Here is a 115343-nt window from a genome sequence, read left to right as displayed (position 1 = left end):
AGCCGGGACGTTCAGCGATCCCCGGGAGCTGCTATCGCAAATCGGCCTGCTCAAGCCGGACGTCGCCGTTATCGACGTGTCCATGCCGGGCATGAACGGGTTCGAGGTGTTAACGGAATTAAAGCGGACTTACGGTACGGCGGTCAAGCTGATCGTGCTCTCGGGATATGTCTATGACGAATATGTACATAAAGCCTACGAGATCGGCGTGCATGCCTATCTGTCCAAACAGGCGACCTACCCGCAAATCATGAATGCCATACGGCAGAGCATGCTCGGTCACCGGCTCGTGTCGGAACGGATGAATGCCTCGTTAAGAGCCGACCAACTGACCCCGACGGAGCGGGAAGTGTTGAAACGAATCGCGCTGGAGCAGACGAACAAGGAAATTGCAGCGGAGCTCGCGATCAGCCAGCGGACGGTTGAATACCACATGGCGGCCATTAACCGGAAGCTCGACGTGAAGACGAGGGTCGGCGCGGTAGCCAAAGCCTACGAGCTGGGGTTGCTGGAGCGGCTGTATGATGAGCCATGAAGGCGTAAAATATCGATAAAGCTTCTCTGCCGCTTTGCTGATGGGGATTAACAGACTAAAAACAACGTCACAACGATAACGTAGTGACGTTGTTTTTTGTTTAACGCTGATTCCCTTTTTACCTTTAGATAGAACGTTCTGAATCTACACCTGAAGTAGTGCGGAAATTTTATCCTGAGATTGTTAAAATTAATGAAGGTGGTTCTTATTGTTTTGCAATAAATGAACGGATTGATTTAAGAATGAGGAGGAGGAGTTTATTTTTAATAAATTATTGCGAAAAATTGGTTATCCAAATTGTGTGTTAATAGGGTTCACTTTATTATTGTGGATAAGTGTTTTTTTATTGGTGGTATATTTGGTGCGTATTCATGGGCAATCCTCAAATTAGTTTTACCTATCATAGGAGTACTGGGATTATTAATTAATTTGGTCATGTTTATCATTTTAATTGTTAAAAAGAAAAGAAGTTTAAAGTTGTTTACTAATGTAATGTTAAACATAGCATTAATCTTTCCAATATTAATGACTATGAATATTATTCCTTATGCTTATCCAAACACTATTACACGTGCTCAACCATCTATAACGGTAAGTTGGCCTTTAGCTGAAAAAACCGTTGTTGGTTGGGGAGGTGATAGTGTTAAAGATAATTTACCTCATGCAACATGGTCATCTGAGAGATGGGCATATGATTTAGTAATGGAGCCGCATAATATTAATAGTGATAGTAATGAAGACTACGGAATATGGGATAAAGAAATTCATTCACCGGTTTCAGGAATAGTAATTGCTGTTTCTGATAATGAAGCTGACATTACGCCAGGATCAGAAAACTTTATTTCAATGGAAGGAAATCATGTGTATATAAAAATAAAAGAAACAGGCACTTACCTTTTACTTAACCATTTAAAAAAAGATAGTGTCACTGTTGAAGTGGGAGATCATGTAAAGCAAGGAGATGTCATAGGAAGAGTTGGAAATAGCGGTTCAACCTCAGAACCTCATTTACATATTCATCATCAAAGACAAGATCCAACTAAAGTTATACATCCTGTCTTAGCAGAAGGCCTACCTTTATTTTTTAAAGATATAAATGGTGACCTCATGCCGAAAAAAGATACCATTATAGAACCAAAAAATATTCCTTTAAAGTAATCAAAGCGTGCTCTACCTGCTTCAGAATGGTTTCGTGACCGGAACCGTTCTGCATGTGGGAGGCGGACCTATTTTAACGTAAGCTAAGTGAACTCGATCAAGCGTCGAAACCGTCCAAAGAAAATCGCTGCGCCAAATTTCAATGCGGTGTCCGTTAGTTCCTTTGCAGCCTTCATTATCGTTTCTACCGGATAACTGACTCTAGTTGCCGCAAAAAACACCTCCAAGGTTATCTCCATATCTTACGACATGGTTGAATTCTCTTGAAGGTGTTTTGATTTGTCTCACGCTACGGGGTCAGTCTGTTTAGAGCATCTTTAATTTGCTGGATCGTTAATCCACTTGTTTTCAGTTCTTTAATCAAAAGAATGCGTGCTACGGTTTCCTCTCTTTTGTATCTGCGTGTCAGATTCTCTTCAGCCTGTTCAAAAGGCAGCATGCCTTCTTCCGTGTAAAATTTCAGCGTACTGTAGCGAGCATTCGTAAGCCGCACTAATTCTCCTATGGATACGAACTCAGAGGTCAATATGGTCTCCATGGAACGTTGTCTGGACATGATTACCCAACTCCTTTAAATTGGGCGTTTCGGAAGTAAACGCACACCTTGAATTGGCACCCTCATGTAAACAACATGCGGGACCGCTTCGTAAACCAAATTATCTATTTTTATGGTCGATATCGGTCCTTTCTCTAACACTTTAACCTTATGGCCATAGGACTCTAACCGTGAAATTACATCGTTCAATCTTTTATTGGAATTGGAGAACCAAGCTTCGGTTTCAATAAATACAGCTTGCGAGCGCTCAAGCATGGGGAAAAAAAAGTTGATGGTGCTGCCCACAGCTGTCTTCACAAACCTTTTCTTCATATGCAAGAATTGTTTGATTGCTATTTCAATCCCGTGATGGATTTGAATTGGAAACAATACTTTTGCCAGTAAAACACTTTGATATAATTCATTCATTCTGGTGTTCACCTTTTCTAGCTCGTTCCTCGAGAAAAAATCATGCATGCATCCACTTTCACGAAGAAGCCAAATCATACAAATGATCTCCTCTGTTACCGAACCGTCTTCCAGAATTTCTGCTCGAATATTCTCGGTAGTCCTTGAGTATGTCTCAATATCGCTTCGATATTCTTTGATTGCAACGCCTGCGGAATCATAATATAAGTCGCACCCCAACAGATTCGGGATTTCCTCAAGCAAATCTATTGCCTTAAGAGAATCGGATATTGCGTGCTCAAACTTTAGTAATTTTTTCTGAGGAAGCGTTGAAGCCCCTTTCAGCCACCATTTCAGATCACCCGTTACCGATGATTTTTTGTTGAGTAATGGTTTGAAAACAGTTTCCCGGTAAAGCATGGTATGAGATTGGTCAAGTACATCACTTTTCAATATGAATTTATTCTCTGTTTGTGTAAACGCGCTGTCTAAGTAAACCTCTAAAATGACTGCTGCTGCCATACAACGAACAGCCGCTTTCTTCACCGTAGTCATATAAAGACTACTTTGTACATTTAGCGCAATCATTGAAAAACTTTGTGCTAATTTTAGATCTGTCATAGCAAACCACCCCTATTCATGATTTTATTCATGCCGGCTGATGTTTACTTTGTATATGGAATAATTCTGGTGTTACTTATTACTTATTACTTATTACTTACTGTATATAATATTTACATTGTTTTGTCAAACATTTGGTAACTGTGGGTATATATTCCAACAAAAGACGAAAAAGATTCGTCAGTTCGCATCAAAAAACTCTGTAGTATAAAAAAACAATACAGCATGGACGGACTTGTAGAAACCAAAGTATTTGTTTAATGACGGCCCACGCTTGCGAGGACAATATTAAAAAAAACAAAAAACATGCCCAATTAGGCATGTTCCATTTTTGCGTTCGACGGAGCCAAGGGGAGCGGCCCCCCACTCACTAAGCCACCCGCATGGGTTAATTTGAATGTTCTAACTGCGAACATGTTTTTCTAATTTACGCAGAACGTTAAAAAATATATAGTTCATGCCTTTGGACCGATAGGCGGTTTGGTTGAAGCTTCCCATGATATACACATCATAGTTGGGGAAATACAGCATGGCCGCGCCGCTCGCGCCAAGATGCCCCCAGCCGATGTATTTTCGGGTAAACGGAATGAAATGCAGCCTCATGAGCCCATAGCCGTAGTCCATGCCCAACCACATTTTGTTCCATTGCAACATGGTGTCCAAGGTTTCTTTCCGGACAATCCGATAGTTTACGAGAGCTTTCAAGAAGGTGAGCAGATCCTCTGATGTCGAAACGGTTTGACCTCCGGCATAAAAACTGCTGAAACAGCGGTAGTCTTCCAGCTTTATTTTTAAATCATTCAAATGAAGGTTTGCCACGGGCAGGCCGTTGTCGACGGCAGGATTGGAATAGTGCGATAGATAGGAGTGGTTCATCTCTAGGGGAGTAAAAATATAATCATGCAGCACCTCGTGATAAGCCTTGGAGGTGACTCTTTCAATGATGAGCCCCAACAGATTGAATCCCGTATCCGAATAATGAAGCCCTTTTCCCGGAGGAAACCGGGGTTGCAGATGTTCTGTCGACCACGCTATGGTTTCTTCCGCCGTCCAGAAACGGGAAGGATTCGCGAGAGCTTCATCCATGAACCCGGCTTGGCCTCCCCTCGGTTTGTCCTCGTAATAATCGGGGAGACCGGATGTATTGCTCACCAAATGTTTAATTTGAATCTCCGGCACATAATTTTTTCCTTTATGCGTATGAAGGTCTTTCAGGATGGACGGAGGCAGGTAATTTGCGATGGGGTCTTCAAACCGGACAAACCCCTGCTCTACTAATTTGGCAAGTATAACCGAAGTAAAGGCCTTGCCTATGCTAGCCGTATGATAAGCCTGGCGAGGATCGGCAGGAAATCCATCCGTGTCTCCCGCAGCCATGGGCCAGTGGATATCCAGCTTATCCGAATGGACCAGCAGGTACACATTATGGAGTTTGGGATCGGATGCCACCTTTTGGCTCAAATTCGTTTCGATTTCTTTTCTTACCGTTTCTTTTCTAATTTTTAATTCCCCCTCACGGTACCCCGTTTATAATAAATTGCGAGATTGTTCTGATTTTATCCTATTCAACATCAAGGACAAAACATGCATCCGTATCGGCTTTCGTAAACATTTGGCCTCATTCCGACGATTAAACCATGATCCCTTGATCGCACCTGTTCATCATTCATGGATTTCCCTTTCCAGGATTAGCGCAGTAACTTGTCATAATCAAAAACTAAAGCGATATAAATAAAAAGCGGTAAGGATTACGCCCATTTGAACAAAAAGGGGATGTGTTTATGTCCAATGTCACGTATCCACTTTCAAAGAAATGGATTCGGTGCGCCATGATCCTGACCCTGGCTTCCTCGCTGCTCGTCATTCCTGTCGGAGCGTCTCCGGCTTCAAGCGTTGAAGCTGACGCCATTGAATTAAAAATCCAAGCGGAGTACCTGCTTGACACCAACTTGTCCGTCGGGGAGAGCCGCATTCTGAGCAGGCAGCAGATTGAGGAACTGTGGGATGGGATCGATCCGGACTATTCGGCAGACAAGGCCGTTGAAGCCGTCCGCTCCGCTCTTCCCGAGAAAGAATACGAGGCTTTATTCCCGATGCGGCTCGGATCGCCGGAATGGCACGAATTCAACAAAGGTAAAAAAGACTATAATCCCCATCAGGTCGACTATTATTCCTATCAAAATCTCATCAACGCCGTTAGACTCACCGCGAATATCAAATACAAAGTGTCCTACCGGGAAGGAAACTATTCCGCGCAAGAAATTTACCGATTAGAGAAGAAAGGCAAAACGGAGACGCTTATCGTACGTTCTGCAGATTTCAACTCGCCCGAAAATAAAAGCAAGCCCATTGCCACGCAAATTGTGGATTACGGCGCCTTCTTAAACGAAGGGCTGGAGAAGGATCGCAAGCGTGATCTCGCTGCCCTTCTCGCGAATTTATCCCATGAGACGGGCGGCGGTTGGGATGAAGCGCCAGGAGGCATGCTGCGCTGGGGACTCTATTGGAACGAAAATATTGCGGGCAAGACGGGCCAGAATAAGTCCGACTTCGTAGATCCTGCCAGCAGCAAAGAATATCCGGGCGTTCCCGGCAAGAAATATTACGGCCGCGGTCCCATCATGTTGAGTTGGAATTTCAAATATGGATTAATGAGCGCCATCATATACGGAGACAAGAACGTCCTGTTGAAAAATCCGGAGTCAATTGCGGCCGACGGCAAGCTTGGTTTTGCAACCGCCATCTTATTCTGGATGACGCCGCAAGCGCCGAAGCCTTCCGCCCATGACGTCATGATCGGCAGATGGAAGCCTTCAAATGAAGAGAAGGCCAAAGGATTGGCACCTGCCGGATTCGGCGTCAGCATCATGGTCCTCAACGGTCTGGAAGCGGATCTGGACGAGTCCAATGGCGCCATCAAGCGCCGCGCGGGTCACTATCGCGACATTACGAACCGAATGGGCGTGGATATTACGGGAGAAAAAATCAATACGCTTGGCATGAAGCCATTCTGACTAGGCCTTCATTTCAGAAGAAACAACGGCCCCCATATACCTAATCGTACTATTCAGGTTTTCGTAGAAAAATCATATGAATGACAAACAGCCTTCCCCCAATTTCGAGGAGAAGGCTGTTTTCGCGTATTCTATTCTTTGTCTTGCAAGACTAATGGGATGATACGATACAGCACTACTGCAGCCTCGGCGCGACTCGTCGTCTTTTTCGGGAACAATTGCTTGTTAGCGCCTACTACCAATTTCAGCTTCACAAGCATTGTTGCACTATGCTGCGCGAAATCCGCGATTTGCTCGCGATCTGCAAAGCCAGTCAACTCGTTCACGTTTGCCGATATTGCGATAAGCTTCTCTTGACGCAAGATTCGTTCAACGATCGTTATCAATTGCTCGCGGGTTACCTTCGCTTCGGGATGAAACTCCGTATCCGTAACGCCGTGAACAAGGCCCAACTTCTTCGCTATCGCGATTTCTTTATAATAGGTTGCCGATCGGCTTACATCATCGAAGTTAGAGTCTGTTTCAACAGCGAAGTTGAACATACGCACAAGCATGACCACCAGCTCGGCACGAGTCAGTTCCAGTTCCGGGGCAAATCGATTCAGTGACACGCCATGCAGCACACCGCGTGAGGCAAGCGTTTCAATGGCTTCCTCTGCCCATGAATGCTTAACCAAATCCGTGAACTTTTTCGCCGTATGCACAACTTCATATTTTTCTTCGGGAGAACCTATGAATTTCACTCTCTTCGCAGCCGGGTCATAGAAACTGAATATGATTGGCGTTGTGGTGCCGTCCTTATTCACCCGTACAACGGATACAACGCCCGGTTTTTTGAGTTGATCGGCAGTCAGCTCATACGGCAACTCCATGATTTTAGGTTCAGAATCGCGTTGTCCTTCCGGTTTAGGTTTGTCGGGTTCCTTAATAGGCAAAGGAGTAAAGGTACTCGCGCCAGAATTGCTGCTGCTTCCTGAACCATTATTGCTACCGCCAGGATTTCCATTGTTATACCCGCTTCCCGGTTCTTCTTTGGACTTGACGGTAACGTGGGCTTCTCCAGGTATGGTTGTACCTTCCACGGTTCCCTTCACTTTAAAGGCACCAACCTTGCTATACTGGCTTGAATCTATCGAATCCCATACGACAGGAACTTCTGCTGTCGCCAAATCGGAATACGTGGCCGTTACGACCGATGGCATGACCGGTGGCGTACCGACGACGGTATTCACAAATATCGGCGCAAGCTTCGTAATATAAGGCGTTTCTGCCGGTTCGTTCGTTACGGTAACGGCAGCCACTGCTTGAAGTTCGGTGTCTGCAACCGTCCCGCTTACCGTAAATGTCCCCGCCTTTGCATACTGGTCTGCCTCTATTGCGTCCCATACAACAGGTACTTCTGTTGTCGTTAGATCAGAATACGTGGCCGTCACGACTGAAGGCATAATCGGCGGCGTACCGACAACCGTACTCACCCTTACCGGAGACAGACTTGTAATGAGAGACTTGCCCGGCACAAGCACGGGAATGAGCACAGTCTCAGCTGTCGCGCCGTCATAGCTCCTCGTCACTTCCAAAATAAGATGCACCGTTTCCTCTGCAGCTGGCGATTTTATGGTTCCATCTGAATGTATGATCGCTTCGTTATCCGTCGACTTGATCGCGATGCTGAATCCTGGCGGTACAGAAGGAAGCGTTAACATTTTGTCGTTCTTCGCCGGAGGTTGAATAGCGGCGATCGTTTCGGCAATCGTGTGCGGACTAATGGACATCACCGTAAGAGCTCCCATATCCGGTGCATATTTTGCGGGATTATACAGGGTGATCGTATTCAGACCTTTCCTAAGCTCAATCCGGATCGTTTTATGCAATGCCGTATTCCAATCCGTTCCCGTCAGCGGCACTTCAATGCCTTCTTCCTCATTCGCGCGGACGAACACGGAACGGGGTTCTGCGGTTGCATATTCGATCTGCAAATCATAAACACCATCGCCGGGCACTATAATATTTTGAAACGCTGCGGTATTGTTGTTTCCGGCTTCACCGCCAACAAATCCGAGTGCGCTTCCCGTCATAAAACGGTCACTGCTTCTCAACAGCGTATTCCCCGTTAAAATCGCATCCTTCGGATCGTATACATCTTTTATATTGTTTGCGCTTCCCGACGGCACGATGACCGGTATCGCAGCCGTATGAGTAAAAACGCCATCTGCCGTACGCTTCACTTGGAATACGAGGAGGACTTCTTCCTCTTGCGTCGTCGGCGTTATTTTTCCGGTATGATCAATGATGTTCGGGCGTTTGGATTCGAGCAGCTGAATTTCATAGCCTTCGGGAACCGCAGGGAGCGTTAATCGGATCGCATCCTTCGCAGGGGTAGGAACCGTCTTGATTCCCGTAGCGATGTCCTGTATGGGATCCAGTGGGTCGGCAGATGCTGGTGCAATATATACCCCCGTGTCGGGTGGCAACGATAATGTAACCGTCCCGTCGACTACGGTCATTCCTCTTGACATCAATCTGGGCAGTCCCGGCCCGATTTCGTATACGTCGACGGCCTGCACGCCAGCCCAATCCGCCGGCAGCTTCCAGCTTCTGTCCGTGTATCCGTCCTGACTGTATGCCATGATTTCCGGTTCATCATTGCGCCATAATGCAGGCACGAACATATTCGTTCCGTCTGCTATAAGGACATCGCCTTGTTTTACGATCCGTTTGCCCTCCTGCTTAGAGCTCGTCACATGATTTGAAAAATGCACGGTGTTTGTGCTGCTATCATAAGAGAGGCGATCGAACTGATTAAGATATTGCCATAGCAATGTCGTCGTACTGAATTCCCGCAAAAATCCAGTCAGCCTCACCTTGTCTTTTCGCACAATATCTTCGCCATGCATGCTCGTGCCGAACAACTCATCCCCGCCTTTACCGCCTACGGCTAAAGCGGCCGGCAGCTTCAACTGGCTGTCGATCGAACGCCAATCGGCCCACCAAGCCATCGGCTGCAGACCAAAAAGCGGATTGACGCGGTAGGCATGGAAATATTCGCTCGTAACGTCCATGCCTTTATCGCGCCAATATCGCAAAATCTCCTTCTGCGTCTCCGTCTCCTGACGATGCGTAGTCTTATGATAAGGGTCCGCATACCCATCCGATACCGGCACCTCCGTCAGGCTCGTTATGAATGCATCGATGTGGATCGTTCTGCCGCGCAGCAGCTGCGGAATTCCAGCAAGCAAATCATCGATGTTGCGTTGAAGCACGCCTGCCTCCCACGCACGGGTCAGATTAATGCGATAGCTTTGGCCGCTCACCCAGTGGCCGCCTTTTATTAAATCCCCGTTCTCTTCTTTGCGGATCAAATCCTTGTCGACGAATTCCTTCCACTGCGGACTGTCCATGTATGCATCCGTCATATTAATGTGAAAGCTGATCGTCGTATTATACTTCTCGGCCTCATCCATGAACCATTTCATGCTGTCCAGCGCCGTTTCATCCCCGGCTCGTTTTAACTTGGTGTTCACGACATTCCAGTCCGGATATTTCGAGTCGTGACCGTCGTGCTGCCAGCCGACCAAATAAATAATTTTCGGCATGCCGCGCGTCAACTGATCCATCTTCTTAATTGCATCAAGCGCTTCATCCAAGGTCAGTTCAATATTGCCGTTGTCCCCCAGGTAAAGCTTCATCGTTAAGGTCCTTGCATAATCCCGTAAAAACGGCCTTGCTGGTTCGGGCCTGATGGTCATCGTCAGCTTATCCGTAAAGGTACCGCCTTCTCTCGATACCTTCACCCCTACCTTGACATCGCCTACATCATACGTTCCCGCCCTTGCTGTACCATCTTTTTCAATCGTGAACATTTCAGCAGGAGCGCTGTATTCGATCGTTGCCTTCGAATCATTCCTCAAATCAATCTCGCTGCCGTCTTTCAACTTGCCAATCACCTGTAAGTGCGTCACGCCGTCCAACGGTACATTCGTTTCGGCAGCCGTCAGCCGAACGGACACGAGCGGATTGTCATCCCCATTTGCAGCTTGCGCTTGAACTCCCCCGCCAGTTGCAAACACCCCAAACGTCATTGAAATAACAAGACATAATGACATGAACGCCGAACCCGATTTTATCTTGAACATGCTACCCCTCCCTTTTCGATCTTCATTTTGATTGATTTTTCCCTCTATCCCTTAATGGCTCCCTCTACCATTCCTTTCACGAAATACTTTTGCAGAAACAGATAAACGACGGTAAGCGGCAGCATCCCGATGAAGCATCCTGCGGCGACCCAGCTAATGTTGCTGTGGAATTGCGAGACGAACCCCGACAAAGCAACCGGGATCGTCATCATCTCTTTTTTCTGCAGGAAGAATACGGAAAACTGATAGTCGTTCCATACCTGAACCCCGATCAAAATGACGACAGTAGCCGTTATCGGCTTCAGCAAAGGAAATATAATCCTCAAAAAAATGCCGTACCGGCTGCAGCCATCGATCAGCCCCGCTTCATCCAGCTCCCTAGGAACAGTGCTCACAAAGCCGGTAAACAAGAAAATCGTCATCGGAAGCGAAAACGTGACCTGCGTCAGTATGATTGCCCAGTATGTATTGATCCCGCCGACGTCTACGATAAATTTGTACAAAGGTACGAGAATCGTCAGCGCCGGTACGATCAAACATGAGATGCAAAGCGTATAAACGAACCGGTTCCATCTCGTTGCATGGCGGGCAAGCGGATAGGAAGCACACGCTCCGATAAGCACGACGAGAATGACTGCAAGCAGCGTAACGATCCCATTGTTCAATACGGCTCGACCCAGCTGGGCATCCTTCCATGCATCAATGAAATTCTCGAAACGAAGAGACGACGAAGGCATCCATTTGCTGCTCGTATCCTCGATCGGCTTAAAGGACAGATTGACTAAAATGTAAAAAGGAATGCTGTGGATGATCAGGATGATCAAGGCAGCGATATATTTAAAAGCCTTCATGCATCCACTTCCTTTCGACGCAGCAGCACGAGAGCCGTTATGCTGATAACGGCGATGATGATGAACATGAAGTTCCCAAGCGCTGCCGCATATCCTGCATCCTGACGGGCGAAGTACAAATTGTACATCATCGTGGACAAAGACTGCGTCGCATAACCCGGCCCGCCGTTCGTCATGGCCACAATGACATCGAATAGTTTCAAGCCTCCGATGAGGTTGAGCACGATATTGATCGTAATCGCCGGCATCAGCAGCGGAAGGGTAATCCCCCTGAATCGGCTCCACCAGCCGGCCCCATCGATATTGGCCGCTTCGTAATACTCCCTTGATATGGATTGCAGCCCTGCTAAAAAAATAATCATCGCGATTCCCATGTACTGATAGGTGTTGACCAAGGTGATCATCCATACGGCACGTGATCCGTTCGCCAGCCAATCGACGGCCTCCCCGCCGAACAGCCCCATTGCATCATTCAATGCGCCGCCGTCATATTGGAAGAAGAAGTAGCTGATATACCCCATAATTAAAGGGCTGATAATGACGGGGAGATACACGATCATTCGGACAAGGCCTTTCCCTCTTATTTTCTGATCCAGGAACAAGGCGTAAGCCAGGCCCATCACATTTTGAAATAGAGTGCTGCCGAATCCGTAAATGAACGTGTTCCGAATCGTCTGCAGAATCTTTTGGTCCGAAAACATAAGCCGGTACTTTTCCAATCCTACCCAAGCGTAACTCTGGGAGTAACCATCCCAGTTGGTGAAGGAAATTTTAATTCCTTGAATAAGCGGGTAGAAAATGAAAACCGCAAATAACAGCAATGCCGGGACGTACATCAAATTGAGTATTCCGGCAGAATAAATCCATCTGACTGCAAAGTTGGATTGCGATTGCGCAATTCCTCCTCGCGAGGAATCAACCCCTGACGGACTTCTAGCCATACGCTCCCTCCTAGGTGTTGAATTAGCCCGCAGGAAGGCAAGCAACCTGCAGGCCATTTCCTTATCATTCTGCTCTATTGAGCAGTCCGCAATCTTTCGTATTCCTTTTTCATGTTTTCCGAAAATTCGCGAGGCGTAATGCCTCCTGCCAGCAAGTCCTGGCCATTTTTGCACATGACATCCCACATCCCGTTCGGCAAGTACACTCGATCAAAGTACGGGAACACTCGCAAATCTTTATACTTTTCAAAGTCGGCCGTCAAGTCGCCTGCAGCGATCGATACGCCGTCAATTCCGGGAGGAAGCGCATTCGAGGCCGAAACTAAAGCGATGTTATCCGGTTTGGCGTAGTAAGCGACGAATTTCCGGGCCGCTTCGCCGTGCGGGGAATCCTTCCAGACTCCCCATGTCGTCTTCTCCCCTCCAACCAAGGTTGGAGCATCGCCCGCCACGACGGAATGGATCGGCATCAAGCCTGCTTTCAAATCAGGGTTGAACTTCTTCGCTTCTTCAATAAGGAACGGGCCATAGATGCCAAATGCCGCCTTTCCTTCGGCAAAAGCCTTCGCGGAATCGCTATACTTGGCTGTCAGCACATCCTTGTTTAAGTACCCCTTCTCCTGCAAGGATAAGAACATTTGCGGCAGGGCGTCGAAGCGGTTCCAATCGAATGTACCGTCCAGAAGCTGCGCAGCATCATTCTTCTCCGGGCTTATAAAGACCGATGTCGCATAGAAATCGAAAAATTGCCCGATCGGCCATGAATCCGCTCCTCCGATATGAATAGGGACCACTTCACCGTTACTTTTCGTTTTGATTTCTTCCGCAGCCTTCATCAATTCGTCCCACGTCATTGGAACCTGTACGCCATACTTCTCCAGCACGGCAGCATTGTACACGGGACCTCCCTTGTCCTCGTCCATCGGCAGCACAAACACTTTCCCCTGCTCGTCGGTCACGGACGGCTTGATTGTGGCGCTCAACTTGCTAGCCCATTCCTCGTCTTTCAGATCGGCTAAATACGCACCGTAGCGAACCTTGGCCCAGCCGTGCGTAGCGAACACATCCGGCAGCTCGTTGGACGCCATTTTCATCTTCATAATGTTCTCGTACTCGGCACCCGGCGCGCTGAAATCCACTTTAATTTCCGGATTCTCCTGCATGAATTTGTTTGCAATATCCTGCAGCACTTTTGCGGGTTCACCAACAACGTTGGTCATGACGGTTAGATTGACCTTGGCATTTCCATCATTCCCCGTTGTTTGACCCGAATCGCTATTGGATGTCTTTCCTCCCGCCGCTTCGCCCCCCGTACTCGATGTACCGCAAGCTGCGAGCAGAAATGCAGCGATAACCAGAACCGTAAGCATTTTGAACCCATTCATCTGTCTCATCCGTATCCCCCTTGCTATAAAGTTGTATGTTATTCCATCATTTCAGTCCTAACGATATCATTAATGATTACGCTTTCATATGCTGCAAACCTACGATTGCACCGCTCATTTCTACACTATCGATTTTCGTATTGACTTACCTGCCGGGTGTACCTATCCTTTATACATGAATGAAGGAGGTTGATCCGTTATGGTCACGATCAAGTCGCTGCGCTCCAAGCTCACGCTGGTGTATGCTCTGACCATTGTCACTCCATTTGCCGTCTTGGCTTTTGCGCTCCCCTTCTACGCCCAGCACGTGCTCACCAAAGATACGGAGAAGCTAACCGAAGGAACGCTCCATGCCGTAGCCGGTAATATTGAAACCTATTTGGATGATTTGGAGCGGCTGACGGCCTCTCCCTATTTGAACGATAATGTCATTCAGTCGCTTAAAATCATTGCCGACAATGCATACGATTCTGCAAGCGCATACACGAAACTGCAGACGGATCGCGCTCTGAAAGGAACGCTGCCCAACTATTTAATTAACACTCGCAAAGATATTCTCAGTACGCTCATGATTACGATGAACGGAAAGCCTTTTTTAACGACTAAAAACGATAGCATCGACCTCATGCCGGACTTTCCATTCCAGGAAGAATCATGGTATCGACAAGCGGTTAAGAAAAACGGGAAAGTCGCGTTCATCAGTTCCCATCCGCAAACTTACTTGACCAACCCCTCAGACATCCAAGTGTTTTCCGTATCCCGTTTAATCAAAAATCCGGATTCCGGACAACCGCTCGCCGTCATATCGGCCGATGCGGATACGAATGTACTCGAGAAAATCACCAAAGATATTCAATTTAACGTCAGTTCAGTCGTCGCGATCGTAGATGAAATGAAAAATGTGATCTATGCGAACAAGCCGCTGACCGATGAAATGATCAAGCAGCTTCGAGCGGGAGGAAACCCCAGCGCACAAGAAACCGGATACGTTACCGTTTCTCAAACCATCAAACCGGCAGATTGGGAAATTACCGTGTTTTTATCCAATGAGGAGATACAACAGAAAGTACGCTGGATCTACATCACGGCGGTTTTGATATCGATTGGAGGACTCATCGTCACTTTCTTCGTTTTTCTTTACTCTTCGCAATGGATCGTCAAGCCGATCGCTCAAATGAAGGCCGTCATGACCAAAGTACGCAATGGGAATATGCAAGCACGCTATGAAGGGGAGGGATCGGACGAACTTTCCTATCTCGGACAGTCACTAAACAAGATGGTCATGCAGTTGGACGATTTAATAAACCGGGAATATAAAGCGGTGCTGGCACAGCGAAACGCAGAATATCGAGCCTTGCAATCGCAAATTCAGCCCCATTTTCTGTACAACGTGCTGTCCGGCTTTATCGGATTGAACCGCATTGGAGACAAGAAGAAGCTGGAGACCGCGATTATTTCGCTTAGCGGCATGCTTCGTTACATCCTGGAGGAGAATCAATGGACGACGATCGAACAGGAATTCAATTTTTTAACAAAATATGCTCTGCTGCAGCAGCTTCGCTTCCAGGATAGGCTGACGATCCAGATTCATCATGACAAGGAGACTGCCGAGTTCCGAATTCCGAAATTGCTGATTCAACCCCTATTGGAGAACGCGATTATCCACGGAGTCGAACCCGATGATCAAGAGCATGCCATTCACGTATCCGCATGGATAGCAAGCGAGGACGGCAATGCGCAGATATGCATCGAAGTACGTGACGACGGCGTCGGCTTCGATCCGAACGCGTCACATTCCCAATCGCATGTCGGCCTCGCCAACGTAAGGGCAAGATTGCAGCAAGTCTTCCCGAAAGCAACATTAACCGTGAACAGCGAGCTCGGAATCGGCACATGCGTGGCAATCAAAATCCCTAAGGAGGAGAATGCATCATGAATATTTTAGTTGCAGACGATGAAAGCTTGATCAGAGCCAGCCTGAGAAGCATGCTGGACGAACTGGACATGCCTGTCCACGTCATTGGAGAAGCCCGTAACGGTGAAGAAGCGATTCGTTTCGTAACCGAGCGGCAACCCGATCTTGTATTCGTTGATATTCGGATGCCGAAGATGAACGGCTTGGAAGTAATGGCTCATGGCAGAGCAGCGTCCCCTCATACCAAATGGATTATTTTAAGCGGCTATTCGGAGTTCCAATATGCGCAAGAGGCGATACGCCTTGGGGCGTGCAACTATTTGCTAAAGCCGATCAGTCTGGAAGAAGTCCACGACAGCTTGACCCACGCACAAAAGCTGCATGAAACGCACATCATGGAACGCAACCGTCAGATAGAGCATGCGATTGTTTCGAGTATTCAGGGCAGAAGTGGGGTCAGCCAAGGCGATCATTTGCTTGAAACACTGCATTGCAAAGCAAGCGTGTTCTATTTCGATGATTTCCTATGCGATCATGAAGAACATGAACGACAACAACGATTCATCGAAGCCTTGCGGAGCCTTATCCATAACCAATCTCTTACTAACAGCCTTTATTCCTTGGCATTGTCGCTTCCGGGCGGCCAACCTGCGATATTGTGGTCATGGCCGGCTTTGCACCGTTATCAAGCGCTAGAGCTGCAGCAGAAGATGGAGAGAACCGTGAAGCATTTGCTCCAGGATCAGCTTGCCGCCTCCTATGCAATTACGACGATACAATTAGAGGAGTGTTCGAATATGCAAGCGATGGCGGGGCAGGTCGAAGAACTGCAGCGCGTCTCTTCCCTTCGCGTTCTGCTCCCGATTGGAGGAAACTATCCGCTAAGCGAGCTAAACGAAATGACAGAACGAGCCGAGTGTCTTCCTATAAGCATTCATGTAGACAATCTACGCCGACTGTTCCGCCAAGAAGACTATCTTGGATACCTGAAAGCTGTCGATTCTTTGGAGAAAGTATGGAGCGGCGCACTCTCGGCAGATCAATGCCTATGGCGCCGTATTCATGAATATATTTCACGTGCACTCGGCTTCACGTTAGAGCCGGGGACGTGCGGGGATCAGGCAAGCTGGTTTGCTCTTTTAAAAAATCATGGCGATCGCATGTTATCTCAGGCTTCGCGACACGACTATTCGTCCAAAAATATCGTGCAGCAAGTGATCGCTTATGTGGAGCAGCAGTATATGCACGACATCGGAATCAAGCAAATCGCGGATATGTTCCATGTGACGCCCAACTATTTAAGCTCTTTGTTCCATAAAAAGCACGGCAGTACCTTTCTTAAATACGTAACCGAAACGAGAATGCTGAAAGCGAAGGAACTCCTGCTAAAGGAGCCCCATCTCAAAGTGCAGGAGGTTGCCGAAGCCGTTGGTTATTACAGCCCGCGCCATTTCACGAAGCTGTTCACAGATTATTTCGGATGCTATCCGTCAGAGTTCCGTGAAAGGAATAAGTTGGATGCATTTTTGTAGATGATAATCTATGGGGATGAGGCGAGGATCGTAAAAACTAAGCCCATATTGTTTTTTTGTATAAATGGAAGTCGCCACAACGCCATTTGTACAGAATAAACCAATATGGGCTATCGTAACGACTCGAAAATTTAGGCGCGCGCTCTAGATATTCGCTGTCTATAGCCACCGGATAACTTACGGCTTCTGGGTTGTTTAAACGCTGCTGAACAATTAATAGCTCAATCGAAAACAACACCGTTGAGCCGCATACAATCGGACGGCATATCCGCTGCCTATTTTTTATGCGGCAAATAGGTCGGCATCTTCACTTGTTTGATCAGCAGAACGCCGTCGAAATGCCGTCTCAGCTCTAACGGCATCGGCATCATTACCTGATAAGAGGCTATCGTCCGTTCGAACATCCACGAATTTCCCCGCTCATTTTCCCGATAGCGTAAATCCATGAAGGTATGCGGCTGTCCTGCACCCGCCAAAATATCTTCCATGGACCCCGGGATCATCGGATTCAGCTGAAGCGGTTCCCTCGTATTCTCGGCTGCTTGTCCTTCGCCCGTAAATAGGCCCATGACATAGCTTTCCCGCTGCAGTTCCTTAGGCATGAGCTCTCCCATGCTCTTCGGCATGTTGGAAATCAGGGACTGTGCTTTGCTTATATGGCCGTTGTGTCCCCATACGATAATTCTCTCATCGGGATAAATTTCCGTCGCCAGCCATGCAAGGTTGCCGGCCATCGCCCGATCGCGCCATTCCATCATGGACAGATTGCCGCTATAATCCCCTTGTTCCGATGATAGATTGGATTGGATGCACAGCTCATTGAACTCCTGAATGACCCGGATACGATCCTCCAGCGATCGCTTCATCAACTTGACGATATGCGGCTCATCGGGATAGTCCCGCTTCAGTGCTTTTTCATTTTTCGTCACGGCCTGCAATAACTCTTTGTACACCTTAACCAGCTCAGGCTTGGCCTTGCGGTATCCGCTGAGATCCTTGCTCATTCTCCACTTGTGAACCTCTTGCTCAGCCTTCAGCGCCCTGGCCTTCAGCGCTTTGCTTGGAATCCAATTCGCGTCCTGAAATAGCGGGGATTGCACCTGAATATCGAAGCCCGCCAGGCGTAATGGGGATTCGCTTTCCTGCGTTTCCTTCATATACTCGAATAGCGGCTTCGTCTCTTCCGTCCACCATACGCCGAATATGGAGCGTTTCATGGTCTCCTGGGCCGCGGTCTTTTTCATCCGCCCCTGCGCAAGCGCAGCATCGCCCAATCCGCTCTCAAAAGCAACAATGTTATACCCTAGCGTTTGGTGCAAATATTGAATGAGGCGCGTTTTGACCAGATTGAATTCGGCTACTCCATGCGAATTTTCTCCCAAATATACGATTCGCTTGTCGGCAAGCAAGGGAATTAGCATATCGAGGTCGCTAAATTTATCCTGCGTTATATCTCCCCCGTTCGAAGACCATGCTTCCGGTTGAATCGTATTCAAGGCATACGCATGATCCGCGGCCCAACGCTTCCAATCGGATAAAGCGGCCTGATACGATCTTGCTGTTCTGCCTTGCTGTTCATGTACTGTGGTCCCGTTAACGGATTGGGATGAAGTTCCCGCCGCTGCTTCCCCATACGCCGTCCTTGCCTGAATATCGGTAGATGCCAGCGTGGCAGTAACCATGGTCAAAGTGAGCAGCAAGCAGGAGAATCGGCGTCGACCAGAGGTATTCATATTCCATTTCATAGAATCCAACTCCTTACCAAAAATCGGTTGCGTTTTCTCCTATTATACATGACCCGCTCCTTGTCTTTTTGATCCATTTTGCTCTACTCATTAGAACACAAATAAATATTTGAATGACGGAATTGTTCGCATTTTCCCAAACCGGGACTCCGTGATTCGCCTCATCGGTGCCCTGCTAATGGAACAGGATGAGAAATGGGCTGTAGGCAAGAAATATCCCGACATGTCACCATGATATCGCTTCCAACACAATATTTTAAGATGATTAGGATGCTGCCTGCTATAATATATATGTCCCGATTCATTGATTTTTAAAGAATATGAGATACACCAAATATTTTACTCTATCTGGCTGATTGAATGTTTCATTTTTATATAAAATAGGGTTAATTTTATCTAAATTTTTAAATAAACACTCCCCCATTGGGACAAAAGCTTCCAACATGTGCGTCTCTTGTGCAGCTCGATATCACAGACATGCTCATTGATATGGAACAAAGCCTCGGCGCATCGGTCATTTTTTCCCGCACGCATGCATCCCTTCGATAACGATACGCTCTACGCGATGCTCCGAATCAAACCCGTAAAACAGGGATCGCCCCCTGGCCTCATCGCTGCCAGTGGAGTGATAGGGTTTCTGCACATCAAGGAAAAAGACATATAACAGTCCTTAACTGTAATGGGCTGTTAAAGAGTGCCTATTATGTAATTCTAGATATAGGCAGGGTTCTTGGCACTCTGAGTGTTAGTACGAATGCGGTTGGAAGGAGTTTACGATGTCCTGTCGAAATACAAACTTAACGTATTTGATTGATAGGAGAGTGCTTGTTTAACTTCACTTCGAAATTTGATTTTACTACTCGTTGTTGTTCTCGGTCTTTTTATTAGTACAATTCTTGGAGGGCTGATTACTGTATTTGTAACCTTTCGAGTAAACACTTACAATACACAGCAAAAGGCAGCTTTAGAGAAAAAGAAAGACACTTACATTCCAATTGAAGAAGAACTGAAAACAATAAATCATTATACCATCGCCGAAGATATTCATTTTGAAAAACTTCGCCATGGCTCTTTTGCTATGGAGACAAGGGGTTCGTTAAGTATGAAAATCCAGAGTAAGGAATTTTCCATTATGAATTCCCTCAACTATATGAAATTTTGGAACATGAACTTCGCAAGCGTGATACTATTGATAATATGGTTGAACATCTCTATGAAAATATAGGATTTTACATACATTATCGCGAGTTACGACGTGCCGGGCCACACATGAAAGAAAAAAGCATTACCGGAAATGTACGTATCTGCTATCTTTTATCGAACCTTCATTAATTTACTAATATAGGGGTCGAATAACTCATATTCTGAGTCACTGGACTTTCTATAATTTTATATTTAAAATATCTAAGATTTATGATATCTTTATATTTATAGGCTATTAAGCTCAGGAACGGCATATTAATTAATTTTGAAGTATTTTTATGAGGTATGATGAATGATGGATAATCTAGAATTAGGTCAAACAATCGCAAAATTACGCAAAAACAAGAATTATACGATTAAACAGTTATCAGAAATAACGAATGTAACTTCATCCATGTTAAGCCAAATTGAAAGGGGACTTTCCAGTCCGTCACTGAATACTTTGCGCGTGATTGCCGATGCGTTGGATGTTCCTTTATTTAGTTTGTTTACTGAATTTGTGCCAACCAAAGATTTAATTACCAGAGCAAATTCCAGAAAAAAAATCATATTCCCATCATCGAACAATTGGGAATATTCATTATTGTCTCCGGATTTAAGCGGCTCCATTGAGATGGTTTTAATGAAATTACCGCCTGAATCCCAGTCTGCCGAAAAACCTATGAGGCACATTGGCGAAGAAGTCGCGTATGTCATGGCGGGTGAGGTAGTATTATTTATTGGGGACGATGTAGAGACTTTATATCAAGGGGATAGTGTAAAAATACCACCTGGAATGGAACATAAGTGGGAAAATAAATCGGATCAAGAAGCAAGCGTTATTTTTGCTATTACTCCTCCGACATTTTAGAAAACAAATTTCTAATCACAAACCGTTTCTGTATTTGCAAGTGTATTTCACACTAGTAAATACGGAGGCGGTTTTTTTTACAAAAAATCGATAAATATTACGCTTGAATTCATAAAAGTATAGTGCTAATATTTATCTGTACTTAATTTATTAAATCTGATTTAATTTTTTTAGACTTCCAATGCAAATATCATGAACCATGGAGGTGCCCATAAATTAATATACTGCAATTAGAACTGCAATTAGATATTAATGGGAATGTTACCTCAAAACAAGGAGATGAAAATTTTATGAAAAAAACTATCATGACTAATAACGCTCCCGCTGCAATTGGACCTTATTCGCAAGCGATTGTAAGCGCTTCACGTCTGTATGCATCTGGGCAACTTGGAATTCATCCGCAGACAGGTGAAATGAATGATGACTTTGCAATACAAGCAAAACAGGTGATGGAGAACATCTCCGCAATTTTGAACGAAGCAGGATACGGATTCGAAGACATTGTAAAAACGACTATTTTTGTGACCGATCTTTCCAACTTTACTTGTCTGAATGAAATCTATGGCTCTTATTTCAAGTCTAGCAAACCCGCACGTTCCTGCTTCCAGGTTGCAGGTCTTCCTATGGGAGCCAAAGTAGAAATCGAATTTATCGCAGAAAAATAAATCTAAAATCACCAAATCACCTTTTGGATTTAAAATATATCTATTTTATCACGGAGGTAGCCATGACTAACTTAATTGCTGGAAAAACGATCGAAGAATGGAAAAATGAACTACCGGGACTGCAGAAAATCATTGATACTGAAGAAGTTTTCTGGGTAAACCCGCAGCTTGAGAGCTGCAACAACCGAATGATTAACACGGAAATAGGGATCGCTGATATCGAAGATGCGGAACAACGGCTGCTTCGCTTCGCTCCCTATTTAGCAACAGTATTCCCGGAGACGAAGGAAAAAAACGGAATCATCGAGTCTGAATTAGTCAACATCCCTAAAATGCATCAGCAGTTATCAGAAATGTTTAATCAGGAAATAGCGGGAAACTTATATCTTAAATGTGACAGTCACCTGCCCATCTCCGGTTCTGTAAAGGCTCGTGGAGGAATTTACGAAATATTAAAAGTGGCCGAAGAGATCGCTTTTAAACACGGCATGCTGTCACTAACCGATGACTACTCCATTCTGGCAGATGAAAAATTCCGGACGCTATTTTCGAATTATTCGATCGTGGTCGGATCAACCGGTAATCTAGGTCTTAGTATTGGTATTATGAGTGCCCAATTAGGTTTCAAAGTTGTTGTGCATATGTCTACTGACGCTAAAGAATGGAAAAAAGATTTATTACGGCAAAAAGGCGCAATCGTCGTTGAACACAATAGCGACTATGGGAAAGCAGTAGAAGCAGGTAGACAAGAGTCTCAGAAAGATCCCAATAGCCACTTCGTTGATGATGAAAATTCTACAACGTTATTCCTTGGTTATGCCGTAGCAGCTAAACGGCTTCAAAAGCAACTCAATGACATGAAGATTCCAGTCGATCAGGATCATCCGCTTTTCGTCTATCTACCTTGCGGTGTAGGCGGCGCTCCTGGCGGAATTACTTTCGGATTGCGGACAGTATTTGGAGACAATGTTCATTGCTTCTATGCAGAGCCAACCCATTCACCGGCAATGTTGCTAGGTTTAATGACATGTAAGCATAGCGAGGTATCCGCTCAGGAATTTGGCATTGATAATATTACTGATGCAGACGGGCTTGCGGTAGGGAGACCATCAGGCTTTGTGGGCAAAGCACTAGAGAAAGATATTAGTGGTGTCTTCACTGTTCAAGACGACTGTCTCTATCGAATCCTTAGAGAGCTAGCCGATTCAGAAGGAATATTCCTAGAACCATCGGCAGTTGCAGGATTTATCGGCCCCGTTCAACTGTACGTTTCTTCCATGGGACAAGATTATTTGAACAATAATCACCTGGAACAGAAGATGCAAAATGCCACTCACATTCTTTGGGCTACTGGTGGGGGCATGGTTCCGAAAGATGTTATGGATGATTTCTACCTTAAAGGTGCAGTGAGCTAAATTACTCTATAGTTTAGGGAGAGGTTAAGACAATGGACACTGCAACAATGATGATGTTAGTATTGGTCGCATCTATAGCAATTCTCATCTTTCTCATTCTTAAAGTTAAAATACATCCTTTTCTATCCTTAATATTAGTGTGTATATTTGTGGGAGTTGCTACAGGTATGCCTCTTCCTAAGATTGCTACTTCCATTGAAAACGGAATGGCTGGAACGTTAGGTTTTCTGGCCACTGTTATCGGTTTTGGTACGATTTTAGGCAAAATGTTGGAAGTATCCGGCGGCGCGGAGCGCCTTGCACGAACATTACTAGAAACAATGGGGGAAAAAAGAGCTCCCTGGGCGATGACAATTGTCGGCTTAATTGCCGGAATCCCTGTATTTTTTGAAGTAGGATTTGTTTTACTTTTTCCTTTGGTTTTCATCGTCGCCAAACAAGCTAAGATGTCGTTACTCCGTGTAGGAATTCCTTTGGCAGTATCGCTAATGGTCGTTCACTCGATGGTGCCTCCACATCCGGCAGCGTTTGCAATTACTACAAGTTTGGGGGCTGATGTAGGTAAGGTCATTCTGTATGCTCTTCTTGTAGGAACTCCTACGGCCATTTTAGCTGGTCCAATTTGGGCCAAGTTTATCAGTAAGAAGTGCAAGACTGGGGTATTAAAAGAATCAGAGCCGAGTGCTGCAACACCATCTGAGAATCTTCCAGGCTTCGGCATTACCCTATTTACGATCCTATTGCCTCTAATCATTATGGTAGGAAAAACGGTTAGTGCATTGTTTCTTGCAAAAGATTCTGCGTTATTGCCTATTGTTAATTTCTTAGGCAATCCAATTATCGCACTTCTCATTTCGGTATTTGTTGCTTATTATACGTTAGGTCTTTCTCGTGGTTTAAAAATGAAAAACCTGTTAACGCTTACAGAACAATGTTTTGGACCGATTGCCGGCATCTTGCTGATTATTGGTGGAGGTGGAGCATTTAATCAGATATTAGTTGACAGTGGGTTAGGTAATGAATTGTCCAAGGTTTTGATGTCACTAAATATGAACATCATTATTCTCGCTTGGCTAATAGCTTGGCTCATGCACCTTGCTATCGGTTCCGCCACGGTGGCCATGATTAGTACTGCAGGCATGGTGGCACCTATGCTGGCTGCTTATCCTGGTGTGAGTCCGGAAATTATCGTTCTCGCCATTGGTTCCGGAGCGATTGGCTGGTGCCATGTCAACGATTCGAGTTTTTGGTTTGTAAAAGAATATTTAGGATTATCGTTACCGGATATGTTTAAGAGCTTCACTGCGGCCTGCCTTATTGCATCATTTGTTTCTCTGGGTGGTATACTAATTTTATCTCTAGTAATTTAATAAAATACTATTATAACACCATCCTCGCCATTCGTCATGGAGAGATACAGAAGTAAAAAGGTACTTAATTACATGCTTCCAACGACATTACCGAGCACTACGACCGAACAAAAATCTGAAGGAACAGGCTTAGGGATGGCGATTGTGAAAAATTTAATTGAAGCGCATGAAGGCGTGGTCACAGCAGAGAGTGAACTGCAGCAAGGTACAAAATTCACAATAACTTTACCCATTTGAAGTCGTTGACAATTGGTATTTTAAAAAATGTTTTCATCAGCCTTCACATAATCCGATTTGGATTAGCTTTAATCGAAAGTAATATCATACTCCATGTCTTTGGCGGTTCCTTGCGCCACTTCTTGGCCAAGAAGTCTGTGCACAACATGAAACGCCATATGAATGCCGGCAGAAATACCAGCGGAGCTGATAATGCTGCCGGCATCTACAAACTTAATGTTCTCTTGGACCGCAACAGATGGATAGGTCTCTCTCATTCGATTGATACTCGCCCAGTGGGTAGTTGCCGACTTTCCGTCTAGAAGCGCGGCTTCTGCTAGCAAAAAGGATCCCGTACAAACCGATGTCATCAATTCTACCTGCTCCATGCGCTCCTGAATCCACTTAATGACGTTTAAATTATGCACTTCCCTACGGGTTCCCATCCCCCCTGGGATAACCAGAATATCGTAATCCGGCGCTGTCTGAAAGCTGTGATCCGTCATGACCTTTAAACCATTGCGAGCTGTGATCATACCACCATGTTCAGATACGGTAGTTACATCAAACGGCGCAAATTCATCCGGAGCGAACCGGTTGATGACCGTCACCGCAAACACCTCAAATGGCCCGGCAAAATCCAGAACTTCTACATCGTCAAAAAGAAATATTCCTACAGTACGGATTTTCATTTTTTTCACTCCTTCTTAATTAGAACTTTCATTTGCAGACATTAGGACAACAATGATTATTTATGGGCATGCCCTTCAATCAGCAGATCAGCTTGCTGCAAATACATTTAATTCCACCTTGTTGCCAAAGCCAGAGAATTGTCTCAAATACTATCATTTTTACTTCAATTACAATCATACATGAATACAGCCTTATGGACCAAATATGATGAAAATTTCGTCCCCAACTCGAAATTTGTGTTGAATCGCAAAACACATCTATAAAAAAAATCCCTTGGTTACAAGGGATTTTTCTGTGGAGCATAAGGGGATATCCAATTCCTGATCTAACTTTTCGATGAGGCAACTTCGAAGCAGCAGATCGCTATGGTGAAATTGAGTCGCGTTCTCCCTCTGCTTCGCTCCGGTCCGTCGGTCTGAACCTTTGGGGTTCTCTCCTAACCCTTGGACATAAAAAAACGTCTATCGACGTACTTTATCAGAAGACAGACCGCATATAGCGGAAGTTTTTCTTGCGAGATAAGGATGGCAAATCTCTGTAGTTTATACTTTCTTATCTATAAAAAAAGACCACAGTAATGTGGTCTTTTTATTCTATGGAGCCTAGGGGGATCGAACCCCTGACCTCATCGCTGCCAGCGATGCGCTCTCCCAGCTGAGCTAAGGCCCCGTGATAGGTAGGTTGCTTTTAAAGAGTACTTTAATAATATAGCACAGCCTTTTTAATCTTGCAACAATAAAATAAACTGAAATTTTATACAATTATTTTCACCGCACCACCTCCCATCAACCGAAATCCAATCAGGAAAGAAGGGTAAAACAGCCCCTCCCGGCTCTACCGGGAAGGGCTGCCTACGGTTGGTTCCCTAAGCTAAACATCCCTTACAGGAAACAGGATAATCGGCAGAGACCTCTCACCCTTTTCACACCCGGCTCCCCTCTTCCCTTAATTGCTCCCGATACTGCCCCGGCGTGAGCCCGGTCCATTTCTTGAACGCGTTCTGGAACGCGCTTGGCTCCGAATAATGGAGCGCATACGCGATTTCGCCGACCGAATAATCCTCTTTTCTTAAAAAGTCCGTCGCCAACTCTTTGCGAACCCGAATGGACAGATGTTGGTATGTGGTATCCTCATCCTTCAATTTATGCTGGATCGTTCTCGTGCTCACGCCAAAATGATCCGCCGTTTGCTGCAGCGTCGGCATAAAGGAAGGCAAACACTTTTTCATCCACAACACGATTTGCTCCGAAAACATGGGATTCCTTGCCATCATGTCCCTGGTTTCCTGCGCCATGTTCTCAAAAACCCCGAGCAACCTGGCGTCCGAATATAGCACCGGGTAGCTCAGCACCTCCTTGCTCATGACCAGCAGATGCTGTTCTCCGCCAAAATGCGGCGCGCTTTCGAACACCCGCAAGTAAGGAAGGTTGTCAGGCGGGGCTTCATGCTCGAAAAACACCTCTTTTAACGGGATTCGCCGGTTGCTCAGCTTCCCGATGATCTGAACCAAAGAGCTCGCCATGTCTTCCGCGCAATGCCTGGACATCCGGCCTGGACCCTGAAGGGATAGCCGGATCCGTACATCCTCTCCCCGGACGTCCCACGCCAGAATAAAGCCGCTGCACAGAATAACGTTATACCGTTGGTACGCGGCCAGCGCATCGGCGATGGTGCCCGAATGCATCATGACATACCCAAGGATGCCCAGGTCCGCGATCTCCGTCATCTGTCCCTGATGTAATCCGAAATAATCGTCCTCCGTGTAACGGGCTGCCGCTTTCATGAGCCGCTCCAGTTCCTCCACGGTTATTCGGTTCTCCGCATCCTCCAGCAAGCGCTCGTCAAACGCGGTTTCCTTGCAAAACGATGCTGTATCATACCCCTTCCTGACGATGGTTTTCAGGATCGGGAATACCATGGAAACGGCAACTCCTTGATCGTTCAAGCCTTGCTCCTCCTTTGCGCGAAATCGCAGTCCGATTTGCGCCGATGATCATTCATTCATCGATTAAATCCGTCTATGCTGATTGTAGTCCAGAGGACTTCAGCTTTACCACACCAATATACCATATCGCAGCAGCACGGAGGATCCATGCTTGATATTCGGTTGTTTAAAGGGAGGAACCCAAACATGAAATCCAAGAAATCCAACATTCTCATCATCAACGGACATCCAGACCCCGAAAGTCTCTGCTCGGCCTTGTCCGCAGCTTATATGGAAGGCGCCATGCAGCATCCTGTCCAAATTCAAAGACTGGATCTAGGGAAAATGCAATTCGAACCCAACCTGAAGTTCGGTTACCGCCGGCGCACGGAACTGGAGAGCGATCTGATCGAAGCCCAGGAACTTATACGCCGGGCCGATCATCTGGTCTTCGTCTATCCGACATGGTGGGGCGCGATGCCCGCGATCCTGAAGGGATTTATCGACCGCATCTTTCTGCCCGGCTTCGCTTACAAATACCGGGACAATTCTTCGATGTGGGATAAGCTTTTAACCGGAAAATCCGCCCATCTGATCGTCACGGCGGACACTCCTTCCTGGTACAACCGATTGGTTTACAAACGTGCGGGGTACGGGGTGATGAAACGGAACATTTTGCAGTTCTGCGGCATTACGCCTGTTCGGGTAACCGAATTCAGTCCCATAAACAAGTCATCCGCTGAGCAGCGGACCAAATGGCTGGACAAAGCGAAGCGGCTCGGCTCAAAATTGGCTTAAATCGGGATGAACCTTGCATTAGGCCCTCCATCCATCTCTTGCACGGCTAACCTGCAGCCTGCGAAGTGCAGGAGTCGTCAGCTCTTTATTTCGTATTTTCGGAAAAAGGAGTAAAATAGTAAAGTATGGCATGGGATATGCCAATGTAAGCCAAAGGAGGATCCACCCAATATGAGCGTTGATTATAAAGCGTATTTTGCTGAACACCGCGAAACCCATTTGAACGAATTGAAGGAATGGTTGTCGATTCCAAGCATCTCCGCCCTGTCCGAGCACAAGGGCGATGTCGCCAAAGCGGCGGAATGGCTGGCCGGCAAGCTGAAGGAAGCAGGCCTGGAGCATGTGGAAATTCACCAGACCGAAGGTCACCCCATCATTACCGCGGATTATCTGCATGCCGAAGGCAAACCGACCGTGCTGATCTACGGCCATTACGACGTGCAGCCGGTAGATCCGCTTCATCTGTGGGAAACCCCGCCGTTCGAGCCGGACATCCGGAACGGCAAGCTGTATGCGCGCGGCGCCACCGACGATAAGGGACAGCTGTTCCTCCATGTCAAAGCCGTCGAAGCTATGCTAAAGCAGGAAAAAGATTTGCCGGTCAACATCAAGTTCTGCATCGAAGGCGAAGAAGAGGTCTCCAGCCCGAACCTGCCGATCTACCTGGAAAATAACACGGACAAGCTGGCTGCGGACGCGATCCTGATCTCCGACACTTCCCTGCTCGCCCCCGGCAAGCCTGCCATTTCCACGGGACTGCGCGGACTCTGTTCGCTGGAACTCACCTTGGAAACGGCCAATACCGACCTGCACTCCGGTTCTTTCGGCGGCGGCGTTCCGAACGCGCTGCATGCGATGGTCTCCTTGCTCGCCTCGCTTCATGACGAGAAAGGCCGCGTTAGCGTGAAAGGCTTCTATGACGGCGTGCAGGAACTTTCTCCCGAAATGCGCGAGGAATTTGCCAAGCAGCAATTCGACGAAGAGCGGTTGAAAAAGGACCTGAACCTTGACGCCCTGTTCGGCGAGGAAGGCTACAGCTTCGTGGAGCGCGTCGGCGCACGGCCTACGCTGGAACTGAACGGCGTTTACGGCGGGTTCCAGGGCGAAGGCAGCAAGACCGTCATTCCGAAAGAGGCCCATGCCAAAATCACCTGCCGTCTGGTCGCGGACCAGGACCCGCAGGCCGTACTCGACGCCATCGAGGCTCATCTTCACGCCCATACGCCGGTCGGGGCCAAGCTTACGTTCTCGCCGAAGGAAAAAGCCTTCGCGTTCAACATCGACCCGTCCCATCCGATGCTGCAAAAAGCCGCGGATGCGTTCGAGCATGTATACGGTACGCGCGCGCTGTTCACGAAAGACGGCGGTTCCATACCGATCGTCGAGAAGCTGTCCAGTACGCTGAATGCGCCTGCCGTCATGATGGGCTTCGGCTTGCCCGACGAAAACCTGCATGCGCCGAACGAGCATTTCAACCTGGAGAACTTCGACAAAGGACTGCTCACGATCGTGGAGTATTTGAAACTGATCTAAGCGGCTTGTTCCAGATAGCAAAGACTCTGGCCATCTGCCAAATGGACAGTTGCGATTTGCGTTTCACGGCAACAAACATAAGCCCGCCCCGGCAACAACGGGGCGGGCTTAGCTGCGTTCACCTTACTTCATCGTGCAGTATGCAACCCTGAATCTTTGGCCTGATCTTTCATCATGTCCGCGTCGTCCCGCACCTTTCGCGGAGTTGACAGTTAATATCGATACAGACCAGTCTTTTTGGAATTTTATTCGCCGTAATAAGTCACGAACTCTCCATTCGGTTTGCGATAGCCGCGGGGTCTTTGCTTGCCGGTGTCCTCTTTTCCAAGCGTGATCAGCATGACCGGCACATACCGTTCATCGATTTGAAGGGCTACCCGGACCGCTTCGGGATCGAAACCGATCATCGGGCAGGTATCCCAGCCCCGCTCCTTGGCGATCAGCATGAACTGCATCGCGGACAGGCTTGCGTTACGGATCGCTTCATCCCGCTTGAAGCCGTCTCCCCTGGATTCGTACATGTCATGTACTTCCCGAACGGTCTTATCGAATTCAAACTGATCGATAATGCCGAGGCTCAGCAAACCTTCATTGATAGGCCCGATGTCATGATAAGCTTCCAGATCCCCCAAAACCACGATCACCGCCGAGCTGGTCAGAACTTTATACTGCCTATATGCCGCCTCGTATACCTTCTCTTTTAGTCCGGAATCCGTCACGACCGCATAATGGGCATGCTGCAAATTAAAGGCGGAAGGCGCGTACTTGACCAGATTGAACATCTCCTCCAGCTCCTGCCGGCCGATCTTCACGTCCGGAATGAATTTCATGGCGGATCTTCTTGATTTTAAAAGCTCGGTGAATGAGTTCGCTGTTCCGTTCATGTTAAGACTCTCCTTAAGTAAACTGTAATTTTATACATTTTATCACAGTCACTATAAAAAAGTAAGGAAATTATCGGTCATAATTGTTTAATTATGGGCTGAATTTCGACATGATTGTGAATAAAAAAATAATCCCTTGCAGCGCAAGGGATTCTAAGGGGATGTTACATACGCTCCCATAAGGCAGAGAACGCTTCGGGTTCCAGTTGAAGAAACACGGGGGCGAAACCGTATATGACGTAGTTTCCTTCTTTAAAAAGTCGGAGTTCCACCTCGGTCCCGTCTTCCAGCGTCAGATGCAAAAATTTCTGATTGCTGCCTTCGGACTGATAGATTCCCGCTTCATACAGTCCCCCTCCTCCACGGGCTTGGCTTCATATAAAGCATTTATAAACTGCTCCAACACCGAATCCGGCCCCAAGGAATGAAACTTGTCCCCTCCCATATTCCAAGCGTCAAAATCCTGCCACTTCGCGGAAACGACCCGGCCTTTCAAATTCAGCTTGCCGACCAGATCCTCCCCCTTGGCAACCGTAATCCCGTTCAAATGTTCATATACTTCGGCGTAAATCTGCCCGTCCAGCTCCAGATAAGACATGATGCGAAACTCCTTGTCGTACCCTTTTACCGAATACACGTCCATTTCCCCGATGGTTGATGCGAGCTCCTTATAATCGGACGCTTCGCTCCATTCGTCAATGCCGGCCGTGGAGCGGCCCAGTTTTTCTCCAAGCAGCTGCTTTGCGGTTTCAGGCGTGATTTTCGTGCCCGTCTGCGTATAGATCTTCCCCTGGTATACGATTAATCCGATCATGTCCGCTTGAGCGCCGGATGTCTCGGGAAGCTTCATTTCGGGTATGGTGACGGCATTCGGGTCTTCCTTAACCGCAGGTGCAGGGCCGTCAGCCTGCGGCCGTACCGCGGATGTCACGACCGGCCTGTTCGTTTCGTTCCAAGTAAGGGATAGAACGACCCCGAGGCCCATGACGGCCGTTAGGCCTGCCGCGATAAACGCCGGGCGGTTTCTTTTTACGCGGATCGGTTCTTGCTTGTGTTCCCGAACATGCTTTGCAAGCCGCTGCTCCAGTCCCTCATCCGGCTCCATCCGATCCAGTAGCGTTTTATATTCCTTCGGGTTCATGATTCAACCTCGCTTTCCAAATCCATTTTTAACAGCTGCCTGCCGCGCGCAAGGCGCATCTTGACGGCCGATTCGCTGATTTGCAGAATGCCGGCGATCTGCCGGACCGAATAATCTTCATAATAAAACAGGTGGATGACCGCCTTATATTTGAACGGCAGTTTTATGACATGATCCATGAGGGAACGGTCGGAAGACTGTTCGAAGTATTCATCCATATCCTCCATCCGGATGACCCGCCTGCGCCATAGGCTGCCCTGCATGTTTTTGCATTGGTTCGTGACGACGCGGATCAGCCAGGCTTTTTGGTGTTCCCGGTCGGTAAATGGGGGCGATTTATACATCAGCTTGATGAATGTTTCCTGAAGGGCTTCCTCCACGTCCTGTTTGTTGCCCAAATGAACCATTGCGATTTTGAAAAGCATGCTTCCGTATAATTGATAGACTTCCGTAATATCTCCGCCCGGCCGGAGCGAATCACTCAACATGTGGCGTGACCTCCTTTTACCCTTAACACAATTATGGACGGCGTTTGGTCACATTTGGTTGAAAAAAAACAAAAAAAACACGCCGGAACCGGCGTGCTCTTCCAAAACATTAAAGAGTAACTACCCCTTCGTTCCGCCCTGCAAACCAAATCCTTTGGACATAAACTGCTGGGACAGAATGTACATCACAATGGCCGGAATCGCGTAAAGCACGGAAAATGCGGCCAGACTGCCGTAATCCACCATGCCGTACTGCCCGAAAAATTGATACAGTTTCAAGGAGGCCGGGAAATTCTCCGGCGACTGGAGCAGAATGTACGGGACGAAGAAATTGCCCCAGCTTCCCGAAAACGTGAATATGGCAACCGTGCAAATCCCGGGAACCATTAAAGGCGCCACCACCTTTCGAATTCCCGTGAAGACCGAGGCTCCGTCGACCCAGGCGGCCTCTTCCAGATCATTCGGCACGGAGTCCATGAAATTTTTCATCATCCATATTCCATAAGGCATGGACGAAGCCACATAGAACAGGATGACGCCGAAAATGTTGTCGTACAGCTTTAAGCCGAGAAACAATTGATATACCGGGACCATGACCGCCGTAATCGGCAGCGATGTCATAAACAGGATGGTGAGCATGAACGGCTTCTTGTATTTCATCTGGTAGCGCGATAACGGATAGGCTGCCAGCAAAGCCAACAATACCACCAGAACGGCTTGGCCGAGCGACATGAACAGGCCGATCATAAACGCCCGTTGGTTCTCGGGGCTGGTTATGACTTCGGCGTAATTGGCCCCCGTGATTCGGGAAGGAAGCTTCAGCGATTGCATCGCATTGGCGTCAACCGAAGCGACCAGAACCCACAGGAGCGGAAGAACGAAACAGATGCCGATGAATGTAAGTATCGCATACGGCAGCACCCGATAAACCACTTTGCGTTGTTTCGCATTCATATCCTTTTCCCCTCAACCCTCATTTACTCTTTCATGGACCGGATATAAAGCAGGCTCAAAACGATGCCGATGAGCAGCAGCAGCAAAGATATCGCAGTTCCATAGCCAAGCTGGTAATTTACGAAAGCCTGATTGTACATAAAAATAGGCAGCGTTGTCGTTAAGGTACCCGGTCCCCCGCCGGTCATGGCATAAATCAGGCCGAATACGCCGAGCGTCTGCAAGGTAACCAGCATCATGTTCGTCGTAATGGAACCTTTGATGTAAGGCACGATAATTCTCGTGAAGATCTTCCATTTGGAGGCTCCATCCACCACCGCGGCCTCTTCGATCTCAGTCGGTACGTCATCCAGCGCGGCCTGGAATACCAGCATGGAAAAAGCCGTGCCATGCCAAATGTTGGCCAGAATAATCGTAAGCATGGGAACGGTAAACAACCAGGTTACCTCGGAAAAACCGAAAAAAGCGATGATTGCGTTAAGCGTCCCCTCATCCCCGAAAAAGCTGTACAGGCAAAGGGCGCATACAATTTCAGGAGTGACCCAGCCTGCCAATACGATCGTGCCGATGACCCGCCTGAACATCTTGTTTTTGTGCTTCATCAAGAGGGCGATCAGAAATCCCAGCACCTGCTGACCGACCACCGCCGATCCGATCAAGAATATTAAGGTGTTCCATATGCTAACCCTAACCGTCGGGTCTTCAAACATGCGGACATAGTTGTCAAAGCCGATAAACTTCAGTTCCTTGGCGGCCTCTCCCGTTAAAGCAAGATTCGTGAAGGAATAATAAAAAGTCAACAGGATCGGATATATGAAAAACACCAGCATGATTGCAACGGAAGGAAGCAAAAAATAGAGCCACGTGGTTGTTTTTCTTCTCTTGTAACTTTGGTATACGGCCAAACTGCTCATCCTTCTCTCCTCCTCGCCTGCAGAAGAACCAAAAAGCGCTTGCTCAAGCATGCATCCCAAGAAGGAGGGCGGCTCGAGCAAGCTTTCCGTTTTATTTTTCCGCTACATGATCCGCGCCGACGATTCTTGTCACGTCCTGGGCATACTTATTCATGGCATCGGCGGGAGAAGTGCCCGTAGCCACGGATTCCACCATGGTTTGGATTTGGGTGGATACTTCCGGGTATTTTTCCTGCGCAGGCCTGAATTCGGCATTTTGCAAATATTCCGTCGCCGTTTCGTTAAACGGCATCTTGGTGTATTCGGGATCCTTGGCCACGTCCGTACGGACCGTGATATTGCCTGAAGCCGTAATCAGCTTTTGGGAATTTTCTTTATTCAGCGCATATTTAATGAAATTCCAAGCCTCTTCCTTGTGTTTGGCATGGCTTGGAATCGAAAGCGCCCAGCCTCCCGCCAGCGTGATCGACCCCGGTTCCTGCCCTTGGCTTGTCGGCATGGGGGCAAAACCAAGCACGTCTTTATACTCAGGCCAAGGTGCCGCCCCGCCTTCAAAATAATTGCCCGTAATCCAGGATCCGTCCAGGGAAATGGCGAGTTTCCCTTTCGGCAAATATTCGCGCGTCGCGGTATTTCCGGCCTGGCCGTTCAAAACTTTGGATAACGGCGGTCCCAGCTTTTCCTTGTTGACCGTTTCGATGAAAGTCAGGGCATCCAGAATCCCCTGGCTTTTAACGATCCATTTCCCGCCTTCGTTATCATACAGCCGCTCCCCTGTGCCGTAGAGCAGCATTTCATAAGTCTGCATGGAAGTCGCTTCCCCGGTAGCCTTGCCCATGTTCATCCAGATCGGCACGATATCGGGCTGTTTATTCTTGATGGTTCTCGCCGCATTCAGCACGTCTTCCCAGGTTTTCGGCTGCCAATCCTCCGGAAGGCCCGCCTGCTTGAAAATTTCCTTGTTGTACCATAGTCCCCGGGAGTCGGTGTTGTACGGAACGCCGTAAACTTTGCCGTCGCTTGCGGTAACGCCCTTTTTCATCGCCTCGATGAAGGATCCGTTGCTCCAATCCTCCCAGTCCTTTAATTTGTCGTCGAGAGGCTCAAGGTAACCTGCGCTGGCATCCGAATTCAAAATAAACGTATCCTCCGTCACGATATCCGGTGCCGTATCTTTCGATTTCAACGCCAAAGCGACCTTGGCAAAATAGTCTCCTTCCGATGCCTGAATCGGTGCCGGTTTGATTTCTACATTTTTGTCGGGGTAACTTGCCGAGAGCTCCTTGATCCATTTATAAAGAGTCCCGTTCTCTCCGATCCCGTCATCTCTAAAGGTTACGGTGATGGTCGTCTTTGGCGACTGCTGCTCCTCTCCCTTCCCGGGATTTCCGGTATCAACCGGTTTCGATTTGCCGCTGCAGCCGAATAATAAAGTAACGCACAGAACCGTCGTAACAATCAGAACATATTTTCTTTTGCCCGGCCTCACTTTTTTCCCTCCTTTATGCTGAGCCTTCTGCCTTAAACAGCCTGAATCATGGAATGAATGCGTTTACCGGCAAACCTTATTTATGCATATTATTCAGCCGGCCGGGATATTCAGAACTTTTAAAAGACGCGAAAAAGCCCTCAATTCCTTGAGGGCTTCCTTCAAAATCTGTTATGCGCGTTCATTGCCCGTATCCGACAGCGGATCTTTGGACAACAGGCTTTTCAGTTCCTTCATGAACATGTTGATGTCTTTAAACTGACGGTACACCGAGGCGAATCGAACGTAGGCCACCTCGTCGACTGGATAGAGCTGCTCCATGAGAAGCTCGCCGATCTCCCGGCTTTCCACCTCGGCTGCAGCCGTATTGCGAAGAGATTTCTCTACCTCGGAGACGATCATGTCCAGCTGGTCCACGGATACCGGCCGTTTCTCGCAGGCCCGGATCAAGCCGCGCAGCACCTTCTCCCGGCTGAATTCCTCCCGGCTCCCGTCTTTCTTGATGACCATGAGCGGAGTCTCCTCCACCATCTCGAATGTCGTAAAGCGGCGACTGCACTGCTCGCATTCGCGGCGGCGGCGGATAGACTTGTTTTCGTTGGCAGGACGGGAATCGAGCACCTTCGTTCCGGCGTAACCGCAGTATGGGCATTTCATAAACAAACATCACTTCCTTTATTTTGGATTCGCCGATCAGGCTCAACTAATTTCCAGAAAATGTACGATAAAATAGGTTATGAAGATTGCGGTTCCGAGACATAATACTTTTACCAACTCAAGGAGGTGAACAGATATGGGACAAGGCGGTAACAGAAACAGCAACAACCTCGTAGTACCTCGTGCTACAGGTGCGCTTGAGCAAATGAAATTCGAGGTTGCTCAAGAACTGGGCATCAGCATTCCACAAGACGGATACCAAGGTAACATGACTTCCTACGAGAACGGTTCGATCGGGGGATACATTACCAAGCGTCTGGTAACCCTGGCCGAGCAGCAATTGGCTGGTCAATTTTCCGGTCAATAATTAATTCTTCATCCAAAGAGTGTTAGACAGGCTTGCCACAAGCCTGTCCGGCGCTCTTTTTTGCTAATTCCGACTAGAAATGATCGTACACATCGGTATATTGATTATAATAATAAATGACTCTTTGTACATAGTGCCGGGTTTCGCCGACTGGGATATTTTTTACGTTTTCGTAGGTTCCGTCCCACAGTCCTTTTTTAATCCAGCTTCTTACGTTGCCGGGACCGGCATTATAAGCGGCAATGGCCGCAATCGGGTTCCCGTCCATTTCCTCGTGAAGCTTTTTGATATACCAGGTACCCAGCTGGATATTGGCGTCCGCTTCATGTTTTACGCTGTCCAGCGTCACCGACGGGAGCTTGGCCATTTCCATGGCCCAGTTTGCCGTATCCGGCATCAGCTGCATGATCCCGAGCGCGCCTCTCTTGGACTCTTTGCCGGGCTTATAATTCGTTTCCACGCGAATGATGGAGGCGACGAGAAAAGGGTCAACCTCGTAATGAACCGCATGCTTTCTTATCTGATCTTTATAATAAATCGGGTACAACCACGTCATCCAGTTGCTGTTCAGAAAGAGAACCGCGATAAAAGACACCAGCAGAAGCAGCAGAACTCGTTTTTTTCTTAGCCATCTCATGGGCGTGTTATCCTGGGCCACAGCTCGTCCAATTGACGTTCGGTTTCCGCCATGCTGCCGCTGTTATCAATCACGTAATCCGCCATTCTCTTCTTCTGCTCGATATCCATCTGGCTGTCAAGCCGGGCCTTGGCCTGCTCTTCCGTCAATCGATCGCGTTCCATCAGCCGCTGAAGCTGCGTTTTCCTCGGCACGTATACGACCATCACCTTGTGAAAAAGGGATTGAAGCTCCGATTCGTACAGCAGCGGAATATCAACCACGACGAGTTGTTCCGGATTGGACTTCTCGTAAGCTTCCATCTGTCTTCGAATTTCCCGGCGTATGGCAGGATGGGTAATCCCGTTTAGCGCAAGCCGTTCCTTCGGATCGTTAAACACGATCTCACCCAGCTTTTTTCTGTCCAACTGCCCGTCCGTCTGAAGGATATCTTGTCCAAAATGCGCGGCCACCTCTGCCAAAACCGGATGACCCGGGAGCATCACCTCCCGGGCGATCACATCGGCATCCACGAGAAGGGCTCCCTTCCGGACCAGCATGGAGGACACGGTGCTTTTTCCTGTTGCAATTCCCCCGGTTAAACCGATATTCATGACTTCACCTCATAATAACTTCATTATACCCATGAAAAACAATAAAAACGCCGGCAAATAAGAGATAAACCGCATTCCGTTATTGGCTGCGGCCCGAAAGCCGACCTTCATGCCGAGCAAAAGGAACAACCCGCTGAAAAGGGCCGCAACCGCGGAGGTTACCCATGGGGAGAAACCGAGCATGGCCGCTCCCAAACCGGCTCCAAAGGCATCGAGGGACAATGCGGCCCCAAGCCACATGGCTTCCCAGGAAGAAATGCTTCCGGAGTCATCCATATCCGCCTGCGTCGGACTCCTTAAAATCTGGATCACCAGGCCTAACTTGCGGATCTCAAGCGTAAAAATTTCCTTTTTGGCCAAGGAAACCATTTTCGTTGCCGCTTCTTTCCGCGTCTCCGTCCTTATTGGACGGCGAACCGCTTCATCTCCTGCTTCCCTGTTTGACCGGGCCGCGATCTGCTGAATCAACGACCAGCCCCCCATTACCATCAAGATCACCGCACCGATCACGGAAGCTGCTGACGGGGAGAATATACGCTGCAGCAAAGTCCCGGCCTGCATGGAAATGCAAAGCACGATACCGGAGCACAACGAGATGATCACCACGGACAGAAACGGTATTTTGGTTCTCCGCAGCCCGTATGTAATCCCTGCTCCGAAGCCGTCCAGGCTTAAAGCCATGGCCAGCAGTACGGGTGAAATAAGACCGAGCACCCATCTCCCTCCTCCGGCCTGAACGTTCCGCCTAATTCCCGAAAAAGGGGACGTTTCGTCTTCGGCTAGTTCTAAGAGCAGTATATGGATGGAAGAAGGGATGGGTGCACGCCTATCTTTTAGCCTTTGGTTTTAACGGCTGGCAGCGGGAACAGTAATGCGTCCCCCGGCCGCCGACCACGGTTTTTACGACAGGGCTGCCGCAGTTGTGGCAGGGCTCGTCCTTGCGGCCGTAAATGCGGAGCTGATGCTGGAACATTCCCATCTCGCCCTGTCCGTTGACGTAAGATTTAATCGAAGATCCGCCGGCCTCGACCGCTTCCAAAAGCGTGGACCGGATTGCCTCATACAGGCGTTCCAGCTCGTTGTCCTTCAGCGAATTGGCCATCCGCTCGGGATGAATGCCCGCTTTGAACAACGCCTCATCGACATAAATATTCCCGATGCCGACCACGTATGCCTGGTTTAACAGGACAACCTTGATTTTTGTTTTTTTGGTCCCGACGATTTCTTTGAATGCCCCCAAAGTAAAGGTATCGTCCAGAGGCTCATAACCCAGTTTGCACAGCGGCGGAAGCTTGAACTCTTCCCCGGGCGCAAACAAATGCATCGTTCCGAACTGCCGCACGTCCTTGTACCGCAGCTCCGTACCGTCATCAAAATGAAAAATGACGTGAGTATGCTTCTCCACGGGATCGCCCGAGGAATACAACCCGTAGCGTCCCTCCATCCTCAGATGGGAGACAAGCACAAGCCCGTCAAGCTTGATTCGCAAAAACTTGCCGCGGCGTTCAACGCCTTCTACGGTATGTCCCTTGAGCATAAAAGCAAAAGCTTCGATATCGTCGGGACGCTGAATGATCCGCGGCAGATGGACTGTAACATGATCTATATGCTTTCCCTTAATCAGTTGATTAAGCGTTCGTTTTACGGTTTCTACTTCCGGCAATTCCGGCATGATGGCTTCACCTCTATCCTATTATAACGGATGTGAAGTCGCAGCGGCCTATCGATTTTGGGGAGATTTCGGCTTAAGCCCCTTCCAAAGCCGGGCATTCCCGGCCTTTACTTGGCCTCGTACCAATTCTCGCCGTAACTGACCTCCGATTTCAGCGGAACGGCCAGCTTAAACGCATCGCTCATCACTTCCGGCACGAGTTTCTTCATGATATCCAGCTCGTCCTCAGGCACCTCGAATACCAATTCGTCATGCACCTGCAGCAGCATGCGGCTTCTCAGCTTCCGCTCGAAAAGCGCGGCATCCATTTTCACCATGGCCAGCTTGATGATGTCGGCCGCCGTTCCCTGAATCGGCGTATTCATGGCTGTCCGCTCCGCAAAGGATCGAAGATTGAAGTTGCTGGCATTGATCTCCGGAAGATAGCGTCTGCGCTCAAGCAGCGTTTTGACATAGCCGTCCCGTTTTGCCTGCTTGACGATTTCATCCATGTACCGGCGTACGCCTTGAAATACCTCAAAATATTGATCGATGAATTTAGCCGCTTCTTTCCGCGTAATGTTCAGGTTCTGGGACAAGCCGTAATCGCTGATCCCGTACACGATCCCGAAGTTGACCGCCTTGGCCGAGCGCCGCATGTTCGAGTCCACCTCTTCTTCGCTCACGCCGAACACGTCCATCGCCGTCTTGGTATGGATGTCCATATCGTGCAGGAAGGCTTCCTTGAGACGGTCGTCATCCGAAATGTGGGCCAAAACGCGAAGCTCAATCTGCGAATAGTCCGCCGCCAGAATGGACCAGCCGGGCTCGGAAGGGACAAACACCTTGCGAAGCTTTCGTCCTTCCTCCAGACGGATCGGAATGTTCTGAAGATTCGGGTATTGGCTGCTGAGTCGTCCGGTTGCGGCGATGGTCTGGCGGTAATACGTATGAACCTTCCCGGTTTGAGGGGAGATTTCCTTGAGCAGCCCTTCGACATAAGTGGACTGCAGCTTTGCAATCGTGCGGTATTGAAGGATAAGCCGGACGATATCGTGATAAGGCGCCAGCTTTTCGAGTACTTCCGCATCGGTGGAATAGCCGGTTTTCGTCTTTTTGATAACCGGAAGCTGCAGCTTCACAAACAGGATTTCGCCAAGCTGCTTCGGCGAGTTGAGGTTGAATTCCATGCCGGCGATCTCGTAAATTTCGGTTACGAGCTTTGCGATCTGCTCTTCGAATTCACGGCCGAGTTCCTTGAGCGCTTCCTCATTTACCGCGATGCCCTGTTTTTCCATATCGGCCAAAATGCGCGAAAGCGGCATTTCCAGCTCATGGAACAGAGGCAGCATTTCGTTGTCGGTCAGCTCCCGCTCCTGCAGCGGAAGAATCTCTGCAATGGCTTCGCATTTTCTCGCCAGATGATTGCTGAGGACTTCCGTTTCGGGAACCTTCCATTTGGCCCCCTTGCCGAACACATCGTCGTCGGACTCCAGGAAAGACAGGCCGTATTTCGCGGCAAGACCGCTTAACGTCTGGTTGGATTCCGTCGGGTCCAGCAGATAGGCCGCCAGATGAACGTCAAAAGCTGCTCCCGCAAACGCGATGCCCTGCCAGTGAAGGGCAAGGTCGATGCGGTGAAGGTCATATCCCCGTTTCGGAATGGCGCTGTCCGCCAGCCAAATCCGAATCGGCTCCGCCGCTTCGGATGTCAACAGCTCAAACGGGATATAATATTGCTGTTCATCGCCTGCCAGTACAAGAGCAATCACGTCGGCATGATGCGGATTATCCCCGTGGGTCTCCACATGCATGACTTTGATCTCGTCCAGCGCCCCGGCAACCTCGGACAAACGCTGCTCATCCACGACGGTAACCCGAACCTCGGCTTGCGGCTGAGCCGCTTCCTGCGCATGGGCTCCTCCTCCGGCATCCAGCTTCAACCGTTCGAGGAGGGATTTGAATCCCAGCTTCGCCAAAGCGGGCCCTGCCGTTTCCTGGTTCAATCCGTTGAACTTCATATCGTCCGGTGTCTGTTCCAGCGGAACTTCGCGGAAGATCGTTGCGAGCTTTTTGCTGAGTATGGCCGAATCCGCGTTTTCTTCGATTTTTTCTTTCATCTTCCCCTTAAGCTCGCCGCTGCGGGCAAGCACCTGCTCGACCGACCCGAATTCATGCAGCAGCTTAAGCGCCGTCTTCTCCCCTACGCCGGGTATCCCCGGTATGTTGTCCGAAGCATCGCCCATCAATCCTTTCAGATCGATAATTTGGGACGGCGTCAGACCGTAGCGCTCCTGGATTTGGGCAGGCCCGTAGGGCTCGATATCCGTTACCCCTTTGCGGACCATGGCAATCGTCACGTGTTCGGACGCCAGCTGAAGCATGTCCTTGTCCCCGGATACGACCATCACCTTGCGGCCTTCTTCATCCGCCAGGCGCGTAATGGTGCCGATAATATCATCCGCTTCATAGCCCCCGATTTCGAACTGGGCGACCCCCAGCCCTTGAAGCAGCTCCTTCAGCAGCGGAAACTGGCCGGAAAGCTCCGGTGGCGTCTTCTCCCGCTTCCCTTTGTATTCCTGAAAATCGGCATGGCGGAACGTTTCCTTGCCCGCATCAAAAGCAACCATCATATGAGTAGGCTTATGCTCGTCGATAAGACGGAGAAGCATCGTCGTAAATCCGTATACGGCATTGGTCTGCTGCCCGCTTGCGTTCGTCAGCGGCGGCATCGCAAAAAACGCCCGGTAAATAATGTTGTTTCCATCAATGACAATCAACTTGTCCATTCAGGCACCTACCCCTCTAAAACTTTCCTTTTCACATGATAACATAGGTTCCCTCTAAAACCGAACCTCCAGCGGCCATTCCGCATGGTTTTCATTCCAAAGATGCCCTAAGTTTATTTCTGCACAAAAAAAACGCCGGCTTATGCCGGCGCCGTACAGTCTTATTGATTCAAGTCCGGGCGGTGTCCCGTTACGAGATAAACGGTGCTTTCTCCAATGTTCGTTGCATGATCGGCAATACGCTCGATGTACCGGCCGACCATAACAAGCAGCATGGCCTGATTCGCGGTTTCCGGATTTGAAGTCAGGTGGGAGAACAGATCATGCAGGATAACGCTGTAGAGATGGTCGACCTGATCGTCGTCTTGGGACATTTTGTAGGCCAAATCCGTATTTTCCGTCAGGTAGGATTCGATGGACTCCGATACCATCGCCCTTACGATATCGGACATCCGCGGAATGTCCACCAGCGGCTTCATCAGCTCCTGTCCCTGAAGACGGATCGTAACCTTGGCGATGTCCCGGGCCAAATCGCCCATCCGTTCCAGATCGCTGGCGATCCGGAAGGCTACCAGAATCCGGCGCAGGTCTTTCGCAACAGGCTGCTGCGTCACGATGAGGCGGGAGCCGATATCCATGATCTGCTCCTCCATCCCATTCAGCCGGGCATCCTGCTCAACGACTTGACGGGCCTTCTCCGTATCCATGGTCTGAAGCGACGACACGGCTGCCGCCAAGGCGTCCTCCATATGCGTGCTCATCTCTTTCAGCAGGGTTCTCAGCTCATCAAGCTGCTGATCAAACTCAATTCTCCGGATCATTCAACGCTCCTCCAATTCGCTATGATAAACAATACTCAGCCGAAGCGGCCGGAAATATAATCTTCCGTCCGGGCATCGGAAGGGGTAGAGAACAGCACATCCGTATCCGCCGCTTCGATCACTTCCCCGTTAAGGAAAAAGACGGTCTTTCCGGAAACGCGCGCAGCCTGGTGCATGTTGTGCGTAACCATAACAATCGTATATTTACTCTTTAATTCCTGAACTAATTCTTCAATTTTCAAAGTAGATATAGGATCAAGCGCCGAGGTTGCCTCGTCCATGAGAAGAATGTCGGGCTGAACCGCCAAAGCCCTTGCAATGCAAAGACGTTGCTGCTGCCCGCCCGAGAGGCTCAGTGCCGATCTCTTCAAAAAATCCTTGACCTCTTCCCACAAGGCCGCCTGCTTCAAGCTCTGCTCCACGATGCCGTCCAGCTCGGATTTATTGCGGACTCCGTGCAGCCGCGGGCCGTAGGCGATGTTGTCGTAGATCGATTTCGGAAAAGGATTCGGCTGCTGGAACACCATGCCTACCTGCTTGCGCAGCTCTTCCACATAAAGGTCCTCGCTGTAAATATCCTTTCCCTGAATTTTCACGCTGCCCTCAATCCGCGTCCCCGAAATCATGTCATTCATCCGGTTCAGCGTGCGAAGCAGCGTGGATTTCCCGCAGCCGGAAGGACCGATAAAAGCCGTTACCGTTTTCTCGGGTATATCCAGATTAACCTGCTTCAAAGCATGGAACGTGTCGTAGTAAAGGTTCAATTTATCAATTTGAATAATGGATTCCATTCGTTGATCATGTCTCCTTCATTTAAGCACTCAGGACAAAACAGCTATCACCAGATATCCATTATATTAATCTTTTGTAATATTCATTCGCTGGAATTGTAAACACAATGTAAAATCGAAAGAGGCTTGAACATGTAGTAGTTTAGTAGGAGCGTCGAGTTATTCGGAACCATGGATGGCGGACAGTTCGAGCCGGATCTGCTTAAGACGTGACGTTGTTTCACCCGTCAAGGCATGCACTTGGCCTCCGGCCTGCGATACGTCCCGGGCGCCTCCTCCATCTCCAAGAAGTTGTGCCTCCCGTCTGCGATAAACTTACCGCACCCGCGGATTTCCAGCAGGCTGGTTTCCGTAACCTGCGAGGTGTCCATCACAATCCGCTGGATATGCTGAAGGAGTCCGGAAATGCTCGATGACAAGGTTCTGGTTTGTTTGGCCAAGGACTGCACTTCCGCAGCCACAACCTGAAAGCCCTTGCCATGTTCGCCCGCATGGGCAGCCTCGATGGACGCGTTCAAGGCGAGCAAGCTGCTTTGGTTCGCAATTTCCGTGATCTGGCTTGTAATTTCCGATATCCCTTTCGTATTGTTCAGGAGATCCGAAACAAATTCGGCCCGCTTTTCCATGTCTTGAACCAGGTTCAAATACGAGGTGTTGACCCGGTCAAGCTTTACTCTGCCGGAGCCGGCCCATTCCTTTATCTGCTCGCACTTTGCCTTGGTCAACTCCGCCGCTTCGGCCACTTTGGTTAACGACATTTCAATATTGCGGGTATGGCGTGTGGTGTCTTTCAGCATTTCTTCCCGTCTGCGCTCGGCCCGCTCCTGAAGTTCGGCGGACAGCCGAAGCAGGTCGCGCACGGTTAGAGCGCCCAAGAGTTCCCCCTGCTCCTCAACCAAAACACAATCATAAAACCGGGATTCCGGGCGTTCCAGCGCCTTTTGGAGAATTTGCGAAAGCGGCTCTGACCTGCCGACGATCATGGGCTCCTTGTCGGCAATTTCGGCAGCAGGGCGGTGATCGTAGATTTCCCTTGAGAACCTGCCGCTCATCAGCCGGTAAAACGTATCCCGCATGATGATTCCCCCCGGCTTTTCCGAATCCCGGCATAATACAATGCAAGGGACATCCCTTTTCGATATAAACAAGTCCATCACTTCCCGGCAGGTTTTGGACCTTCCGATGATGGGTACCTTTCTCCAGGAAGCCAGCGTGGTATCCGCAGCCCCCTCATATTCCACGGTTTTCGAGCCGGTTCTTTTATCGATGTCCGTAACCTTGTCCACCCCTGATTGCGTCTTAAGCTGAAGCAGCGTCATGCAGCTCCACTCCCCTTTTTAGGTTCTTAAGACCCATATTAGACGAGGAATGTAAAGCCTGTGTTTGTTTAATATAAACCAAGTGTAAACGCATCGTATTTTCTAATTCTTTATTCCTAAACAAGCCTGAGACCGTAAGTCGAAAGTCGTTTATTTGGGATTAACAACGAGCTTATAACCGACTCCCCGGATCGAATCGATAAATACCGAATCGGGATCGAGTTCAAGCTTCTTTCGCAAAGAGCTGACGTGCACATCCACCGTCCGCTGGCCTCCGATATAATCAAATCCCCAGACAACATTCATCAGATCGTCCCGGGACAATACGACACCCGGTTTTCTGGCGAGGTACAAAAGCACTTCAAACTCCTTGGGTCTAAGGTTGATGTTTTGACCGCCAAGCTTGACCTCATATTTATCGGGGTATATCTCCAATTGTCCGAGAATGATGACGTTCCCCTTATCGACCGATACGCCGGCGGCTTCTTCCGAATGCCCGGATACCCTCCGCATGACGGCCGAGACGCGGGCAAGGAGCTCGGATACGCCGAACGGCTTCGTTATATAGTCATCCGCCCCCATTTTCAAGCCCTGAACGACTTCTTCTTCGGCATTTTTGGCCGTCAAAATAATGATCGGCGTTTTGATCCCCTGCTGACGCAGCTTCTCCAATATATCAAACCCGTTCATGCCCGGAAGCATGACATCCAGCAGAATCAGATCAAAGGTTTCTTTCGAGGCGCGTTCGTACCCCGAAGTTCCATGCTCCTCTACGGTTACGTTAAATCCTTCCTGGGTCAAATTGTAAGACAATAGCCGAGAAAGTGTCGGTTCGTCTTCAATGACAAGCAAACGTTGTGCCATCTTACCCCCGCCTTAAAACCGATTATTTTTGGTTCGCTTTTTGATTAAATTATATCAAGGGAATGTTATCCCAATGTTAACGCCCTTGCTGCTTCAATCATTTTCCTGAAGCAGCGGCATTTCGATAATAAAGGAACTCCCCATCCCCAGCTCGCTTTCAACCTTGATGGAGCCGTGGTGCAGTTCCACGAGATGTTTGACGATCGATAACCCGAGCCCCGTTCCGCCGGAACTTCTGGAGCGCGCCTTGTCCACCCGGTAGAACCTTTCGAAAATACGCGGAAGATCTTTTTTGGGGATACCGATCCCGGAATCCCTGACAATAAAGCGAATGGCATCCCCATGGCCTTCCTTATGGATATCGCCGGCCGTTAACAGCACCTTTCCCCCCTCCTGGGTGTAATTAATGGCGTTGGAGAGCAGATTGGTAAATATTTGCCTTAATTTGTCTTCGTCCCCTTCCATGAAGAGCTCCTCGGGGACCTGCATATCCAGGGAAATTCTTTTCTTGGCGGCCTCCGGCTCCATGAATTTCCACAGCGACTCGAAAAACGAAGCCAGATGCACCGGCGAATATTCCATGGCGCTCCGCTTGGACTCGATCTTGGAAAGCTCGAGAATGTCCCGGATCAGCCGGTTCAACCGCTCGGATTCATCGTAAATAATCTGAAGGAACGACTTCGAAGTTTTCTCGTCGCTCACGCCGCCTAACAAGGTCTCGGCAAAGCCCTTTACCGCCGCAAGCGGCGTTTTCAGCTCATGCGAAACGTTGGCGACAAATTCGCTGCGCATCCGCTCAAGTCTGCGGATATCCGTGACGTCCTGCAGGTGGAACAGCATGCCGCGGTAGGAGCCGTCATCCTGGGACATGGTCACTCCATCGAGACGGATAATCGATTCGACCGGAAAGTACAAACTCCGTTCCTCGCGAAAATTCGTGCGGTGCTCAAGCCCTTCCTCCATCAGCTTGGTCAGCTCGTAATGCTGCCTCAGCTCGCGGTAAGATTTTCCCGTCACCTGTGCCGCTTTAACGCCAAGCATCTGTTCTGCTGCCCGGTTCACAAGCACAATCTGGCCGTCATGACTGAGCATGATAATCCCCCCGGTCATATTGTTCAATACGCTTTGCAGCATGTCCTCATTGTCCCGGATCGTTTTCAGCTGCGTTTGCAGGCTGTCCGCCATCCCGTTGATGGCTTGGGCCAGCTGTCCGATTTCATCCCTCCGGTGAATCTGTACGCGGGCGTCGTAATCGAGCCGGGTAATCTGGCGGGCTACCCTCGTTATTTTTTCCAATGGCGAAGTGAGGCCTGCGGCGATCCGGTAACTAACCAGTGCAGCCACCATAAAAAGAATGATCAAACCGCCACCCATCACCATCCACCCTTGGCGGACGCCCTCATCCACCTGATTAAGACTCATGGATAAGCGGATGTATCCGTCAAAAGCTCCCTGCTTTACGGGCCGTGCCACATAGATCATATCCTGTCCTAAAGTGCTGCTGTAACGGATCGTCCGGCCGGTTCCTTCCTTTTCCGCTTGAATCATCTCTTCCCGATGGGCGTGATTGTCCATTTTTCCGGGATCGCTCTCGGAATCCCCGATCACGGTACCGTCTTTTGCAATAAACGTAACCCTGGCATCCGCCAAGGCTTCGAGCTGCAGGGACTTGTCCGTATAATATTCGGCGGCCTCCTTGCCTGTAAGAGGCGGGAACTCCAACGTCGCCTGGATCAGGTTGATCTCCCTGACCATATTCTCTTCCTGCAGCTTGATGTGGGATTCTTTGAACACATTGGCCATGGCAAAGCCGGCACCCAGCATCGACAGGCCGATCAGCGTCATCATGATTAGGGTCAAGCGGTTACGAAACGGTCTCATCCATCTCTCCCTTTACCGGTAAAATAGTCGTAAAATCAGCTGGCTTTATATATCTCTCATTTGTTTCCCATGATAAACCTCAAATTCTTTGACCGCAACCACTTCCGGGCAAGAAGAAAACGGCTTCGCCGTCCTTTTGAAAAAAGGGGCGTTTCTCGGAGAAATGGAATCCAACGTTCCTATATGAAAAAAGCATCCCCGGACCGGGAGCGGCCAAGGAATGCTTGTATGAATACTTCATATATATGGACAGATTACGCAAAAACGGGCTCTTTAAACATCTCCAGCTTGGCCGCGGAATTCTTGCTTACATCCGCATGAAGGCTGTTGCCGTGGGAGTCCATCGTCACGATGGCAGCGAAGCCGTCCACATCCAGATGCCACATGGCTTCCGGAATGCCGAATTCCATAAAATCGACGCCGTTTACCTTCTTGATGCATTCGGCATAATACTGTGCGGCTCCTCCGATGGCATTCAAATATACGGCACCGTGCTCCTGCAGAGCCTGCAAGGTTTTCGGTCCCATGCCGCCCTTGCCGATGACCGCGCGGATGCCGAACTTTTTCAAAATATCGCCCTGATACGGCTCCTCCCGGATGCTTGTTGTAGGTCCGGCCGCCTTGACATGCCAGCCCTCGTCATCTTTCAGCATGACGGGTCCGCAGTGGTAAATGACCGTACCGTTCAGATCGATCGGGGCATCATGGTCCATCAAATATTTATGCAGCGCATCGCGGCCGGTGTGCATTTCCCCGCGGATGACCACAACGTCTCCGACACGGAGGCTGCGGATCTGTTCTTCGCTGATCGGCGTTTGGAGCACGATTTCCCGGCCGGAAGCCGGCTTGCCGTCATCGCTCGATGCGATGGCCGTCTCGGCCTGGGATTCCGCATTCATGGATATGCCCTTGCCGCTCTCGTAAAGCCATTCCCGAATATCGCCTGTAGCCGCATCGATCAATGCCCCTTGCCGGCGGAATGCCCAGCAGTTATAAGCGACCGATACGAAAAAGCTTGCCGGAAGCCGGTTCATGGCACCGATTTTGCACCCGAGCAGTGTTACCTCGCCGCCAAAACCCATCGTGCCGATGCCCAGCTTGTTCGCATTTTCCAAAATGTAATCTTCGAGTTTCTGCAGTTCCGGATTGGGGTTCACGTCGTCGATATGACGGAACAGCTGTTGCTTGGCCAACTCATAACCGGTTGTCCGGTCCCCGCCGATGCCGACGCCGATAAAACCTGCGCTGCAGCCTTGTCCCTGCGCCTGGTATACGGCATGCAGGATGCATTTGCGGATACCGTCCAGGTCGCGTCCGGCTTTGCCCAGTCCCTCCAATTCTGCAGGAAGGCTGTACTGGATATTCTTGTTCTCGCAGCCGCCGCCTTTCAAAATGAGACGGATATCGATCGTATCCTGTTCCCACTGCTCAAAATGGATCACCGGCGTTCCGGGTCCGAGATTGTCCCCGCTGTTTTTGCCGGTCAGGGAATCCACGGAGTTCGGACGCAGCTTGCCGTCACGCGTTGCCCGTACGACAGCGTTGCGAATATCCTTTTTCATCTCCATGTGGTTCGCGCCGACGGGGGTATGTACAACAAAAGTCGGCATGCCCGTATCCTGGCAGATCGGAGACACCTCATGTTCCGCCATCTCGATATTTTGTGCGATCGTCGACAAGGCAAGGCCTGCACGGGTAGCGGCATCCTCTGCTGCACGCCCGCGGTTAACCGCTCTGCGGACATCCCCCGGAAGGTTCGTGGAGGTCTCGACGATCAGCCGGTATACGCTTTCCTCAAAATGCTTCATATCCGTTTACTTTCCCCTCTCTCTAATGACCAGGCAGCTGATGACAGCATTCCGGATACACATTTTTCATCCATTCTATTATATCAAAAAGGCGTGAAAGGGTTTACTTTAAATTTTTGTTTCTTTGAAACCAACGGATTACCCCCGCCTCCCAACCAAGCAAATACTCCAAAACCGCATAACTTGATAGCGAGGAGGTGAGAAATATATGAACAAAGCAACCATCTCGCAAGTCTTTCCAAGACTTCGTCTGTTTACGGAGGAGAATTTCAGAGGCCAACGTTTTGTCCTGCGCGGCAATTTGGGAATCCGCAATTTAGAGAACCGGTTTGACGATATCGAGAGCCTGCGCTTCTTCTCCCCTAACCCGAACGCAACGCTCGTGCTGTTCACCCGTCCGAATTTCAGGGGACAATTCAGAGTATTCCGCGGCAATACAAACATTGCTGACTTGGACGACATTATCAGAGGAGAAGATCCGGAGTCTCTAGTCATGGCCAATTTCCGGCTTACCCTTGCGCAAATCCGCCAAATTCGCAGAACCGGCATTCTGCCTAACGGATTCAGAAGATTGTAATTCAGCGGAAAAGTCACAAAAAGCCCCTTTCTTCCGTTAAAGCGGAAGAAAGGGGCTTTTGAAAATTTACGACCCGACCTTTAACCGTTAATGACTTCGCCGCCGTTAATGTGGATCATCTGGCCGCTTACATATGAGGAATCGGAGCATGCCAGATACACATAAGCCGGCGCCAATTCTTCCGGTTGTCCCGGACGCTTCATCGGCTGCGTTGCACCGAATTGGGCGACTTGATCTTCGGGGAAGGTGGACGGGATCAATGGGGTCCAGATCGGTCCCGGTGCTACCCCGTTAACGCGAATCCCCTTCTCCACGACATTCATGGCCAATGACCGGGTAAAGGACACGATCGCCCCTTTGGTCGAGGAGTAATCCAGCAGCTGAGGGCTTCCGCGGTAAGCCGTAATCGAAGCCGTGTTGATGATCGCGCTGCCTTTGCCGAGATGCGGCATAGCTGCCTGCGTCATAAAGAACATGCCCAAAATATTGGTGCGGAACGTCCGCTCCAATTGTTCTTTTGAGATATCCTCTATGCTCTTCTGCGGATGCTGTTCGGCCGCGTTGTTGACGAGGATGTCCAATTTACCCAGCTGATTGACCGTTTGCTTTACCGCATCCCGGCAAAACGCGTCGTCCCCGACATCCCCCGGAATCAAGATACACTTGCGTCCCTCCTGCTCAACCTGACGCTTGGTCTCTTCCGCGTCCTTATGCTCATTCAGGTAAACGATGGCTACGTCAGCGCCTTCTTTGGCGTACGTCACGGCCACCGCACGTCCGATCCCGCTGTCCCCTCCGGTAATAAGCGCCGCTTTGCCCTGAAGCTTCCCGGCAGCTTTATATTCATAGGATTCAAACTCCGGAGCCGGATGCATTTCCGTTTCGCTCCCCGGGCGATGATCTTGATGCTGGGGCGGCAATGTTTGCTTTTGTCCGTCTTGCGGCATATGGCATTTCTCCTTTCATGTCATTCGGGTTACAATTCTCATAGGTTAATCTTCCCTTGGTAGGATGTCTCAGTCCAGGCAGGATTACTCACGGCCTCTACGATATGTTAATTACCACGAACAGGGACAACTCAAACGAAAGTTTAACCCTTGGTGAAACCTATTCCCCGCCGATCATTCCGCAAGCGGTTAGCAGCAGGACTTGCCGGGATCCGGGCAAAAAAAGACCGCTTCCGGCAGGGAAGCGGTCTTATCCATACGAAATTATTTGTACAAAGGGAAGACCATGAAGTAAATCATCACGAGCAAGAGAAGAGCGAGCAGCAGGCTGAATGTACGCAGCTTCGCCGTTTCGGCTTTAACTTCACGTTTCTCGCGGATACCGGCCAACGCGTTTTTCAACGGCTTGCTCATAATGCCGCCGATCGCAAACATAGCCAGCAAAAGAACGGTAACGATAATCATCCAAGCTACGGAATAATTCCCCTTGGACATCATGTAACCGCCTGTCAAAAGCTGAAGTACCAGACCGTATTGTGCAAAGCGATTAGCCACATGAATCGTGCTCACGGCGCCTTCCTGGGCACCGAGGGATAGTTTCTGAGTACCGCCTACAATAAACGGAAGGATCAGATAAAAGCCGAGTGCTGCGGTTCCGATGATATGCAGCAAAAAAGAAACACTTTCCATTCAACGACGCCTCCAAATTTCATTAGTGTGATATTTGTTACATTTTGCCTTACTGAACCATATTATACTGAAGTAATGGACGAAAGAAAAGCAATCCCTTTCCTAAATCATGGATCGGGATTGCTTTGTCATTCAATCGTCAAATATAGGGGCCGGACGTATTTTACAGCTTCACCACGGAAGTGACGTTGCGTACGGATTCCGCCGATTTGTCAAGCGCTGCCTTCTCGTCCGAAGTCAGCTCCAGCTCGAATACTTTCTCGATGCCGTCGCCGCCCAGAATGGCAGGAACGCCCATGAACAGATTGTTGTAGCCGTATTCGCCTTCCAGAAGAGCGATAACCGGAAGAATCCGTTTCTTGTCCTTCAAAATCGCTTCCGTCATTTGGACAAGCGATGCAGCCGGCGCATAGTATGCGCTGCCGTTGCCGAGCAGGTTGACGATCTCGCCCCCGCCGACGCGGGTACGCTGCACGATCTCTTCGATCCGCTCTGCAGGAATCAGCGTTTCGATCGGAATGCCGCCAACGCTGGAGTAGCGAACGAGAGGAACCATATCGTCGCCGTGGCCGCCGAGCACGAAGCCGCGTACGTCTTCCACGGATACGTTCAGCTCTTGGGCGATGAATGTGCAGTAACGCGCTGTATCCAAGACGCCGGACTGGCCGATGACACGGTTTTTAGGGAAGCCGAGCGTGTTGTACGCCACGTAAGTCATGGCATCCACCGGGTTGCTCAGAATGATGACGGTAGAGTTCGGCGCGTATTTCTTCACGTTTTCGCATACCGATTTTACGATGCCGGCATTCGTATTAACGAGGTCATCGCGGCTCATACCCGGTTTGCGTGCAACGCCTGCCGTAATGATGACAATGTCGGAGTCCGCAGCGTCTTCATAATTGGCCGTGCCGATAATTTTGCTGTCAAAGCCCTGCACGGGGCTGGCTTCCAACATATCGAGCGCTTTACCCTTCGTCGGGTTTTCAAGCTGAGGAATGTCGAGCAGTACGACATCCCCCAGTTCTTTTTGTCCGAGCATAAGTGCCGTAGTTGCACCGGTAAAGCCCGCGCCGACCACGGTAATTTTTTTACGAGTAATAGCCACGATGATTCCCCCCCTTACATGTTTTTAATAATTTCGTTCGCGAACTCGGAGCATTTCACTTCGGTCGCATCTTCCATCAGACGGGCAAAGTCATAGGTTACGGTTTTATTGTTGATGGATGTTTCCATGCCTTTATAAATGAGGTCGGCCGCTTCCTGCCAACCCAGGTGCTCAAGAAGCATAACGCCGGACAGAATGACGGAACCAGGGTTCACGACGTCTTTGTCGGCATACTTTGGAGCCGTGCCGTGGGTCGCTTCAAAAATCGCATGCCCTGTCACGTAGTTGATGTTGGCGCCCGGAGCAATTCCGATACCGCCGACTTGTGCTGCAAGGGCGTCGGACAGGTAGTCGCCGTTCAGGTTCAGCGTGGCGATCACGTCAAAATCGGTTGGGCGGGTCAGTACTTGTTGCAGGGCGATGTCGGCAATCGCGTCCTTCACGATGATTTTGCCGGCTTCTTCCGCTGCCTTTTGAGCCGCATTCGCTGCATCTACGCCGTCCTTTTCCTTGATGATGTCGTACTGGGCCCATGTGAACACCTTGTCGCCGAACTCCTGCTCAGCCACTTCGTACCCCCAATTTTTGAATGCCCCTTCCGTAAACTTCATGATGTTGCCTTTATGAACAAGCGTAACGCTCTTGCGTCCGTGCTTGATGGCATACTCTACGGCTGCGCGCACAAGACGCTTCGAGCCTTCGGAGGATACGGGCTTCACGCCGATGCCGGATGTTTCCGGGAAGCGGATTTTGTTTACTCCCATTTCTTCTTGGAGGAATTTGATAACCTTCTTCACTTCCTCGGAACCTTCCTTGTACTCGATGCCTGCATAAATGTCTTCCGTGTTTTCGCGGAAAATGACCATGTCGACCAATTCAGGGCGTTTAACCGGGGAAGGCACGCCGTTAAAGTAACGAACCGGACGCAGGCAGGTGTAGAGATCGAGTTCTTGGCGCAGCGCCACGTTCAGGGAACGGATTCCGCCGCCGATCGGCGTTGTCAGAGGACCCTTGATGGCAACGATGTATTCGCGGATCGCTTCAAGGGTATCATTCGGAAGCCATTCGCCGTATGTATTGAAAGCTTTCTCGCCGGCGAACACCTCATACCAGGCAATTTTCTTGGAGCCGCCGTATGCTTTTTCTACCGCTGCATCAAGCACGCGCTTGGAAGCTCTCCAGATATCGCGGCCTGTTCCGTCACCCTCGATGAAAGGAATGATCGGGTTCGCCGGCACCTGCAGCTTGCCGTTATCAATCGTAATCTTCTCACCTTCGGTTGGTAGTGCGAATTTCTCAAGTTTCATAGTATGAATTCCTCCTTTGAAATGGTGGTTGTCTCTATCCTCCGCTTAAAAAGCGGGAAAGGGCACAAAGAATGCCGCTTTTACCGGTGATCCGGAAAAAGCGTTTCCTCTGCCCTATTGTACCGTAATTGCGGCAAATTAGCGAAGCTCAACAGGCACGTACTTCTGATTGGTTAAACCCGTGTATTCCGCACGCGGGCGGATGATGCGGTTGCCGTCGTACTGCTCCAAAATATGCGCCGTCCAACCGGATACGCGGCTGATCGCGAAAATCGGAGTGAACAGTTCGTGTTCGATTCCAAGCTGGGTATATACGGAAGCCGAATAGAAGTCGACGTTCGGCTTCAGTCCTTTTTGGGAGGTTACGATTTTTTCAATCAGAACCGAGATATCATACAGGGTCGTATCACCCTTTATTTCACCGAGCTCGCGGGACATTTTCTGCAGATGCTTTGCACGGGGATCGCCGTTTTTGTATACGCGGTGACCGAAGCCCATGATTTTTTCGCGGTTATTGAGTTTTTCCTGAATGTAGGCTTCCGCCTTGTCGATGGTGCCCACTTCATTCAGCATTTTCATGACCGCCTCGTTGGCTCCTCCATGCAAAGGTCCTTTCAGCGCGCCGATCGCGGATGTAACGCCCGAGTAAATATCGGACAGCGTGGCCACGGTTACGCGGGATGCGAATGTGGATGCATTCAGCTCGTGATCGGCATGAAGCACGAGAGCCTGGTCCAGAGCTTTAATCGAGGTTTCATCCGGCTGCTCGCCCCTAAGCATGTACAGGAAGTTTTCCGCGATGGAAACGCCGGCCTTCGGAGCGACCGGCTCCTTGCCTTGACGGACGCGGGAAATGGCTGCAACGATGGTAGGGAGCTGCGCCTGCAGTTTAACCGCTTTCTTTTCATTGGCTTCCTGACTCATGTCATCGGCGGATTCGTCATACAGAGCAAGTGCGGATACGGCCGAGCGGAGAGCTGCCATCGTATTCGCGTTTTGAGGATACAGCTTGATCTGTTCTATCAGTTTATCCGGAATGGCCGCATAAGCGCTCAGATCCTGCTGAAGAGACTTTAATTCCTGGGCATCGGGAAGTTTGCCGTACCATAGCAAATAGGCCACTTCTTCAAAACTGGCATGCTCTGCGAGATCATCAATATCATAGCCCCGATACGTAAGAACGCCGTCAACGATCGAACTGATCGAGGATGTTGTAGCTACAATGCCTTCCAAACCCTTGGTAGCTGTCATGCATCATCTCTCCTTTGATATTTGGGATACCCCCGGTGTTGGACTGTGCTGTGAAAACCGTTTCATGATACCGGATGAAAAGAGAACCCTGATAAGGTCATAAATAATCAATATAATAAAACTCTCTCTTATCATAAAGTATTTTGTCGGATATGTGAACATTGACTCAACCAATCCTTACATCAAATTGTTTTATCGACACAATAAACGATTTTTTAAAAAAACCTCTCGGCCCGAAAGACGCGCGTGCACCGCGCGTTTTGAGCCACGGACTTGTTCGGCGGAGAGCGTTTTCATCCGTTCACAAAATGTTCATAAATGCGGACCGAGGTTTATAAACGCCCCCGTTAACTGAAATCTTGTCCTTTCTTAATATAATTAAAATTAAAGCAGGCCGCCCAAAAGTGAATCTTGAGTGACCTGCTTTCAGTTTCGGACGACGTCGGAGTTTTGCCGGAAATTATCCAAACCGTCCTGAAATATAATCCTGCGTCAGCTTGTTCTCAGGGTTTGTGAAAATAAGCTCGGTCTTGCCGTGCTCAACCACTTTGCCCAAATAGAAGTAGGCGGTAAAATCGGATACCCTGGCGGCCTGCTGCATATTGTGGGTAACGATAACGATCCGAAGCTCTTCCTTCAGCTGCGTGATCAGCTCTTCGATTTTGCCCGTAGAGACCGGGTCCAGAGCGGAAGCCGGCTCATCCAGCAGCAGGATCTGCGGATTTACGGACAGCGCGCGGGCGATGCAAAGACGCTGCTGCTGGCCTCCCGACAAGGATAAGGCCGAATCGTTCAGGCGGTCCTTTACTTCATCCCATAATGCAGCTTTGCGCAGACTGTTCTCCACGATTTCATCCAATTGCTTTTTCTTTTTGATCCCGCGATACCTCGGTCCAAAAGCGATATTGTTGTAAATCGACTTAAAAAACGGATTCGGCTTTTGCCATACCATGCCGATCTGCTGGCGCAGCTTGATCACATCGGTATGCGGATCGTTCAGATCGTTGCCGTTCATCCATATATGCCCGGTTGTCCGCGATAGCGAAATCGCGTCGTTCATCCGGTTCAAAGACCTGAGAAAGGTCGATTTGCCGCAGCCGGAGGGGCCGATCAGTGCAGTGACACTTTGGGCCGGAAAATCAAGGCTGATATTCTTGACCGCTTCAAATTCCCCGTAAAACACACTTAAATTTTCGGTTCCAAACGCTTGAGCCATCTTGGTCCTCCCCCTCTAATCTATCCGTTTGGCTGCAGTAAAGCGCCGGTATGCCAATCTTCCAATCCATCTCGCCGTAAGGTTAAATCCTAAAATGAGAATAACCAGGACCGCGGAAGCTCCTGCCGCGATTTCCGGAGCGTCCGGCGCGATTCCTTCGCTGTTCACCTTCCAGATATGAACCGCAAGGGTTTCGGCAGGCCGAAGCGGATTAATCGGCGATCTTGGACTAAGCGGATTCCAATCCGTGAAATCAAGCGGAGGACTGCTCATTCCCGCCGTAAACATAAGGGCCGCCGCTTCGCCGAAGATCCGCCCCGAGGCCAGGATCGTCCCTGTAATCAGGCTCGGCAGCGCAACGGGAAGGAGAATCGATGTGATGATTTTCCACTTGGACAGCCCCAGTGCGAAGCCGGCTTCCTTTTGCTCTTTCGGCACGGCCCTGAATGCCTGCTCGGTCGTGCGGACCATCAGCGGCAGATTGAATATAGCCAAGGCCATGGCGCCCGACAGCAGGGAAAATCCAAGGTTGAACGTGTTAACCAGAACCAATAGCCCGAACAAGCCGATAACGATCGAAGGAAAAGATGATAATACCTCGACAACCAGACGCACGATATTGGTGATTCGTCCGGGCTTGGCGTATTCGGCCATGTAGATGCCTCCGCCCCATCCGAGCGGGACGGTAATGATCAAGGTAAGGACAAGAAGAAACACGGAGTTAAACAACTGGGGTCCGATTCCCCCTCCGCCTTTTATAAGCTGAGGCACGCCCGTCAGGAAATTCCAGTCGATATGGCGCAGCCCCTCACCATAATGTAACCAAGCAGGCCGATCAGTATGGCGACAATCAGCAGCGCGAAAATAACGATAACAATCGTAGCGATTTTGTCAGCTGTTTTTGCTCTTTTCAAATTCGGTTTCTCCTTTCAAGCAGCCTCACGAGCAGTACAAATACAAAGGTCATCAGCAGCAGTACAAGCGCCATGCTCCACAAAGCGTTATTGTGAACCGATCCCATCGCCGTATTCCCCATGCTTAACGTGATGGCACTGGTCAGCGTGGATGCGGACTCGATAAGGGAATTCGGGATATGCGGCGCGTTGCCGATAACCATCTGTACAGCCAAGCTTCGCCGAAAGCGCGTGCCATGCCCAGGACCACTCCTGTCAGCAATGCGGGTAAAACCGTTGGAATGACGACGCGGTAAATGGTTTGCCAGCGGGTGGCCCCTAGCGCATAGGAGGACTCCCTCAGGCCGCCCGGAAGAGAGGCCAGCGCATCCGCCATGATGCTCGTAATGGTAGGCAGAATCATGACCGCGAGGACAAGGCAGCCCGCCAAAATACCGAAACCTTGCCCGCCAAATACCGATCGCACCAGCGGAACGATGACGCTGAGGCCGATGAAGCCATACACGACCGAAGGAATCCCCGATAACAGCTCGACGGCAGGCTGCAGGATCCGTTTCCCCCGTCCAGGCAATATTTCCGTCATGAACAAGGCCGCGCACAGGCTTAACGGTCCCGCAATTAAAGCAGCCAGCAGCGTAACGGCAAACGAACCCGTGATAAACGGAAGCGCCCCGAATTCCTCATCCGGGCTCCATGTTTTACCCAAGAAAAAATCCTTCAGACTAACCCCGTTTTCAAAAAACGTGGCGAGCCCCTTCGACGACACAAAAAATACGATCGAAACGATGACCACAAGAAGCAGCACGACGCATACCGAGGTGTAGATGCGCCCGATCCAATCTTCCCAAAAATGCTTTTCTCCCAGCTTGCTGCTCTGCGCGTCATTTTGCTTGAGCGTTGTGTTTTTCCCCATCTGTCCCATTGCTTACCTTCCTTCTAACCGGAAAATAGAGGCGGAGTATCCGCCTCTTCTTCCATTTTGATGTCACCTGGCATGAGTTCAGGATTTATTGAGTAATATTGCCTTCCGCGTCGCGTTTTACTTTCATGCCGGATACCGGAATATATCCAAGCTCGACAACATCTTTTTGTTGAACTTCATCGGACAGCATGTAGTCAAGGAATGCTTTTACCGTCTCGTTAGGCTCGCCTTTGGTGTACATGTGCTGGTAAGCCCATACCGGATATTTACCGTCCTGCACGTTTTCCACCTTTGCTTCCACACCGTTATACTTGAGCGTCTTTACGCTGTCGTCCAGGTAGGACAATGCCAGATAGCCGATAGCTCCAGGTGTTTCGCTGACCAGTTTTTTAACCGTGCCGCTGGAATCCTCTTGGATGGAGCCCGGAAGGTCAGCCAACTTGGACTGGCCAAGCGCGAATTTTTCGAAAGTGGCACGCGTGCCGGAGCTTGCGGGACGGTTTACGATGACGATCTTCTGATCTTCGCCGCCAAGCTCTTTCCAGTTCGTAACTTTGCCTGTGAAGATGTCTACCAATTGCTCTTTGGTCAGGTCATCTACCGTAACCTTAGGGTTCACGACTCCGGCCATGGCAACGACGGCCACCTGATGATCAACAACGCTTTTCGCTTTGTCGGCGTCCAGCTTTTCTTCAGCAAATACGTCGGAGTTTCCGATATCGGATTGTCCTTCCGATACCTGCGTCAAGCCGGTACCGCTGCCTCCGCCTTGAACCTGTACGGTAACGCCCTTATATTTTTCGTCTGCCATGAACTTCTGTCCCACTTGTTCTACCAATGGCTGCATGGCCGTGGAGCCTACCGCAAGGATGGAACCGCTCAACCCGGTTTCTTCTTTAGCCGTTCCGGATCCTCCGGCTGCTTGATTCGCATTGCCCCCTGTGCCTGTAGTTTCGCTTTTCGATCCGCATGCGGCAAGAGTAAATACGAGTGCGAAAAGCGTCAGAATAAACGGCAGTTTCTTCATCATTTGTTTTAGTCCTCCCTTTATTAAGTGACGGTTTGTTTTTTTGTTTAACCATCAGCACTATTTCATCTTAAGACTCAAGTGTTATGCGGAAATTCGGATTATGTAAAAAGAACGTAAAATATCGATATAAAAATTATAATATTTTTAAGATTTATTCTATAATAGGTTTAACTTAGAGAAACGAAAGTCCGAAAGCCGGGAGGAAGAGTTCAATGAACATCATCAAATTAAAGATTTTGACGCTCATCGACAAGCTGCACAAGGTGACGGAAGTGTCCTCCGTTTTACGCATGAAGCAGCCGACGGTGACTTTTCACATGAGAAGCTTGGAGCAGGAAATGGATATGCCCCTTTTTGCCTCGCATAAAGGAAGGGTGGTACTGACCGAGGGCGGAAAGGCCATTCTGCCGTATGCTCAGCAGATGGTCGCATTGGAGGATGAAATTCGTAAGACTGCCGCCGATTGGGCAGCCAGACATGATGAAAAAATCCGGGTAGGTGCGGATCATTACTCGGAGGCCTATATCCTCCCTGAAATCCTTATATCTTATTCCAACCTGAATCCGGAAGCGGTCTTCGAAGTGTCGGTTCATGCCGGGGAAATGCTTGAGGAACTGCTCGTCAAAGGAGATATTGAACTGGCCGTTTATCAGGAAGGGAACCCGTGGAAGGGGCCTTATATAAAAAAAACGGTCCTAAAGGACCGGTTTTTGCTTGCCCATGGAGCTTTCCACCCCATGAATAAGCTCAAGGAGGCAAGTCCGGAGGAGCTTAACAAGCATCGATTCGTATATAGCCGCACCTGCCCGCTCCAGCTTGAGCAGATGAAGTTGTGGTCTGAACAGCATGACTTGCCGCTTTCGAACACGCTCGGGTTAAATTCTCTCGAAGCGGTGATGACCGCGGTCCGGACCGGACAGGCCGTCGCTTTTCTTCCGGAAAGCTGCGTCATCCGACATGAACAAGGTATTTTCACGGCACCGATTCCCGGTTGGAAGCAATCCCCGTGTACAATCCGGACCGCATGCCATTCCGAGAGACCCCGCTCTGAGGGCAGCCAAGATTTTTGGCATTATATCACGGCTTACTCCGGCTTTAACGCTTGAAGATCGTGATTTTGCCGTTTTTTATATTTTTCTTCATCCATTTCAGCAGCAGGAAGCGATAGATGGGACGGGTCAGGGGAAACAGCATCGTAAACCCGACGATGTCGGTAAGAAAGCCGGGAACGATGAGAAGAACCCCTCCGCCAAAAATGCACAATCCGTCGACCATGGATGTACCGGGAACCATGTTCGAATTCGTCCGAAGCTTGGCATCCTCCATCGCTTTGCGGCCTTCGAACCTCATCATCACCACGCCGATGGCCGAAGTAAGCAGGGTAAGAAGCAGCGTGTTCATGCCGCCGATCCGATCCGCTACAAGTGAAAATCCGAATATTTCAATGGCTGGCAAAAAAATGACGGCCGCCAGCAACCACTTCCACATAAATCTACTCCTCTCCCCCCAAAAGGGAACTCTTTAATGCATCATACAGCTTTGGAACGGATTTATCCAGTCGGGCGGGCTTCCACTCCCGGTTGACCCATACATGGTTGGTCTTCCCTCTTACCAGCAAATCCCCCGGCAGTTCCTGATCCCTGCCATAAAGGGACAGGTTCAGGGAGTCCCGCTCTCCTTCGGATAGCCTGCGGACCTCATACTCATAATGAATGCGCAGAGCCGAAAAAACGGTCATTCGGGTAAATACGTTGACAAGGTCGTCGTAATGCGCAGGGCTAAGGTATTTCATCTCCAGATCGACGACGGGAAGAAGCACGCCTTCCTCTTCCATTCCCCTGTAGGTAAATCCTAACTCGCGGATCATTTCGGTCCTGCCCATTTCGAACCAGTTCAAGTAGTTGGCGTGATAGACGACGCCCATCTGGTCGCTCTCCTGATAGCGTACCCGAAAGGACGTGGTGAACCACCGGCTCGGCTGATTTACGGATGTTCTTGACATCATGCTTCCCCCCGACATTTATAGAAAAAGCAATGGTCGATGGCTCGTCCATTGCTTTTTCATTCATTTATGGTTTCCTGTACAAAAGGTTCTTATTTCTGTGACGGAATTTGAGTGACTTTCACCAGGTTGGTGGAACCGGATTTGCCGAGCGGCACTCCGGCCGTGATCACGACGAGGTCGCCTTCCTTCACGATGCCGGACTTTTGTCCGCCTTGCAGCGCGTATTCGAACATTTCGTCCGTGGAGGTAGCCTGTTCTCCTTTAACCGGAGTTACCCCCCAGGTCAGAGCCAAACGTCTCAATGTTCTGTCCTGCGTCGTAACGGCGATGATCGGCGCCTTCGGACGGTATTTGGATACCATGCGCGCCGTATGGCCGGACTCGGTAGAGGAAATGATCGCTTTTGCGTTCAGATCCAGCGCAGAGATCGTAACCGATTGGCTGATCGCTTCGGTAACGCTGGTTTCCTGGGCAATGCGCTGCTTCAGGAACAGATCGCGGTAATTCAGGGCGGATTCCGCTTTTTCCGCAATCCGGGACATCGTCAGCACGGATTCAACCGGATACTTGCCGGCTGCCGTTTCGCCGGACAGCATGATGGCGTCGGTGCCGTCGAAAATCGCGTTCGCCACGTCGCTTGCTTCGGCGCGGGTTGGACGCGGGTTGCGCTGCATGGAATCCAGCATTTGAGTAGCCGTAATAACCGGCTTGCCCGCGATGTTGCATTTTTCAATCATGCGCTTTTGCACGAGAGGTACTTCTTCGGCAGGAATTTCGACCCCCAGGTCGCCGCGGGCTACCATCAGGCCGTCGGAAACCTCAAGGATTTCATCCAGGTTGTCCACGCCTTGCTGGTTCTCGATTTTCGAGATGATTTGAATATGTTCAGCATTGTGTTTTTTCAGCAATTCACGAATTTCCAGCACGTCGCTGGCTTTGCGAACGAAGGAAGCTGCGATAAAATCGATGCCCTGCTCGATTCCGAAAACGATATCGTTGGCGTCTTTTTCCGTAATGCCCGGAAGGGAAATGGCTACTCCCGGCACGTTTACGCCTTTCTTGCTCTTGATGGTTCCGCCGTTAACGACGCGGCATTTAATTTCGGTGCCCTGAACTTCCACAACCGTCAGACCGATCAAACCGTCATCGATCAAAATGGTGGATCCCGCTTGAACGTCGCTCGGCAATTCTTTGTAGGTCACGGAGATACGGTTCTTGTCGCCAAGGATTTCCTCGGTCGTGAGCGTGACGAATTCATCCTGAACAAGCTCGATCGGCTCCACTTCCAATTTGCCGGTACGGATTTCCGGTCCTTTCGTATCCAAAAGGATCGCAACGGTTTTGTTCAATTCCTCGCACGCCTGGCGAATCGCTTTGATCCGGTTGCCGTGCTCTTCGAAATCACCGTGGGAGAAGTTCAGACGGGCCACGTTCATGCCGGCCATAATCAGCTTCTTGGTGTTTTCCAACGATTCACTGGAAGGACCGATAGTACATACAATTTTAGTTTTACGCATTTGGGTTTCCTCCGTTTTTCAAGGGTCTCTATATCTGTTTTTCCAACAACTAAATTTACTACAAAACTTCTCATTTGTATAGGAACTTTGTCACATAAAAGCATTTAAGCGAGCGGTTCGGCCTGTTCCGCCGGCGCAAAATCAAAGCTGCCGATCTTGCGGAATTTCCGGTAACGGTCCTCTTTCAGCTCACAGGCATCCATGACCGAAAGTTCTTTCAGATGACGAACAAGGGCTTCCTTGATTGCTTCGGCGGTCTCTTCGTACCCCCGGTGGGCTCCGCCTTGCGGCTCCGGAATAATCTCCTCGATCACTTCCATCTCCAGCAGATCCTGAGCGGTTATTTTCATCGCTTCCGCAGCCTGTTCGGCCTTGGACGCATCCTTCCACAGGATGGAGGCCGCCCCGTTCGGTGAAATAACGGAATAAATCGCATGCTCCAGCATCAGCACACGGTTCCCTACGGCCATCGCAAGAGCACCGCCGCTGCCTCCTTCGCCGATGACCACACAAACTACGGGCACGCCGAGCGCGGACATCTCCCGCAGGTTGCGGGCGATCGCCTCGGATTGGCCTCTCTCTTCAGCTGTATTACCCGGATAAGCGCCTTTTGTATCAACAAACGTAATGATCGGGCGCTTGAATTTCTCTGCCTGCTGCATAAGCCGCAGAGCTTTGCGGAAGCCTTCGGGATGCGCGCTGCCAAAGAAGCGGGCAATATTATCCTTCGTATCCTTGCCCCGCTGCTGGCCGACTACCGTAACCGGTACCCCGTTCAGCTTCGCCAATCCGCCGACGACCGCGAGATCATCCCCATAGAGCCGGTCGCCGTGGAGCTCGATAAAATCGGTGAACACCAGCTGAATTAAATCGAGCGAGGTGGGACGCTGCTGGTGGCGGGCAAGGTGCATCTTCTGAGCCGGGGAAATCGAGGAATAGATTTCTTGTTCCAATCGGCTATAGCGTTCTTCCAAACGGGCGATTTCATCCGTGAAATCGATCCCTTTTTCCTGCCCGAATTGCTTCAGTTCATCGATTTTCTTGCGCATTTCGGCAAGAGGCATTTCAAATGGCAATTCGCCTGGCATTAAAATCCCCCTCTCACGGCGTGCATTTCGATCAGCTTGCCGAGCATTTCCCGCAAATCCTTCCGGTGAACGACCAGATCCAGCTGGCCGTGCGCCAGATTGAATTCGGCGGTCTGGAAATCGTCCGGAAGCTTCTGCCGGATGGTCTGCTCGATCACGATCCGTCCCGCAAACCCGAATACCGCCCCGGGTTCCGCAATATTAATGTCTCCCAGCGTGGCAAAACTCGCGGAAACGCCGCCCGTAGTAGGATCCGTAATGACCGAAATGTAAAGTCCGCCCTTCTCGTTGAACCTGGCAAGCGCGGCGCTGGTCTTGGCCATCTGCATCAGGCTGAGGATGCTTTCCTGCATCCGTGCCCCGCCCGAGGTCGAGAATATAATCAGGGGGAGTCCATGTTCCGTTGCATGCTCAATAGCGCGCGTGATTTTCTCACCCACGACCGATCCCATGCTGCCTGTAAAAAAATCAAAGCTCATTACGGCCACCACGACAGGTTGTCCGTCAATAAAGCCCTTTCCCGTAATGACGGCATCGCGAAGCCCCGACTTCATCTTCTGCTGCTCCAGCTTGACGGCATAACCCGGGAACTGCAGCGGATCCACCGAAACCATGTCGGCATCGAATTCCTCAAAGCCTGTCTCATCCAGCGTAATGCCGATGCGCTCCAATGCGTTCAAACGCATATGGTGGCCGCACTCCTGGCAAACCTTCAGATTTTTCTCCAGCTCTTTGCTGTACTGAATGGTTCCGCATTTGCTGCACTTATTCATCAGCCCCTCCGGAATTTCGCGTTTCGGACGTTCGCCTTCTTCAGGCTGTCCCGCCCGTTCCAATCGTTCCGAAGGAATGGTTGCATATTTTCTTTTTTTCTGAAACAGATCTTTAAACACAACTACACCTCTCCAGCCGTAAATTTGAATGGCCGCAAACTTAGCAATTCCCGTAACCTATGCTTTGCTATGTATCCCTGTAGCTAGGGGTGCAAAATAGAATTCAATACTTCCTGTACTTCTTCAAGCTCTCCGGAGGGAACCAGGATTTCAAATTGTTGTTTTGAAAGATTCACAGGACGGCTTTGAACCAAAAAACCCTCTTCCGTAAGCCTGGTTTTGATCATTTCCGCCACCTTGGCGGTAGGCGCGATATAGATTACCGTCCACATGCCTTTCAAATCCCCCTAATCTCGTGCCATAGGCATATCCTGAGCCGATATAATGGATAATGATAACACACTTCACTTTTTACCTCAACAAAAGAGGAGGGGGACGAGAAATCGCATATTCCTTTAGCCACGGCATGAAAAGCGGTCTTGTCCCGCCCCGAATCCCGTCAATCCGTACCGGTGGTGTAGCGGGCCGCCTCCGGATTGTTGTGGGCGATTCGCGAGGAAGCGGCCGCGGCGATGCCAGCCACCAGATCATCGAGGAACACGTGAATGCCATCCTTCTTCTCATTCAGGGTTTCGATAACGCCAATCTTCTCTTTATCCAAATATCCGAAGCTCGTCAGCCCGATCATGCCGTAAATGCTCGTCACGCCCAAAGCCATCGTCTCGTCCACGCCGTATAGCGGCTCATCGTTTTCCAGAATGGATTGCAGCGGCTCCGGCAGCAGCTTGCGCTCGGCCAGCTCGTCTAATGCGATCCCCGTAAAAAGAGTGTACTGCACCTCCCGCTTTCCAAGGACGGCACGAACGCTATCCTCGCACTGCCGCTGCGTTAAAGCCGGATGATATTTATGCTGAAGCTGGAAAACGATATCCGCGATGGCGGATACGCTGACACCCCTTGCACCCAGCATCTCCTCAGCCAATTTAATAGACATGACAAATCCCTCCCGCGCCATTGCCGAAACCCGCCGCCAGCGCCTTCCTAACGGCAAAGCGCTACGGCTTATCTCGGACCATTGTTGTCCCGTGGTGTCCTAAGTGTATGCGGGAGGGATATGAAACGTTCATGAAATTTATTAAAGGCGATGAACCGCAGTGTCATGCGCGGGTTCCATGCCTGGTTTCTAACGCCGGAAAAGATAATATCCCTAAAAAGATTTCGGGATGATGACGCGTTTTCAGAACGATCTCACAGTTACCTCAGCTTAACCGTATCTTTACCCAGCATATCCTCCATCGTGGAAATCAATACAGGTGACGGATTGATCCGGTAAGCATCACTCAATGCAAGTACTTTCTGGCTTCGTTCATAGAACAGCACCGTCGCCACCGAACCCGGATGTTCCTGCAAAAGCTGCTGAAGCCGCGCCAAGAGTTGCGGATCCTCGGACTCGGCCGAAATTTTAACGAACACCCGCTGTTCACGCTCGGAAGTGCCGGCAGGATCAAGGACCGGGTTCAGGCCGGTTCGGCGGCCCCCGTTACCGGAACGTTCCCGAGCAGGGGGACTGTCGGCGGATGGCGTCACGGCATCTGACGCCCGGGCGGCCGCGGAGGAAACTCGGGGAGCCTGGTGCTCCGATGCCTTGGCCTGTGCCGGTGCCGCAGCCTTCTTCCCCTTGTCCGGCCGGAAGGGCTCCCGCTGCCCCGGCGCTGCCCCGCGGGCTTTCCCCCGGCGGACCAACTGCAGCAGGCGTTCTTCTTCCAGCGGCGCAAGCTCCTCGGCCAACAGCTTGAATCCCTCATCCTGCTGCTGAACCTTGGCCCGGAGCGCAAGCAAAGCGCCTTTCTCCACAAGATGCGCGCTGCGTTTCCAAACCTCCGGAAACAGGACCACTTCGCATCGCTCGATCTGATCCTCCCATTCCATGAACGCCATCGCTTTCCCCTGCTTGGTCGTGATCGTCTTGATCGACACGACCATGCCCGGAACCGTAACGACCGTATCGTCCGGGGTCTCATTCAGATCCATGAGACGGTCCGTTCCGGCTTTTTGCAGCAGTTCGTCGTAGTCGTCCAACGGATGGCCGGACAAATACATGCCGAGCAGTTCGCGTTCCAGTTCAAGCTGCTGGCTGCCGGAGTAAGGGGGAATATCCGGATACTCGATGTCCCAATTTGTCGTTTCGACAAAATCGAACAGCTGAATCTGCAGATCCTCGCGCTCTTTCCTCCATTTCAGAGCCGCTTCGACGGTTTCATCCAGCATGGCGACCAGCTGTGACCGGTGCCCCGGAAGCGAATCGAAGGCTCCCGCCTGGATCAGCGATTCGATGACCCGCTTGTTGCACACGCGCAGGTCTACCCGGCGGCAAAAATCGAGCAGGCTCTCAAACGGCTTGTCCTTGCGGATTTGGGCGATATTTTCCACCGCCTGCGTCCCGACGTTTTTAATCGCCGCGAGCCCGAAGCGGATTTTGCCGGTCCGGGGAGCGGGGCCGCCGGTTTCGCCGGCCTGCCCGTTTGCCGGACTTCCGGTGACGGGCGTAAACAACGATCCGCTCTCATTGACGTCCGGCGGCAGCACATCGATATTCATCCTCCGCGACTCCAGCACGTACTCCGCCACCTTGCGGTGGCTGCCCATCACGGCCGTGAGCATGGAAGCCATGAATTGGACCGGATAATGCGCCTTCAAATAAGCGGTCTGGAAAGCCAAAACGCCGTAAGCCGCGGCATGCGCCCTCGGGAAGCCGTAATCGGCGAAGCGGACGATCATGTCGTACACCCGGTTGGCTTCCTCTTCGGTATACCCCTGCTTCAGACTGCCGGTCACGAAATGGTCCCTCTCCCGGTCCAGAACCTCCCGCTTCTTCTTCGAAACGGCCCGCCGGAGCAGGTCCGCTTCCCCCAGCGAGAAGCCCGCCATAAGCGAGGCGATCTGCATGATCTGCTCCTGGTACACGATGATGCCGTACGTATCCCCGAGAATCGGAATCAGGTCCGGATGCGGATATTCAGGCTGGATAAGCCCGTGTTTGGCCTGAATGTATTTCGGGATGAACTCCATCGGTCCCGGCCGGTACAGCGCGTTAACCGATACGATATCCTCGAACCCGGACGGCTTGAGGTCTTTCAGCACGCGGCGCATTCCCGCCGATTCCAGCTGAAAGACGCCTGTCGTCTCGCCTCGGCCGAGCATCGAATACGTCTCGGGGTCGTCGTCCGGCACCTTCAGGAAATCCGGCGCCTCTCCCTCGCTCTCGGCAATCCAGCGCATGGTCCGTTCAATGATGGACAGGGTCCGAAGGCCGAGAAAATCCATTTTGAGCAGGCCGATGCTCTCCAGGTTCTCCATGGAGTACTGCGTAAGGGCCGTTTTCTCGCTTCCTTCCTGCAGGGGAACGGCATCCGTCAGCGGATCGCGGGAAATGACGACCCCGGCGGCGTGGGTCGAAGCGTGGCGGGGCATGCCCTCCACCTTCATGGCCATGTCCAGCAGCTCCCGTACCTTGGGCTTCGTATCGTACTGCTCCTTGAGACCGGGGCTCTCCTTCATGGCGCGCGTTATGCTGATGCCCAGGTGATTGGGGATCAGCTTCGCAGCCCGGTCGACCTCGCCGAACGGTACATTCAGCGCGCGTCCCACGTCCCTCACCGCCGCTCTTGCAGCCATCGTTCCGAACGTGATGATTTGGGCCACATGCTCGCGGCCGTATTTATTCACGACATAATCGATGACTTCATCGCGCCGTTCGTCGCTGAAATCGATATCGATATCCGGCATCGTCACGCGCTCCGGATTCAGGAAACGTTCAAAGAGCAGGTTGTATTTCATCGGGTCGACGTTCGTGATGCGCAGCGTGTACGCCACGAGACTGCCGGCGGAAGAGCCCCGCCCCGGACCGACGGCAATGCCTTGACGGTGGGCGTAGGCGATAAAGTCCCATACGATCAGGAAGTAATCGCTGAAGCCCATGCTTTCGATGACCTTCAGCTCGTAATTCAGCCGGCGGTCCAACTCGCCGCGCTTGTCGGGGTCGGTCCAGCGCTCGCTTTCCTCATAACGCTCCCGCAGACCGGCCAAACACAGATCGCGCAGATAGGACGGCGCATCCATGCCTTCCGGCAGCGGCCGGTATTCCGGCAGAATCGAACGGCCGAATTCCAACTCCAGGCTGCACTTCTCCGCGATGTCCGCCGTATTTCGAAGCGCCTCGGGAAGATGGGGGAATAGCCGCCCCATCTCTTCTTCGCTTTTCAGATACAGCTGGCTGGTCGGGATTTTAAGCCGATCCTCGTCGTCAACGGTCTTGCCGGTGCCGATGCATATCAGCACATCCTGAACCTCCGCATCCGCGGGAGTCAGGTAGTGGACATCGTTCGTGACGACTAGCGGAATCCCGGTTTCCCGGCTTAGCTCGATCAGCTGCGGATTCACCCGTTTCTGCTCCGGCAGGCCGTGATCCTGGAGCTCCAGATAATAATCGCTGCCGAATATTTCTTTATACCGGAGGGCGGCTGCTTTGGCCTCGGCAGGCCTTCCGTGCAGCAGATGCTGGGGGACTTCGCCGCCCAGGCAGGCGCTGAGGCATACAATCCCCTCGTGAAGCGCCGCCAGCGCCTCCATGTCGATTCTCGGTTTATAATGATAGCCTTCCAAATGGCCGATCGAGCAGAGCTTCATCAGGTTGCGGTAGCCCGTTTCATTCTTCGCCAGCAAAATCAGATGGTAGATCGGCTGGTCCTTGCGGCTGCCCCGTTCCTTGCGGGAGCCGGAAGTCATATAAGCCTCGCAGCCGATGATCGGCTTGATGCCGTGCTCGCGGCACATTTTATAAAATGGAACGGCCCCGTACATGACCCCGTGATCGGTCAGCGCCAGTGATTTCATTCCGAGCGCTGCCGCTTCCCGCACAAGATCCTCGATACGTGCCGCTCCGTCAAGAAGACTGTATTCGCTATGAACATGCAAATGCACGAAAGAGCTCATGGTTCGCCTTCCTTTCGCCGCTAAATAATAGTGCTGTCTCTTAATAATATTTTATCATAATGTGGCGCTGACCGCCCATACAATGAATCATGAAGCATTTGGACAGGCGGTTTATTCCCGCCGCCCGGCAGAAAGGGGTCGAGAATGAAGATGAACGTGTTTTTATCCAAAGCGATTCTGGACTTTTTCATAGCCTTCGGCATCGTGCTTGGCGGAGCGATGATCGGCGGCGTCGGCGCGGTTCTTTCCATGCAGCCCCCCACGCAGACGATGCTGGACGTTGCCGACCGCATAAAAATATGGGCGCTGGCCGCGGCCGTCGGCGGCACCATCGATCCGATGCGCGTGATCGAAAGCAATATGCTCGGAGGCAACCTGTCCCCCGCCATCAAGCAGATTTTGTATCTTGTTTTTGCTTTTTTGGGAGCGCACATGGGCAGCGAGCTGGTTAAATGGGTCTGCTCCGAAAGGAGCTGATCCATGAGAGTCCCTCCGCTTCGCCGGTACCGCCCCTTTTACCAGGCAGCCTCCATTCTCGTCCTCGGCATGGTCATCGGGAGCGTCGTGTACAACTCTTTATACCACGCCAGCTACAACAAGCTTTGGATGAACAACCGCGATATGCAGCTCCAGATCGAGCAGTATAAGGAAGACATTTCAACCCTGAAAAAATACAGCAAACAACCGACCGTCATCCGCGAAATCAAAATTCGCACCGAGCAGAAAAACGAGACCCTCGACAGCCTGACCGTCAAGGAAATCCTTCAAATGCTCGCCAAGGATTTGGCCGCTTTGCGCGGGCGGAGCGTGTTTGACATCGACACGGACAGCAAGCTGACCCGCTCTCTGCTGGACGATAAAATCTATGCGGTCAGGGAGAAAAGTTACAGCGTCAAAATTCGGACGATGCTCGTCATGGAAGGCGTTCTCCAGATCTGGGTCGAGATCGGCGCCAAGATTCAAACGGGAACCGATTCGTGATACAATACGGTTACTATGTCTTTCTTGAAGGAGTGCCGTCCATCACATGCTTTCCGTTATCCGATATGCCCTGTTTATACTTCTTGCCATCTCCTGCATCGCTGCCGCTTGGAATAGCGTTAACTCGCGCCGGAAGTCCGATCCCCACGACCGAGGGATGCTTCAGGCATCCATGAACATTTGGATGGGCGTCATGCTTGTCGCCCTTTCGGTCATCGCCATGCTGATGTTCAGCGGCTCCACGCCGGCGGTCATCGTCGAAGCCGTGTTTATGGTGCTGGGGGCGTTCAATATTTTTGCGGGTCTTCGCAGCAGATCCTACTACAGCCGCCAAAAATCCGCTAGGAATTGAGCGCACAACAGAAGGGTTGATCCTTTCGCGTCTTTTAATCGACGGAGGAACAACCCTTCTTTGCTGGCGCTTTCGAACAGCTTCCATCTTTTAAGCCCGGGCGGCTGTTTATATATCGCCCCCGGCTCCTGAGGTGCCCGCAGCTCCCGCTTCGCTCTTGGCCTCAGCCTCCTGACGGAACACCCACCGCTTGCTTCCGGCAAAGTTAAGCAAAACCCCAAAGACCGTAGCGGTCCCCTTGCTTAGCCATAGCGAGATTCCAAGCAGCTCATGCATGAACTGCATGCAAGCGGACGTGAGTCCAAGGGTGAGCACATAAGCAAAAGAAAGCGAAGCAGTCCTTTGGCAAACGGCCCCCGCTGCTTAAACGTCCACTTTCGGTTCATGAGGAAGCTGTTCAGCACCCCGCAGCCGTATCCGGCGATTTGGGCCGCAAGCCAAGGCAGCTGCCACCAGGTCAACAGCGAAAACACAGCGACGTCTATACCGGTATTCAGCACTCCTACAAGACCAAAGACAATAAAGGAGCGAAAGGACTCGCGTTTTGCATAAGACTTCATAGGAACCTCACCTGTTATACGTCATACTCCATTTTCTGGCGCGCTTTGGTTATGAAATCAAACGGCGTCGGAATCTCTTCCGGGTGATATTGAATCGCTCCGATGGTCAGCTTCATTTCAAGCTTGTACTTGTTGGAGAATTCGACCATGTTAAATGACTCCACCTTCTCCTTCAGCCGATTCACCACCACGTTTGCGCCGTCTTGATCGGTAAACAGCAGCAACCCCCAGGTTGGATGATCCGCGTTCAGCATATAAAGAGAGTCGTTCATGCGGATACTCGTTTCGCTCATCTTCGAAATGTCGTAGACCATCTCCGTAATTTGGGCTTCGCTAATCATTCGGCTCAGTTCATCCCAATGCTTTACCGTCATGACGACCAGTGTTAACGGGATCTCATAACGCATGGAAAGCGCCATGAAAATGGTTGCGTCGCTCTGAAAGGAACGGCTGTTCTTCAAATTCGTGCGTTCATCCAAGGTGGCAAGGGAAGCGTTCCTTTGCTCAAGCTTCTCCGCTTCTTCCTGAAGGCGCCGGTTGGCAAAGGTTAAGAGCGCAACGACAACCGAAAAGATCGGCGTCATGATCAACCAGTAGTAATGGTAGCTCTGAAGCGGCTCTCCGACCACGACGGTTTGATACAGCGTATAGGTTCCGTATCCGAAAATAAACACAATATTAAGAATAAGCCCGACGGTAATGCTGGTAAAGTAGGTCAGGATCGCAATCAGAAACGAAACGTTCAACAGGATCATATTGATTATGTATCGATCCTGGTCTCCTGCCGTAAACACAATATGAATAAAACAGATCACAAACAGCAGCAAAAAGGCTGCATCCGATAACAAGCTGCTCTGATTTCGCCTCATCATTCTTCACCCGCTCTCTTCTTTCTGTACTTGCGAACCAAGAAAACAAGCGATACGATCACCATGATGAAGACGAGTCCCAACACAACCGCGTAGCGCATTACATCTCCGCGCTCGGTAATCCGGTCGATCAAACGATTTCCTTCCTGCCCCGCTTGCTTCTTGAAGCGAAAGGCCTCAACGTTTCCATCGGCATCCGTGACAACGCCATCCCCATGCGCCTTCCACTTGGCTTTATCCGTAGCCAACAGATTCGATGCCAAGTAGTTGTATTTAGAGCTTGCTCCCGTGACCGCAAGCCAGCCGTAACCCGGCGCATACGGCGATTCCATCAGCTGCAGCGTTCCGATCCGCTTCCCGTAGTCTTCTTCAATGCTCATCTTCTCGTTGGATACCAAACCGGCTCCATCCGAGCCGTATTTAAAGAAAAGCTTGCCATTGTGCTTTTGCAACCAAGAGTGCTCCTTATAAGAGCCGATGGATATGAGATTGTACTGCTTAAGCTCGGATTCTGCCGGCATCTCCCGGTCGCGGAAAAACGTCACCTCGCCGGTGTTGGCCTCTGCATATTTGCCAAGCAAATGAAACAGATTTCCGATCGCAAGATAGTTATAGGAATCCATCTTATCGGGCATCAATACCGCAACCTTATTGAAGCTTGCATCCCTAAGAAACGGATTGGGGTAGTTATTGAACAATAAGTCCGTACGATCTTTGGTATTGAGCTGAAGAAGAGAATCTTTCGTGATGTAAGCCCACGGCATCTGGTCCTGAAGCTCGATGCAGCCTGCGCTTTTCAGCTCCAAATCAAAAGCCGCCGTCACCGTGAAATTCCCCGAGATTTCCAGGTTTTTCGGAATCGTCAGCGTAAGCTGGTCCTGGTTGGACAATTCCTTGGTAAGCTTCTTGCTCCCAATCGGCGTATCGTTGATCAAGATGGTGACGAGGGAACGGTCAAAGTCCAGATTATCCGAATAGCGGAAGTCAAGGCGGATTTTGCTTGCTTCTGCAATAAATCGGTTTGCCGGCAGCGTCACGAAGTAGCTCTTCTCCTGATGCATCATTCCGGTTAGCTTATCTCCGGTCTCGGTAAGCGTTACATCGCGGCTGACGGTAATGTCCGGCGTCTTTACGTTCGTATTGGCGTCCACCCATTTTTCCGTCCCGTCCAATTGGTTGACAAGCGCCTGATTCCCGATCAGACGTCCAGCCTTTTCAAGCAAGGCCGGGTCCTCTGATGTCACTACGAGCGCGGATTGATTGTCTTTAGAAACGATGCGGATGAGGGCTTTGTTGCGGACGTTAACCTGCCCCAGTGCCTGCTTCCATCCGTCAGGCAGGTTCTCGTATAAGGCAACGATAACGACCATCTCATGACGGTCAAGCTTGGGATCCTGGAAGGGCAGCATCGGAATCGTATGATCTTCCGAGCGATTGCTCTTGGCAAAGCCTGACAAGGCATATACTGCTGCCTCCAGCTCCGAAGAAGTGCCGTTGTCCGGAACGCCGATCGCGCTCTTTTTTTCTTTTAACGTGTCCAGGCCGACGAATTGCTGATTAAACGTCCGGATGCTCCCTGCTCCGTCCTTCTTCGTGTAAGTGATCGTGGAATAAGAGCTCTCGTACAACTCAAGCCAGTTGTCCCGCTTCTCCACCGGCACGCACATGCGATCAGGCAGATTCGTAATGATATAGCCCTCGATCGACAGCGTATTGCTCCCTGGAACAAGCAAATCCTTCGGAACCGATACGGTTAAGGTCTGCTTCTTCTGCTTGTCCGTAACGGGCCTGAACGAATAAAACTTCGTTCCGTTCATTGCGAGCGTCGCGCTGGAAATCTCGCCTTTAGCCAATTGTGTCGCCTGATAATCCAGGTGCAGCGTCAGATCGCTGACGTTCCAATAATCCTCTACCTGGATATAAAGCGAGCGCGCCGCGGTTACGCCGGATAGGGAGACATGGTTTGACGTTAACGGCGCCTCGTAGGTGGATCGATTGCCGCCCGAATCCGGCAGGGCATACACCTGGCCGCATGAAATCATGAATAGAACAAAGCAAAGAATACCGGAGATCGTTGATCTTGTATTCACGTTTCTCCCCCCAATCTTCAACTATCAATAACGTTCGGTTTTGTACCATTTTACTTCCCGTTTGAAAATCGTATCTTTGATAAAATTGTAGAAACCGTAAGCGGCCACAACCATCCATAACTGACAGTAAGAAATATACATCAGCATAATGATCCACAGGTTCGATAACCGCATTTCGCCCTTTTCCGTAATCAGGGTCACATAGGTGCCCGTCACGAATAAAATGACGGCAAGCAGCCACAAAAACGAGCCCAGTCCTGCAATCGTCGTATGCACGTAGCCAAGGGCATGCAGTATAAGCAGCGCGTCAGACATGATAAGCGAGGTCAGCAGCAGAAAATAGATCGAAAGAAAGTAAAGGAGATCAAAATGAATTCGCTTTGCCGACCGGTTAAAAAGCAGCGGGAGATTTTTAACGATCACATATATATTCCCCTTCGCCCACCTGGTTCGCTGCTTGAACCATACCTTTAGCGTCTGCGGCTCCTGCTCCCACGTGACCGACTTCGGTTGGAACTTGATGCGGTAGCCCATCATATAGATGCGAAAGCTGATCTCCGTATCCTCCGCAATCGCCTTGACGTCCCAGCCCCCGATTTCCTCAATGATCTCTCGACGCATAATAAAATTAGTGCCGGGAATCGTGCACAGCTTAAAGAGCTTCCACCGTCCCGCCTGAGCCATCCACTGAAAAGACAGGGTCTCGATGTTGATGAAGCGCGTCAAAAGGCTTGCATTGCGGTTGCGCGTGCGGAATTTGCCGATAACCGCTCCAAGCGTCGGGTCATGCGCGATCTCCCCGACCAGATAACGGAGTGCCGTCTTTTCCGGTGTATTGTCAGCATCGTAAATGGCGATATACTCGCCCTTGCTTTGCTTAAAGCCAATGTTCAGTGCGTTCGATTTCCCTTTTCCCCCCGTAACGTTATCCGTGTTTATAATGGTCAGTTGGCGCGTCGGGAATCTGGCCTGCAGCCTGGCAAGCAATTCGCTGCTGTTATCGCTGGAATTATCGTTTATTACAATGATTTCATAGCGATCAGGCGGATAATCGAGCGCAAGCAGCGCCTCTACCGTTTGGGTAATGACCTTGCCTTCGTTATGGGCGGGAACCATCAGCGTGACGAAGGGAACGTCATCCGGAAGCGGAGGCACCTCGCGTTTTTCATTTTCTATATAGTACAGATAGCCGGAGATGATCAGGACCACGTTGACCAGCAGCAGCGACCATATACAAACGACGGCAATCAGCATCAAAATGTCTACAACGGTCATGACTGCCTCCTTACTTGTAATATTTCCGTTTATACATGCGATTTCCAATGATCAGAAAGACGGAGAAGACGACCAGGGTAATGAAGATAATGACGATAAAAACCATGTTTTGAACATTGAACCAGGTTTCAAAGCTCTTCCGTTCCTGCTCTTTGTATACATAGTCGGAGCTGGCCTCTTGCCGGTCCGCTTGAATCCCCAAGCGTTCTCCGTTGAGCAGGAGGGAGCCGAGCTGCGACTTGAGCTCATAGGTTCCCGTATGTACCGTGTGACTTCCATTCTTGTAATCTTCAAAGGTGATCCAGCTGTTCTTGAGCTCTTCGATCATGGTCTCAAGCTCCGATTCCTTCTGAACGAAGTTCAAGGTGATCGCAGTATCCACGGGAGGCGGGTCTATCAAACGGCCGTCGGCAAGGTAGCGCTGGAGGAATTCGGGATTTACGCTGTACATTGAGGATGAGAACGCTTCGGACCGGTTCCGCTTCGCCTTAGGCATCGGACGTTCGTCCGGAAATAGAATGACGGAGTCGAAAAATGCCATCCCTTCCGAGACGTAGTGGTCGTCATAGGACCAATACATCTCGGTCCCCATTCCGAGCGGTACGATGCCCTCCGCGGCCAGCACATCGATAAAATGCTCCATCTGACGGTACAAACTGCGGTCAAGGTCCTGGATCGTAGATGCCACGACAGGCGCCTCGACAAGGATGGTACCGTTGCGGGACTGCATGTATTTCAAGGCGTTCATATAACGCTTCATGGCCGGATAATCCGTATTGCTGAATACCGGGTGCACGCTTGCGATGAACGGGATGCCGGCTTCAAACAGCTCGTCCGACATCCGCTCAAGCAATGCCAGGTCCGAAAAAGGATAAATCTCTTTGAACACAAGATAGTAGTGGCTCTTCTGTTCCGGCTGTATCCAGTCCTTAAGCAAGTAGGACAGAGCCATTTCGCTTAACCTGTCCTTTTGCATGAAAGGAACGTAAGCATGCGTGCCCTTCCGTACCCCATAGGGGTAGCTTTCGTCCGATTGATGCACCTTTAACGTACCGTACTTGCGGGCTTCGGCTTGCATCGAATCGAATATGTATGGAACGCGAACCGACTTCTCAACGAACGGGCCGATTGAAAAATCCGCTACCTTCCCCACGGCCCGCACCTGAAGTCCCAGCGTCTGAGCCAGCCTGTCTCTCGGCCTTTCGCAATATAGAGAATGTCCCCTTCATAGGTTTGCAAGTCTCTCGTAAAGTCGCTTTGCTCCTCCATCAGATCCAAACGGTTACGGACTTCGATAAGCTTGGAATACTTCTTCATCGAGCCTGCCATATAGGTATCGACCGACTCGGCCGTAACCTGGACCCGAAAAGCGGCGAGCAGGCGTTTCAAAGCCTCCACATTTCCTTCCTGCATCGTCCCGATGCCCAGGCTGTCATACACGATCAGAACCGAAGAAGGGGAAAACTCCCGATCCGCTCGCACTGGTTCCGGGAAGTTCAGACTCAGCATGAGCAGCACCAGCAGTCCAACGATTCCGCGACGGTTTCGCCTCACTCGTTACTCCCTCCTTCTTCCGGTTTTTTCTTACTTCATTTAGTCAGCGGCAATCCCTGGCTTGTTCTGCCACAAATTCCGGCATATCGCATCCGATACCGCGGTCAAGGTAACCAGGTCAAACGCGGCGGTAAATAAAAATTCATGCTTGGACAAGTCCGCATCCCCCGCACCGATAATGGAAACGAAGATTCCCGACAGCCCCATGAACATCAGCATCAGGATCAAAGGCAGCCGAACCATGCTTCGTACATGCCTCGCCTTAATAGCAGCGATGAAATGAGGAGCATAGATTCCCGTAATGACCAGCATCCAGATCACGATAAACCCAAAAGTCTTGGGTGCCGATGCTCTCTTCAGCTCGCTGTACCCGGAAAAAAACTTCGTCTGCTCTCCAAAGGGCTTTCCGACGGACTTCTCGTAGTTCCCCATCGCCGGCGGGCGAATGGTGAACGCATTTTTGGCAGCCAAATCCAGCATTTTCACGGCCTGCTGCGGATTCGACATGTAATAACCAAGAATCGACACGAAACCATAGTGCTTATAAAACTCGTCCTCAAGAATTGGGGAATTCACGTCCACGGTCGTGTAAGGCTCGTAGTAGATGCTCTCATTGAGGATGGCGTACTGTCTGTCGATGCCAAAGGATTTCAGTGTAGCTTCGGGGTTTTCGGATTGCATCAATACCCCGCGCGTCATGGCATGGTATTTGTTAATGTTGACGAACTCCTTCGGAATCAGTGCATACGTGGCAACCCCTGCCAGCAGCAGGAGCGCAAGCGATGACGCAACCAAGGCTCGATAGCTACGCTGCTTGCGTACATAAATAAAGACGATGCCCATGACTGCCATAATGATGCCGACGGGCGCATTTTGCTGTTTGCTTGTCGTAAGCAGCAGACCGTTCACCAGGAAGATCGCCATCATCGTATAATCGGAATATCGTTTGCGGAACAAGAGCAATCCGGAGGCAAATATGTAGAGGAGCGAAATCCAAACCATGCTTTCACTGAAAAACGAGTTGAAGAAGGCCGTATAAGCGGAATCTGCAAATAAAAACACGGCCAGAACAGCCACGATGTAACCATATTTCGGAGCCATTTTCCACGTTAGCGCTTCTACCATCAGATAGACGGCTACCGCATATAACAGGGTCAAAAGCGCCCCTTGTACCCGAATGTCAAACACCTGCGGGTTAAACCACTGATTAATCCAGATGCATAGGCGAATAAGCAGCGACTGGGAGGAAAACAAAGTGGCCCCGTTCTCATTGAAGTACTGAAATATGCCGAACTGCTTGTTGAAATAGCCCAGGTACAAGCTGTCATAATCAGGGGCATTAAAATACAGCCCATTGCTGTACAAAATACGGAAATAGTCTCCGTTATCAGCCATCCCGATGTACGGCGGCACGAACAGCGCGATGACGGTAATGATCGACACCATCAAGGCTGCCAGCAGGGACGGCGAAACATAACGGCTAAACATCGTTATCCTGTCCTCAAGCTTAACCATCCAACGTGCCTTTGCCATGGTCCAATCCACCACCTTTCGCGCTCACCCTGCCCTCGCTAATGAGCATAAGCAAGCAATGCCATCAAATTATCGAACGAAAACGCAGTCTTCGTCACCGGATCGCCAAAACCGCCGTCAAGCGGGCTTTTCCCATCCATGACCCGGAATTTCTCCATCTGTTTTATGCTGTCCTCATACAGTTCGGCATCCTGGACCTCCGAACCGATCATGGCCGTAATGGCATAAATGGCCGTGGATTGAACATCATTCAACGGGGTGCCGTTCCGGTCATACTGGCCGTATAACGTTCCTTTCCGCACTTGCTCTTTTAAATAAGCGATACTTTCGGTACGCTCGAGGCCGGCCTCCGACAACGCAAGGATCGTCAGCAGGGACTCGACGGTGCGGATCTCCTCTGAACGGTATGTATCCGTATCATATTGAAATCTCGTTTCGTAAAAAGGAAATGAGTCCGACAAGTAGCCGTTTTGCAAGATTTTCTGCATGTTGCCGATCAAAGCCGACTTCTGCTTCGCAGGGACAGGGAGCTGCTTCAGCGTCGACAGGTCAATATAGCATAATGTTACAAAATCGTTGGTGACCCGATATGTTTCGTCATAGAAATCGTATAGTTTGCCGCCCTTTACGTTAAAGTCAAAGAATCGTTTTCCGTAGGCGTCAGCCATTTCGACATATTCCTGACGATCAAAATGGTTCCCCGCTTCATGCAAAGCTCTGATGATGCGAAGATCGTCGACTGCAGCATTGATCGCATACTTTTTGTCATGCTTGGGACTGTACCGGTAACTAAAGCCTGACGGAAGCTCAAAGACACGCTTTGCGAGCTCCCATTCCGCTTGGAAGGCATCCCGCTGATTCGTTAACGCATAATACCGCATCAGCAGACCTGCCGACTCGCTTAACACCTCATGTCCCGTTGCAACCGTATCCGCCTGGCCGCTGTCCTGGAAATTCGTATGTACGCCATAAGGCCCATATAAATTGCGCGTTACGAATCGTTCCGTCTGCTCCCGGTGTTCCTTGAATTTCGACGGATCATGATCGAACGACTCATGCTTAACCACAGGCTTGTCCGGTTCTTCCTCCCCGTTCGGCACGTTGCCGCACGAGACAAGAACATTCAGCAGCAAAATGCAGCACATACCGCGTGTCCAAAAGCTATTCACCGTCTTTTTCCCGCTCAAGCCTGCACTCAACTCTCTTCCTCATGATTTGGAAACCAGCTCATACGCGGCGGTTTCCCCTTGAAGCGCCTGCTTCATTTTCGACTCTTCACGTGGATAATGAACCGTCTCCCTGACAATATACGTAGGTCTGTTTTTGCTTTCATCATAGATTCGCGCGATATATTCGCCAATGATGCCAAGCGACAGCATCTGAACACCGCTAAACAGCGTAATTGCCGCCATAAGAGACGTCCAGCCCCGCTCCACCTCGGGCAAGTCAAGCAGCTTCGATAACAAGGAGTAAACTAGCACGCCGATGGCGAGAACGACCGTCAAGAACCCCATCCGGGTAATCAGCTTTAACGGCTTGGACGAAAACGAAAAAATTCCATCGGAAGCAAATGATATCATTTTTCGCAGCGGATATTTGGTCTCGCCGGCGGCCCGTTCATCCCGGTCATATTCCACAAAGGTCTGGTTAAATCCGATCCAGCTGATGATCCCCCGGATAAATTTATTTTGCTCGGTCATTCGATTGAAAACATGCACGACCTTCCGATCGATCAAACGGAAATCGCCCGTGTCCCGCGGAATGCTTGTGTCTGACATGCGCTGAAGAAAACGATAGAACAACGAAGCCGAAGCACGCTTAAACAACGTTTCGCCTTTGCGCTTTTTTCGTTTCCCGTACACGACGTCATGTCCTTCCTCCCACTTTTCCAGCATGCGCGGAATCACCTTAGGAGGGTCCTGCAAATCAGCATCGATAATGACGACGCAATCCCCCTTCGATTGATTGATCCCCGCCGTTACCGCTGCCTGATGGCCAAAGTTCCTTGCAAAATCCACGATCCGGACATGACCATCCTGCCTGGCAAGCTCATCAAGTATGCTCAGCGTGCGATCCTTGCTGCCATCGTTTACAAAGACGAGCTCGTATGTATAACCTGTGTCGACCATCACGTCCGTTAATGCGCGATAGCACTGCCTGATAACTTCCTCCTCATTATAAGCAGGGACAACTACCGATACGCACTTATCGTCCATCTCTCCCACCCCTTATAGTTCTTATGAACTTGAATGATGATTAGGTCTTCACACCCAAAAAACATGTAACACCTATTAAACACAATGACTTTGAATATATTTTGAATTAGAATAATTCTGATCTAAGCTGTATCACCTACAATATAACATATGAAACTCCGACAGCCATCTACATATCACGGTTTTTAATGACTTATTCACCCTTTTTTCGTCACTTTTCTTTGATTTTCATTTGTTTTCATAAATTTTCATATTTTTTCTTTTTTTATTCCGAACAAAACTCCATGTAGACCGTAAGAACTATTTCATTTCAGGCTATCTTTGCAAGCGGAAAAGCGGCTTTTTCCCCTGACGGGAATAAGCCGCTTTTCCCCATACAAACGACTAAGAGCTTTGGAACAACCCTGAAAGGTAAAGGTCAAATTCCGCTCTTGCCCTGGTTATCCCTGGTCGATCGCCTGGAGCGTCATCACCGATTTCGCGATCAAGCTGGAGTGGTGGCTGATTTCGATTTCCATTTTGCACGTCCGCCGACTCATCTCCAGAAGACGCGGCATGACCACGATCGGATCCTCGATTTGCACCGGACGGATAAAATAGGTGGACAGGTTGTCCAAAACGTAATCGCCGCCAGTGATATCCTTAGCCGCTTTAAACGCAGCCTGGCTCATCACGGTCGTCAGAACCCCTTGCGAAATGGTCCCGAGGTCCGTGGCCATTTGGGGCGTGATAAACCCGTGAAAGAACAGCATGCCTTCCTCGTCGCGGTCCTCCGCAAAGCCGTTCCATATCAGCTGATCAAACGTCTCACCCAACTGCGGCTGGTTCCTGGCGTTGCGGAGCGCCTTCAGCACTTCCTTCCGCGTAACGGTAGCCACCAGCTTCCGGTTCCGGTCCACGATCGGCAAAAAATCGATCCCTTCCCACATCATAATCTGGGCTGCGGAAGCGAGCGACGTCTTCAGGGTGGCGGTCACGGGATTTCTCGTTATCGCCCGTTCTATGGCCTGGGTGTCCGCCAGCCCCTCAACATCCTTTGCCCCAACGATGCCGATCACGCGGTTCCATTCATCCGTGACCGGAAACCGCTGCTCTCCGCTTTCCTTGGCCATCGCTTTCAGCTCCTGGACCGTCACGGAATTTTTCAGGGCGTGGATTCTCGGCTTTAAGCCGGCAATGTCTTCCACCAACATGATTTTTTTCTTGATTAACCGGTCGAAAATGGCTCGGTTGATCATCGAAGCCACCGTGAACGTATCATGGCGGGAGGAAATGATCGGAAGTCCCAGTTTGTCGGCGAGCTGCTTCACCTCGCGGCTCGTTCCGAAGCCGCCGGTAACGAGCACGCCCGCTCCCTGCTCCAGGGCAAGAACATGCGCGTCCTCCCTGTTCCCGACAATCATCAGGCTCCCGGCATCGATGTAACGGACCATCGCCTCCACCTTCATGGCGCCGATCACGTATTTATGCAAACTTTTATCCAAACCCTCAGCTCCGCCAAGTACGTGTCCCTCCACAATGTCAACGACATCCGAAAAGGTCAACTGCTCGGAAATATTGCGGGGCTTCCGCTCGACCCGGACCGTTCCGATCCGTTCCTTCGTAACGACGATCCCCAGCGATTCCGCCTCCTTAACCGCACGGTATGCCGTGCCTTCGCTGACGCCAAGATCTTTGGCCAGCCGGCGCACCGAAATTTTCGTTCCGACCTTTAAACTTTCGATGTGCTGTACCAACTGCTCGTGTTTGGTAATGGTCTCGTCCCTCACATCCAACTGTTACACCCCCCTGATCCAATCTGTACCATACTGTATTCATTATATCACGCTTCGGCCAAGAACATAACTTCCTTCTCCGGATAAAATAGAAACGATCTTCGTTTCTATTTCCAAATGGTTATGGCGTAACGGCAAGAACGAAACCCGCCACTTCCGAACGGCAAATTTGCTTGCGTCATGCATTCCTGCACCTTCTCGCCCGCCCAAATAAAAAGAGGGTCCCGGCTCTCTGTCGAGCTGCCGGAATCCCCCTTGCCACCTGTTTCATTTATACCTCCTGACCCTTCCGTTCCTCAGGCCATTTCAGCTGCCACTGCTTGATTTTCTCTTTCCGGATTTCATCCAGTGCCTTCTGCTTCGCTTCATCCACGCCGATCAGAATATGCAGATGCGAGGCGATAACAAGCAGTGCGAATCCGGCCCATACGGCTCCGAACAGCGCAGCCCACGAAAAACCCCCGGCGAACGATATGCTCGGCAGCGCATATACCAGCATCCCGAGTGCGACGATGAGGTACACCAAATGTTTCAGCTTGCTTTTCTTTTTTTTCATTGTATGCAGCTCCTCTATTTTCTTCATATCATCTATATTTCTACTCTATGAGAAGCCGGTCCAAATTATGAGACAAGATTATGGGGAGAAACAAAAAAACCGCGGCACAAGGCCGCGGCTTGCAGGAATCAGGACTCTGCAGGTCCGTATAAATCCTGAAGGCTGTCGGAGATGATTTTGTTTACGTCTTCGATGATGGTGCTCAGCCGGCGCTCCGCATCGAACAAACGACGGATGTTCAGGTTCAGGCTCAACACCTCGAACAGTTTCTCCATCTTCTCCATTTCTTCCTGCGAAGGCATATCCCCGGACATGATCCGCTGCTGGATTTCCATCTGACGCTGACGGAAATTGTCAAGCATCTGCTTGCTTTCGGCATCTCCTTCAATCAGCTTCATCGCCGATGTAATTTCCTGAACCTCCTGGCTTTCTTTCATCGCTTTCGCCAAATCGTGCGCCTTGTCGTAAATGTTCATATTTGTCCTCCCCATCAGCGGCCTTTGCCGCTTCCCGTAGCTTTCTTGAAGCCTTCCGGGTTCATTTGATTTTTCCTATCTCCACATCAGGGTAATCATCGACTGGAACAGCCCGATCACCCCTCCCAAAAGCACTCCGAGCCATGTGATGGCTCGGAATTCCCGGCCGGATACGCTCAGAATCACTTCTTCCAACCGTTCAATCGGGAATTTTTGGACCTGTTCCTGAACCAAGGACGGAAGGTTGACCGCCTTCATGGCCGCAGGAACGCCATTTTCAAGTAAACGGAGCCCTTTATCCACCCATGACGGAAGCGAGGCTTCCAGCTGCGGCAGCCCGGGACCGATCAGCTCGGCCAGCGTGACTCCCTCCAAACGCTCTATCCAGGAACTCCACGGAACCGTTTCCTCGAGCTTCCGGAGAACAAAGTCCAAGGCAGGCTCTCCCGCGGCGCCTCCATTAAACCGGCAAAGGGCATCTCCCCGTACTGCTCAAGCTTCCCGGATACAACGGAAGCAATCGTCTTGCGAACCTGCTCCCCTTCAAGCTGCCCGATCAGCATCGGCGTCAGCTTTTGAACAAGCTTATCCTCGTCGACAAAAATCGCGGCCATCGTGCCCAAAAAGCCTCCCGCCTTATCCAGCATGGCCGCGGCCATTTCTTTCAGCAGACGCTGGCCTTCGGCGGACAAAAGCGTATCTCCCAGCTCCTTCAGCACGGCTCCGGCAGCCGCATCGCTTAAGCGGTCACGCTTCTCCTCCGACCAGCCGGGAATCAGTTCTTTCAGGGGTTTATCCTGAAGTCCGTACTCCGACCATAAAGCCGCTGCGCGGCGCGAGGCAAAAGCTTTGGCGGCATCGGCGGCACGCTCCTTAAGACGGCTCCACTCTTCCGCGGACCACACCCTCAAAGCAACATCGCCCAGCGTTAGCTCGCTGGCCGCCAAGGAATGAAGCTGACGCCTGACGGTTTCTTCCGCTTTGGAGCGGAACAGCGGCTTCCGGATCATTTCCTGAAGTCCCTCGCTCGTCACGAGATAATCGGAAACGACCTGACCAAGCGACTCCGCGATTTCTTCCTTTCGTTTCGGGATAAGTCCCGGCGTGAAAGGCAGCCTGCGGCCGCGAATCCGGATTTCCTCGCGCGGATGAAACAGCATTTTTATGGCAAAGTGATTCGTAATGCCGCCGACGAACGCGGCAACGGCCACGTTCACCAAAATAAAGAGCCAATTCTGCATGGCTTATCTCCTCCCTTTTTCCAAAACCGTACAATCACCAAGGGATTTATGTCCTCATATGATAAATTACATGCAAAATGTTCAGATGAGGTCCTGTCTGTCCATTAGACATCAAGTTGTAGTCGGAAGGAGATCCGAGATGTCCAAATCCAAGATATCGGTACAATTGATCCGCTCAGGCACGCTGCCGGATAACGATATCAGGCTTGGCGAGAGACTGGTAAAACTGCTCCGGATCCCAGCAGAGCAGCCCATACACCTTGCCTTCGGCTCGTACAAACAGGAAATACGCGTCGTTCCCGGAAAAAAAAACGACTGGACTCCGCATCAGTTCTTCCTTGTCGAAAGACTCCGGACTTCTTCCCGGATCGGTTGTGAATGTCAAATACGACGCCGCCGAAAAAAACCTTCGGGTCGGCCCCGTCATCGGAGTCATGATAAGCCGTTATGATCCTGGGACGCCTGATAAGCCCTTTGGATCGATCTCTTCTTTTTGCATGGAAATGATCGACGCCAGCCGGAAGCTGGGTGCTGTCGTCTTCTTTTTCTCCCCCGACATGATCGGACAACAATTGTCATCGCTGGAGGGCGTTTGGTATGACCAAGGATGGAAAAGAGGCCCCGTACCGGTTCCGGATGTAATCAACAACCGGCTGCCCACGCGTAAATTGGAGAATAGTCCTAGCGTACAGCATTTTATGAAAGAAGTAAAATCGAGATTCAACACCCCTATTTTCAATGAAAAATTTCTGGATAAGACGGAAGTGTTCGAAGCGCTAGGCAGGGACGAGAAGCTAAAAAAATACTTGCCGGAGTCCTATTTGCTGAAAAGCTATCCTGTCTTAAAAAGAATGTGCGCCTCCTATCCTACGGTATTTCTGAAGCCGGTCCGCGGCAGTCTCGGCAAGGGCATCATCCGAATAACCCGTCAGGACGACGGCACCTTTCAATCCGTGACAACCTCGCCCGAAGGCACCAAGTCAAAACAATATTCTTCGCTGTCGAAACTGTTCAATAGCCTTTCCGGCAAAATCCAAAAGAATCGTTACCAGATTCAGCAAGGGCTAAACTTGATCACCATTAATAAACGGAATGTCGATTTCCGTGCACTCGTTCACAAAAACAAAAAAGGAAAATGGAGCGTGACCTCCGTCGTCGCCCGAATTGCCGGAGGGAACCATTTTGTCTCTAACCTGGCCCGGGGAGGAACGCTTTCCGGCGTAAAAGAGACGATTGCCATGAGCAAAATTCCTTTATCCGCCAAGAAAACCGCTGCCAAGCGGATGGAGCAGGCCGCCCTGGACATCGCCAAAGGATTGGAAGCCGCGATTCCGGCCCACTTTGGGGAACTCGGGATCGATTTAGCCGTGGACACCTCGGGGCGCATCTGGCTGCTGGAGGTCAACTCCAAACCTTCGAAGAGCGACAACGCACCGCTGAACAATGCGTATAAGGTGCGGCCGTCCGCAATTCGTCTGGTTCAATACTGCCAATATTTGACCGGCTTTTAAAAACAAGGAGGTCCTATGCCCTCTGAATATGTTGGAACACTCGGCGTCATGGTATGCCGGAGAACGGGTTCACCGCCTTTTGCGGAACGAGAGTATGTTCGTGAATTGTGCCTGGCCTCTTCCAAGCTGGGTCTATCGGTTTATGCATTTATCCCCGAACTGAAGCCTTCCGATCCCGATGCAACCGGGGGAAAAGTTACCGGTTACACGTACAGGCAGGGTCGATGGGAAACGGGACGGTTTCCGGTCCCGGATATGATTTATGACCGCTGCCTGTTGAGGAACGCCAAAGAAAAGACGGCGGCGGGCATGGCTTTGCAATCGCTGGGCAGACGTGCTTTTCTATGGTCCCGCGGCCTGCCGGGGAAAGCAAGGGTTTATTCGCTTCTGAAGCGGGAAGCGTCGCTTTTGCCGCATCTTCCGCATACGCTGGCATATACCGGCAGAGAATGCCTGAAGAGGGCATTGTCCCGCTTTGGGGGAGAGCTGTTCATGAAACCGAGCGGCGGTTCGCACGGCAGCCATACCTTGTATGTGCGTGTATCCGGCGAAACAGCTTGATTCAGGGAAGAGACCGAGACAACTCCATATTCAAATTAACGCTCCCTGTCGGGGAATTGGCCTCCTGGATCGAACGTTTTACCGGAAGCAGGCGGTTTCTGATCCAGCCCTTCCTGCAGCTGACCAGCCGCGAAGGCAAGCCTTTTGATGTGCGGGTATTGGTCCAGAAAAACGCCAAGGGCCGATGGATGACCACGGGAATGGCTTTGCGCCAAGGACCTGCCGAAGGAAAGACCTCCAACCTTCACGGCGGGGGCAAGGCGGTGCCCGTCCTTCCCTTTCTGGCGACTCAATTCGGAAGCCCGGCATCCGCTGAAATCTTGGCTTGCCTGGAACGGCTGAGCCGCCTTGTTCCCCCGCTCCTGGAGAGCGGATTTGGCCGTCTGGGCGAGCTTGGCATCGACTTCGGAGTGGACCGGGACGGGAAGGTATGGCTGCTGGAGGTCAATTCGAAACCGGGGCGGCGGGCGTTCAGGCAAACCGGGGACATTCTGGCAGCAAAACTGTCCGTGGAGAACCCCCTCCGGTACGCACGATATTTATTGCTTCGACAACTTAGGAGGGTTAATACATGAGTTTGACTTTCAGTAACGTTCATTTTTCGCAGCAGCCCGAAAAAGTGGTCTATATGTCCGGCTCGCTCATGAGAAACCTGGGTCTTGCAAATCGGAAACAAATCAAGCTTCGCCTTGGCAGCGACGTCGTTTCGGCCTTCGTCAAACCGGTTGGGCGATCCGGCGGGCATATTTATCTCAGCACCGGCATCCGCAATCAAATCCATGTGCCGAGAAGCGGACCCGTTTATGCTTACAGCCCCGAGGCAGGGGAAATCCGGCTCGGTCCCGTCGTCGGCGTGTTATCCGACGGCTCCGCCGATTCGGCAAGCCCTTTTTCCTCGCGAACGGGTTATATCCGGCAGCTGCTGCGCGAAGGAAATAAAAAAATGTTTGTTTATGCCTTTGCACCGCGCGACATTAACTGGCAGCGAGAGACCGTCTATGCTTACATGCTTGGGTCAAACGGGCAGTTTATCCGGAAAACCGTTCCCCTGCCTGATGTTGTCTATAACCGGTTGCCGAGCAGGCGAACCGACTTCTCCCCCTTTACCAATCAGCTGAGGGACCGTTTTAAACGCAGGAATATCCCATTTTTCAACTGGGCTTTCTTCAACAAGTCCGATATTTACAATCAGCTGGAAAACGACGTTCAGGCCGGCCGATATGTTCCTGAAACCCATAACAGCCCAGTTCCCGAGCGGATTAAGGATATGATAGAACGGCACCGGTTCGTCTACTACAAACCGTCCGGAGGAAGCCTGGGAAACGGAATATATCGGCTTACCTATCATCCGAAAAAAGGCTATTTTGCCCGTTACAGCAATTCCGGAGGGAATACGCTGCTTAAGTTTCCGACATTCGCCAGCCTGATGCGCATGCTTCAATCCAAACATGGCTCCAGTCTGAAAAATTACGTCATCCAGCAGGGCATCCGGCTGATCGAGATTGACGGATGTCCGATCGACTTCCGTTTTCACATGCATAAAGATGGAAAAAACCGCTGGGTCGTGGTCGGGATCGGAGCCAAGAAGGCGGGACGCGGCAGCGTTACGACCCACATTAAAAACGGCGGATCGCTCATGACACCCGAGCAAGCACTGAGCCGCGTGTTTGGCTCTAAGGCCAAGGAGGTTCTGGATCGAGCGAAAAAAACCGCGGTTACGCTGGCAGAGGCAATCGAACAAAACCAGTCTAACGTCCTGGCGGAAATCGGTTTTGATATCGGAATCGATGAGAATGAAAAAATCTGGATGTTTGAAGCCAACTCCAAGCCCGGAAGATCGATTTTCAGCCACCCCTCCCTGCGGGTGGAAGGAAAATCTTCCGTAGAGCATATTTTTGAGCATTGCCTGTATTTAAGCGGGTTCTACAGGGGGAATGACTCGTGATCAGCCGCCATGAGGAGGATGCCAAACCCGTCGTCGCGATTCTGACGATGCACGATTCCATTCGGATGTTCAGGGGAAACCGGCAAAACTTCTACGAAATCATCAAAACAGGCAAGGAAATGGGATACCTGGTTTATGTGGTCACCGCGCGCGATTTGAAGCTGGATTCCTCCCCGGTTCGGGGATTCCTCCCCGGTTCGGACCCTCATACCTGGGAGCAGAGGCTGTTTCCTCTGCCCCGGGTTATCTACAACCGGATTCCTTACCGGGAGGATGAGATGAAGCAGCCGGTCCGCCGGAAGATCGAAGCATGCCTGCGTCACCCCAATTTGGATATCTACAACCCTTACTTTTTCAACAAATGGCAGCTGTTCGGATGGCTGAACAAATCAAGGTTGACCCGAAAATTGGCACCGATGACCAAACGCCTGAAGGGTCTCCCTTCCTTGCACGATATGGTGAAGCGTTCACCGTATCTTTATCTCAAACCGGAGGAAGGCAAGGCCGGCCAGGGGATCATGAGGTTGAAATGCCAGAAGAACAAGCCTCTGCCGTACCGCCTCCAGATCCAGAACAACAAAGACAGCGTAACCTATAAAACGGCTTCCCTTGATCGTCTCTGGGAAAGAATTTCCCGGGAAACCAAAGGCGAGTCTTACCTGCTCCAGCAAGGGATCGAGCTCGCTTCCCAGCATGGCCGCCCTTTTGATCTTCGTATACTCGTACAGAAATCGGAGCATGGCATTTGGAGCATAACCGGCATAGGTGCCCGGATGGCAGGAGCCCAAAGCATCACCACGCACGTTCCTCGGGGCGGAACGATCGAGGATCCGGAAAAGCTGCTGCCCGTCATTTTCGGTACCGAGCAGACCGCAGCGATCCTTAACAAGGTCAGGAGCGCGGCCACCCATATTGCCAGACAAATCGAAAAGGGCTCACGCCTTTCCCTCGGCGAGATGTCAATGGATCTAGGCGTGGATACGGCCGGAGAGCTTTGGTTTTTCGAGGCCAACTCCAGGCCGATGAAATTTGATGAGCCGGCTATCCGCAAACGTTCGCTTGAACGAATTTTCCATTACTGCGGATACCTGATCGGGAACAAATAGCGGAATTCAAGATTTGGTCTTGAATTCGCTTCGTGATCAAAAGATACTTTATGAATAACCTTTTAAAGGAGGGGATTATATGGAGATCGGATCCGTCTTTCCCTCAAATCCGGCGGAATGGCCGGACATCCGCCGGCAATGCTATGAGTTTATGCGGCGTTTCGGCAGCAAAAGACTTACCGTCGAAGGCTGTTTTCACTTAAAAACGCTGGCGCTTGACCGGCTGAAACAGCCCGGAACAGCCCTCACTGCCGTAACCGTACGCGGGGAGCAGGGGCGGATGCCGATCGGCCTCTCTTTTGCGGCAGGATATGGACAGACCGCCTGCCTTGTTGCCGTACATCCGCTGTACCGCGGCCGGCGCATCGGGACATCCCTGCTCCTTTACCAGCTGTCCCGGCTCGGCCGGCTGCGCTGCAAGGTCGCTGTTGACAATATAGCCAGTCTTCAGATGTGTTTTCATGCGGGCATGCGGGCGATCGCACTGGAAGCTGGTCCGACAGGAAAACCGACGCTTGTGATGGCTGGACGATCGGATGAATCCGTTATGGATTGTTTAAACGACTCAGACTTTAAGCAAGAAGGTGACCGCTGTGTCTCAACCCGTCTTAGGAATTCTGACCTTATATTTGAATGACCGGAAAAGGCTTGAGGAGTTGCCTGTCTATGAACGAATGATCGCCGAAGGCCGTGAACTGGGGTTGGATGTATTTGTATTCACTCCGGCGGATGTCGATTCCTCCAAGGGAATGATCCATGCACTGGAGTTCAAACCGGATACGGGCAGGTGGTCAAGGCGATGGCGTTCGTTTCCCCATATGATCTATGACCGCTGCCGCATTCAAAAAAGCGCACGCTTTCAGCAGCTCCTTCGCTTCCGTTCACGTTACAGCCATCTCCTTTTCTTGAACAGGCCGCTGCGTAACAAATGGACCGTTCATCAGGCGCTGCATGCCATCAAACGCTTTAGGCCCTACCTTCCGGATACGGTTCTGATACACGGCATCGGGGACGTTAACCGGATGCTGCAACGGCATCCTACCGTGTATCTTAAGCCCATCAACGGCACAGGAGGCCGGGGCATTTTGCGCATCACCCGGAATTCCGGTCCCCAAGGTCATTACGATATTCGCGGGCGAAATTCAAACCGAAATATTATTACGCCCAGAAAACTGCCGGCGCCCATGCTCGGGTCCTACCTGTCCCAATGGCACGTCAAGGGGAAATACTTGGTCCAGGAAGGCATCCACCTTGAGCTCCCCAACGGCAGAGTGCATGATTACCGGATGCTGGTCCAGAAAAACGGTTCCGGCGAGTGGAAGGTCACGGGCTGCGTGGGACGGGTCGGAGCGCTCCATAGCGTCACGTCCAATTTGCACGGCGGCGGAAGAGCCATGGCTATGGACGAACTTCTGGAAGAGTGGATATCCGACCGGGAGAAGCAGGAGAAAATTCATGCCGAAGCATCGGAGCTGGGGGTGGACGTTGCCCGCTTCCTGGAGGAAAAGTACGGTGCGCTTTGCGAGCTTGCCCTGGACCTCGCCGTGGATAAAAACGGCCGGATCCTTCTGTTGGAGGTAAACCCGAAGCCATCCAGGGAGGTTTTCTCCCAAATCGGCGACAAAGCGTCATATCGGGAATCGCTTGTGCGGCCGCTGGAGTACGCATTGTGGCTCTATAGCCAAAAGAAGCAGGCAAAGAACGCGTAAAGCCTGATTCATTTTGCCCTCCTCGACATCGGCTTTCAACCGTCGCCCCGCTGCGGTTTTGTCCATAAGAAAGAGCCCTGCCTAAAAAGCAAGGGCTCTTCTTTAAGATATCTGCTTTGAGAATACGTCGATAGACGTTTTTCTTTTACCGGGTTTACCCGGTGGAGTTAGCATGCAGCTCCAATAACTGCGGGAACGACGTAATGATGGCATCGGAGCCTTTCAGCTCCTGATCCTTGCCGAAACCGGCGTACTGGCAGCCGATGACGGTTTGTCCGTTTTTCTTTCCTGCCTCGACATCGGAGGAACGGTCGCCGACCATCCATGCCTTTTCAATGCCGTGGTTCTTGAGCAGCAGTGCTACGAGATCGACCTTGCTCGCCGTTCCATGCTCACCGGCACTATAAAGACCTTCAAAGAGATAACTCATGCCCCGGGCCTCGCAGATCCCCTTCACGTAGTGCTCCAGTCCGTTGGACGCCACAAACAATCTGACGCCGCGCCGCTTCAACTCCTCCAGCGTCTCCACTACCTCGGGATACAAGACGGCATCCGAGCCTTGCAATCCTTCCAGCTCCAGCTGAAGGAGAAGCTCGTCCGCACGCTTGTGCGCTTCAGGCGTTCCCTCGGGCAGCACCCTTTTCCATATATCCTCCAGCAGCATTCCCAGGCTCCCAAGCATCAGCTGTTCGTTCGGGGTTTCTCCGCTGTGATGTCCCTCCTCCCGCAGGATGTCGAATAATTTGTGATAGGCAGGCAAGAGCAGCGTTTCGGTCTGAAACAACGTTCCGTCCATATCAAAAATCATTGCCTCCGGTTTGACCAGCTTCCCGTTTCTCTCCATCTCTTTTGTCCATCCCTTCATTTCCATGGTGATTTTTGTCGTTTCTCCCCCCATCATAATGCAAGGCGATTCCCCGCGCAAACCATAACCTCACTCCCATAGCGATAAGAGAGGGATATTTGACGAAATCAGCACATCGCATATGAAAGGATCCTGGATGGAAATGGTTGCGATCATTTCCAGGTGGGCGAATTCTTCTGCACCATTATCGTTCATAACATTCATTCGTTTACTTCCAAATATTATATGTTCATCTGTTGTGTGATGCGGCTTTTATTATCTTATCTTGTATAGAAATATTTTCCTAGGTCTGTTAGACTATGCTTGTCATATTATCTCATAATTGGGGGAATCAAGTTGAAAAAACCGACCTATCAAAAATGGCTGTTTGTGGCTGTGATTGCAGTGCTCCTCACTGGTGCCTTAGGATGTTCAAATGGTCCTAAGCAGCAAGCCGATCCAGTATCGCAGCAGATAGAAAAAATAACTGGACCAGATAAAGAAAAATTCAACGAATTGGTCAAGGCTGTTGAAAAAAATGACCTCAAAGAAGAAAAACTTTATATTTCGTTTGGTGGAAAAGACTTTGAGGAGTTAAAAAAGGAACCCGCATCTAAAAAAGCTAAACCCAAAAAGAAAACTGAACAAAGCTCAAAACCAGGCGATATCGGGATGAATGTTGAAGGTTTCCGCAAGGCATTTAATTCTACAGCCAAAAGACTGAACGTAGACATAACACTTGGAAAGATAAAAGTTAAAGATGGTGCCCTTCAGGATACTTTTTCTTATAAAATAAGTGATTATGTTTATCTTCTGGGTAGTGTAAATAAATTGGATGGAAGTGTGAGGGAGGTAGCAATGGTCGGCGCTGAAGACGGCAGCCCGCAATCCGGAACGGATATGTTGTTAACCATCGGATTATTGATCGCTTCCACGAATCCAGATTTAACATCAGAGGGACGTGCAGGGGTACTTCGGGATATAGGATTGCTTTCAAAAGGTGTTGACGTTACCAAACTGAGAAAATCGACTACACGTAATGGAATTAAATATACATTTAGGGGGTCAGAAGAATTATTTGGCCTTTGGTTCATCGTTTCAGATGCAAATGAAAAGTAAAAAAGACCATGCAGCCCTTAGCCAGCATGGTCTTCATATTTCCAAATGCTTGGGAATATGATTTATCTCTTTTGCAAACAAGTCCATCAAAAAATCTTTTTCTTATCGCGGTCCTCTTTGATGATCTCCACCGCTTCCCTGAACCGGATGGCATGGATGATCTCCCGCTCCCGCAAAAATTTCAGGCCGTCCTGAAGGTCCACGTCGTCCGTCATGTCGATCAGCCATTGGTATGTAGCGCGTGCCTTCTCCTCTGCCGCGATGTCCTCGTACAAATCCGCGATCGGATCGCCTTTGGCTTGAATATAGGTTGCCGTCCACGGCACGCCCCCCGCATTTTCGTAAAACAAAGCCTTGTCATGGTTTGCATAGTGAGGACCCAAGCCGGCGGCCTCGAGCTGCTCCACGGTGGCATCCTTGGTGAGCTTATATACCATGGTTGCGATCATTTCCAGGTGGGCGAATTCCTCGGTCCCGATATCGTTCAACACGCCGATCACCTTATCGGGAATCGTATACCGCTGATTCAAATAACGCAAAGCCGCCGCTAATTCCCCATCCGCTCCGCCGTATTGCTCGATCAGAAACTTCGCCATCATGGGATCGCACTTGCTGACTCTTACGGGATACTGCAGTTTTTTTTCATACACCCACATGGGATACCAACGCCTCCTTATATTGGGCTAGTTTTAGCGGCTGCCGGCAGACCGCTTCGGCCGAAAGCGTCCAGCCTGCGTCACCGTTACACCTGCCAGGGCCACGGGGTCTTGGGCCATTCGAAAGGATGCCTCGAAAAAGCGTGCCCGAAATTCATCAGAGGTCCGTACAGTTCTTCGAACTGTTTGGCGAGCATCATGCGCTCCTGCGCAAGTTTGTTGTACTGCTCAATGCTTTTTAGGTCATCCGGATGGGTATTCAGGTACAAATTCAGCTCGACCAGCACGAAATCAATAGCCTGAAGCTGCTCTAAAAGTTCATAATACCGGGGGTCGCCGGCCTGTGGTCTTACTTCTTCCATGATCTACTCTCCTTTCAGTTTTCGGGATTCGTAAGGACTGTAGAGAGAAGGCCACAATGTTCCGTGTTTCAACGCTTCCGCCGGGCTGAACTGCGGGAGACCGGCCGGCTGAAACACAATATACTGGTTCACGGGCACTACGTAGGATCTGTATGGCAGCGGAGGGCAAGGGTCAAACGGACTGCGGTACGGGACATACACGCGTTCCTCGGCGTTCGGTTTCATATCGGATTCCTCCTTCTTTTGAATTCGGTTAAGGGGCAATGCGTTCGCTCTTCGTAACTAACATATGTCATCCGCCCGGAAAATGAACTCCGGAAACAGAAAAAAACCCATTTTCCCGCACGGTTCACGGAAAAAAAGGGTTTTCGTCGTTATTAAAACTTGATTTTGATCTGGAATAAGCCGGCCTTGCGCATTGCCGAATACAAGATAATGACCAACGGGCCGATAAAAAAACCGATCACCCCGACCAGCTTAAACCCGACGTACATGCTGATCAAGGCGGGGAGCGCGCCGATTCCGACGGCATCCCCGATCACTTTCGGTTCCAGCACGCGGCGGATGACCGTGATGAGGATAAACAGGAGGATCAGGCCAATGCCCGTGAAGTAATCGCCGACGACCAACAGATAGATGGCCCACGGCACGAGTACGGACCCTACGCCGAGGATCGGCAAAATGTCCACGATCGTAACCAGAAGCGCGATGGCCAGCGGATAATTGACTCCCAGCACGAGAAGTCCCGTCAACGTAATCACATAGGTAAACGCGCTGAGGATGAGCTGGGCCCGCAAAAAGCCGAATATCGATTTTTTCAGGCTGCCCAGCACTTCGTCCACCTGGCTTTGCGACGATTCGTCAAAAAAAGACAGGACGCTGTTCCGCATGGTGTCCAGGCTGAAGCTGAACAAATAGAGCGCCACAAAAAATACGATGGACGTTACAAACAGATTGGGCAGCATTTTGGCAAAGGACAAAAACGTGGACGACAATGTGTTAACCAAAGACTCCAGGTAAGAGGAAATATTCGACATGAAAGATGTCAGGCTGTCCGCAAGACCCGGCGATATGCCGTTCAGCATGTCCTCTGCCTGGATGATCGTATGCTGCAAAAACTGGTTGGCCCCCTTAAAATACTGCGGAGCCTTGCTCCAGTATTCCACCAGCTGGGCAAAAGCCTGAAGTCCCATCAGGTAAACGACCAGCATCAGCAGAAACAGAAACAGCGTGTTCGTGATCGTTACAGCAGCGGCACGGTTCATCCGTGCCCTTTTCATTAATAGACGGTTAAACGGCTCCAAGGAGATGGCAAGGATCAGCGCCAACAGAAACGGTGCCCCTACGGTAAACATTCCATAAATCAAGAAAAGCCCCAGCGCGATAAAAACCAACTGTTTCCCGGACATAACTCACTTCCTCACCTATCGTAATCCCTACCCTATTGATCCGTATTTCCTGTTGGGGTTCCTGCGCGCTTTTTATGAATAATGACCCGGGTCACGCGGAGGCGGGAAGATTCCTCAACCTCGAAGGTCACGCCGTCAAAAACGATCTTTTTGCCTTTGGCCGGGTTTCCTTCCAGCTCTTTAAACAACCATCCCCCGATGGAGTCCACCTTCTGCTCTTCAATGACAACCCCCGTCAGATCGTTCACGTCTTCAATGAGCATCCGGCCGTCGACGGAAATGACGTCCCCTCGGATCTCCACCTCCGGACGCTCGTCCTCGAACTCGTCATATATATCGCCGACGATTTCCTCAAGGATCTTCTCCGCCGTCAGAATCCCCGCCGTTCCGCCGTACTCGTCGACGACCAGCGCAAGCTGCTCATGCCTCTTCTGCATCAGGCGAAGCACGTGGCTGATCTCCATCGATTCCGGCACGTCCATGATGGGCCTGACCAATGAAGCCAGATTCTTCTGCTGCTCCGGATCGGCCATAAGCAAATCGGTTATGTGGATAAATCCGATAATCCGGTCCTTGTCCTCCACGGCAACGGGATAACGGGAGTGCTTTGTTTCGTTCATGATTCTCAGATTCTCTTCCAGCGGAAGATTGGCGTACAAGACGTCCATATCCGTCCGCGGCAGCATGATCTCTCTGGCCAGCAGATCGGAAAAATCGAAAAGGTTGTCCATCAGTTTCATTTCATTCTCGTCGATGACGCCGCTCTTGGCGCTCTCGTTCATCAGAATGCGAATCTCTTCTTCCGAATGGGCCGCTTCCGCCTCGCTCACCGGCTGAATGCCAACCATACGCAAAATCCCGTTGGCGGATTTATTCAGGAGCCAAATGACCGGAAGGAACAGGCGGTAAAACCAGAGCAGCGGAGCGGACAACAGCAGTGCCGTTCCTTCCGTCCGCTGAATCGCCAGTGACTTCGGGGCAAGCTCTCCCAATACTATATGCAGAAACGTAATGATGCAGAAGCCGACCGCTACCGAAATGGACGAAATCAATACCTGATCGGTCATTCCCAATTTGTGCATCAAAGGCTCCACCAGGAGTTCCGAGATCGCGGGTTCCCCGATCCAGCCGAGTCCAAGCGACGTCAGCGTAATTCCAAGCTGTGTTGCGGATAAATAGGCATCCAGCTTCCTGTTGACCTTCAGGGCCACGCCGGCAAGCATGTTGCCCTCGCTGACCAGTTGGGTAAGCCGGGACTGGCGCATCTTGACGAGTGAAAATTCCGCGGCTACGAACACGCCGTTTAACAGAACAAGCAGAAATACCAAGAGCAAATTCAAAATCAGTTTCCCGACCTCAAACTCCTCCATTGCCATACGCCTTCTTTCCGGATTCTAGTTTGTCAAAGCTCTTCTCGTTTTAAAATCAATGCCCTTATAGTACATATCCGCAACGAGAAGATTCGGACCGCAGCAGTTTGCGGCGTCACAATGGCAGTTCACCGTCTGATTCAGCGGATGATCCGTCGACCATGCCGTAAATATATCATCCAGCTTCTGCTCTTTGATGTTTCCAAAAGGAGGAATATCCGCAAAGTCGGTCACGTAAACGTCGCCCGAAAACAGATTGACGTTGACCCGGTTCCGTCCGTCGGGATCATTGCGAACCGTTACGTTCCGCTCGGAGCGAAGACGACGGATCAGCTCCTGATCGCTCCCGTCGCTGCTGCAGGAGAAAAACGGCAGCGTGCCGAACAGCATCCATATGTCCGGATCCCGGACATCCAGCAGCCGATGAATGGCCGTCTTCATATCGTTCAAAGACAATACGGGCAGCGAAGCGGCAAAGTTCGAAGCATACATCGGATGGACCTCATGCCGCCGGCAGCCCATCTGCCGGATCAGCTCGTGGATTCCGTCCAGCTTGGCATGGGTCCGGTAGTTGATCATCGATTCGGCCGAGATAAACATCCCCTCACGGCTTAGCTTTTCGGCATTGACCATCATGGTGTCGTACAGACGATAGGCCGCTTCTTTAGATACCGGATGACCGCTGTTGGCAAAACCGACCTCGTGAAAGTCATCCCCGTTTAGATAGTTGAACGAGATATGCATCACATCCAGATATGGCAGCATCTTCTCGTATCGTGCGATGTCCAATGTCAGATTGGAGTTGATCTGCGTGCGGATGCCCCGTTCTTTGGCATATTTGAACAGCGGTACGATAACGTTGTCCACCGTTTTTCCCAGGAAAGCAGGCTCCCCGCCCGTAATGCTGATCGTCTGCAGATGTTCCACTTCGTCCAGCCGCTTCAGCATGATATCCAGAGGAAGCATCGGCGCTTCCTTCATCACCAGCATATCGCCTACCGCGCAGTGCTCGCAGCGCATGTTGCACAGATGGGTAACCGTCATCTCTACGCTGGTCAGTACATGCCGCCCATGCTGGCGCAGGGAAACGATCGGATCCCAAGGATCATAACTGGGAGAAATCCGCTTTAAGACGGGTTGGTTCGACTTTGCTGTATTACTCATTGTTTTCCACCTTTATTTCTTTTATTAACCGAATGTTCCAATTACAATCGATCTATATGTTGCTTGCACATGGTGCAGGCACGCCGTTTCACCATTATACCATACGCGAAAAGCCGACTCCTGTAGTCACGCTGTTCCTAACTGCTCATCAGACCGGGTCTTCCCGAAAAGATTCTCCGTCGCGCCGCTTGCGGGAGGGGAACAGCCAGGCGGGACTCCACCAATTGGCTCTGCCTAGCAGCTTCATGAACGCCGGAACCAGCAGAATCCGGACCACCGTGGCATCCAACAGCACGGCTGCGGTCAGGCCAAGCCCGATCGCTTTCATCACCTCGTTGTCGGTGAAGATGAAAGCGCCCACGACGACCGCAAGAATCAAAGCTGCGCTGGTGATCATGCCTCCCGTTTTTTCCAACCCTTCCGCCGTACTCAGCTCGTTGTCGCCGGTTGCTTGATAGCTTTCCTTGATCCGGGACAGCAGGATCACTTCATAATCCATCGAAATCCCGAAGACCACGCAAAATATGAGGATCGGCAGCAAAGCAAAAATCGAGCCCGTATGCGACACGCCGAGCCAGCCTGCGCCGGCGCCTTCCTGAAACACCCGCACCACGATGCCGAGTCCCGCGCCGAGACTGAGGACGTTCATCACCACCGCCTTCAACGGAAGAATAACGGACCGGAAGGCCGCAAACAGGATGATATAGGTTGTAATAAACACAAACAGCAGCACGGAAGGAATCCCCTTCTTCATCTCCTGCAAAATATCCAGTTTATAAGGCGGATTGCCCGTTATATAAGTCCGGAGGCCCGGAGTTTCCATCTTCCGCAGCCCGGCGACCAGCGCCTGCGTTGCATCATCGGCATCGCCATTTTTGGGGACGACGGCAATCGCGGCCATTCGGTCCCTCACCACATGATATTTTTCAAGCTGCTCCCGGATGTGTGGACGCGTTATGTAATCCGCTGACTCCTCTGCCGTTCCCCTGGTCAAACTCACGTAGCTCTCCACTCGGTGAACCTCGGGCAGACGGCGCACCTGATCCATGTAAGTTTTCACGGCTTGTATGCTTTGCGGTGTCCCATACGCATCCGGGAGCTCGGCCGCCACGATAATGGGACTCAGTTCGCGCTCGTCATAAGCCTGCTTCAGCAGCTCGAATCCGTACCTGGAATCATAAGAAGGCGGAAGCACCTCCGCCGCCGGAATACCGGCCTTCATCGATTTGACGGGCAGCATGGTAAGCAATAGCAGAGCAATGACCGCAGCAGAAATAACCACGGGGCGGGCCATGACGAATGCCGAAATTTTGCGCCATGCTCCCCGAGCTTGTCCGGAAACCGGGTCTGCCGCGCTTCTGCCCCAAAGCGGCAGGGAATCGATCCGCGGTCCCAGCATGCCCAGCAGCGCAGGCAGCAGGGTATTCGCGGCAAGAACGGACACGAGCACCACCGTGATCCCACCCATGCTGAAGGATTTGAAGATCGGCAGTTCGATCATGGCCATCGCCAAAAAGCCGATCCATACCGCAGCCCCCGAAAATATGACCGCCTTCCCGGCCGTGGCGCAGGAAACTGCCACCGCCCGTTCCGTATGCCCATCGGCCCGTGCGATTTCCTCCCTAAACCGGCTGACCACAAAGAGCGCATAGTCAATGCCGACGGCGAGGCCGAGCATGGTGACCACATTCGGCAAAAAGTTGCTGATGGCGCCGTCGAGAGCCGCGCCAAAGTAAAGGGCGCCCATGGTTACCGATACGCTGACCAGGCCCGCAATGAGCGGCAGGACAGCTGCCGTCACCGTGCGGAAGACAAGCAACAGGATGATCAAGGCAAGCGGCATGCCGATCAATTCCGCGCGGAAGATATCTTTTTTTACCGCCTCGTTCATATCCGCAAACACAGCCGTATTGCCTGTTAAGTACGTATCCGCTCCCGTTATTTCCGGAACGGCCTCCCTGATCTCATCAAAATGCTTCAGCGCTTCGGCAGTATCCTCTTTCAGCTGCACGGTAACCCACTGAATATGATCTTGTCCCGGATTGCGGGAGGCAATGTTGATATGCATGTCCTGAACGTAAGGCTTGGACAAGAGCGGCTCCAGCTCTCTCAGAATCCGTTTCTGCCGGGTTCCCGTCGTCAGGTTTTCCCCTGTCCTGCTGACCACTACGATGTCGATCGCGGTTGATGAAAGCCCCAAGCCCTCTTCCAGCTTTTTTACCCCTTCAAGAGCCGGGCTGTTCGCCGGCGTAAATCCGTTCTGCTGCAGCATGGACGGAAGCAGGATCGCGAACGGAATCATCAGGCAAAACAAAACAATCCATGTTGCAACGATGGCACGGCGGAAGCGGTAAACGAAACGTCCCCACCTGTATAGCGGTGATTCTGCGCCATGTCGTATCATGGATGTTCCTCCTTGGCCTCTTATAGTTGCTTGGGTGCGGCCTGTCCGGTCCCGGCGATCATGACGGTCAGGGATTGCGACAGATCGACTTCGTAGGGTGAGACGAGTTCCTCGCCGGCAGTATTCGTTAATACGCGCACGACAGGCCGGTGCGGCACGTTTGCATTTATTTTCGACACGACGCCCGTTTCTCCCGTCGTCAGGCGAACCGTAATTCCCGGAGGATAAATTGCAACCCGGTCCCGGAACAAGGCAAGAAAACGTTGTTCATACAGCGTTCCCGAACCGGCATACATCACCTCGACCGCCTGGTGCGGCAGCATAGCCGGTTTGTATACCCGGTGCGTCGTCATCGCGTCATAGGAATCCGTTATGGCAACCCATTTGGCATATTCATGAATTTCGGATCCTTTCAATCCTCTGGGGTAGCCGGACCCGTCCAGCCGCTCATGGTGCTGAAGCGCGCAGTGGGCGGATACCAGCGGAATGTTCGGCTCGTCCTTTAGCATTTCGAAACCGAGCACCGTGTGTTTCTGCATCTCCAGAAATTCCTGGTCGCTCAAGCGTCCCGGTTTTTGAACCACGGCCGGCGGAATTCTCGTTTTTCCAATATCGTGCAGCAGCGCTCCCAGTCCGAGAAGCCGGATATCTTCGCGGCTGTAGCCGTAAGACAAGCCGAGAACCATCGTGTACAGGCATACGTTCAGGGAATGCTGATAAAGGTTGTAGTCGTTTGTATTCATATCCGTGAGCAGTACCATCGATTCCTCCAGCGACGAAATCTCGTCAATCATGGATTCCATCATTCCGGAGAAGGTTTTTCCCAAGTGAAGAAAAGTACCTTTGATGTTCGGTCTCCCCTCCAGATTTTTAAAGCTGGTCCGGATGGACCGGATGGCCGCAAGCCGCGTTTCTTCGCTGATCATCTCCGGAACGGCAATATCGTCGGTGTTCGCATCCTCGATGTATACATAACTGAGCTCCAGGCCGCCCAAACGGCGGATCAGGCCATCCGTCAGCTTTACGCCCTCCGCGAGCAGAATCAATCCGTCGGCGTTATATATTTTTTTGCCGAGAACCATTCCCGGCTTTAACAAGTCAACAGGTATAAGACGCAAACTTCCACTTCCTCTGTACTCGATGTATGTAATTTAACACCGCCTAAGGCTCCAGGCAACGCGGAATGACCGCCGTTAAAATCAACCCGGTTACTGCATCATAAACAGCCAAAAAACCGCGGCGAGGATAAATCGGTAGATGGCGAAATGCGTAAGCCTGATTTTTTGGATCAGCTTCATAAACGCGAGGACCACAAAATAAGCCACGACGAACGAAACGATAAACCCTGCAATAAACACACCCAGTACGTCCGGCGTGAAATAACGGTAGGATTCAAGAAGTTCGTAGCCGGTTGCCGCACACATGATCGGAATGGCGATAAGGAAGGAAAAGTCCGCAGCCGCCTTATAGCTCACGCCGCTCAGCATGCCTCCGGATATCGTCGAGCCCGACCGCGAGAATCCCGGCCACAACACCGAAATGATCTGGTAAAGCCCGATCAGCAGCGCCTGCTTATACGTCAAATCATCAAGCTCATGGGCCGTAATGATGTTTGTTTTGGCCTTATTGTACCATTCGGCGAACATCATAAATATGCCGCCGGCCACCAGAGCACAGAGCACGGTCTCCGCACTGAACAGGCCTTTGATAAAATCCTTCGCCAAAAAAGCGACGCCAAGGGCAGGAGCTATGCCCAAAAAAACATGGATAAGATTCAAACGTTTTGCCGATACCGGCGGCTTGCGAAGCGGTCGGCTGCTGGTCCATCCAAGCAGATTTAAAATCCTGTGCCGGTATACTATGGCAATCGCCAGAATGGCCCCCAGCTGGATAATGATTTCAAATGTCTTCATTATAGGGGTCTGGTCGTTATATCCCATCGCCTTGGCGGTTAATATCATATGCCCTGTCGACGAAACCGGGATAAACTCCGTCAATCCCTCAACGATTCCCAAAATGATGGCCGCGATTAAATCCATTTTCATCCCCTCGCATTCTTCACCTTTGTCCTTACATATCTATGCTTGGCTAAAGGAAGATAGTCGGATGTCAGGACAACCAGCGGGTAAAAAAGCTTTCCTGAAGAGCTCCCGGACGAGAAAGTTCTGCACGGAGAAGGTCCCGGAGCAGCTCCGGCAGCATATATACGGTGTCCCGGCCTTTGGCCAGAGACCCGTAACCGACGTTAAAGGTGAACATATCCAGGGTGCCGACCCTGTACTCACGATCCTTGTCAATCGGTACTCCCCGAATCGAAGCCCGTTTGATTTTATGACCGGCCGGTCCATGTTGGTCATATGTTACTTCGATGCCGTCGAGAGCGAGACCCCCAAGCACCTTTCCTCTGAACCCGTAACCTCTGATCTCCATCCCGAAAAATTCCGGCAGCAGGCTCTCCTCCAGGGCCTGAACGATGTCGGAACCCTTCAGATTAACCACGCAAGGATTAATCGGTGACGGACACAGGGCATGAAGCATTCCGGTGCTGATTTCACCCGCGGGAAGAGGGCCCAAGAGCTGGCCGGAGTTAACGATAGCCATCTCCGTATTCGTAAAGTTTCGCACCGCTTGCGCAAGCAGGTTGGCGAATGGCGACTCCTTCTCATAATCCACCTGAAGTTTTCTGTCCGTTACCGCGACATTTTCCCTCAGCTGCTCTTCAGCCTGCCGGCGGTGAATCAGGATCGCCCTCTCCACATCGGGATCCATCTCTGCCTGCGTCACCGGGATGCAGCATCCGTATTTGAAAATAAAACGTTCACCGGGTTTTTCGCGTTCGAATACAACCTTCCCTACATAATTCCCGAATTTCCCCGCACCGCACACGGCCGTTCCGTTTATCATCAGAGGCTCCTCCAGAACGTGGTGGGTATGTCCTCCGAGAATGACGTCGATGCCGGAAACATGTTCCGCTAAGGCTTTATCGGCATTAAGGCCAAGATGGGACATGACGATTATCACATCCACATGATCCCGCAGAAGAGATACCTGCCGGGCAATCGAGGTTTCCGGATTTTCCGCTTCCCATCCAAGCAGTCTGTAAAAGCTTGAAAAGGCCGCCGTCGCTCCGGTTATCCCTATTTTAATCCCATTCTTCTCAACGAGAATATGCTTTTTCATCCACTTCGGAGGCTGTCCTCCTGCACTCTCGTATATATTGCAGCACACAACAGGACACTGCAGTCCCGCATAAGCGGCCGCCAGGGCATCGGACGGTACGGTCAGGCCTTCGTTATTGCCTATCGTAATGGCGTCATAGCCGGTCAAATTGATGACATCGACATTGGCATGGCCCATCGTTCCTTCAGTCTCTGCCGCAGCCCGATCCATATGGTCGCCAATATCCAGAACCAGCGCTGCACTTTCACCGGCCCCATTTCTTTCCCGGGAAATAACGGCCGCATTCGCACTCATCATTTCGAAATGGCTGTGGATATCATTCGTGTGCAGGATTGTCAGTTTATCATTCGCCATCTGACCCATAGCGGCCCCTCCCCGTGTACGATGATCATTTTTTCCGGTCTTTCAAGCATAACATTTTAACGGGAAATATGGTATATTGAAGCCCGCAAGAATTCCGGGTGATACATGCGAAAAACACGGTTTAAATCCTGCTTCTTGCGGTCTGGCCGATTGAATGCCGTTTTCTCAACTCCACCTCGATGCTCGGAGTGCGTAGCCAATGCTTGCCCCTTCGAAGAATTAAACCGTACGGGTCCTTCAGGATCAAAAAAGTATGGGAAAACCGGCCCAATGGAAGGCTATTGGAGGGCCCTGCGACCCATCTTAATTATTGATAATCCATTTTTTTCTTGCTATGATAGATTTATGTTTTAGTAGGATATCCACTTAATAACAGGTAAGAGGTGCAGCGAATTGAGAATACACGTCACGGATCTGATACCCGGTGATCAAATGCAGCAAGATGCCTACAACCGAAACGGTGTCCACGTCCTTAAAAAAGGAACGGTTCTTAGCCTGGAGGAGATATCCAAGCTTTTGCAGCACAGCATTGACTACATTGATATCGAGCCCCGTGAGATGCTCATTTCTGTAGACCCGTCATCCGACACGCCGGAATCATTGAGCAAGGTCAAACCGTACTTCGATCAAGCCATGGACGGATTTGCAACCGTTTTTACGGAAGCGTTGCACTCGGGTAAATTCAACGAAAGCGTCGTAAACGATTCGTTTCAGCCGGTCGTCGATTCTTTAATGGAACAGAAAGATGTCGTATCCCTTCTTCTGCTTCTGAACGATAAAAACGATTATACATACAAGCATTCCATGCAGGTAGGCATGCTTTCCTACTTTTTGGCCACCTGGATGGGATACTCTGTTGAAGAAGCTTATGACATCGGCAGGGCCGGATATCTTCACGATATCGGAAAAAGCCGAATTTCCAAGGAAATCCTGGAGAAGCCGGGGAAACTGACCTCGGAAGAATTTGAAGAAATCAAACTTCATACCATATACGGGTATGAGATCATCCGGGAATCCATGGATGACGAGCTGACCGCCCTGGTCGCTCTGCAGCATCACGAGCGTGATGACGGAAAGGGGTATCCGAATGCCATCGGCGCCGAACTTATCCATCCATACTCCCACATTGCAGCCGTGGCGGATGTTTATAGCGCCATGTCGACCAACCGCGTATACCAGTCGAAGCAGCAGCTGCTTCATGTGCTCCGCGAGCTCTACAGCCTCAGCTTCGGCCAATTGAACGGGAAGCCGACCCATGCGTTTATCGAGCACATGCTGCCGAATTTCATCGGCAAAAAAGTCGTCCTTACCTCGGGCGAGTCGGGCGTCATCGTCATGACCAACCCGTTAGACTATTTCCGCCCTCTCGTCAAAACCTCCGCCGGGTTCATCGACCTGTCCAAAGAACGCGAGATCGCTATCAAGGAAATTTTGTTTTAGGATCTGCTTCGTATACGGTTGGTTATGCAAACAACGCTATCGTCCTTCTTACGGACGATAGCGTTTTCTGTGAGATATAACGGATATTTTCAAAAAGGCCTCCCTGCAGGGCACTTTACCGCGGCAGGAGACCTCTATGTATTGAAGTTTGACAATCACAACCCCTATCGAACTCATTCTAGAACTTGATGGCTAAACCTATCTCATCCCCGAACGTTTCGCCATTGGGCGTAAACCCTAAACCCTTATAAAAACCAAGCGGACTTCCCGCTCCTTCTCCGCAGCTCGTTATCAATTCGTGGATTCCCTGTCCTTTTAATTGATTCATAAGCCGTTTCATCGCTTGTTTGCCATACCCTTTGCCTTGGTAAGGCCCCGCGATCATGAAGCGCCATAAAAAAGCGCCGTCCACATCGATTTCATCGTCATAATCCGATCCATAGTGCAGCATGATAAAACCAATTGGAGTATCGTCGGCGTAAATTCCCCTGAACCATGCATTCTCTGAAAAATGAGCTTGTGCTATAGAGACGGCGTTATCCGCTACCATTTCCCTTTGTTCGTCAGAAAGCGTGTCACTTAAATCGCAGATATCCAGCACGGTACCGGCGTTGATTCTTCGAAAATGAACTTCTTCCACTTTTACCACCTGCATCCTTTAATCATTATTCGGTTTGAAAATGTTGAATTTCTCCTATAGAAAAAAGCGATTAATCCGTTAATGAATCCTTTTCTTTCGGTGTAAGGAACTGGAGCACGGTCGCGATGACGATACTCCAGTGTTAATTGTCGGTCATAGTCCACGTTCCTTTCCTCAGAAGATTTAAGTTCATCCGCCAAGATTGTCCTTGCCCGATGCAGCCGGGATTTGACCGTACCTTTGGGAACGCCTAAAATCTCGGCGATTTGCTGAAGCGGCAGATCCTCGTAATAATAAAGCCGTATCACAACGCGCAGATCAAATTCCAAATTTGCTAAAGCCTCATGAAACTCAACGGCTTCATAGGGTGCGTTCCCTTCCTTGCTCTCCCGTTCCAGCCCGTTTACGATTTCAACCCTTTTCTGCTTTCTCAATAACTGAATACACTCGTTTATGAGGATACGGAACAGCCAGGTTTTAAAATAAGCAGGCTCTTTCAACGTCTTGATCGACCTGAACGATTTATAAACGGCTTCTTGTACCGCATCGGCGCAATCCTCATCTTTCTTTAGATAAGACCGGGCCAAGTTATAAAGATTGCGTTCGAATTTCAAAATCAATCTGCCAAAGGTTCATGATCGCCGTGCTGAGCAAGCAGGACTTCTTCTTCCATAGCAGGATCAGCAATCACATTGTAAGACCTCCCTTCGCTTTTTTAGAGTGTACATAAGTTAGATGCAGAGGTATGCGTTTCGGTTCATGATAAAAATTATTTTTTTCGATTTTTAAAATCCAGCTTTAAAAGAATCCGGTTGACTAAAACTCGGCACCCAATGTTCGCAAATCCTCAAGATCCGAAAAACCGTTTTTCAAATAGAACCTGTAAGCAGGAACCCCTTTTTCGGTATTCAACAATATGGCATGAATGTTCTTTTCTAATAAATCCTTTTTGATTTCATCCAGAAAAAAGCTTCCGATGCCTTGCCCTTGAAGACGATAATCTATGCAAAATTGGTCAATATAATATTCTTCGCCCTTGATCCATGGTTTGATGAAACCGAGGGAGAACCCGATAATCCGGTCTTCTTTTTTAACGACATACCCTACGAATTGGTTGTTTTTCAAACAATTATTAAAATAACGCTCCACATCAGACCGTTCTTCATCGTCAAACCATGGTTCCTTCGAGAAAACGTGTTGATACAAATCCACGCATTCCTGAAGCATTGCCGAATCAAACGGAATCATTCGTACATTCAATTTTAGTACCCTCCATATGGATATAAGTTAAAATGCGGCGGGAAACCTAACAATTAATAAGCCCTGGCAGCCATACGAACTGCTAGGGCTTATTATAAATTATCTTAACTTATATAGAAATACTTTCCTAGGCCTGATAGACTAATATTTCACATTATAGATAATTAGGGAAATAAGGTTTATCCATCCAATCATATAATTGATGGGCTTAAGAATAAGCTTTTCGAAGACTACTACCCGTTAATTTGGATGGAGGCCACATCAATCGGTGCTGCAGCTTACGAAACTCCCAACTCCATGCTAAAGCCAGCAAACCGACCAGTTCACTTGCTTGAAGGCGGCGCAAAAATAAAATACGTGTCCGAGGACTAGAGCACGCAAGCGTGAAAGTCACTACAGACACGTATTTACATGTTACTGATAAAATTGAAGACGATGAAATCGAGGTTAACCGATGCTTCCCTCCATCTCGAACTTGATCAAGCGGTTCATTTCGACGGCATATTCCATCGGAAGCTCTTTCGTGAACGGCTCGATGAAGCCCATCACGATCATTTGCGTAGCCTCCGCCTCGCTCAGACCGCGGCTCATCAGGTAGAACAGCTGGTCCTCGGAAACTTTGGATACCGTAGCTTCGTGCTCCAGAACCACGTTATCGTTCTTGATCTCGTTGTAAGGAATCGTGTCGGAAGTAGACTCGTTATCGAGAATCAACGTATCGCATTTGATGTTGGCTTTGGCGCCCTCCGCATTGCGGCCGAAGGAAGCGAGTCCCCGGTAAGTCACTTTGCCGCCATGCTTGCTGATCGATTTGGATACGATCGTGGACGTCGTATCCGGAGCCAGGTGGATCATTTTCGCACCCGCATCCTGATGCTGGCCTTTGCCCGCAACGGCGATGGAAAGAACCATGCCTTTGGCGCCGCGTCCCTTCAGGATAACCGCAGGGTACTTCATCGTGAGCTTGGATCCGATGTTGCCGTCGACCCATTCCATGGTCGCATTTTCTTCGGCAACCGCACGCTTGGTAACCAAGTTATAAATATTAGGCGCCCAGTTTTGAATCGTCGTATACCGGACACGGGCATTCTTCTTGCAAATAATCTCTACCACGGCGCTGTGGAGCGAGTTCGTGCTGTAGATCGGAGCCGTGCAGCCTTCTACATAATGAACAAAGCTGTCCTCGTCGGCAATGATCAAGGTGCGCTCGAACTGTCCCATGTTTTCGGAGTTAATGCGGAAGTATGCTTGAAGCGGGATCTCGCATTTGACACCCTTCGGAACGTAAATGAAGCTGCCTCCGGACCAAACCGCACTGTTCAGGGCCGCGAATTTGTTGTCCGTCGGAGGAACAACCGTCGAGAAATATTCCTTGAAAATTTCAGGATGCTCTCTCAAAGCCGTATCGGTGTCCATAAAGATAACGCCTTGATCTTCAAGCTCCTTCTGCATGTTGTGATAAACGACCTCGGATTCGTACTGTGCGGATACGCCGGCAAGGAATTTTTGCTCCGCTTCGGGAATGCCGAGCTTATCGAAGGTCTCCTTAATCTCGGAAGGAACCTCTTCCCAGGTCTTTCCTTGCTTCTCCGAGGGTCTGACATAGTACTGAATGTCGTTGAAATCCAGTTCGCTAAGGTCTCCGCCCCATTTCGGCATCGCCATTTTCTCGAACTGTTCCAAAGACTTCAGGCGGAATTCCAGCATCCATTCCGGTTCGTTTTTAATCTTCGAAATTTCGGTAACGATCTCGCGGGTCAATCCTTTGCCCGTTTGAAAAACAGCCTTGTGTTCGTCACGGAAACCATATTTGTACTCTTCCAACTCAGGAGCTTTTTTGGCCATTTGTCTTACCTCCCTATCGTTTTTAATGCTTCTCGTCAGTACCGTCTATTCCTTTTCGCAGTGCATTCCAGGCAAGTGTTGCGCATTTGATGCGTGCAGGAAATTTGTTTACACCGGATAGGGCTTCAATATCCTCGTATTCGTTGAATTCCACGCTTCGCCCTGCATGAGGGAGGAAAATCTGGAGGCCAGCTCCGCCGCCTCGTCAACAGTCTTGCCTTTAACGGCATCCGTCATCATGGATGCGGAGGACATGCTGATCGAGCAGCCTTCGCCGGTGTACTTGGCGTCTTGAACGATGCCATCCTCCACTTTAAGCTGCAGCGAAATCCGGTCGCCGCACGTCGGATTGTTCAAGTCGATCGTCACGGCGCCTTCTTCGAATTTTCCGCGATTGCGAGGGTTTTTATAATGATCCATAATGACGCGTCTGTACAAATCGTCAAGTTGCATCGCCAAAATACTCCTTTGTTTGGATTAAGGCGTTGACAAGCCGGTCCACGTCTTCTTCTGTATTATACAGGTAAAAGCTTGCGCGTGCCGTGGAAGATACTTTCAGCCAGCGCATTAACGGCTGGCAGCAGTGATGCCCGGCACGGATGGCAATGCCCTGGGCATCCAGGACGGTGGCCACGTCATGCGGATGAACATCGCCCAGATTAAATGTGATCAAGCCCACGGAACGAACGCGAGGCCCGTAAAGGCTGATGCCTTCAATTTCATCAAGGCGGTTCATCGCATAGGCCGCAAGGCGGCTCTCATGCCGCTCGATTTCGTCCATGCCGATGTCGGACAGAAAATCGATGGCTGCGCCAAGTCCGACCGCTCCTGCGATAATCGGCGTCCCGCCCTCGAATTTCCAGGGGAGCTCTTTCCAATTAGACTCGTAAAGACCGACGTCATTAATCATTTCTCCGCCGAATTCGATCGGCTCCATCTTATCCAGAAGGGCTTTTTTGCCATATAATGCGCCGATGCCGGTCGGAGCGCACATTTTATGCCCGGACAAGGCATAAAAGTCGCAGTCGAGATCCTGTACGTCGACCTTCATGTGCGGCGTGCTCTGCGCGCCGTCCATGACGATTACGGCGCCATTCCGGTGGGCGATCTTCGCGATCTCCTTTACCGGATGAACCACGCCCATCACGTTCGAGACGTAAGCGATGGCAATCACCTTGGTGCGTTCCGTCACTGTTTTTTCAACATCTTCAAGCGTGATAGTTCCATCCGGCTGAAGCGGTATATATTTCAGCGTGGCTCCGGTGGCCAAAGCCGCCTGCTGCCACGGAATGAGATTGCTGTGATGCTCCATTTCCGTCAGGACGATTTCGTCGCCGGGTCCGCAAACGGAACGGGCATACGACGAAGCGACAAGATTTAATGCCGTTGTCGTTCCCCGGGTGAAAATGATTTCTTCCGTGCTCTTGGCATTAATAAAACGGGCTACCTTCTGACGGGCACCTTCATAGGCGTCGGTCGCCCGGCTCCCGAGGGTATGAACGCCGCGATGAACGTTGGCGTTCTCCCATTCGTAGTAATGCTTCAAGGCCTCGATTACCGCCCGCGGTTTCTGGGCCGTAGCGGCATTGTCCAGATACACGAGAGGGTGTCCGTTTATCTCCTGGTCAAGGATGGGGAACTGCTCGCGTATGGAGGCGTTCATTGTCCCAGCTTCCTTTCCACGAGTCCCTGCAGCCGGTCGCGCAAACCTTCCAGAGGAATTTCGCTGACAACCGGCGCCAGGAATCCGTAAATGATCAGGGATTCGGCGGTTGTCTTGGAAATGCCGCGGGACATCAGATAATAAATTTGCTCTTGGTTCACCTGTCCAACCGATGCCGCATGACCCGCCGTAACGTCATCCTCGTCGATCAACAGGATCGGGTTCGCGTCGCCGCGGGCTTTCGGGCTGAGCATCAGGACGCGTTCAGTCTGTTGTCCGTCGGCTTTGGTGGCACCCTTCTCGATTTTCGTGATGCCGTTGATGATCGCCTGAGCCTCTTCGCGCATTACCGCACGGGTGATCATTTGGCTGGCAGAGCTTTTGCCGAAGTGGCGGGCTTGGGTGGTATAGTTTACCTTCTGGGAACCGGAGCCGACCGCGATCACTTTTGCATCCGATAAAGAACCGTTGCCCTGGAGAACGCTCATCGTATCGCTGGCGGTATCCCCGTCATTCATTTCCCCGACGATCCATTCGATGGAACCGTCGTTCTCTACCACGGCACGGCGGTAGGTCACATCCGTCGTGTCGGAGGAAAGCTGATGGACCGAAGCAAACCGGACCTTCGCCCCGTTTTTGACGAACACCTCAACGGCGCCGATATGTGTCACATGTCCGGCCAAACCATTGGATACATAGTTGTCTACATAAGTTACGCGGCTGTTTGCCTCGGCAACGATCAACACGTGCGGCGCAAACATGGCGCCGGCGTCGTCGGCCAGCATGACCGCTTGCAGCGGAAGCTCAACCTCGACGTTTTTCGGTACATAGAGGAACACTCCGCCGTTCCACGTAGCCGCATGAAGTGCGGAAAGCGCGTGCTCATCCGATTTTACGGCTTGATGCAAATACGGCTTAACCAAATTTTCATGCTCTTTAACGGCCGTTTCAAGATCCGTAAAGATAACCCCTTGGGCCGCCAGCTCCTCGGACAGCTTCGAGTACACGTTGCCCGAATTTCGCTGAATCAGAAGGCCGCCTTCCCTTGAACCTTCGACAAGCTTGGCCGCCTCCTCCGGAAGTTCCTCAAAAGACGACAGCTGTCCGTTTACCTTGTATTCGCCGAATGCTTGAATGTTCCAACGGTCTATGCGCTGCTTTTCCAGTTTAGGCAGTTCCAGGCGCCCCGCAAGCTCCAGCGCCGCCAGGCGGCTTTCCGTTACCCAGGCAGGCTCCTGCTTTCCGGCGGACAATGCCTTCAAGGCCTCAGCGTTGACCGGAAGAATGGTTTGTGTTGTCATTTCGTCTCCTCCTCCCGTCTATTTACGCTTCTTGGCCTACAGTTTCGTCCGTGATGCCCAACTCTTCCTTAATCCAGTCGTAACCTTCCGCTTCCAGACGCTCAGCCAACTCCGGTCCTCCGGATTTTACGATACGGCCTTGCATCATGACATGAACATAATCCGGCGTAATATAGTTAAGCAGACGCTGATAGTGGGTAATAATCAGGAAGCCGCGGTCTTCGGCCTTCATGGCGTTGACACCGTTCGCCACGATTCTCAGGGCGTCGATGTCAAGACCGGAGTCGATTTCATCCAAAACGACGATCTTAGGCTCCAGCATCATCATTTGTAGAATCTCGTTGCGTTTTTTCTCTCCGCCGGAGAAACCTTCGTTCAGGTAACGGTGCGCAAATTCAGGATTCATCTCCAAATCCTTCATTTTGCCTTCCATCTGACGGATGAACTTAATGAGGGAAATCTCATTGCCTTCGCCGCGGCGCGCGTTGATTGCACTGCGAAGAAAGTCGGAATTCGTTACGCCTGCAATTTCGCTGGGGTATTGCATGGCCAGGAACAGTCCTGCCAGCGCGCGCTCGTCAACTTCCATCTCGAGCAGGTCTTCACCGTTCAGGGTCGCGCTGCCTTCGGTAACTTCATATTTTGGATGGCCCATAAGAGCCGAAGCCAACGTACTCTTACCCGTTCCGTTCGGACCCATGATGGCATGAATCTCTCCGCCATTCATTTCCAGATTGATCCCTTTCAGGATTTCTTTGCCTTCGATCGTTGCTTTCAAACCTTCAATGACAAACTTCGTGGACATATGATATTCCCTCCGTCGATTATGGTATAGTGGTGTATATGATAACAGGATTAGTCGCCCTGGTTTCATCCATCAATTGTAGAGTAATTAGCCATTCTTTAATTATAATTATTCTAAATTGATTCTCAGTGATTCTCAAGTCATTTTATAATAAAAGATTACTCTTTTCAACCGGACGAGCCGCCTGCTATGACATCCATCACAGATTCGTCAAAAAGGACGTTCCGCCAAACACGCCCTAGACCGGTTTTCCCCAATCGAAAATCGGGCTTCTTTCGAATAAAAAGGAGGCCGGATCCAACATGTTCCTTAATAAAAAGAGGCCTGGCCGTTTGTTTTCGGCCAAGCCCGCATTTGATGCCTGTTTTGAGAACGAAAACCTCAACCTCGCCGTCCGTATTAGCCTGCCGAAAAGCGTCATCCGGTACCGTCGAAGCTTCGAATCGTCGCCGGATGGTTATGCATTCGGCAAGCTAAGAGGACCACGGTCCGTACAGGCTATCCCAAAAAGGAACGCAGCATCCACATATGTTTTTCAAAATCCGTCTTAAAGCCCGTCAGCATATCGGCAGTCGGCATATCTTCGGCTTTTTCGGCCATTTCGATACCTTCCTGCAGTTCCTCCGACAAGGTCGCAAAATCTTCCACAAGCTGCTGCACCATGCCGCGGGTATCTTCATTGCCCGCAGCTTCCTGAATGGTGGCAAGCTCCAAATATTCCTTCATCGTGGCCGCCGGACGTCCTTTTAAAGCAAGCATGCGCTCGGCAACCTCGTCCATCTTCAAAGTCACTTCATCATAAAGCTCCTCGAATTTAACGTGAAGGGAGAAGAATTGTTCTCCGCTGACGTACCAGTGATAATTGTGAAGCTTTACGTAAAGAACATTCAGGTTGGCCACCTGCTGATTCAGCATTTGCTCCAAGCCGGAGTTTTTCGTTTTGCTGGCCGATTTGCCGGATGATGTTTTAGCCATTTCCTATCCCTTCCTTTTCCATATATAATTCACCCTCGCATGCAGCCGGACATGCCGAACCCGCGCGCTGTCTTCCAGCACGGAAAAACGGTTCTGCGAATGGCCGCATGGTCTGATCCAGGACGATTACGGGCGTCACATGTAGTTTACCCCACAGGGCAAATGGCGAATCATGCCGCTGTTCCTGCAGCTCCATTTTTAAGAAAAACGTCTATCGACGTACTTTCTCTGAAGACAGACCGCATTTATGGGAAGTTTTTCTTGCGAGATAAGGATGGTAACCCTCTGAAGGCTATGCTTTCTTATCTCTAAAAAAATGGTTCAAAATCCGTTCGAATCACGTTATACTGA

The 115343-nt window shown here is 50.5% G+C and carries 102 protein-coding genes, 1 tRNA gene and 7 pseudogenes (1 of these 110 running past the window's edge); 29 read left to right on the top strand and 81 right to left on the bottom strand.

The features are described from left to right. The 3 genes and pseudogenes from XI25_RS12550 to XI25_RS36255 all read left to right on the top strand — a co-directional run. Positions 1-535 carry the 3' portion of a response regulator transcription factor gene (locus tag XI25_RS12550; RefSeq protein ID WP_052759576.1) on the top strand. The gene continues 95 nt to the left of window position 1, outside the view, so the window shows 535 of its 630 coding nt (coding positions 96-630); its start codon lies off the left edge, out of view; it ends in the stop codon at positions 533-535. A gap of 327 nt (positions 536-862) precedes the next feature. Then, positions 863-1693: a M23 family metallopeptidase gene (locus XI25_RS12545; RefSeq protein ID WP_235439847.1), complete on the top strand. Its 831-nt coding sequence runs from the start codon at positions 863-865 to the stop codon at positions 1691-1693. Between the two features lies 1 nt (position 1694). Continuing rightward, positions 1695-1775 (top strand): annotated as a pseudogene (locus XI25_RS36255) (SDR family oxidoreductase); the annotation flags it as partial. 207 nt (positions 1776-1982) lie between these two features. Here XI25_RS36255 and XI25_RS12540 read toward each other — a convergent pair. The 3 genes from XI25_RS12540 to XI25_RS12530 form a co-directional block, all read right to left on the bottom strand. Beyond that, positions 1983-2249, bottom strand: a complete 267-nt coding sequence (locus tag XI25_RS12540) for a helix-turn-helix domain-containing protein (RefSeq protein WP_046678860.1) — start codon at positions 2247-2249, stop codon at positions 1983-1985. A gap of 15 nt (positions 2250-2264) precedes the next feature. Continuing rightward, a complete protein-coding gene (locus XI25_RS12535) occupies positions 2265-3257 on the bottom strand; it encodes a hypothetical protein (protein ID WP_046678859.1) in 993 nt (330 codons plus the stop codon). 402 nt (positions 3258-3659) lie between these two features. Beyond that, positions 3660-4718, bottom strand: a complete 1059-nt coding sequence (locus tag XI25_RS12530) for a serine hydrolase domain-containing protein (protein WP_235439846.1) — start codon at positions 4716-4718, stop codon at positions 3660-3662. A 320-nt stretch (positions 4719-5038) separates the two neighbouring features. Between XI25_RS12530 and XI25_RS12525 the strand changes: the two genes are divergently transcribed. After that, a complete protein-coding gene (locus XI25_RS12525; protein WP_046678857.1) occupies positions 5039-6271 on the top strand; it encodes a chitinase in 1233 nt (410 codons plus the stop codon). Positions 6272-6402: 131 nt separating this feature from the next. On the opposite strand, the gene XI25_RS31280 is transcribed toward XI25_RS12525, so the two are convergent. The 4 genes from XI25_RS31280 to XI25_RS12505 form a co-directional block, all read right to left on the bottom strand. Next, positions 6403-10404: an Ig-like domain-containing protein gene (locus XI25_RS31280; RefSeq protein ID WP_052759575.1), complete on the bottom strand. Its 4002-nt coding sequence runs from the start codon at positions 10402-10404 to the stop codon at positions 6403-6405. 44 nt (positions 10405-10448) lie between these two features. Further along, the gene (locus XI25_RS12515) at positions 10449-11255 is read right to left on the bottom strand and encodes a carbohydrate ABC transporter permease (RefSeq protein ID WP_046678856.1); all 807 of its coding nucleotides are present in this window, start codon (positions 11253-11255) and stop codon (positions 10449-10451) included. Further along, a complete protein-coding gene (locus XI25_RS12510) occupies positions 11252-12091 on the bottom strand; it encodes a carbohydrate ABC transporter permease (protein ID WP_152669126.1) in 840 nt (279 codons plus the stop codon). Before XI25_RS12510 ends, XI25_RS12515 begins: the two co-directional genes overlap by 4 nt. Positions 12092-12270: 179 nt before the next feature. Further along, positions 12271-13590: an ABC transporter substrate-binding protein gene (locus XI25_RS12505; RefSeq protein WP_082112331.1), complete on the bottom strand. Its 1320-nt coding sequence runs from the start codon at positions 13588-13590 to the stop codon at positions 12271-12273. A 190-nt stretch (positions 13591-13780) separates the two neighbouring features. On the opposite strand from XI25_RS12505, the gene XI25_RS12500 reads away from it, so the two are divergent. Continuing rightward, positions 13781-15517 carry a sensor histidine kinase gene (locus tag XI25_RS12500; RefSeq protein ID WP_046678854.1) on the top strand — a complete coding sequence of 579 codons (1737 nt, stop codon included), beginning with the start codon at positions 13781-13783 and terminating at the stop codon, positions 15515-15517. After that, on the top strand, positions 15514-17028 hold the full coding sequence (locus XI25_RS12495; protein WP_046678853.1) for a response regulator: 1515 nt from the start codon (positions 15514-15516) through the stop codon (positions 17026-17028). The genes XI25_RS12500 and XI25_RS12495 overlap by 4 nt, the downstream gene beginning before the upstream one ends. Positions 17029-17303: 275 nt before the next feature. Here XI25_RS12495 and XI25_RS12490 read toward each other — a convergent pair whose 3' ends face one another. Continuing rightward, a complete protein-coding gene (locus XI25_RS12490) occupies positions 17304-18773 on the bottom strand; it encodes an erythromycin esterase family protein (RefSeq protein WP_152669124.1) in 1470 nt (489 codons plus the stop codon). Between the two features lie 121 nt (positions 18774-18894). Here XI25_RS12490 and XI25_RS32900 point away from each other — a divergent pair. The 6 genes and pseudogenes from XI25_RS32900 to XI25_RS34580 all read left to right on the top strand — a co-directional run. Beyond that, positions 18895-19008: pseudogene (locus tag XI25_RS32900) on the top strand (transposase); the annotation flags it as partial. Between the two features lie 1263 nt (positions 19009-20271). Next, positions 20272-20826 (top strand): helix-turn-helix domain-containing protein, encoded by a 555-nt coding sequence (locus XI25_RS12480; RefSeq protein WP_046678929.1) that lies wholly within the window; start codon positions 20272-20274, stop codon positions 20824-20826. Between the two features lie 290 nt (positions 20827-21116). Then, on the top strand, positions 21117-21491 hold the full coding sequence (locus XI25_RS12475; RefSeq protein WP_046678851.1) for a RidA family protein: 375 nt from the start codon (positions 21117-21119) through the stop codon (positions 21489-21491). A gap of 62 nt (positions 21492-21553) precedes the next feature. Continuing rightward, on the top strand, positions 21554-22906 hold the full coding sequence (locus XI25_RS12470; protein ID WP_046678850.1) for a D-serine ammonia-lyase: 1353 nt from the start codon (positions 21554-21556) through the stop codon (positions 22904-22906). A gap of 32 nt (positions 22907-22938) precedes the next feature. Continuing rightward, positions 22939-24276, top strand: a complete 1338-nt coding sequence (locus XI25_RS12465) for a GntT/GntP/DsdX family permease (protein ID WP_046678849.1) — start codon at positions 22939-22941, stop codon at positions 24274-24276. 72 nt (positions 24277-24348) lie between these two features. Beyond that, positions 24349-24513 (top strand): ATP-binding protein, encoded by a 165-nt coding sequence (locus XI25_RS34580; RefSeq protein ID WP_327204774.1) that lies wholly within the window; start codon positions 24349-24351, stop codon positions 24511-24513. A 68-nt stretch (positions 24514-24581) separates the two neighbouring features. Here the strand turns inward: XI25_RS34580 and XI25_RS12460 are convergent, their stop codons facing one another. The 3 genes from XI25_RS12460 to XI25_RS12450 form a co-directional block, all read right to left on the bottom strand. Beyond that, entirely contained in the window at positions 24582-25184 is a 603-nt protein-coding gene (locus tag XI25_RS12460) for a DJ-1/PfpI family protein (RefSeq protein WP_046678848.1), read from the bottom strand. A gap of 597 nt (positions 25185-25781) precedes the next feature. Further along, positions 25782-25854: transfer RNA gene (locus tag XI25_RS12455), tRNA-Ala, on the bottom strand. 253 nt (positions 25855-26107) lie between these two features. Beyond that, positions 26108-27130: an AraC family transcriptional regulator gene (locus XI25_RS12450; protein ID WP_046678847.1), complete on the bottom strand. Its 1023-nt coding sequence runs from the start codon at positions 27128-27130 to the stop codon at positions 26108-26110. Between the two features lie 186 nt (positions 27131-27316). On the opposite strand from XI25_RS12450, the gene XI25_RS12445 reads away from it, so the two are divergent. Together XI25_RS12445 and XI25_RS12440 are read left to right on the top strand one after the other, a co-directional pair. After that, positions 27317-27907 (top strand): NAD(P)H-dependent oxidoreductase, encoded by a 591-nt coding sequence (locus XI25_RS12445; RefSeq protein ID WP_046678846.1) that lies wholly within the window; start codon positions 27317-27319, stop codon positions 27905-27907. 171 nt (positions 27908-28078) lie between these two features. Continuing rightward, entirely contained in the window at positions 28079-29440 is a 1362-nt protein-coding gene (locus XI25_RS12440; protein ID WP_046678845.1) for a dipeptidase, read from the top strand. Positions 29441-29685: 245 nt separating this feature from the next. On the opposite strand, the gene XI25_RS12435 is transcribed toward XI25_RS12440, so the two are convergent. From XI25_RS12435 to nrdR, 7 genes are all read right to left on the bottom strand, one after another. Then, complete coding sequence (locus tag XI25_RS12435) at positions 29686-30324, bottom strand: nitroreductase family protein (protein WP_046678844.1); 639 nt, start codon at positions 30322-30324, stop codon at positions 29686-29688. 292 nt (positions 30325-30616) lie between these two features. Next, on the bottom strand, positions 30617-31465 hold the full coding sequence (locus XI25_RS12430) for a hypothetical protein (RefSeq protein ID WP_235439845.1): 849 nt from the start codon (positions 31463-31465) through the stop codon (positions 30617-30619). Next, the gene (locus tag XI25_RS12425; RefSeq protein ID WP_046678843.1) at positions 31462-31953 is read right to left on the bottom strand and encodes an RNA polymerase sigma factor; all 492 of its coding nucleotides are present in this window, start codon (positions 31951-31953) and stop codon (positions 31462-31464) included. Before XI25_RS12425 ends, XI25_RS12430 begins: the two co-directional genes overlap by 4 nt. A 120-nt stretch (positions 31954-32073) precedes the next feature. Further along, positions 32074-32907 carry a carbohydrate ABC transporter permease gene (locus XI25_RS12420; RefSeq protein ID WP_046678842.1) on the bottom strand — a complete coding sequence of 278 codons (834 nt, stop codon included), beginning with the start codon at positions 32905-32907 and terminating at the stop codon, positions 32074-32076. A gap of 23 nt (positions 32908-32930) precedes the next feature. Beyond that, the gene (locus XI25_RS12415) at positions 32931-33821 is read right to left on the bottom strand and encodes a carbohydrate ABC transporter permease (protein WP_046678841.1); all 891 of its coding nucleotides are present in this window, start codon (positions 33819-33821) and stop codon (positions 32931-32933) included. A 91-nt stretch (positions 33822-33912) separates the two neighbouring features. Continuing rightward, complete coding sequence (locus XI25_RS12410) at positions 33913-35310, bottom strand: ABC transporter substrate-binding protein (RefSeq protein WP_046678840.1); 1398 nt, start codon at positions 35308-35310, stop codon at positions 33913-33915. Positions 35311-35481: 171 nt separating this feature from the next. Continuing rightward, positions 35482-35967: a transcriptional regulator NrdR gene (gene nrdR / locus XI25_RS12405; protein WP_046678839.1), complete on the bottom strand. Its 486-nt coding sequence runs from the start codon at positions 35965-35967 to the stop codon at positions 35482-35484. A 136-nt stretch (positions 35968-36103) separates the two neighbouring features. Here nrdR and XI25_RS12400 point away from each other — a divergent pair, with 136 nt between their 5' ends. After that, the gene (locus XI25_RS12400) at positions 36104-36334 is read left to right on the top strand and encodes an alpha/beta-type small acid-soluble spore protein (protein WP_046678838.1); all 231 of its coding nucleotides are present in this window, start codon (positions 36104-36106) and stop codon (positions 36332-36334) included. 73 nt (positions 36335-36407) lie between these two features. Here the strand turns inward: XI25_RS12400 and XI25_RS12395 are convergent, their stop codons facing one another. The 11 genes from XI25_RS12395 to XI25_RS12345 all read right to left on the bottom strand — a co-directional run bounded on the left by XI25_RS12395 (position 36408) and on the right by XI25_RS12345 (position 49488). Beyond that, entirely contained in the window at positions 36408-36971 is a 564-nt protein-coding gene (locus tag XI25_RS12395) for a lytic transglycosylase domain-containing protein (protein WP_046678837.1), read from the bottom strand. Then, a complete protein-coding gene (coaE, locus tag XI25_RS12390; RefSeq protein WP_046678836.1) occupies positions 36968-37564 on the bottom strand; it encodes a dephospho-CoA kinase in 597 nt (198 codons plus the stop codon). Before coaE ends, XI25_RS12395 begins: the two co-directional genes overlap by 4 nt. A gap of 9 nt (positions 37565-37573) precedes the next feature. Then, positions 37574-38245: a sporulation membrane protein YtaF gene (gene ytaF / locus XI25_RS12385; RefSeq protein ID WP_052759583.1), complete on the bottom strand. Its 672-nt coding sequence runs from the start codon at positions 38243-38245 to the stop codon at positions 37574-37576. 145 nt (positions 38246-38390) lie between these two features. Continuing rightward, positions 38391-39236, bottom strand: a complete 846-nt coding sequence (gene mutM / locus XI25_RS12380) for a DNA-formamidopyrimidine glycosylase (RefSeq protein WP_046678834.1) — start codon at positions 39234-39236, stop codon at positions 38391-38393. A 107-nt stretch (positions 39237-39343) separates the two neighbouring features. Continuing rightward, complete coding sequence (gene polA, locus XI25_RS12375; RefSeq protein WP_046678833.1) at positions 39344-42004, bottom strand: DNA polymerase I; 2661 nt, start codon at positions 42002-42004, stop codon at positions 39344-39346. Positions 42005-42165: 161 nt separating this feature from the next. Continuing rightward, positions 42166-42825 carry a phosphate signaling complex protein PhoU gene (gene phoU, locus XI25_RS12370; RefSeq protein WP_046678832.1) on the bottom strand — a complete coding sequence of 220 codons (660 nt, stop codon included), beginning with the start codon at positions 42823-42825 and terminating at the stop codon, positions 42166-42168. A 35-nt stretch (positions 42826-42860) separates the two neighbouring features. Then, positions 42861-43616, bottom strand: coding sequence for a phosphate ABC transporter ATP-binding protein PstB (gene pstB, locus XI25_RS12365; RefSeq protein WP_046678831.1), 756 nt, complete (start codon positions 43614-43616; stop codon positions 42861-42863). A gap of 227 nt (positions 43617-43843) precedes the next feature. Next, complete coding sequence (locus tag XI25_RS36250; protein ID WP_052759574.1) at positions 43844-44935, bottom strand: methyl-accepting chemotaxis protein; 1092 nt, start codon at positions 44933-44935, stop codon at positions 43844-43846. 150 nt (positions 44936-45085) lie between these two features. Next, entirely contained in the window at positions 45086-45799 is a 714-nt protein-coding gene (locus XI25_RS12355; protein WP_046678830.1) for a response regulator transcription factor, read from the bottom strand. Positions 45800-45892: 93 nt separating this feature from the next. Next, complete coding sequence (gene pnpS / locus XI25_RS12350) at positions 45893-47680, bottom strand: two-component system histidine kinase PnpS (RefSeq protein ID WP_046678829.1); 1788 nt, start codon at positions 47678-47680, stop codon at positions 45893-45895. A gap of 254 nt (positions 47681-47934) precedes the next feature. Beyond that, positions 47935-49488: a fumarate hydratase gene (locus tag XI25_RS12345; RefSeq protein WP_046678828.1), complete on the bottom strand. Its 1554-nt coding sequence runs from the start codon at positions 49486-49488 to the stop codon at positions 47935-47937. 208 nt (positions 49489-49696) lie between these two features. Here XI25_RS12345 and XI25_RS12340 point away from each other — a divergent pair, with 208 nt between their 5' ends. Beyond that, positions 49697-50065 (top strand): hypothetical protein, encoded by a 369-nt coding sequence (locus XI25_RS12340; protein ID WP_046678827.1) that lies wholly within the window; start codon positions 49697-49699, stop codon positions 50063-50065. A gap of 80 nt (positions 50066-50145) precedes the next feature. On the opposite strand, the gene XI25_RS12335 is transcribed toward XI25_RS12340, so the two are convergent. The 9 genes and pseudogenes from XI25_RS12335 to XI25_RS12295 all read right to left on the bottom strand — a co-directional run bounded on the left by XI25_RS12335 (position 50146) and on the right by XI25_RS12295 (position 59444). Next, entirely contained in the window at positions 50146-51012 is an 867-nt protein-coding gene (locus tag XI25_RS12335; RefSeq protein WP_046678826.1) for an SDR family oxidoreductase, read from the bottom strand. Between the two features lie 264 nt (positions 51013-51276). Beyond that, positions 51277-51702 (bottom strand): hypothetical protein, encoded by a 426-nt coding sequence (locus tag XI25_RS12330; protein WP_046678825.1) that lies wholly within the window; start codon positions 51700-51702, stop codon positions 51277-51279. Between the two features lie 163 nt (positions 51703-51865). Beyond that, entirely contained in the window at positions 51866-52807 is a 942-nt protein-coding gene (mdh, locus tag XI25_RS12325; protein WP_046678824.1) for a malate dehydrogenase, read from the bottom strand. A gap of 14 nt (positions 52808-52821) precedes the next feature. Beyond that, positions 52822-54114, bottom strand: a complete 1293-nt coding sequence (gene icd, locus XI25_RS12320) for an NADP-dependent isocitrate dehydrogenase (RefSeq protein WP_046678823.1) — start codon at positions 54112-54114, stop codon at positions 52822-52824. A gap of 138 nt (positions 54115-54252) precedes the next feature. Further along, the gene (gene citZ, locus XI25_RS12315; RefSeq protein ID WP_046678822.1) at positions 54253-55365 is read right to left on the bottom strand and encodes a citrate synthase; all 1113 of its coding nucleotides are present in this window, start codon (positions 55363-55365) and stop codon (positions 54253-54255) included. A 460-nt stretch (positions 55366-55825) separates the two neighbouring features. Next, complete coding sequence (gene pstB, locus XI25_RS12310) at positions 55826-56581, bottom strand: phosphate ABC transporter ATP-binding protein PstB (protein ID WP_046678821.1); 756 nt, start codon at positions 56579-56581, stop codon at positions 55826-55828. Between the two features lie 15 nt (positions 56582-56596). Continuing rightward, a pseudogene (gene pstA, locus XI25_RS12305) lies at positions 56597-57495 on the bottom strand (phosphate ABC transporter permease PstA). Beyond that, positions 57492-58408, bottom strand: a pseudogene (gene pstC / locus XI25_RS12300) (phosphate ABC transporter permease subunit PstC). Before pstC ends, pstA begins: the two co-directional pseudogenes overlap by 4 nt. A 94-nt stretch (positions 58409-58502) precedes the next feature. Then, the gene (locus XI25_RS12295) at positions 58503-59444 is read right to left on the bottom strand and encodes a phosphate ABC transporter substrate-binding protein PstS family protein (RefSeq protein ID WP_442950383.1); all 942 of its coding nucleotides are present in this window, start codon (positions 59442-59444) and stop codon (positions 58503-58505) included. A 215-nt stretch (positions 59445-59659) separates the two neighbouring features. Between XI25_RS12295 and XI25_RS12290 the strand changes: the two genes are divergently transcribed. Next, a complete protein-coding gene (locus tag XI25_RS12290) occupies positions 59660-60553 on the top strand; it encodes a LysR family transcriptional regulator (protein WP_046678819.1) in 894 nt (297 codons plus the stop codon). Here the strand turns inward: XI25_RS12290 and XI25_RS12285 are convergent. The 8 genes from XI25_RS12285 to XI25_RS12250 all read right to left on the bottom strand — a co-directional run bounded on the left by XI25_RS12285 (position 60543) and on the right by XI25_RS12250 (position 69882). After that, positions 60543-60935, bottom strand: a complete 393-nt coding sequence (locus tag XI25_RS12285) for an FxsA family protein (protein WP_046678818.1) — start codon at positions 60933-60935, stop codon at positions 60543-60545. The genes XI25_RS12290 and XI25_RS12285 overlap by 11 nt on opposite strands. Positions 60936-60939: 4 nt before the next feature. After that, positions 60940-61449: an acyl-CoA thioesterase gene (locus XI25_RS12280; RefSeq protein WP_046678817.1), complete on the bottom strand. Its 510-nt coding sequence runs from the start codon at positions 61447-61449 to the stop codon at positions 60940-60942. A gap of 92 nt (positions 61450-61541) precedes the next feature. Beyond that, on the bottom strand, positions 61542-62969 hold the full coding sequence (gene pyk / locus XI25_RS12275) for a pyruvate kinase (RefSeq protein WP_046678816.1): 1428 nt from the start codon (positions 62967-62969) through the stop codon (positions 61542-61544). A 104-nt stretch (positions 62970-63073) separates the two neighbouring features. Next, on the bottom strand, positions 63074-64057 hold the full coding sequence (locus XI25_RS12270; protein ID WP_046678815.1) for an acetyl-CoA carboxylase carboxyltransferase subunit alpha: 984 nt from the start codon (positions 64055-64057) through the stop codon (positions 63074-63076). Next, the gene (accD, locus tag XI25_RS12265) at positions 64057-64950 is read right to left on the bottom strand and encodes an acetyl-CoA carboxylase, carboxyltransferase subunit beta (protein WP_046678814.1); all 894 of its coding nucleotides are present in this window, start codon (positions 64948-64950) and stop codon (positions 64057-64059) included. Before accD ends, XI25_RS12270 begins: the two co-directional genes overlap by 1 nt. An 83-nt stretch (positions 64951-65033) precedes the next feature. Beyond that, positions 65034-65222 (bottom strand): hypothetical protein, encoded by a 189-nt coding sequence (locus XI25_RS12260; protein ID WP_006212044.1) that lies wholly within the window; start codon positions 65220-65222, stop codon positions 65034-65036. A gap of 167 nt (positions 65223-65389) precedes the next feature. After that, positions 65390-65884 (bottom strand): phosphatidylglycerophosphatase A family protein, encoded by a 495-nt coding sequence (locus XI25_RS12255; protein ID WP_046678813.1) that lies wholly within the window; start codon positions 65882-65884, stop codon positions 65390-65392. A 260-nt stretch (positions 65885-66144) separates the two neighbouring features. Beyond that, the gene (locus tag XI25_RS12250; protein WP_046678812.1) at positions 66145-69882 is read right to left on the bottom strand and encodes a DNA polymerase III subunit alpha; all 3738 of its coding nucleotides are present in this window, start codon (positions 69880-69882) and stop codon (positions 66145-66147) included. A 150-nt stretch (positions 69883-70032) separates the two neighbouring features. Between XI25_RS12250 and XI25_RS12245 the strand changes: the two genes are divergently transcribed. The 3 genes from XI25_RS12245 to XI25_RS12235 are packed head-to-tail and all read left to right on the top strand — an operon-like array spanning position 70033 to position 71215. Next, positions 70033-70359 carry a YtrH family sporulation protein gene (locus XI25_RS12245; RefSeq protein ID WP_046678928.1) on the top strand — a complete coding sequence of 109 codons (327 nt, stop codon included), beginning with the start codon at positions 70033-70035 and terminating at the stop codon, positions 70357-70359. Between the two features lie 3 nt (positions 70360-70362). Then, on the top strand, positions 70363-70863 hold the full coding sequence (locus XI25_RS12240) for a hypothetical protein (protein WP_046678811.1): 501 nt from the start codon (positions 70363-70365) through the stop codon (positions 70861-70863). Between the two features lie 46 nt (positions 70864-70909). Further along, the gene (locus tag XI25_RS12235; protein WP_046678810.1) at positions 70910-71215 is read left to right on the top strand and encodes a YtpI family protein; all 306 of its coding nucleotides are present in this window, start codon (positions 70910-70912) and stop codon (positions 71213-71215) included. 108 nt (positions 71216-71323) lie between these two features. Here XI25_RS12235 and XI25_RS12230 read toward each other — a convergent pair. The 14 genes and pseudogenes from XI25_RS12230 to XI25_RS12170 all read right to left on the bottom strand — a co-directional run bounded on the left by XI25_RS12230 (position 71324) and on the right by XI25_RS12170 (position 85360). Then, positions 71324-71775 (bottom strand): annotated as a pseudogene (locus XI25_RS12230) (GtrA family protein). Between the two features lie 14 nt (positions 71776-71789). Then, a complete protein-coding gene (locus XI25_RS12225; RefSeq protein ID WP_235439843.1) occupies positions 71790-72647 on the bottom strand; it encodes a GGDEF domain-containing protein in 858 nt (285 codons plus the stop codon). Next, a complete protein-coding gene (locus XI25_RS12220) occupies positions 72644-74734 on the bottom strand; it encodes a cellulose biosynthesis cyclic di-GMP-binding regulatory protein BcsB (RefSeq protein WP_052759572.1) in 2091 nt (696 codons plus the stop codon). Before XI25_RS12220 ends, XI25_RS12225 begins: the two co-directional genes overlap by 4 nt. Before the next feature lie 24 nt (positions 74735-74758). After that, positions 74759-76009 (bottom strand): glycosyltransferase, encoded by a 1251-nt coding sequence (locus XI25_RS12215; protein ID WP_046678809.1) that lies wholly within the window; start codon positions 76007-76009, stop codon positions 74759-74761. Positions 76010-76019: 10 nt separating this feature from the next. Next, positions 76020-77162: a hypothetical protein gene (locus XI25_RS12210; RefSeq protein WP_052759571.1), complete on the bottom strand. Its 1143-nt coding sequence runs from the start codon at positions 77160-77162 to the stop codon at positions 76020-76022. Then, a complete protein-coding gene (locus tag XI25_RS12205; RefSeq protein ID WP_046678808.1) occupies positions 77150-77563 on the bottom strand; it encodes a hypothetical protein in 414 nt (137 codons plus the stop codon). The genes XI25_RS12210 and XI25_RS12205 overlap by 13 nt, the downstream gene beginning before the upstream one ends. Before the next feature lie 39 nt (positions 77564-77602). Next, the gene (gene wsfD, locus XI25_RS12200; RefSeq protein ID WP_046678807.1) at positions 77603-79096 is read right to left on the bottom strand and encodes a glycan biosynthesis hexose transferase WsfD; all 1494 of its coding nucleotides are present in this window, start codon (positions 79094-79096) and stop codon (positions 77603-77605) included. 38 nt (positions 79097-79134) lie between these two features. Next, positions 79135-80265, bottom strand: a complete 1131-nt coding sequence (locus XI25_RS12195; RefSeq protein WP_152669122.1) for a glycosyl hydrolase family 8 — start codon at positions 80263-80265, stop codon at positions 79135-79137. A gap of 39 nt (positions 80266-80304) precedes the next feature. Beyond that, positions 80305-81312: a glycosyltransferase family 2 protein gene (locus XI25_RS12190; protein ID WP_046678806.1), complete on the bottom strand. Its 1008-nt coding sequence runs from the start codon at positions 81310-81312 to the stop codon at positions 80305-80307. Positions 81313-81752: 440 nt separating this feature from the next. Beyond that, on the bottom strand, positions 81753-83087 hold the full coding sequence (locus XI25_RS12185; RefSeq protein ID WP_046678805.1) for a DRTGG domain-containing protein: 1335 nt from the start codon (positions 83085-83087) through the stop codon (positions 81753-81755). Between the two features lie 271 nt (positions 83088-83358). Beyond that, complete coding sequence (locus tag XI25_RS12180; protein WP_046678804.1) at positions 83359-83643, bottom strand: hypothetical protein; 285 nt, start codon at positions 83641-83643, stop codon at positions 83359-83361. Positions 83644-83771: 128 nt separating this feature from the next. After that, positions 83772-84119 (bottom strand): YlbF family regulator, encoded by a 348-nt coding sequence (locus XI25_RS12175; protein ID WP_046678803.1) that lies wholly within the window; start codon positions 84117-84119, stop codon positions 83772-83774. A 75-nt stretch (positions 84120-84194) separates the two neighbouring features. Then, on the bottom strand, positions 84195-84554 hold the full coding sequence (locus XI25_RS34560) for a DUF445 family protein (RefSeq protein ID WP_235439842.1): 360 nt from the start codon (positions 84552-84554) through the stop codon (positions 84195-84197). Then, positions 84500-85360, bottom strand: a complete 861-nt coding sequence (locus XI25_RS12170; RefSeq protein WP_235439841.1) for a DUF445 family protein — start codon at positions 85358-85360, stop codon at positions 84500-84502. The genes XI25_RS34560 and XI25_RS12170 overlap by 55 nt, the downstream gene beginning before the upstream one ends. 139 nt (positions 85361-85499) lie before the next feature. On the opposite strand from XI25_RS12170, the pseudogene XI25_RS12165 reads away from it, so the two are divergent. The 7 genes and pseudogenes from XI25_RS12165 to XI25_RS12140 all read left to right on the top strand — a co-directional run bounded on the left by XI25_RS12165 (position 85500) and on the right by XI25_RS12140 (position 92192). After that, positions 85500-86871 (top strand): annotated as a pseudogene (locus XI25_RS12165) (YheC/YheD family endospore coat-associated protein). A gap of 15 nt (positions 86872-86886) precedes the next feature. Next, complete coding sequence (locus tag XI25_RS34555) at positions 86887-87432, top strand: YheC/YheD family protein (protein ID WP_235439840.1); 546 nt, start codon at positions 86887-86889, stop codon at positions 87430-87432. Further along, positions 87429-88007 (top strand): YheC/YheD family protein, encoded by a 579-nt coding sequence (locus tag XI25_RS34550; RefSeq protein WP_235439839.1) that lies wholly within the window; start codon positions 87429-87431, stop codon positions 88005-88007. The genes XI25_RS34555 and XI25_RS34550 overlap by 4 nt, the downstream gene beginning before the upstream one ends. Then, on the top strand, positions 88004-89377 hold the full coding sequence (locus XI25_RS12155; protein ID WP_046678802.1) for a YheC/YheD family endospore coat-associated protein: 1374 nt from the start codon (positions 88004-88006) through the stop codon (positions 89375-89377). Before XI25_RS34550 ends, XI25_RS12155 begins: the two co-directional genes overlap by 4 nt. Continuing rightward, positions 89374-90483, top strand: coding sequence for a YheC/YheD family endospore coat-associated protein (locus XI25_RS12150; RefSeq protein ID WP_235439838.1), 1110 nt, complete (start codon positions 89374-89376; stop codon positions 90481-90483). Before XI25_RS12155 ends, XI25_RS12150 begins: the two co-directional genes overlap by 4 nt. Positions 90484-90562: 79 nt before the next feature. Then, positions 90563-91120 carry an N-acetyltransferase gene (locus XI25_RS12145; RefSeq protein WP_235439837.1) on the top strand — a complete coding sequence of 186 codons (558 nt, stop codon included), beginning with the start codon at positions 90563-90565 and terminating at the stop codon, positions 91118-91120. Further along, positions 91077-92192 (top strand): YheC/YheD family endospore coat-associated protein, encoded by a 1116-nt coding sequence (locus XI25_RS12140; protein ID WP_046678801.1) that lies wholly within the window; start codon positions 91077-91079, stop codon positions 92190-92192. The genes XI25_RS12145 and XI25_RS12140 overlap by 44 nt, the downstream gene beginning before the upstream one ends. Positions 92193-92346: 154 nt before the next feature. On the opposite strand, the gene XI25_RS12135 is transcribed toward XI25_RS12140, so the two are convergent. Together XI25_RS12135 and XI25_RS34545 are read right to left on the bottom strand one after the other, a co-directional pair. Continuing rightward, on the bottom strand, positions 92347-93036 hold the full coding sequence (locus tag XI25_RS12135) for an HAD family hydrolase (protein ID WP_046678921.1): 690 nt from the start codon (positions 93034-93036) through the stop codon (positions 92347-92349). Positions 93037-93126: 90 nt separating this feature from the next. Next, positions 93127-93261 carry a manganese catalase family protein gene (locus XI25_RS34545; RefSeq protein WP_235439836.1) on the bottom strand — a complete coding sequence of 45 codons (135 nt, stop codon included), beginning with the start codon at positions 93259-93261 and terminating at the stop codon, positions 93127-93129. A gap of 132 nt (positions 93262-93393) precedes the next feature. On the opposite strand from XI25_RS34545, the gene XI25_RS12130 reads away from it, so the two are divergent. Continuing rightward, positions 93394-94155, top strand: a complete 762-nt coding sequence (locus tag XI25_RS12130) for a hypothetical protein (protein ID WP_046678800.1) — start codon at positions 93394-93396, stop codon at positions 94153-94155. Positions 94156-94241: 86 nt separating this feature from the next. On the opposite strand, the gene XI25_RS12125 is transcribed toward XI25_RS12130, so the two are convergent. The 10 genes from XI25_RS12125 to XI25_RS12080 form a co-directional block, all read right to left on the bottom strand. Then, entirely contained in the window at positions 94242-94811 is a 570-nt protein-coding gene (locus XI25_RS12125) for a manganese catalase family protein (RefSeq protein WP_046678799.1), read from the bottom strand. 86 nt (positions 94812-94897) lie between these two features. After that, a complete protein-coding gene (locus XI25_RS12120) occupies positions 94898-95173 on the bottom strand; it encodes a spore coat protein CotJB (RefSeq protein WP_046678798.1) in 276 nt (91 codons plus the stop codon). Positions 95174-95176: 3 nt separating this feature from the next. Continuing rightward, complete coding sequence (locus tag XI25_RS12115; RefSeq protein WP_046678797.1) at positions 95177-95398, bottom strand: spore coat associated protein CotJA; 222 nt, start codon at positions 95396-95398, stop codon at positions 95177-95179. A 152-nt stretch (positions 95399-95550) separates the two neighbouring features. Continuing rightward, the gene (gene ytvI / locus XI25_RS12110) at positions 95551-96582 is read right to left on the bottom strand and encodes a sporulation integral membrane protein YtvI (protein ID WP_046678796.1); all 1032 of its coding nucleotides are present in this window, start codon (positions 96580-96582) and stop codon (positions 95551-95553) included. 32 nt (positions 96583-96614) lie between these two features. Next, complete coding sequence (locus tag XI25_RS12105; protein WP_046678795.1) at positions 96615-97952, bottom strand: hemolysin family protein; 1338 nt, start codon at positions 97950-97952, stop codon at positions 96615-96617. 24 nt (positions 97953-97976) lie between these two features. Further along, positions 97977-99116, bottom strand: a complete 1140-nt coding sequence (gene yfkAB, locus XI25_RS12100) for a radical SAM/CxCxxxxC motif protein YfkAB (RefSeq protein ID WP_046678794.1) — start codon at positions 99114-99116, stop codon at positions 97977-97979. Between the two features lie 148 nt (positions 99117-99264). Beyond that, positions 99265-101520, bottom strand: a complete 2256-nt coding sequence (locus tag XI25_RS12095; protein WP_046678793.1) for an MMPL family transporter — start codon at positions 101518-101520, stop codon at positions 99265-99267. A 20-nt stretch (positions 101521-101540) separates the two neighbouring features. Further along, complete coding sequence (locus tag XI25_RS12090; RefSeq protein ID WP_046678792.1) at positions 101541-102638, bottom strand: HD-GYP domain-containing protein; 1098 nt, start codon at positions 102636-102638, stop codon at positions 101541-101543. Between the two features lie 90 nt (positions 102639-102728). Beyond that, positions 102729-103559, bottom strand: coding sequence for an undecaprenyl-diphosphate phosphatase (locus tag XI25_RS12085; protein ID WP_046678791.1), 831 nt, complete (start codon positions 103557-103559; stop codon positions 102729-102731). Between the two features lie 70 nt (positions 103560-103629). Next, positions 103630-105063 carry a bifunctional metallophosphatase/5'-nucleotidase gene (locus tag XI25_RS12080; protein ID WP_046678790.1) on the bottom strand — a complete coding sequence of 478 codons (1434 nt, stop codon included), beginning with the start codon at positions 105061-105063 and terminating at the stop codon, positions 103630-103632. Between the two features lie 393 nt (positions 105064-105456). Between XI25_RS12080 and XI25_RS12075 the strand changes: the two genes are divergently transcribed. Then, positions 105457-106503: an HD-GYP domain-containing protein gene (locus tag XI25_RS12075; RefSeq protein WP_046678789.1), complete on the top strand. Its 1047-nt coding sequence runs from the start codon at positions 105457-105459 to the stop codon at positions 106501-106503. A gap of 178 nt (positions 106504-106681) precedes the next feature. On the opposite strand, the gene XI25_RS12070 is transcribed toward XI25_RS12075, so the two are convergent. The 9 genes and pseudogenes from XI25_RS12070 to XI25_RS12030 all read right to left on the bottom strand — a co-directional run bounded on the left by XI25_RS12070 (position 106682) and on the right by XI25_RS12030 (position 114992). Then, on the bottom strand, positions 106682-107143 hold the full coding sequence (locus XI25_RS12070; protein WP_200901413.1) for a GNAT family N-acetyltransferase: 462 nt from the start codon (positions 107141-107143) through the stop codon (positions 106682-106684). A 2-nt stretch (positions 107144-107145) separates the two neighbouring features. Further along, on the bottom strand, positions 107146-107757 hold the full coding sequence (locus XI25_RS12065) for a sigma-70 family RNA polymerase sigma factor (RefSeq protein WP_235439835.1): 612 nt from the start codon (positions 107755-107757) through the stop codon (positions 107146-107148). A 202-nt stretch (positions 107758-107959) separates the two neighbouring features. Continuing rightward, positions 107960-108403 (bottom strand): GNAT family N-acetyltransferase, encoded by a 444-nt coding sequence (locus XI25_RS12060; RefSeq protein ID WP_200901412.1) that lies wholly within the window; start codon positions 108401-108403, stop codon positions 107960-107962. A gap of 447 nt (positions 108404-108850) precedes the next feature. Beyond that, positions 108851-110248 (bottom strand): Fe-S cluster assembly protein SufB, encoded by a 1398-nt coding sequence (gene sufB, locus XI25_RS12055; RefSeq protein ID WP_046678787.1) that lies wholly within the window; start codon positions 110246-110248, stop codon positions 108851-108853. 22 nt (positions 110249-110270) lie between these two features. Beyond that, positions 110271-110701: pseudogene (sufU, locus tag XI25_RS12050) on the bottom strand (Fe-S cluster assembly sulfur transfer protein SufU). Then, positions 110691-111911 (bottom strand): cysteine desulfurase, encoded by a 1221-nt coding sequence (locus tag XI25_RS12045; RefSeq protein WP_046678786.1) that lies wholly within the window; start codon positions 111909-111911, stop codon positions 110691-110693. The pseudogene sufU and the gene XI25_RS12045 overlap by 11 nt, the downstream one beginning before the upstream one ends. Further along, on the bottom strand, positions 111908-113212 hold the full coding sequence (sufD, locus tag XI25_RS12040) for a Fe-S cluster assembly protein SufD (RefSeq protein WP_046678785.1): 1305 nt from the start codon (positions 113210-113212) through the stop codon (positions 111908-111910). Before sufD ends, XI25_RS12045 begins: the two co-directional genes overlap by 4 nt. A gap of 22 nt (positions 113213-113234) precedes the next feature. Beyond that, positions 113235-114017: a Fe-S cluster assembly ATPase SufC gene (gene sufC, locus XI25_RS12035; protein ID WP_046678784.1), complete on the bottom strand. Its 783-nt coding sequence runs from the start codon at positions 114015-114017 to the stop codon at positions 113235-113237. Between the two features lie 498 nt (positions 114018-114515). Beyond that, entirely contained in the window at positions 114516-114992 is a 477-nt protein-coding gene (locus XI25_RS12030) for a Dps family protein (RefSeq protein WP_046678783.1), read from the bottom strand. Positions 114993-115343: the final 351 nt, after the last annotated feature.

The sequence above is a fragment of the Paenibacillus sp. DMB20 genome, from assembly GCF_000987955.1.
In the GTDB taxonomy this organism is placed as follows: Bacteria; Bacillota; Bacilli; order Paenibacillales; family Paenibacillaceae; genus Paenibacillus_AQ.
Note: the sequence above shows the minus strand (reverse complement) of the source record. Positions and strands in the feature narration are given on the sequence as shown.

Excerpts from the sequence above, each read along its gene's own strand:
- XI25_RS12540 (WP_046678860.1), bottom strand. The coding sequence starts at position 2,249 with ATGTCCAGACAACGTTCCATGGAGACCATATTGACCTCTGAGTTCGTA.
- XI25_RS12535 (WP_046678859.1), bottom strand. The coding sequence starts at position 3,257 with ATGACAGATCTAAAATTAGCACAAAGTTTTTCAATGATTGCGCTAAAT.
- XI25_RS12525 (WP_046678857.1), top strand. The coding sequence starts at position 5,039 with ATGTCCAATGTCACGTATCCACTTTCAAAGAAATGGATTCGGTGCGCC.
- XI25_RS31280 (WP_052759575.1), bottom strand. The coding sequence starts at position 10,404 with ATGTTCAAGATAAAATCGGGTTCGGCGTTCATGTCATTATGTCTTGTT.
- XI25_RS12515 (WP_046678856.1), bottom strand. The coding sequence starts at position 11,255 with ATGAAGGCTTTTAAATATATCGCTGCCTTGATCATCCTGATCATCCAC.
- XI25_RS12510 (WP_152669126.1), bottom strand. The coding sequence starts at position 12,091 with ATGTACGTCCCGGCATTGCTGTTATTTGCGGTTTTCATTTTCTACCCG.
- XI25_RS12505 (WP_082112331.1), bottom strand. The coding sequence starts at position 13,590 with ATGAGACAGATGAATGGGTTCAAAATGCTTACGGTTCTGGTTATCGCT.
- XI25_RS12500 (WP_046678854.1), top strand. The coding sequence starts at position 13,781 with ATGGTCACGATCAAGTCGCTGCGCTCCAAGCTCACGCTGGTGTATGCT.
- XI25_RS12495 (WP_046678853.1), top strand. The coding sequence starts at position 15,514 with ATGAATATTTTAGTTGCAGACGATGAAAGCTTGATCAGAGCCAGCCTG.
- XI25_RS12490 (WP_152669124.1), bottom strand. The coding sequence starts at position 18,773 with ATGAAATGGAATATGAATACCTCTGGTCGACGCCGATTCTCCTGCTTG.
- XI25_RS12480 (WP_046678929.1), top strand. The coding sequence starts at position 20,272 with ATGGATAATCTAGAATTAGGTCAAACAATCGCAAAATTACGCAAAAAC.
- XI25_RS12475 (WP_046678851.1), top strand. The coding sequence starts at position 21,117 with ATGAAAAAAACTATCATGACTAATAACGCTCCCGCTGCAATTGGACCT.
- XI25_RS12470 (WP_046678850.1), top strand. The coding sequence starts at position 21,554 with ATGACTAACTTAATTGCTGGAAAAACGATCGAAGAATGGAAAAATGAA.
- XI25_RS12465 (WP_046678849.1), top strand. The coding sequence starts at position 22,939 with ATGGACACTGCAACAATGATGATGTTAGTATTGGTCGCATCTATAGCA.
- XI25_RS34580 (WP_327204774.1), top strand. The coding sequence starts at position 24,349 with ATGCTTCCAACGACATTACCGAGCACTACGACCGAACAAAAATCTGAA.
- XI25_RS12460 (WP_046678848.1), bottom strand. The coding sequence starts at position 25,184 with ATGAAAATCCGTACTGTAGGAATATTTCTTTTTGACGATGTAGAAGTT.
- XI25_RS12445 (WP_046678846.1), top strand. The coding sequence starts at position 27,317 with ATGAAATCCAAGAAATCCAACATTCTCATCATCAACGGACATCCAGAC.
- XI25_RS12440 (WP_046678845.1), top strand. The coding sequence starts at position 28,079 with ATGAGCGTTGATTATAAAGCGTATTTTGCTGAACACCGCGAAACCCAT.
- XI25_RS12435 (WP_046678844.1), bottom strand. The coding sequence starts at position 30,324 with ATGAACGGAACAGCGAACTCATTCACCGAGCTTTTAAAATCAAGAAGA.
- XI25_RS12430 (WP_235439845.1), bottom strand. The coding sequence starts at position 31,465 with ATGAACCCGAAGGAATATAAAACGCTACTGGATCGGATGGAGCCGGAT.
- XI25_RS12425 (WP_046678843.1), bottom strand. The coding sequence starts at position 31,953 with ATGTTGAGTGATTCGCTCCGGCCGGGCGGAGATATTACGGAAGTCTAT.
- XI25_RS12420 (WP_046678842.1), bottom strand. The coding sequence starts at position 32,907 with ATGAATGCGAAACAACGCAAAGTGGTTTATCGGGTGCTGCCGTATGCG.
- XI25_RS12415 (WP_046678841.1), bottom strand. The coding sequence starts at position 33,821 with ATGAGCAGTTTGGCCGTATACCAAAGTTACAAGAGAAGAAAAACAACC.
- nrdR (WP_046678839.1), bottom strand. The coding sequence starts at position 35,967 with ATGAAATGCCCATACTGCGGTTACGCCGGAACGAAGGTGCTCGATTCC.
- XI25_RS12400 (WP_046678838.1), top strand. The coding sequence starts at position 36,104 with ATGGGACAAGGCGGTAACAGAAACAGCAACAACCTCGTAGTACCTCGT.
- XI25_RS12395 (WP_046678837.1), bottom strand. The coding sequence starts at position 36,971 with ATGAGATGGCTAAGAAAAAAACGAGTTCTGCTGCTTCTGCTGGTGTCT.
- coaE (WP_046678836.1), bottom strand. The coding sequence starts at position 37,564 with ATGAATATCGGTTTAACCGGGGGAATTGCAACAGGAAAAAGCACCGTG.
- ytaF (WP_052759583.1), bottom strand. The coding sequence starts at position 38,245 with ATGGCTTTAAGCCTGGACGGCTTCGGAGCAGGGATTACATACGGGCTG.
- mutM (WP_046678834.1), bottom strand. The coding sequence starts at position 39,236 with ATGCCGGAATTGCCGGAAGTAGAAACCGTAAAACGAACGCTTAATCAA.
- polA (WP_046678833.1), bottom strand. The coding sequence starts at position 42,004 with ATGGACAAGTTGATTGTCATTGATGGAAACAACATTATTTACCGGGCG.
- phoU (WP_046678832.1), bottom strand. The coding sequence starts at position 42,825 with ATGATCCGGAGAATTGAGTTTGATCAGCAGCTTGATGAGCTGAGAACC.
- pstB (WP_046678831.1), bottom strand. The coding sequence starts at position 43,616 with ATGGAATCCATTATTCAAATTGATAAATTGAACCTTTACTACGACACG.
- XI25_RS36250 (WP_052759574.1), bottom strand. The coding sequence starts at position 44,935 with ATGACGCTGCTTCAGCTTAAGACGCAATCAGGGGTGGACAAGGTTACG.
- XI25_RS12355 (WP_046678830.1), bottom strand. The coding sequence starts at position 45,799 with ATGGCACAACGTTTGCTTGTCATTGAAGACGAACCGACACTTTCTCGG.
- pnpS (WP_046678829.1), bottom strand. The coding sequence starts at position 47,680 with ATGAGACCGTTTCGTAACCGCTTGACCCTAATCATGATGACGCTGATC.
- XI25_RS12345 (WP_046678828.1), bottom strand. The coding sequence starts at position 49,488 with ATGAAGCATTTTGAGGAAAGCGTATACCGGCTGATCGTCGAGACCTCC.
- XI25_RS12340 (WP_046678827.1), top strand. The coding sequence starts at position 49,697 with ATGAACAAAGCAACCATCTCGCAAGTCTTTCCAAGACTTCGTCTGTTT.
- XI25_RS12335 (WP_046678826.1), bottom strand. The coding sequence starts at position 51,012 with ATGCCGCAAGACGGACAAAAGCAAACATTGCCGCCCCAGCATCAAGAT.
- XI25_RS12330 (WP_046678825.1), bottom strand. The coding sequence starts at position 51,702 with ATGGAAAGTGTTTCTTTTTTGCTGCATATCATCGGAACCGCAGCACTC.
- icd (WP_046678823.1), bottom strand. The coding sequence starts at position 54,114 with ATGAAACTTGAGAAATTCGCACTACCAACCGAAGGTGAGAAGATTACG.
- citZ (WP_046678822.1), bottom strand. The coding sequence starts at position 55,365 with ATGACAGCTACCAAGGGTTTGGAAGGCATTGTAGCTACAACATCCTCG.
- pstB (WP_046678821.1), bottom strand. The coding sequence starts at position 56,581 with ATGGCTCAAGCGTTTGGAACCGAAAATTTAAGTGTGTTTTACGGGGAA.
- XI25_RS12295 (WP_442950383.1), bottom strand. The coding sequence starts at position 59,444 with ATGAAGAAACTGCCGTTTATTCTGACGCTTTTCGCACTCGTATTTACT.
- XI25_RS12290 (WP_046678819.1), top strand. The coding sequence starts at position 59,660 with ATGAACATCATCAAATTAAAGATTTTGACGCTCATCGACAAGCTGCAC.
- XI25_RS12285 (WP_046678818.1), bottom strand. The coding sequence starts at position 60,935 with ATGTGGAAGTGGTTGCTGGCGGCCGTCATTTTTTTGCCAGCCATTGAA.
- XI25_RS12280 (WP_046678817.1), bottom strand. The coding sequence starts at position 61,449 with ATGTCAAGAACATCCGTAAATCAGCCGAGCCGGTGGTTCACCACGTCC.
- pyk (WP_046678816.1), bottom strand. The coding sequence starts at position 62,969 with ATGCGTAAAACTAAAATTGTATGTACTATCGGTCCTTCCAGTGAATCG.
- XI25_RS12270 (WP_046678815.1), bottom strand. The coding sequence starts at position 64,057 with ATGCCAGGCGAATTGCCATTTGAAATGCCTCTTGCCGAAATGCGCAAG.
- XI25_RS12260 (WP_006212044.1), bottom strand. The coding sequence starts at position 65,222 with ATGTGGACGGTAATCTATATCGCGCCTACCGCCAAGGTGGCGGAAATG.
- XI25_RS12255 (WP_046678813.1), bottom strand. The coding sequence starts at position 65,884 with ATGTCTATTAAATTGGCTGAGGAGATGCTGGGTGCAAGGGGTGTCAGC.
- XI25_RS12250 (WP_046678812.1), bottom strand. The coding sequence starts at position 69,882 with ATGAGCTCTTTCGTGCATTTGCATGTTCATAGCGAATACAGTCTTCTT.
- XI25_RS12245 (WP_046678928.1), top strand. The coding sequence starts at position 70,033 with ATGAACGTGTTTTTATCCAAAGCGATTCTGGACTTTTTCATAGCCTTC.
- XI25_RS12240 (WP_046678811.1), top strand. The coding sequence starts at position 70,363 with ATGAGAGTCCCTCCGCTTCGCCGGTACCGCCCCTTTTACCAGGCAGCC.
- XI25_RS12235 (WP_046678810.1), top strand. The coding sequence starts at position 70,910 with ATGCTTTCCGTTATCCGATATGCCCTGTTTATACTTCTTGCCATCTCC.
- XI25_RS12225 (WP_235439843.1), bottom strand. The coding sequence starts at position 72,647 with ATGATGAGGCGAAATCAGAGCAGCTTGTTATCGGATGCAGCCTTTTTG.
- XI25_RS12215 (WP_046678809.1), bottom strand. The coding sequence starts at position 76,009 with ATGACCGTTGTAGACATTTTGATGCTGATTGCCGTCGTTTGTATATGG.
- wsfD (WP_046678807.1), bottom strand. The coding sequence starts at position 79,096 with ATGGCAAAGGCACGTTGGATGGTTAAGCTTGAGGACAGGATAACGATG.
- XI25_RS12190 (WP_046678806.1), bottom strand. The coding sequence starts at position 81,312 with ATGGACGATAAGTGCGTATCGGTAGTTGTCCCTGCTTATAATGAGGAG.
- XI25_RS12180 (WP_046678804.1), bottom strand. The coding sequence starts at position 83,643 with ATGAAAAAAAAGAAAAGCAAGCTGAAACATTTGGTGTACCTCATCGTC.
- XI25_RS12175 (WP_046678803.1), bottom strand. The coding sequence starts at position 84,119 with ATGAACATTTACGACAAGGCGCACGATTTGGCGAAAGCGATGAAAGAA.
- XI25_RS12170 (WP_235439841.1), bottom strand. The coding sequence starts at position 85,360 with ATGCAGAATTGGCTCTTTATTTTGGTGAACGTGGCCGTTGCCGCGTTC.
- XI25_RS34555 (WP_235439840.1), top strand. The coding sequence starts at position 86,887 with ATGCCCTCTGAATATGTTGGAACACTCGGCGTCATGGTATGCCGGAGA.
- XI25_RS12155 (WP_046678802.1), top strand. The coding sequence starts at position 88,004 with ATGAGTTTGACTTTCAGTAACGTTCATTTTTCGCAGCAGCCCGAAAAA.
- XI25_RS12145 (WP_235439837.1), top strand. The coding sequence starts at position 90,563 with ATGGAGATCGGATCCGTCTTTCCCTCAAATCCGGCGGAATGGCCGGAC.
- XI25_RS12135 (WP_046678921.1), bottom strand. The coding sequence starts at position 93,036 with ATGGAGAGAAACGGGAAGCTGGTCAAACCGGAGGCAATGATTTTTGAT.
- XI25_RS34545 (WP_235439836.1), bottom strand. The coding sequence starts at position 93,261 with ATGAATGTTATGAACGATAATGGTGCAGAAGAATTCGCCCACCTGGAA.
- XI25_RS12125 (WP_046678799.1), bottom strand. The coding sequence starts at position 94,811 with ATGTGGGTGTATGAAAAAAAACTGCAGTATCCCGTAAGAGTCAGCAAG.
- XI25_RS12120 (WP_046678798.1), bottom strand. The coding sequence starts at position 95,173 with ATGGAAGAAGTAAGACCACAGGCCGGCGACCCCCGGTATTATGAACTT.
- XI25_RS12115 (WP_046678797.1), bottom strand. The coding sequence starts at position 95,398 with ATGAAACCGAACGCCGAGGAACGCGTGTATGTCCCGTACCGCAGTCCG.
- ytvI (WP_046678796.1), bottom strand. The coding sequence starts at position 96,582 with ATGTCCGGGAAACAGTTGGTTTTTATCGCGCTGGGGCTTTTCTTGATT.
- XI25_RS12105 (WP_046678795.1), bottom strand. The coding sequence starts at position 97,952 with ATGGAGGAGTTTGAGGTCGGGAAACTGATTTTGAATTTGCTCTTGGTA.
- yfkAB (WP_046678794.1), bottom strand. The coding sequence starts at position 99,116 with ATGAGTAATACAGCAAAGTCGAACCAACCCGTCTTAAAGCGGATTTCT.
- XI25_RS12095 (WP_046678793.1), bottom strand. The coding sequence starts at position 101,520 with ATGATACGACATGGCGCAGAATCACCGCTATACAGGTGGGGACGTTTC.
- XI25_RS12085 (WP_046678791.1), bottom strand. The coding sequence starts at position 103,559 with ATGGATTTAATCGCGGCCATCATTTTGGGAATCGTTGAGGGATTGACG.
- XI25_RS12080 (WP_046678790.1), bottom strand. The coding sequence starts at position 105,063 with ATGGGTCAGATGGCGAATGATAAACTGACAATCCTGCACACGAATGAT.
- sufB (WP_046678787.1), bottom strand. The coding sequence starts at position 110,248 with ATGGCCAAAAAAGCTCCTGAGTTGGAAGAGTACAAATATGGTTTCCGT.
- XI25_RS12045 (WP_046678786.1), bottom strand. The coding sequence starts at position 111,911 with ATGAACGCCTCCATACGCGAGCAGTTCCCCATCCTTGACCAGGAGATA.
- sufD (WP_046678785.1), bottom strand. The coding sequence starts at position 113,212 with ATGACAACACAAACCATTCTTCCGGTCAACGCTGAGGCCTTGAAGGCA.
- sufC (WP_046678784.1), bottom strand. The coding sequence starts at position 114,017 with ATGTCCACGAAGTTTGTCATTGAAGGTTTGAAAGCAACGATCGAAGGC.
- XI25_RS12030 (WP_046678783.1), bottom strand. The coding sequence starts at position 114,992 with ATGGCTAAAACATCATCCGGCAAATCGGCCAGCAAAACGAAAAACTCC.